We start from the raw sequence: 115343 nt of genomic DNA on the forward strand, positions 1-115343 counted from the left end.
GCGGAAGCCCGGGTCTTCGACGCCGATGCAGGCATATTTATCGTGAAGCAGGTTGGTCAGGACGCCGAGAAGGGAAATCGTCCCGGCACCGATGATGATCTGCGACGGCTCTGCATGGACACCGCGCGTTTCATAGACGTAACGGCTCAGGGCCCGGCGCAAGTCAGGGACGCCCTGGTCATCATTGGCCGCCAGCAGCCGGTCTGGCTCCGATAAGATCCGATTCATATATTTCCGCCATATGTCAAGGGGAAAGCGTTCTAAAGCCATGTCGCCACTGGCGAAGTCATAGGCATAGACGGGACGACGGCTGGCTTCACGCAATACGGGCGCAGCAGCCTCTTCGGTCCGCGCTTCCAGGCCACCCAGGGAGGCCACTTCATAGCGGGCCTTATGGCGGCGCAGGATGTAGCCTTCACTGGCCAGCTGGTAGTAGGCCTTTTCGACAGTCATCTTGCTGATGCCCGCAGCCTGGGCCAGTTCACGGACCGAGTCGAGGCGCATACCGGCTATCATCCGGTGCTCTTCGATTTCCCGGCGATAATATTCATAGATTTGTACGTAATAGGGTTTGCTGATAGATTTATCGAGTTGCAGCATCGTGACCTGGCGCCGTCTCCTTTCCCTGAACTACAGATATGGTGGAAATATCTCTGCAATATTATATTGTACCGAAAAAACGTGGCCGTGGCTAGTGGTTCGTGGTTCGTGGCTCGTGGCTAATGCGCCATGGCCGCTGCGACGGCGGCGCCGACTAAGGGGCCGTCCTGGATGAGTACCGGGTCGACGGGGATCTGCTTGTCCCGGCTCACGCCTTCATTCTGGCAGGCCTGCATGGCATCTTCCATCATGAACAAGGCGCCGCGGACGTGTTCCAAGAGGCTGCCGTCGACGGCCACGGACTGGGCCGGAACGGCCTCGCCGCCATAAAGATGGCGCAGGATGCCGCAGCTCACGGCGCCGGCCAGCTGGGCATCGCGGACGAAAATGGCGGCGCCGATATTGCGGACAGGCCGCACCTCATCGGGCCGCACGATGCGCTTCCACAGCTGGCCCATCTTGAGCCGGCACTGCAAATCATTGTCGCAGCTGATGATGTCATTCATAGCGGCTGTGGAAAACACCGGGAGCTGGCGAGTCTTGAAATAAGACAGCAAGGTCTGCCGGAAGATTTCCGCTGCATAGGCACCGCCTGTCATCTTTTCCATCCGATGCTGACCGGGCTGGGCCGACAGGGCGTCGACCGCCTTGTCCCAGCGATTGCGTATGAGGCCGCCATAGTCGCCGGCTTCCAGATTGACGATCATATCCCAGGCCGGCTCATAGTAGCAGGCGTTGAAGCCCGTCCCGCAGACGAGGCCCAGGCGGACCCGTTCCAGCGTATACGCTGCCAACAACAGCAGGGCCGTCGTGTCATTGACCAGGGCCACCGGTTCGACAGCCCTAAAGCCCTGACGGGCCAGGGCCTGTTTGAGCATGGCGTTGACCCATTCGCCTTCCACACCGGGAACGGCAATTTCTTTCGACCACGACAGGAGCCGGCCATCGCGCAGGTCCTGCCGCTCTATAGCAAAGGAAAAGGTATGGCCCAGGGTATAGGCCTGCTGCCCATGGGCAACCTGACCGACGAGGCGGGCCAGGAAATCGAAAAGCTCCCCAGCCGTCGTCGCCGAAGAGAGATAGTCGTACTGGCCAGGCAGCCGGAGCGGCTGGCAGACCTTCTTTTCGATGAGGTAACAGTGCCGGCCCAACAGGCGGATCCGCGCAGCCCTTGCGTTCGTACCGCCGAAATCCAGGGCCAGATAGACGCCGCGCTCATCACCGCCAGGCAGGGAAACATGCGATTTCAGGGCCGATACGGTCGCCCCGGGCTGGCCGCACAGGGCCCGTTCCATATCGGCGGCAAAATCGCGGGAAATCTGCTGCAGCCGCTCGTCGGTCAAATAAAAATAGCGGGCAATATTCATCCAGTCCATCCGTTCTTCCATGGCAGTGATCACACCTCTCGTAAAATCATAACTTTATTATACTATAGTTTTTCGGCCTTTGTCGTCTTCCCCGGTCATTTCTCTCAAGACAGTTCATTATCAACGGTTGACTTTTTGTGACAATAGGCTATAATCATAGGCAGAGTGAGACCGAATCACAAGGGTCGCACGAAGGGGTACACCACCTTGGGTGTAATTCTTCGTGCGACCCTTTTTTCATTTGAGAGAAAGGAGGACCTCCATGGTACGGATCAACGGCAAAGACATCGAAGCGGCCGGCCAGAACCTGCTCGCTTACCTGACCGACCAGGAATATCGTACAGACCGCATCGCCATCGAGCTGAACGGCACCATCATACCGCGCAGGGATTATGACAAAGTGACCTTGAAAGACGGCGATTCTATGGAAATCGTCCACTTCGTCGGCGGGGGCTGATTCCTGCTGACCAAGCGAAACATACAGACCTATCAATCATCATAAAAGGAGTGTTTTCCCAATGGAAAAAAAAGATACCCTGGTCCTCGGCGGCCACGAATTTACATCGCGCTTCATCTTAGGTTCCGGTAAGTTTTCTGTCGACCTCATCAAGGCCGCTGTCGAACAAGGCGGTGCCCAGATGGTAACCATGGCCCTGCGCCGCGTCGAAGCCGGTCAGAAAGATAACATCCTCGATTATATCCCGAAAAACGTCACCCTGCTCCCGAACACGTCGAGCGCCCGCACGGCAGACGAAGCCGTCCGCATCGCCCACTTGTCCCGTGAAATCGGCTGTGGAGACTTCATCAAGATCGAAGTCATGCGCGACTCCAAATATCTCCTGCCGGACAACAACGAAACCATCAAAGCCACGGAAATCCTGGCCAAAGAAGGCTTCGTCGTCCTGCCCTATATGTATCCGGACCTCTATGCAGCCCGTGCCCTGGCTGACGCCGGCGCCGCTGCCATCATGCCCTTAGCTTCGCCTATCGGCACCAACAAAGGCTTGTCGACGAAAGATTTCATCCAGATCCTCATCGACGAAGTCGACCTGCCGGTCATTGTCGACGCCGGTATCGGCCGTCCGTCCCAGGCCTGCGAAGCCATGGAAATGGGCGCCGCTGCTATCATGGCCAACACCGCCGTCGCTACGGCTGGCGACCTGCCTCTCATGGCCAAAGCCTTCGGTGAAGCCATCCGTGCCGGCCGCAATGCTTACCTTGCCGGCTTGGGCCGCGTCCGCGAAACGGCTTCGGCTTCGGATCCGCTGACGGGATTCTTAGGAGACTGAGGAGGAATCGAACATGACGGAAGAAACTAAAACTATCGATCAGAGCAAACTCATCGACCACATGAAATATTTACCGGGCATGGAAGTCATCGACTCGGATATGCTCGACCAGGTCGTCGCCATCCGCAATTCCTTCAACAATGACGACTTCACTGATAAAGACGTCCGCCTGGCCTTGTCGAAAGAACATCTGGACCCGCGGGACTTCATGGCCCTCTTATCGACGGCCGCTGCACCGTTCCTGGAAGAAATGGCCCAGAAAGCCCATCTGGTCACGCGGCGCCATTTCGGCAACAACATCACCATCCTGACGCCGATCTATTTCGCCAACTACTGCGATAACTACTGCATCTACTGCGGCTTCAACTCGCACAACAAGATCAAGCGCGCCCGCCTGACGGACGAAGAACTCCACCGCGAATGTAAGAACATCGCCGATACGGGTATCGAAGAAGTCATCATGCTCACCGGCGAAAGCCCGAAGATGAGCGATATCAAATACATCGGCAACGCCGTCAAGATCGCCCGCCAGTATTTCCGGGTCATCAACATGGAAATCTACCCGGTCAATTCGGAAGACTACAAATATCTCCACGAATGTGGCGCCGACTACGTCACGGTCTTCCAGGAAACGTACAATTCAGACAAGTACGCTACCCTTCACCTGGCCGGTCACAAGCGCATCTTCCCGTACCGCTTCTACTCCCAGGAACGGGCCATCCTCGGCGGCATGCGCGGCGTCGGCTTCGCAGCCCTCTTAGGCCTGGACGACTACCAGAAAGATGCCCTGGCAACGGGGATGCACGCATGGCTCATGCAGCGTAAGTACCCGCATGCCGAAATTTCCCTGTCCTGTCCGCGCCTGTGCCCGATCATCAATAACGATAAGATCAACCCGAAGGACGTAGACGAACGGAAACTGACGCAGATCATCTGCGCCTACCGTCTGTTCATGCCTTACGCCTGCATCGTCGTATCGAGCCGTGAAAGCGCCCGCTACCGCAACGCCATCATGAAAATCGCCGCTACCAAAGTATCGGCCAGCGTCTGCGTCGGCATCGGCGGCCATCTGGAAAATGACGGCTCCGAAATGGGTGACGAACAGTTCGAAATCACTGACGGCCGGTCCTTTGACCAGATGTACTCCGACATCAAGGGCATGGGCCTGCAGCCTGTCACCAGTGAGTATATTTATTTGTAAACCATCTAACGTAATCCATTACCAATCCTATAAAATGTATATGACAAAAACGGTCCGGGACCCAATCCACCCCGAACCGTTTTTGTCATATATCTTCTCGTTTTAGGGCGTTAAACTCATATAGAACATTTATTATATTCTATTGGTATAATTGTTGACGTTAGTATGAGATTCATGTATAGTTATAGGTATAAAATACTCTAATATTCAGGTGATAAATCGTGTTAAAAGTAGCTGCAATTACAAATCACGAATTGGCTTCGACGAACTACTGGGATCAGCTCGAGCAAATCGCCGCATCCGATGTAGATTTCATCGTCCTTCGTGAAAAAAACCTTTCTGAAGAAGAATACACAGATTATGCCAAACGGGCCCTGCGCCTGTGCAGCATCCATCAGAAAACATGTGTCCTCCAGCATTTCGGAAAGGCTGCTATCCGTCTTCATATTCCCCGTTTCCAGTGCTCTCTGCCTTATCTGGAAACCCATTCGTCCCTGCTCTATTACATGACGACCCTCGGCGTCTCCGTACACACCGTCGAAGAAGCCGTCAAAGCCGAACAGCTCGGCGCTACGTACCTCATGGCCAGCCACGTCTTCCCGACAGCCTGCAAGCCGTCGGATCCGCCTATCGGCGTCGACACGGTCGAAGCCATCTGCAAGGCCGTCAAGATTCCGGTCTATGCCTTAGGCGGCGTTACGCCGAAGACCATCTCTCAGCTCCAGGACGTCCCCATCAAAGGCGTCGCCCTCATGTCGGGCCTCATGACCTGCCCGGACGTACCGGGATATTTAAAAGAATTGCGTGCCTAAAGAGAAGGGATGACCGTAATGACCCAGGCTTATATCATCATCGATATGCAGAATGATTTCATCGACGGCGCCCTGGGAAGCGCTCAGGCTCAAGCCGTCGTCCCCCGCATCGAGGCCAAGATCGTGGCCAGCAAAAAGGATGCCGACCAGGAAACGGACCTGATTTTCACCCAGGACACCCACGACGAGGCCTACAGCGAAACCCAGGAAGGCCGGAAACTTCCCGTTCCACACTGCCTGAAAGACACGCGGGGCTGGCGCATCTGCAAACAGCTCCTGCCGTACACCATGTGGGCCACCATCCTGGAAAAGCCATCCTTTGGCTGTCCGGCCCTGGTCGATGAAGTACGCGACTACGACCGGCTGGTATTGATGGGCTTGTGCACGGACATCTGCGTCATCGCCAATGCCATGCTGCTCAAAGCCTTCTACCCGGAAAAGGAAATCATCGTCGACAGCACATGCTGTGCCGGTTCGACACCAGAAAACCACGAAAGAGCATTACAGGCCATGAAAGCCTGCCAAATCGATATTGTATAAAAAAAGGCTTGTCGCACGTGCGACAAGCCTTTTTCTGTAGGGGCGCCACGCGGGGCGCCCGCTCATGCCAATTGTTCACGGAATTCTTACATATATCTGGCGGGCTCGCCACGTGCGAGCCCCTACGAACCTGCAGCCTCTTAACTGATGATTCCCGTGATTTCGGCTTTGGTCTGGTTGTTGTTGATTTTCTTTTCATAGCCTTTCAGGACCAGGCAGCCGATGATGCCGCCTGCAATCATGCCGGCAAAGGCCGTCATTTCCGGTTTGACCTGCCATGATTCTCCCAGCAGGTAGCCTGCGACGCCGCAGACGATGATGAGCAGCAAGGGGACGCCGAAGCAGATGATGCCCTTGACGCCCATGCCGGCGTCGGGGATGTTGAACTGTACATACTGTCCCTTTTTGGCCCCGATGGGGTTCACAGCATCGATGACGACATTGTCCGCGCACATGCTGTCGCTGCACGGCGAATATAGATTATTGCGGTTGGTCTGGATTTTGGCCAGGCCATTCGGGCAAACTTCTTCGACGACGCCCGTTCCAGTTCTCATAATAAAATACCTCTCTTTTCAGGACTAAAAGCCCAGATTTTCTCCGACCAGGATAACCTTGATGCGGCCCTGGGGCTTACAGATCCGCGTCCGGACGACTTGGGCACAGACGCTGTCCGGCCGGATGCAGTGGCCACACATGCCGGTTTTGGCACAAGGCGTGCCGACGCCGGGAAAGCGTCCGATATTCTGCGGCGAAGCGACGGTATGCGCCCGTTCGATGCCCGCTTCGACGGTCGGGACGACTTTATTCATGCCGACGATGGCGATGACCTGTTTCGGCCCATAGCAAAGGGCGGCGACGCGGTTGCCGTTGCCATCGATATTGATGAGCTGCCCGTCCTGGACAGCGGCGTTGGTCCCCATGAGGAACGTATCGCAGAGCAGGGCCTTGCGCATCAGTTCGACCCGTTCTTCCGGCGTCTTGGCCGAATCGCGGTCGATGACCGGATTGTGTTCCAATACGTAGGGCCGCAAGCCGATTTCATTGATGGATACGGAACCGCCCCAGGACACGACATCCGTTTCGGGAATATACGAAATGGCCTGTTTCAAGGCTTCTTCCTTGGTCGGACAGTACACGGCTTCAAAGCCGCGGGCTGCGAATTTCTTGGCCACTAAGGGCCCCTTGATGTCATACATGCGGTGCATCATATCTGTTCTATCCATAATAACTCCTCCTTTACTTTGCCAGCATCATTTCTGCCTTCGCTTCGGCAGCCGGCGTACCATCGGCATGGGTGATTTTCCCTTTCATGATGAACAGGCGGCCGCGATGGACTTCCGGCCAGCCTTCGACTTTGACCGTTTCCCCGATGCGGATAGCACTGCGGAAACGGATTTCCAGCCGCGCCGTATAAGCCGGTTTCCCGGCCTTGCGGAACACGTAGTCCCCCATGACTTCATCTAACAGGGTACTCGTCAGGCCGCCATGCATGCGGTCTCCGTAACTTTCATGTTCGGCTTTCGGCGTAAAATAAGCGACGCAGCGATCGCCGTCCAGCTTCATGTCCAGCTTCAGGCCAATCGGGTTATCGCGGCCGCAGCCAAAACAATGATTGGTTTCATACGCGGTTTCCATAACATCACCCTCCGTATATTCTTCGTTCTATCCTTATTATACTATACTTGGCAAGCCCTCCTATGTATTTGAAATTAATTATCATATTAGCATTGACAATCAATATCAAATATCTTATACTTACAATATCAAAGCGAAAGGAGCGACAATTGGATATGAACCTGGATTACGTCTTAATAACCCATTGTTCGCCTACTCTTGCAGGGCTTAAACAGGCATCCCTTCTCTGTCTGCCCCGCTTAGGCAACGGCTGCACTTATGATAAAATAATTGAAAAATATAATCATAAATACAACCCTAAAGGCTTGTATTTCCGCATCTTATATGCCTGTCCCCAACGCACCCTGCTGTATGTATACCGGCCGGCCAGGGTCTGGGCGTACGCACAGCGGCGGGACATTGCTTCATTTTTGCAGCAATTCGGCTATCAAGACTGCCAGGACGTATCGGCCCTGCTGGACCATCTTGCCGCGCGCTTTGCAGAAGGCGGCTGTTTCCCTCATGAATCAGGCATTTTCCTCGGCTATCCCCTAGAGGATGTGTGCGGTTTCATCGCCAACAAGGGAAGCCACGCCAAGCTCTGTGGCGAATGGAAAGTATACGGCGACGCCCATACCGCCGCCCGTACTTTCCATCGCTATACATGCTGCCGGCAAGACTATTTGAACCGCTTTGCCATTGGGACAACATTAGAATCGCTCATTGTAGCATAAGGAGGATTAATCATGGTAGAAATCGTTTATTGGAGTGGTACAGGTAATACAGAAGCAATGGCTAATGAAATTGAAGCAGCTGCTAAAGCTGCCGGTGCTGACGTAGAATCAGTCCGCTTTGAAGATACAAATGTTGATGATGTAGCTAGCAAAGACGTCATCCTGCTCGGCTGCCCGGCTATGGGGTCGGAAGAACTCGAAGACTCCGTCGTCGAACCGTTCTTTACCGACTTGGCTCCGAAATTGAAGGGCAAAAAAGTCGGCCTCTTTGGTTCTTATGGATGGGGCTCCGGCGAATGGATGGACGCATGGAAACAGCGTACAGAAGATGCCGGTGCCATCGTCATTGGTACGGCCATCGTCAACGAAACACCGGACAACGCTCCTGAATGCAAAGAATTGGGCGAAGCCGCTGCCAAAGCATAAAAATCAGAAAACAACTTCACATTCATTCTCCTCTTAACGAAAAGAGGCTGTCGTCACAGACAGCCTCTTTTCGAGTTTTCAGTTTATAGTTTTTAGTTTGCAGTAAATAGCAAAAATTTCTAAAGCCATCCTCTACAAACTACAAACTCCATGCTGCAAACTATCACTCCTTTACTTTTTGTCAAGTATATATGCTAGATAGGCACGATGAGACGTAACTCTCATCCTTCTCATTTGCCTAGGGTATGTTAAAATAGGAACGTACTGTCTCATACTTATTTATTCCTATAGTAAAAGGAGGAATTTTATGAAAGACCAAGTCTTTTCCATCTTGCAGGCTGTCGGCCGCAGTTTCATGCTGCCTGTCGCCATCCTGCCGATTGCCGGCTTACTCCTCGGTATCGGGGCTTCTTTCACGAATGCTACGACCATCCAGACCTATGGATTGGAAAGCATCCTCGGAAACGGCACGATACTCCATTCACTGCTCACCATCATGAGCGATGCCGGCAACATCATTTTCGGTAACCTGCCCATCATCTTCGCCGTCGGCGTCGCCATCGGCATGGCCAAGCAGGAAAAGGAAGTCGCCGCCTTATCGGCGATGATCGCCTTTTTCGTCATGCACGCCTCGACCAACGCCGTCCTCAAACTGACTGGCAAGGTATTGGCCAATAACACCGTATCTCCCGATGTCCTGGAAGGTACGATTGCCAATGTCTGCGGCATCATGTCCCTCCAGGAAGGCGTCTTCGGCGGTATCATCGTCGGCATCGGCGTCGCCTACCTGCACAACCGCTATCATAAAATCGTACTGCCCAATGCCCTGTCCTTCTTCGGCGGGTCGCGCTTCATCCCTATCATTTCCACCGTCGTCTACATGTTCGTCGGCATTGCCATGTATTTCGTCTGGCCTGTCGTCCAGAGCGGCATCTTCGCCCTCGGCGGCCTGGTCACGGGTACGGGCTACATCGGCACCTTGATTTTCGGCATCATCAAGCGGGCCCTCATCCCCTTCGGCCTGCATCACGTCTTCTACCTGCCCTTCTGGCAGACCGGCGTCGGCGGTTCGATGATGATCGACGGCAACCTCGTCCAGGGCGGCCAGAACATCTTCTTCGCCCAGCTCGCTTCGCCTAACGTCACTCACTTCAGTGCTGATGCAACCCGGTATTTCTCGGGCGAATTCATCTTCATGATCTTCGGTCTGCCCGGCGCCGCCCTGGCCATGTACCGCACGGCAAAACCGGAAAAACGCAAAGTCGCCGGCGGCCTGCTCTTATCGGCAGCCCTGACGTCCATGTTCACGGGCATCACGGAACCGATTGAATTCTCCTTCCTCTTCGTCGCACCGATGCTCTTCTACGTCCAGGTCGTCCTGGCCGGTGCCGCTTACATGATCGCCCACATGCTGAACATCGCCGTCGGCCTGACCTTCTCTGGCGGCCTGTTGGACCTGTTCATCTTCGGTATCCTGCAGGGTGAAGCCAAGACCAACTGGATGTACATCATCCCGGTCGGCATCATCTACTTCTTCCTCTACTACTTCATCTTCACCTTCCTCATCAAGAAGTTCGACCTCAAGACACCGGGCCGTGAAGACGACGATGTGGAAACGAAACTCTACACCAAAGCCGACGTCAAAGCCCGTGACGCCGCAGCCAAAGCCGGCGACGGCGAGGCTGCCACGGACGTCGTCAGCCAGGCCATCACCCGCGCCCTGGGCGGCACCAAGAACATCACTTCCGTCGACTGCTGCGCTACGCGCCTGCGCTGCTCCGTAGCCGATTCGGCCTTGGTCAACGATGCAGCTCTGAAAGCCACTGGCGCTGTAGGCGTCATCAAGAAAGGCCAGGGCGTCCAGGTCGTCTACGGCCCGCAAGTCGCCGTCATCAAGGCCAACCTGGAAAGCTATCTGGCAACCAACCCGGCAGACGGCCCTATCGAAGCCGTACCGGCAGCGGAAACGGTTCCGGCTGAAGAAGCGCCGAAAGCCCAGGAAACACAGACTGAACCGGAAACAGATGCTGAAAAGCATTACTTCAATTCGCCCTTCACCGGCAGCCTCCATCCCATTACGGAAGCCCCGGATGAAGCCTTTGCCGGCAAAATGACAGGCGACGGCTTCTTCGTCTATCCGACAGACGGCACGGTCTATGCGCCGGAAGACGGAACAGTCACCTTCGTCTTCGATACGAAACACGCCATCGGTATGACCACGGCAGACGGCGTAGAATACCTCCTGCACATCGGCATCGATACGGTCAAACTCGAAGGCAAAGGCTTCAATGTCTTCGTCGAAAACGGCCAGGAAGTCAAGAAAGGCGATAAACTGATGGAATTCGACGACGAATTCATCAAGGCCAACGCCCCATCTGACGCCTGCCTGTGCATCTTCACCGATCTCGAAGAAGGCAAAGAAGTACACCTGGCAGCCGAAGGCAACGTAAAAGCCGGCGACCAGGCCGTCTGGTTCTAATGTGTAAAACCGCAGGCCGCAGGCAAGCCTCTCCTGATAGGAGAGGTGGCCCGCAGGGCCGGAGAGGTTGAACCCTTCAGTTAGCGGCTAATGGCTCTCCCGGGATTCCCACATGGCCCGAGACGGGCCGCCCACGTGCGGCCCCTGCGACGAACCACGAGCCACGAGCCACTAATACAATTTCTTGTAAATGCCGTACACCTTATCATAATCGAGGGGCACAAAGCTATGCTTCATGAGACGCTGCTGATTTTCGATGACCGATTCAGCAAATTCCGGCAATTCTTCTTCTTTGACGCCGTATTCATGGAGCGCTTTCTTGGGCAGGATGACGTTGAGCAGTTTTTCCAGTTCTTCATAGACGTGTTCCGGTTCGCAGCCTAGGATGTCGGCGATGAAACGGTTCAATTTCGCGATTTCGCCGTCCGATTTGATGGACATGTAGCAATTCATGACGCCTGTGAACATGGCGTAGTTCGATTCACCATGAGGTACATGATACTTTGCCCCCAGAGGATAGCTCATGGCATGGACAGCGGCGCAGCCAGGGACACTGAAAGCGATGCCGGCCCAGTTGCTGGCCAGGAGGAAATCCTTCATAAGCGGGATGCGCGCTTCCGGACCGTGGTCGCGGATCTGCAAGTACCCTTTGAGGATGAGTTCGATGGCGTTATAACTGAAGACGCGGAAGCTGGCGCTGGAATCCGGAGACAAGGCCGATTCGACAGCGTGAACCAGGGCATCGATGGAACTGGTCGCAAAGACCTTGAAAGGCAGGGTCTTCAAGAGCTGCGAAATGAGGACGGCTTTATCGGCATAGAGCGCATTGTCGGCAATGCCCTTCTTCGTGTTGCGGCTGACCAGAGCCATGACCGATACATTGGTGACTTCACTGCCCGTCCCGCACGTCGTCGGGATGAGGATGAGTTCCTTTTCCTTTTCCACAGGAATCTTGCCATCGAACAAATCGAGGACCGGGCTGACCTGCTTCAAGATGAACAACTTGCACAAGTCCATGACCGTGCCGCCGCCGATACCGATGATGCGCTTCACATCCTTGGGCATATCTTTATAAATGGCTTCTGCCATTTCATCAGACGGTTCACCCATGCCATACTTTTCCTGGAACAAGACATGGCACATAAGGCCTAAATCCTTGAAATTCGGGTCAAAGATATACTGATTGGTAACAATCAGGTCATCGGCCCCGACCTGTAGGTCTTCCACAAATTCCCGGCACGTATCGTAAGAGTAAATCGTCGGTTTCAACTGTAATTCAATCATTTCATTAACTCCTTTCTAATGGGTAATGCACTCACCGCCTTTAGTGTAACAAAGATGGAAACAGTTTTGCAAGAGACAGGATGCCCGTGATATAATAAACCTGTCCTGGGGGAGGATGGGTTCTGGTGTTCCCTCTGGTCTTCAAAACCAGCATGGGGAGTTAACAGCTTCTCAGGTGGGTTCGATTCCCACACTTTCCCGCCAGAAAACGAAAAAGGGCTGTCGCACGTGCGACAGCCCCTTTTTGAGTTTTAAGTTTGTAGTTTTTAGTTTGCAGCAAATGATAAAAAATTTAAAGCCGGCTTCTACAAACTCTGCGTTATAAACCAGCTAGCGGTTCGTCGCTTTCTCATCTGTTTTTTCCGTCTTTTCCTCTATCTGCTTTGTTTCATCCGTATTGACGGCTTCCTTGAATTCACGGAGGCTCTTCCCCAAAGCCCGGCCGATGGTCGGCAGTTTCCCCGGTCCGAATACGACCAGGGCGATGACTAAAATGAGCAGTAATTCCGGTGCGCCTAAGCCAAACATGTCCTTCCTCCTATAATGCCATTACTTCTTCACATGCCTTCATGATACCCTTATCCAGAAAAGATGTCAATGAACGCGGGAGGAGAAGAGTTTTTTCAAGCCAAAGGATTTATCGACGCGGCACGGCGTCACTTCCAGGCACAACGGCTCGGAATGATAGACTTCAGCCCGTCCCAGATAGAGCTGGGACAAGAGTGGATTGAGAGAGTAAGCAATACTGAATCTTGGAATACCGTCCACCATACCTGGGACAGATGCGGACTTCCTAAATTTTCTTATACTTCAAATCTGTCAAATAGGAATCCGCATTCAGTGGCCGCCATGGCATTTCATGTATTTCAGGCTCATCGGCGTCTACAGCATGCGCGCCGTCTTCTTCGCCCCCATGGATGAAGTCGACGTCCCCCGCGAAATCACAGGCTCTGCCATGTCCATGGCCTCCTTCATCGGCTATCTGCCCGGCGCCTTCATGTACGCCGTCTACGGCTCCATCCTCGATAGCCATCAGGGTATCGACGGCTACCAGATTGTCTTCACCGTCATGACCGTCTTTACCATCCTCGGCGTCCTGCTGAGCACCTATATCACGCACCGCATCAAAGCCGCCCATACGCTGGCAAAATAAACATATAGAAAAAAGCGCTACCGATAGACGGTTAGCCCTCAAAGATTATTTAAAGAAAAAATAACCGTTGCGTTGGGAGCGAGGCGGTTATTTTTCTTTATGTGAATACGGATTTCTAATCTGGGTGGAGGGTAGAGCGCCCTCCGAAGAGGGATAACCGCCTACCGTTTTGGTAGCACCTATAAAAAGTATAACAAAATTATAATATATCGTCCATAAAAGATAAGCTGCCTCTATAAAGATTTCCTTCATAAGGCAGCTTATCTCTTTATTCAAACCCTTTTTCACGTGTTATAGCCATTCCTTGCGCCCCTTCTATTGTCAGCCATTGATGGAATAAAAATCGCTTCATATGGATAACAATAGATTGATACCCTTGTTGAATTTGTAATTTAGGATGATACCAAACGACAATATCATCAACTAATTCAAAAGGATAGTCCATTTGTTGACCCGGTTTACCTAAACCGATTTCGGGAACATAACTGCCCCAAATCAAATCGCCTTTTCAACAACTCCCTCCAGACGGTTCAAAGGTCAAGGTAATAATGACATGACCGCCATGCGCGTGAATATATTGTTTTGCTTGTTCTGTTATGGTAAACATGTTGAAATCCTCACGATTGTCCTAATGTATCTGCTTTCATAATGGCATCATACACTTCATCTGCCGTAATGTCAGCACGCACATTTTTTGTGAACTGAGTTGGCACGGTAGCTGCTTCCGCAACCAAACGGATTTCGTCTTCTTTTACATCCGTAATTCCTAAATCAGCTAAGCATGAAGGAAGTCCTACCGATTTTATATAGTGCAATACTGTGTCCCACTCATCTTTTGGTGCTTTTTCTAAGATAAGCTGTGATAATAATCCAAAAGGGAGTGTAAAATAGTTTGTGTAAATCGGTATTGCATGAATCTACTTTATGCCCCATACTGGGGTAAACAAAGATAAGGACGGTAACAGAATGGCAAAGTGTAAAACTCCACCAACTACCCCAGGCGAGCAGATTGCTCAGCAAATCCTCAACAACTACGACATCAAGAGCGCGGAAGACGTACAGGACGTCCTGAAGCAGATTTTTGGCCCCATTTTTGAGTCCATGCTCAAAGGTGAGATGGAAAATCATCTCGGCCATAAGAAGCATGAGCGCTCCGAAGACGGTGACAATGTCCGGAACGGCTATTCATCCAAGACGCTCAAGACCTCTCTGGGCGAGGTTCCTATCCGCGTCCCTAGGGATCGCCAGAGTACGTTTGAACCGCAGATCATCAAGAAGCACCAGCGCGACGTTTCGTCCATCGAGGGCAAGGTACTGGCGATGTATGCCCGTGGCATGAGCCAACGCGACATCGCTGCAACCATCGAAGACATCTACGGCTTCCAGATGTCACATGAACAGATCTCCACCATCACAGGCTGCGTCATGGAAGAGGTCGAGGCATGGCGGAATCGTCCGCTCCAGTCGTTCTATCCATTTGCTTTCGTCGACTGCATCTACGTATCGCTGCGCACGGAGTATGGCGTCCAGCAGGTGGCCGTCTATGTCATGCTTGCCTATGACGTCAACGGCTGCAAGGATGTCCTTGGCCTCTGGATCAACGAGACGGAGAGCAAGCATGCCTGGATGCAGATCTTCGACGAGCTGCGGGCTCGCGGCGTTAAGGATCTTGGCATCCTGTCCATGGATGGCGTGAGCGGATTGGAGGAAGGCGCCAAGGCTGTATTCCCGCATGCCACGGTTCAGCGCTGCATCGTACACCTCATCCGCAATTCCATCCGCTACATCCCACGCAAGCAGTGGAGTGCATTCACGAAGCAGCTGAAGCTCATCTATGGTGCCATCAACGTCAAGCAGGCCCGTCAGGAATTCGAGAAGTTCAAGACCGACTGGCAGGCTTATCCAGGCGCGGTCAGCGTATGGGAAAACAATTTCTCACACGTCGAGCAGCTCTATAACTATGGCAGTGCCGTGCGCAAGATCATGTACACGACCAATGCCATCGAGAGCGTCAACTCTAGCTTCCGCAAGGTGACCAAGAAAGGCGCTTTCCCCAACGAGGATGCAGTCTTCAAGATTTTCTACCTACGCATCCAAGAGCTCTATAAAAAATGGAAGGGTCGTCACGTCGCAAACTGGGCGATGGTCCGGAACCAGCTGCTCATGGACGACAGGATGTCTCAGCTTATGCAGCAATACGATGTTGCTTATTGAATCGATTTACACAAAACTCTTGACACACCCATCCAAAAGCAACTTTTTCACCATGAGAAGCTCCATGGGCCTGTGGAACATGAGCAAATCCATCATTGATAGCATGTGCTGCCGCAAGGCCTCCCGACTCAAATCCGACACCGCTGAGATAGACGCAGGCCTCAATGACTCGTTCTAAAGTAGGGTTTACCTCCTGTTTTTCAACAGCACTAAGTGCTTCCAGTGAATCATTTAATAAAGTTTTATAACATAATTCAGCCAAAGCCAGTGCCGTTGCCGAACAAGTCCCCCGAGCCATCGTCTTTGCACCACTTCGCTGACAGGCGCGTGCTTCAAAATAGGTAGATAAGGCATCCCCCATACCAGAAACTAAATATTGTTTAGGCGCTTGAGCGATAATCCCAGTGTCGACTAAAACGAGATCCGGATTGTGTTTCATCATTAAAGCCTTGATAACGACACCTTGTTCATTGTAAATAACAGCCACACTGCTACACGGTGCATCATTGGAAGCAATGGTAGGAATAATAATTGTCGGTAAATCGCCTAAATTAGTGGCCACGGCTTTAGCCGTATCCAGTGCCTTGCCTCCGCCAATGCCAATAATAGCATCACAGCCATGCTGGTAGGCCATATCCTGTGCATCGGCAATGGCCTTTTTAGAACATTCCCCTTGAAATTCAGCATAAAATACAGATTTATTCGCACTATTCAAAGCGTTATCAATGCGGTCACCGATTCTTCGCTTATTATTAGGCGATAGTAAGACCAAGAAGCTATTGCCCATTTTCTTAACATATTTCCCTAATTTATCTAGCTCTCCATTGCCTTGCACATAATATCCCGGTGCTTTAATTCCAATCGTCATGACTCAATACCACCTTTCTAAAAAACCTCTCCCAGCCGGGGTACTAAGCTACCCTTACCAGGAGAGGTTCTACGCAACACATACCAATTATGAAGAGAAATCAGGCATTTCCTGAAGACGGCAAACCAGTGTGTAGACATCTTCTCCGACCCGATAAACGAGTAAATCACGATTTTCATCCGTACAAGGAATATTAGATTCTTTTCCACCATTCAGATTATCATGACAAATACTGTTGAGGTCTTCAAAAATTTCCATCACACCTTCTTCGCCTTTGCGGACAATCCGTAAAAGATCATTAAAATAAATTTTATCTTGGTCATCATATTTAAAAATAGTACACCAACGACTTAGAAGTTCTTCTTCATTCATGCCCGTTTTCCGAGAAATTAATTTTTTCTGAGAAGCTAATAGAAGCAACATGCATGATAAGTAGATAAGGTAAAATATATTTCGCAAATTCAATTTCATAAAAAATAGACATAGTCTATTGCCGCTAGTACAATTAAGTTACCACACAAAATTCGTAAGGAGGCAATAGACCATGTCTGGTAATATTATACAACTTAATGAGGATCTTATAAAGAATAATTTAAAGGATCTTGTACGCAACAGTGTAGAGGAAACACTGAACGCCCTGCTCGACCACGAGGCGGATGAACTCGTCCGCGCTGGCAAGTATGAGCGAACGGGAGACCGTAAGGGCTACCGTTCCGGTCATTACGAGCGGAATTTTGGCACGACTTCCGGCGAAGTCAGATTACGCGTGCCGAAGCTCAAGGGCATCCAGTTTGAGACGGCCATCATCGAGCGCTATAAACGCCGTGAATGCTCTGTCGAGGAAGCCCTTATTGAGATGTACCTGGCCGGCGTATCCGTGCGCCGTGTCGAAGATATTACCGAATTGCTTTGGGGCACAAAGGTCTCCTCTGGCACCATCAGCAATCTCAACCAGAAGGCATACAAGCACATCGAGGAATGGCGTCAGCGTCCTTTAACGGGGGAATATCCGTATGTTTACGTCGACGGCATTTACCTCAAGCGCTGCTGGGGTGGCGAGATTCAAAATGTCTCCGTTTTAGTCGCTATTGGCGTCAATAAAGACGGGTTCCGTGAGATTCTCGGAGCAGCAGAAGGCATGAAAGAAGACAGGGAAAGCTGGTTGAACTTCTTCACCTGGCTCAAAGGCCGTGGCCTTGCAGGCGTGCGTCTCATTATCGGCGATAAATGCCTTGGCATGCTGGAAAGCATCCCTGTAGTCTTTCCTGAAGCCAAATACCAACGCTGCACGGTCCATTTTTACCGGAACGTCTTCACAGTGACGCCAAAGACTAAGATGAAGCAGGTTACCTTAATGCTCAAGGCAATCCACGCGCAGGAGAGCAAGGAAGCTGCACAGGAAAAGGCGGTCTCCATTGCCGCCAAGCTCCGTGAAATGAAGCTTTTATCCGCAGCCAAGAAAGTCGAGGACAGCGTGGGCGAAACCTTGACCTATATGGATTTCCCAACAGAACACTGGAGCCGGATCCGCACGAATAACCTAACAGAACGGGTGAATCGCGAGATACGCCGCCGTACACGGGCCATTGGTGCCTTTCCTGACGGCAACAGTGCTTTGATGCTCGTCTGTGCCAGACTTCGTCATGTTGCCGCCTCGGAATGGGGCTCAAAACGCTATATGGATATGGAGCATCTATTCAAGATGGAAATTGAGCAGCCAAATGACGAGGAAAATCCATATATCTGATTACGATATTTACTGGCGGATGAAATGAATTTGCGAAAGAATCTTGACACTACCGGCCTCGGTCCCGTAAGGGGCCAGGGTCCGCTGGATGAGATGCTGGATGGCATCGTCTACGGTCGGATACATGCTTTCTGAGATTTCGACGCTCAGGAAATGGTCATCTTCCTTCTTAGCGTTATCCTGAGGCATGCCGTCGATATGCTTCCCCGGGTCCATCAAGATGAAGGCATCCAGTTGTTTCCGCACGTCCAGATAGCGCTGGACATCGTAATTCAGACAGAGGGCCCCGATAATATTATCCTCCTCATCATGGATAAAAAAAGTCGAAGACCGCAGGGTATGGCCGTTGACGCTCTTCCCGTAGTAATTGGTCATATATTCCTGGTCCCTTTTCTTACCGACCTGCATGAGTTTCAAAATAAAATCCGTCGCCGGCGCCCCCACTTTCCGGCTGCTGATGTCGCCATTGGCAATGGCGATGACCGATTCATCGGGATAACGCAGATCATGAAGGACGACTTCACAATCCTTCCCCAGGGCAGCTCCCAAAATCCGAAAATGCGTCATAGCCCCCTTACAATGTTGACATATGTCATCTATAAATCTATAATAAAAGGCGTAAAGGAGGGGGTATTATGCCGAGACCACCGCGGTGCCGGCGGGTTTGTTCATTGCCGGCGGCTTCTGTCTTTGGACCTGTAGACGGAGGACAATCAACAGATGCCATTATCATGGGCATTGATGAGTATGAAGTCATCCGCCTCATCGACTGGGTCGGCCTGACGCAGGAACAGTGTGCCGCTCAGATCAATGTGGCGCGCACGACGGTAACCGGCATTTATGATTCGGCCCGACACAAGTTGGCCGACGCCCTCATCCATGGCAAACGCCTCGTCATCGAAGGCGGCCATATCCAAGTTTGTGAACGTTCCGGCACGTGTTGTCATACCTGCTGCCGCGCCGGAAAAAAGAATACAAAGGAGAATGATCCCAATGAGTGAAAATTGTACACACGACTGTTCCAGCTGCGGCAGCTCCTGCGCTGAACGCACACAGCCCCAGAGCCTGCAGGCCGCCCCTCATGCCGGCTCGCACATCAAGCATGTCATCGCTGTCGTCAGCGGCAAAGGCGGCGTCGGTAAATCCCTGGTAACGTCCCTTATGGCCGTTGAAATGCAGCGCCGCGGCTTCAAGACGGCTATCCTCGACGCCGATATCACGGGCCCGTCGATTCCGAAAGTCTTCGGCCTGACCGACCACGCTACGGGCGATGAAAACGGTATCTATCCGGTAACGACCAAGACGGGCATCAAGGTCATGTCCATGAACCTCCTGCTCGAAGACGCAGCGGCTCCTGTCGTATGGCGCGGTCCGGTCATTTCCGGTGCGGTAAAGCAGTTCTGGACCGATGTCATCTGGGGCGATATCGACTACATGTTCGTCGACATGCCGCCGGGAACGGGCGACGTCCCGCTGACGGTCTTCCAGTCCCTGCCAATGGACGGCATCCTGGTCGTCACATCGCCGCAGGAACTCGTTTCCATGATCGTCGAAAAAGCACTGAACATGTCGGAAATGATGCACGTCCCAGTCCTGGGCCTCATCGAAAACATGAGCTATTTTGAATGTCCTCATTGTCATGAAAAACTGTCCATCTTCGGCAAGAGCCACGTCGAAGAATCGGCACAGAAATATGATATCCCCCATACGGCAAAACTGCCGATCGACCCGGAATTCGCAGCCCACTGCGATAAAGGCGATATCGAAGGCTATGAAGCCAGCTATATGGCAGATACCGCTTCCTTCCTGGAAGGCGTGTTAGGGAAATAATAAAAAGGCGCTGTCGCACGAAGACAGCGCCTTTTCTTGTAGGGGCGCCACGTGGGGCGCCCGCTCTGGGATATGTACGATTTCCTGCCCTGTTTGCTAGAAGAATCATCCAAATCCCTAACGGGTCGCCCACGTGGCGCCCCCTACATACTCCGAATTACAAACTATAAAAGAGCAACCTTTCAGTCAGCTTCGCTGACAGCTCTCCTATGAAGAGAGCCACTGCGGGCCACGAGCCACTAATTATTTCACATTTTTCGTAGCATCGATGCCGAGGGCTCTCATGATGCCAAAGAATACTTCGGTGTTGTCCATGACGCCCTGGAAGTATTCCGAGCCAGGACCTTCAGCGTTGAGCGGTACGTCGTCGGCAGCATGGCATTCGTCACCGATGGTATCGGGAATGTTGGCCGGTACGAGTTCCCAGGGATCGCCGTCGTGATGGCGGGACGGATTGGCTTTTTCGACGACTGTCGATACCTGATGGTATTCGGTCTTATCGCCAGCCTGCTGAGCTTCCTGTTTGGTAACGGTCTGAGAAACAGTCGGCAGCGTCGGTTTCTGCTGGAAGTGGAAGTTTTCGTAATATTCCGGATGGTTGGCATACTGGATGGCCAGGGTGACATCGGGATCCGGATTATCCGGGAAGCCATCGTGGTTGGCATCTTTGAAGGTCGGGAAGATGGAGTCGGCATAAGTGCGGACAGCTGCCAGGCCCTTCTTGCCATCCCGTTCATGGTAGGTCCCGGTAATGGAAGCGCCGTGAGCATGGTCGGCGACGACGATGATCAGCGTGTTGTCTCCGTGTTCTTTATTCCATTTCTGGGCGTATTCGATGGCCTTGTCGAATTCGATGGTATCATACGTTGCGCGCTGCCAATCCATGGCGTGGAGCTGTTTGTCGATGGAAGCGCCTTCAATCATGGCAAAGAAGCCTTTCGGGTTCTTGCTGAGGATATCCAGGGATTTCTTGGTCATGTTAATGAGGTTCGGCTGGTCCGTATATTTGCCGAGGACTTCCGGGTTCTTGAGCATTTCACGGTCGACACAGACATTCATCGTGCTCGGATGGAACAGGCCCAGGAGCGGTTTATTATCCGGAGCGGCCATCATTTCCTTAGAATTGCTGACAAAGGTGTAGCCTTTATCCTTGAATTCCTGGATGACGTTCTGGTTGTCATGGCGTTTCGAGCCCTGTTCGGACTGCGGGATGTAACGGCGCGAACCGCCGCCCATGATGACGTCCGGGCGATGATAATCTTCGAGGTATTCCGAAGCGAGGTAATCCTGGGTGGCACGGCGGCGCGTATGACCGACCATAGCTGCTGGCGTGGCGTCTGTCGATTCAGCCTGGGTGATGATGCCGACGGACATGCCGCGGCTGCGTTTTACGATTTCCGAAATATTTTCGACGCGCGGATCATCGAAGGGGTCTTTCGTGGAGTCTTCATAGACGCCCAAGGCGTTGACGACGGATTTATGACCTGTTGCATAGGTAGACGCCGAGTTGGCACTGTCTGTCGTCAGGGAATCGTAACCGCTGGTCGTAATCAGGCAGTTATGGGGCATTTTTTCCATGGCCAGTAAGTCATTGTACTTGCCGTTAGTCATGCCTTTGGAAATAATACGGGCCATTTCGCGGGCCTGCAGGGACATGCCGTCGCCGACGAAGAGGATGACGTTCTTGGCCTGGCGCTGAGCTTTGTCCTGAACGACGGTATAGCGGGCATCGGCCGAATTAGCGCCATCGGCATCGGTAGCCGTCGCTTTTACCGTATAGGCACCGGCTTTGGGGAAATTGACCTGATTGGCACGATATGAAATGACGCCGTTGCCTAAATCTTTAGCATCTAATTTCTGACCAAAGAATTTATCAGCCTTCTGTCCATTGACCGTAATGTCGACATTCTTCAGATTCTTTGCTTTCGATACTTCGATGTCGAAATCGAATTTGGCACCAGCCAGGAATTTCGCATTATCGACGGGAAGGATGCGGACATCTGCCGCCTGTACTCCGGGAATGAATCCTGCTAATGAGCCGCAGGCTACCATGGAAAGAATTGCTCGTTTTAACCATTGTCGTTTCATATCGTGACCTCCTGAATTTTGTAACATATTCGACACGATAAGTATAAAGTCCCTATACATAGAAAAGGTCAAATCTATGTATAATTTATGTATAATCTCAGGAAGGAGTGTATACTCATGATTTACAGCTGCATAGATATCGGTGGTACAGCCATCAAATTCGGCCTCATCGACGAAACGGGCCGGTTCCATAAGAAAGGCAGCCTGCCGACAGAAGCGGCGACGGGCGGCGGTCCGGGCATTGTCCACAAAGTCCGCTCGCTCATCCAGCGCCAGCTGGCCGACCATCCCTTAGCGGGCATCGGCATCTCGACAGCCGGCATCATCGACACGGAAAGAGGGGCCGTCGACTACGCCCTGTCCATCCCGGACTATACGGGGACGGCCTGGAAATCGCTCTTGGAAAATGAATTCCAGCTCCCCTGTATCGTCGAAAACGACACGAACTGCGCCGCCCTGGGAGAATGGTGGCTCGGCGCCGGCCGGGACATGGACTCCCTCTTCACCGTGACCGTCGGCACCAGTATCGGCGGGGCCTTCATCGAAAAGGGCCATATCCTTCACGGAGCCTGCCGGTCTGCCGGGGAAATCGCCTATATGCGCGTCCCTGCCGGCCGCCTCCACGACGTCGCTTCGGCGACATACCTCTGCCGGGAAATGGCATGCAAAAAAGCCGCCGACCCGGAAAAGGTCGACGGCCGTACTTGCTTTGCCTGGGTCCGTCAGGGAGATGCCACGGCAGCAGCTGTCCTCGATACATTCTGCCAGAATCTGGCCGATGGCCTGGCCAATATCGCCTGCCTGTGCAATCCCGACGGCATCGTCCTCGGCGGCGGCATCATGGCCCAAGAGGATATCCTGAGGCCGAAGCTGGAAACAGCCCTGGCGGCGCGATTGCCGGCCATGATGCTGCCGCCTAAGGGACTGGCCTTCGCCAAACGGCAGAACGACGCCGGTATGCTGGGCGCGTTGTATCTATTGCTGCATCGAAAAGGCAGCTATTAATGATTCAGTTTCGTGCGGACGATGCGGGTTACTTTTTCATCGACTAAGGCCCGGAATTCCGCGTTGCTCTTATATTCCTTCAAGAGGCCGTCATACGTTTCCCGTTCGTGGGCATATTCATGGCAGACCAGGACCATATCGGCACCGGCCTTGATGGCCATGACGCCCATGTCGGCAAAGGCATAGTGCTTGGCCATGGCGCCCATTTCCATATCGTCGGAAACGATGAGTCCCTGGTAGCCGAAAGTGTTGCGCAATAAATCGGTCATGATCGGTTTGGAGACACAGGCCGGAAGATTGGGGTCCAGCGCCGGGAAGGTGACGTTCGAGACCATGATGAACATTTTCTGATTGTCTTCGCTCTTGATGAGGTTTTCAAAAGGCTTCAAATCCTGCTTCATCAAGTCATCCTTGGAACTGTTGACGCTGTCGCCGTCGATATGGGGATCCGTCTTGACTTTGCCGATGCCCGGGAAATGCTTGAGGGAACACCAGATTCCCGTCTGTTCGTAGCCGGCAATGGCTTCATGGGCGAATTGGGTCACGACGCCAGGGTCGAGGCTGTACGACCGTTCAGCCTGAGAACCTAGGTCGACGACAGGCGCAAAGTTGACGTTGATGCCCAGCTTTTTCAGGGCATCGCCCGTCGTGACGGCCCACTGTTTCGCCTGGGCCGACTGGCCGCTCTGGCCGATGGACTGTTCAGACGGTACGGGCGGGAAGGCCTTGCGCATGCGCAGGACTTGGCCCCCTTCCTGATCGAGGGCAATGAAAGGCATGACGCCGCTCTTCTTGCGGATCGTCGTGTCTATTTTTTTTGTCAAATGCTGGACCTGTTCGGGTGTATCCATATTGCGGTCGAATAAGATAACATTCCCGGCATGGCAGTATTCCAGCTGGCGCTGGCCCTGGTCGTCGATGGTCGTCCCGGCCAGGCCGATCATCATGAGCTGCCCGATCTTTACTTCCGGTGACATCTTGGCGACGAGCCGTGATGCTTCGTCTTCCTGTACAGCGCCTTTAGATGGCCCTGCCGGGCCCGCTGGCGACGGCGAACGGTCCCAGAAGAACCAGGCGCCAATGGCCACGAGCACCAGGATAGCCAGGGCCAGGAAAATGCCGCTCTTCGTATTAGGCTTCTTCATTATATGCCAGCTCCCCGGCGATGACCGTCTGTTTTACATGGAAATCGTTGCTGTCCAGGATGGTAATATCCGCCTGCTTCCCTTCTTCCAGGGAACCGATGCGGTCGTAGACACCGAGGGCTTTGGCCGGGTTGACCGTAGCCATGGCGACGACATCGGGAATGGAGGCGCCGGAATTAATGAGGAAATGGAGGACCACTTCGTTCATGGGGGCAATACTGGCAGCCAGGGTCCCGTCAGCCAGGCGGGCTTCACCATTCTTGACGAAGACTTTCTGGCCACCCAAGCTGGATTCGCCATCGCCCTGCAGGCAGGCCCGCAACGAGTCGGTGACCAGGATGAGGCCGTCGCGGCCTTTCATCTGATAGGCCAGTTTCTGCGCTGCCGGATGGACGTGCAAATCGTCGCAAATCAATTCACAGCAGGCGCCCTTATGGAGCAGGGCTGCGCCGACGACACCGGGTCTGCGATGGTGGAACGGCGTCATAGCATTATATAAATGCGTAACATGGCAACTGCCGAGGGCGTCCATGCAGTCCATGGCCTGGTCGAAATCGGCCGCCGTGTGCCCGATGGACACGATAATACCGTGGTCCTGGCAGTCCTTCAGGAATTTCTTGTTCTTCAATGTTTCCGGTGCCAAGGTGATGATCTTGATGACGTCGGCATATGGTTCGAGCCAGGAAAAATCGGCAGTCTGGATATTTTCTTCCGCCTGGGAGCCTTTGTAGGCCGGGCTGATGAAAGGCCCTTCCATATGAGCGCCCAATACCTGGGCGCCGCCCTGATAGTCGTCCCGGGCCTGACGGATCCGGCTGAGGGCTTTCTCGATGCGTCCCTGTTCCATAGTCATCGTCGTCGGTACGAAGGACGTAACGCCCGTCGCCGGCAGGGCCTGCTGCATGGTCTTCAGGGCCTGGTCATCGTCATCCATAGTGTCGGCACCGGCACAGCCGTGGATGTGTTCATTGATGAATCCCGGTACGACGAAGCCGCCATTGGCATCAATGAATTCCGAGCACATGCCGGCCCGGAACTGCTTGCGCGGTACGATGCGCCAGATATCCTTTTCATACATAATGACGTGACCGTTAATGATTTCGTTCGGCAGGACAATGAGTCCGTCGATGATAGCTTTCATGTTGATTTCCTCCTAATTGTGTTCATTGCCTCCAGTATACCACAAACGGCAAGGCTGTGGAAATTGTGGATAAATGAAGTGGATAAGTTGTGTACACACTGTCAGAATGGCTATTTTATGCTTTGTCCACCTGTGTATACCTTTTCACAATGTATCCACATATTGTGCATAACTTGCCGAGAACATTTATCCACATTTTCTCAGGAATTATGCACATTATCTGCGCCATTTGTTCGTCCATTATAAATCGCGTAATCATCCCGTTTTCAGGCCGTTTTCACCGGAGGTACACATTTATCCACGAAAGTTATCCACATTTCCCCTGCGAATCCCCAAAAAGTATGCACCTGAAAAAATCAGCATAACCGTGCGCTTCACAAAAAAAATATCCACATTTCTGTCACCCTTGTGCACATGAAATGTGGATAAATTGTTCATAGATTATGGTGGAGTCTTATCCCTTAATCGACAGGGCGGCTCCAGTCAATGTGGATGCCCGTAGCCCGCCAGATATAGCACAAGGCCAGTTTCAGCATTTCCAGGCTCGATGTCGGGACGGTGCTGATGGTCTTATACTGCGCTAAATCCGTATACTGGTGCAAGACTTTTTCTGTCGTCAAATACTGGCGGGCCCGTTCATTCATGACGTCGTCGTTCAAGTGGACGCCGAGTTCTTTCGTCTCTGTATCGTATTCGATGTACCCGTTGTTGTTATCACCCGTGTGGGCAGCTACTTTAAAAATTGCCATAACAAAAACTCCTTCTTTATCGTTCTTATGTATCTTTTTCATGGGACATTTCCCAAAGAAATCCTTTCATGATGGCCGTGCGGCCAAAGCGTTTCTGCAGCTTGTCGATGGCTTCCGTCACTTTCGCCTTCGTCTCTTCATCTTCCGAGAACAAGTCGCCCTGCACCTGATAGGCCTGGAGCTGGCTGACCGTCAGGCCCAGGAGGCGGATGGGCTCATGACCTCTGCTCTTATTATACAATTTTTTTGCCGAAAAATATAACTGTTCTTCCGAACAGGTCCCTATGCTGTGCAGCGTCAAAGAGCGGGTAATGGTCTTGAAAGAGGTATAGCGTATCTTGATGGTGATGATCCGTCCCATGAGCCGGTTCTGCCGCAGCCGCCACGACACTTCGTTGGCCAGGAGGCGGAACTGTTCATCCACTTCGGCGTCGCGCGTCAGGTCATGGCTGTACGTATGCTCATTGCCGACAGACTGGGGCCGCCGCCGTACTTCCAGCGGCCGGTTATCCTGGCCCAGGGACAAGCGGTAAATCCGCTGGGCCTGATTGCCTACGATGGGCTGGAGCGTTTCGGGACTGGCCGCGGCGATGTCGCCGATAGTATGATAGCCCGCTTTTTGCAGGGCCTCTTCGGTCACCTTGCCGACGCCCCACAGGCGGCTCAGCGGCAAGGGTGCCAATATCTGCCGCTCAGTCCCATAGGGAATCCAGACCAGGCCATCCGGTTTGCGAAGGTCCGATGCCAGTTTGGCCAGGAACTTATTCGGTGCTATCCCAGCCGATGCGACGAGGCCCGTCGTCCGCCGTATTTCTTCCTTTACGGCTTTACCCATGTCGACGATATCCGGATAATGGCGCTCCATGCCGGAGACGTCGAGGAAGGCCTCATCCAGGGCCAGCGGTTCGATGAAGGGCGAGTAATGGGACAGGATCAGGCGTATCTGATGGGAAATACGCCGGTAATGGGACATGCGCACAGGCAGGAAGACGCCATTCGGACAGAGCCTGCGGGCCAGTTTCATGCTCATGGCCGAATGGACGCCATAAGCCCTGGCTTCATAAGACGCCGTCGCGACGACGCCCCGCTCCATCAGGCCGCCGACGATGACCGGCAGGCCCTTCAGGGCCGGATTATCCCGTTGTTCTACAGAAGCATAAAACGCATCCATATCGACATGCATGATCCATCGCCGTGCCATAACCATCCCTCCTCCATTCTACTTTATATTATACAACGATTGGCCGCCCTAAATATAGAGGGGCGCATTAATTCGTACAAATTATTGTTAACAATTAGACAGTCTACAGAAACACAGATTGCTTTAAAACAGCTTAGTACCGCCATTTATAAAGAAGTATACATCATTGGATTTTCATTCCGTAATATGGTAAACTATAAGAATACTAAAGAGAGGTGAAACATTATATCATGGATTTATTCCAACTGACATACTTCATCGAAGTCGCTCACAAAAAAAGCTTTACCAAAGCTTCAAAATCGCTGCACATCAGCCAGCCGTCGATCAGCAAAGGGATCAAAGCCCTGGAAGAACACTGGGGTGTCCAGCTCTTCGACCGCAAGGGGAAAAATGTAGAGCTTACGGAAACGGGTTCCTATTTGCTTCCTAAAATCGAAGAACTCATCAAGGGATTCACCCAGCTGAATGAAGAAATGGAGTCGCCACAGCTGCTCAATGCCGGTAAATTGTCCGTCGGCGTACCGCCTATGATCGGCTCTTCCGTCATCGCGCCGTTCATCGCCCATTTCATCAACAAATATCCCAAAATCGAACTGGAAATGAAGGAAGTCGGTTCCCAAGACGTCGTATTCGCCATTGATGACGGCCTCATCCAGGTCGGGTTCGTCGCCCTGCCGATTACGACAGAAATTCCTTATGAATTTTTCATCTTCCACGAAGAACCTCTCGACGTCGTTCTCTGGCCGGATCACCCCCTGGCCTCCCAGCCATCGCTGACCTTGTCGGATATCAAAGACGAAACGTTCGTCTTCTACCCAAGCGGATTCTCCCTGAATCCCTACCTGCGTTCGGCTTTCCAGGAAATCATGGCCCATCCGAAGATCGTCTGCCGTTCCAGCAACTGGGACTTCCTGGCCCAGATGGTTGCCGGCCGCCTGGGGATTTCCCTAATGCCGCACACGATCTGTCAGCGGATTTCACCGGACCTTGCCGTCTCCGTCCCCCTCGTCCAGCCCCATCTCTATTGGACCCTGGCCCTGATCTGGAAAAGCAAGGGCTATTTATCGCACCCATCCCGGACATGGGTACAGTCGTTTAAAGATTATTTCAAGGATGCCAACGCGGCCATCCAGAGTGCCGCAGCCGAACATCCTTACCTTTCAGAGGAGTAGATCACGATGTCCACATCATTGCTATCGGCAGCAGAAAAAGACGAAATTTTTTCACATCAGCATGATAACGGCCCTTTCAGCGCCCTGGCCCTGGAAACGGCCTGCCTGAACTATCTGGACCGGCTGAACCGTACCTTCCGCAATCCCCTGGCAGCCCCGGCCGACCGCCGGGCAGCCCTTAAAAAGGGGATGGCCCTGGAAGAGAAACTGTTCGAGTATATCCGCCACGAGACGCCGATCAGCTATTTTGACAGCGATTTCCGCAAACAGACGAAACAGTATATCCGCATGCGGGAAATCTATGTCGACGCCGTGAACTTCACCTTCAAGCGCCACCGCTTCTGCTTCGTCCTGGACCTGCTGCGCCTGTACAGCGAAGATCCGTGCCAGATTCTCCCTGAACGGGATATCTTTAAGGCAAAATGGGAACAAGTCCTGCTCTACGACTACCTGCTCCTCGACATGGGCCAGAAGAACACGGAAGACATCGGCCGCGAAGCCGTATCCAACGGCTATCACGAATGTGACTATACCCTGGAAATCGAAGAAGTATGGAAACAGCCGATGAAAGCCGTTCCCCGCTCCCACTTCCGCTACGTCAAAGCCGCCTTGCCCTATAGCCAGGGCGCCCGGGCCATCGCAACGTGGATGAAAGACCACGCCGCCGAACTGGCACCGGCCCTCTGGGTCGTCGATACCCAGGCCATCGAAGCCCTGCGCCAAGGACCAGACCTGACCGTCACTGATGAAGATATCGCGATTATTGAGAAAACATTGTGAACGTACTCCCGCCTATAGAGGCGAGAGCTTCCTGCTTCAACGAGAACAGCGCCACTGACTCCAAAGAGTTGCGGCGGCTTACACTCTCTCCACAGGCGTAGATTCCCGTGCGACCCACGGTATTTTATGGATTACGTCAGGCAGATATTCGCCTGGCTTCTTCCCGAATATTTATGGCAGCGTTCTTATCGCGGTTATGGTGACTGCCACATTTAGGGCAATTCCATTCCCTTATAGATAAATCCTTGGTTTCGTGGTTCTGATATCCGCAAACATGGCACAGCTGGCTGCTTGGATACCACTTGTCTATCTTGATAAGCTGTTTGCCTTGCCAAGCCAGCTTATATTCCAGCATGTTCGTGAACATATTCCAGCCATTGTCGGCTACGGATTTGCCAAAGCTGAACTTGCCACCCTTTTTCCGCTTGGCCATCGCTTTGACACTAATATCCTCAATGCCAATGACATCATAGCGGTCTGTGAGATAGCGAGCCTTCTTATGCAGGAAATCCCGCCGTTGATTAGCCACTTTCTCATGGAGAATAGCTACGCGCAGCCTTTGTTTTTCTCTGTTGTGACTTCCTTTTTGCTTGTTGGATAGCTTTCGCTGTGCCTTAGCCAATCTTTTCTCTGCCGTTCGCAGGAAACTGGGATACTTAGCATCCGCCTCATCGGAAGCCACATACAAACCGTGCATCGCAAAATCCAGGCCCAGGAAGGTCTTCGGTATGACAGGGAGTACTTGGTTTTCATACTCCACCAGCATACTGATATAGTACTTTCCTGATGGCGTCTTGCTGATGGTTACGGTCTTTATGATACTGTTCTCTGGCAAGGGGCGATGCTGGCATAGTTTCACCCAGCCGACTTTCGGCAGTTTCACCTTATGGCCCTCGATTCGGACAGAGCCTTTCTGGTTGTTCGTAGAATACGAAGCACGACAATTTTTCTTTGACTTGAAGCGCGGCTTGCCGAAATGCTGGCTGTCATTCCAAAAGTGGCCGTAAGCCTTATTCAGATTCATTTGGGCATTGGCAAGGGCTAAACTATCTACTTCCTTTAGCCAAGGGAATTGTTCTTTATACTGCGCAGGCGTGTTATTCAGCTTTTGGCCTGATTCCTTGTAATAGGCAAGGCGGTCACTCAACATTTTGTTATAGATGAATCGGACACAGCCGAAGGTCTTGGCAAACATCATTTTCTGTTCCCTTGTCGGGTATATTCTGTATCGGTATGCCTTATTCACTATCATCACCTGCCTTGACTTTCCAAATCCTTTCACTCTTACCACTGATTATACTGCAAATCAACTTGTGAAGCCATTGTTTTTCTGATGGCATCGAGCCCTCAGAAAAACCTGCAATTCATCTCGCCGCCTAAAGAGGCGGGAGACTTCTTGCAGAATCAGGTTAAATGGTGTTTCAAGGCGTAGTCTACGAGTTCGGCTTTGGTCTTGCAGTTCAATTTCTGCATGAGTCTCGTCTTATAAGTCGACACGGTCTTGACCGAGAGGTGCAGTGTGTCGCCAATGGCCGACAGGGAATGGCCATGGACCAGGGCCACGAGGACTTCCTGCTCCCGCGCCGACAGGGCCGGATGCTGGCCGGCACCATCGAGGACGCCATCGAGGAGGCTCCGGGCTTCGCGTTCACTCAGGTAGCGGTGTCCGGAAACGACAGAGCGCAACCCTTTGAAAAGTTCCGCATCGAGCGTGTCCTTGCAGAGATAGCCGTCTGCACCGAGCTGCATGAGTTCCGTGACGTACTGCTGCTCACTGTACATGGTCAAGACCAGGACTTTGACATCATAATGGCGGCGCCGGATTTCCCGCAGACAGTCGATGCCATTCATGACCGGCATGGAAAGGTCCAGCAGGACGACGTCGACAGGCGTGTCTTCCAGCCGCTCCAGGACTTCCTGTCCGTTCGAGGCTTCGGCGACGACATGGCAGTCGTCCTGAGAGGCCAGCAATAGTTTCAACCCCGTCCGCAAGATACGGTGGTCATCAGCCAAGAGAATGTTCATGTTCTTCCTCCTCACTCAAATACAACGGCAGAGAAATGGTCAGCGTCGTCCCTTTACCAGGATGGCTGTCGATGGCAAAGGTCCCGTTCAATACATCTGTCCGCTCGCGCATACTGACCAGTCCTAAATGGTTATCCAGGCGAGCCCGTTCGGCCCGGTCCGCACTGAAGCCGATGCCATCGTCGCGGACAGACAAGGTCAGCTTCGACGGCAGGACGTGGAGCCCGATGGTCACGGTATGGGCCTGGGCATGACGGGCAATGTTGGTCAGCCCCTCCTGGACCATGCGATAGCAAAACAAGGCCACTGGCCGGGACACGCGCGATATGTCGCCGTCATGATGGAAGATCACGGTCAGCCCCGGCTGTGTCTGGCGATACGTGTCCAGGTACTTTTCAATGGCTACGACCAGGCCCAGGTCATCCAGCAGGGGCGGATGGAGATTGACGGCGAGATGGCGCAGGCCTTCCAAAGTCTCGCGGGTCAAATCGCGGACACCGGCGACGAGTTCCCGGACCTTTGGCTCTTCTGTCTGGTCCATGATGAGCCGCAAATAGGCCAGCATCGATACCATGGACTGGCTCGTCTCATCGTGCAGTTCCCGCGAAATGCGGCGCCGTTCGTCTTCACGGGCAGAAAAGAGCTGGTCGATGAGCCAGATACGGGTCTTCTCCTTTTCCCGCAGGGCGGTCAGCAATTTCGAGTTCTCCCGGTCTTTTACAGCCAGGCGGTTGCTCATGACATTGAAGGCTTTCGCCAGGCGCCCGACTTCATCTTTCGTCTCGACGGGCACGCGGACACTATAATTCCCGCGGCCGATTTGGCGGATGGCCTGGGCCAGGGTCTGGACAGGCCGCAAAAAAGCCCGGGCATAGCGCGTAGCCAGTACGGAAGCTGCCAGACAGATGGCCAGGATGACCAGCATGGTCTGGACGAAGCGCTTCCACATGAGCTGCATCATCGGCCGTTCCGACAAGCCGATGCGGAAATAGCCGACCAGGCCGCCATCAATGGGATAGACGACTTCCCGTATATATCCTTCCGTACTGTCGAAGGTCACAGTCTTATCGGCTCCGTCGTGCTGCACGTCGCACCGTTCCGGCAAGCCCTTTGGCAGGCCGTCCGTAAACGTGCTGGCCAGGATACGGCCATCGGGATAAGTCACCAGGATATACCGCACCTGGTCATTCGTCTGCTGAGCATGGAGCAGCTGTTCCGTCATGGCAAAGCGGTCATCGACGAGGATATCGTTACTGATGACCTGACTGATTGAGGCCGCCAGTTCCCGCCCGGATGTATCGAGTTCGTAATTCATATAGGTGCTCGTCGAGTAAAGGAACAGGGAAGCAGCCAGCAGGCCGCAGACAAAGATTGTGCCGACGATGAGGGCGTTAAATTTTACATAGAGTGTATAGTTTCTCATATCAAGTCCCTGCCAATCGTCTCTGTTCCGCATACTGCCGCTTGAACTGCTCATAAGCCGCCGTATCGGGAGCTACGAAGCGGTCGATGACAATAGTCTTCATGGACCGCGATAAATCGGGGTTTTCGTGCATCGTATAGAATATCCGCCGCAAGGACGCCTTTTCTTCCGAGTCCAAGCTGCTGCGCACGACGATAGGCCCTGTCGGCGCTTCCGGCATCTTTTCCAGCACCCGCACCTGCCGGGCCAGCTGGGGATTCGTCTGCTCTATGAGCTCATAAATCTGGCTGTCCACGCCAGCCGCGTCGGCCAAGTGATTGGCCACGGCCCAGATGGACTTGTCATGGCCGTGAGTGAAGAAGAAGCGCTTAAAGAACTGCTCTGGCGTCGTCCCCTGCTGGGCCAGGCGGAAAGTAATGGCCAGGCAGCCAGAATAGCTCAAGGGGTCCGTAAAAGCAAAGACCCGCCCCTGGAGCTGGTGTTTATCGGTGATGTCGCTGTCTGCGGCCGTAATGATGTACGTCTGATAATACGACGAGCCATTCGTTTCGGTCATGGCCAGCAGTTCAATGGGCTCATGACCTTGATAAGCCGCATAGGCCCCAGTCGAAGAAAAGGCCACGTCGGCATCGCCATTGGCCAGCAGCGTATTCAGTTCTTCATAGGTCCGGCGCTGGATGAGGATGGCCGGCCGGTTTTCCTGCTGCGAAATATAATTGACGATCTGCTGGTATACCTGCCGCGTTTCCTTCGGCGACATGACCGACGCAAAGGCGATGCGCAGCGGCTTCGTATCCGGTTCCTCTGCAGCCGGATGCGTATCCTGAGGCTGGGTGAAGTCGATATAGCCCTGCGGACGGGCACAGGCTGCGCAGAACAAAGAAAGCATGACCAGCACGATCAGTGAAAGGACCCGTTTCATCTGTTACCTCCATAAATCATTACGTTTACTATATCATACAGGATGGAGATGCGCAAAAAGAGGTTGTCACATTAAGACAACCTCTTTCAAATTAACGAATCAATCTTCTTTCGGTTTGGCGTTCCATACGAGGAGGGCCAATACGGTCGAAGCGATGGCGGCACCGACCCAGAATTCCGTAGCCATGCCGAAATCATAGGTCTTGACGCCGTTGACGACGGTAATCGTCATGAGCTTCCCAGTGATGAATTCCTGGATAGCTGCACCGGCATAACTGAGCAGGCCGATCATGCCCATGGCTGCCCCGGTGACGCGCTTCGGTACGATATCGACAGCCATGAGGCCGCCCATGTAGCAGACCAGGGCGCCCATCGTGAAGCCGTAGAAGGTCATGCACAGCATATCCATGGTGAACGACTGCGGTGCCCAGAGGAAACCGGCAATCGACAGGGAGTAGAAAATCCCGTACAGCAAGGCCGGCATGTTGCGCTTGTGGTTAAAGAATTTGTCAGAAATGACGCCGCACAACAGAGCCCCGAAGATACCGGCTACCTGCATGTAAGCCATGACGCCGGCAGCGCCCATGATGTCATAGCCCTTCTGCGAGGTCAGATAGACGACGCCCCAGCTTTCGATGGCATAGCGGGCAATATAGACGCAGAGCGAGGACAAGCCGAGGATCCAGACGGCCGGATTCTTGACGACAGCATTCCACTGCATGGCACCGACGGATTTTTTCTTTTCTTCGTCGATCTGTTCCTGTGTCTTTTCCCCATAGTAGACAGCCCCATTCGGCAGGCCCTGCGTTTCCGGGCGGTCACTCATGCCAAAGTAGATGAAGACCGTACCGACCAGGGAAATGATGCCGGCCGAAATGAATCCCATAGACCAGTTATACATGGAGACGATGGCAGCAATGGCAAAGTAAGCGAAAGAAGAGCCGAGATTGTGGCTCGTGAACCAGATGCCATATAAGGTCCCGCGTTGTTTATTGCTGAACCACTGGTTAAGGGAAACGATAGACGGCCCGGCACCATACGACTGGAACCAGCCATTAAAGCCCCACAAGACGGCCAGGGGGACAAAGGAATTGACCAGCCCCATGCCGACCATGGTAAGCGAGGAAATGAACAGGCCGAATGAGAAAAACCGTTTATTGTTCATCCGGTCTGCCAGGAAGCTGTTGGTGAACTTCCCAAGACCGTAGGTCACAAAGAAAATAGAACCGATGATACCGATTTCCGTCGGCGTGACGATCCCCGAAGCCAGGAGCGGCTTCTTGATGACCGAGTAACTCTGGCGGATGATGTAGTAAAAGGCATAGCCGATGGTAATGGACGCAAAGACGCGCCAGCGCATGGCATTGAATTTCTTCTTAATCGCCGCGGCATCCGTCATCTGCGGAGCATCCGGAGCGGTCTTGAAAAAATTCCAAATCAGGTTGAACATAGTGAAAAACTCCTTCCGTTGCAAAAATCCGTAATCATAATTCCGCAATTTACGGTTTCTATTATAAGGAACGGATTTTGCTGACGGTAGCCGAAAAATTCTGATTTTTCTGTAGGAGTTTTTCTGACATTACATGACACGTTTGGCTCCGATGTAGCGGGCAGCCCAATAACTGCTGTCCATATCGGAGATGCTGACGCCATCGCTGGCGGCATTGATGAACTGGTGATTGCCGATATAGATGCCGACGTGGGAAATGCCCGAGTCGTACGTCGAGAAGAAGACCAGGTCGCCAGGCTGCAGGTTAGCCATGGAAACGGAATAACCTACGCCATACTGTTCGTCGGCACTGCGCGGCAAGTCGATGCCGGCTGCCGAATAGACGTAGCGCGTGAAGCCGGAGCAGTCGAAGCCGGACGGCGTCGAACCGCCAAAGATATAGGGAACGCCGATATACTGGTTGGCAATGTCGAGGATATGCGTAGCCGCCGGACTTTCGACGCGGGCCAGGCCATTATATCCGCCATTGCCGAAACGGCGGATAGGACCGTTGGGCAGGCCCTGCCCGGTAAGGGCATAAAAAGTCGACTGGCCGACGATGCCGTCCGTTTTCAGCCCATGGTCGGCCTGGAACTGGCGGATGGCCTGTTCCGTCCCGACGCCAAAAACGCCATCGACATCGACGGTATAACCATTATTGGCCAGTGCCTGCTGGATCACGCGGACTTCATTGTCTGCCGTAACAGCCGGCAAAGCGTCCGAAGCCGCCCCTCCCTGCGAAGTCCTGTTTTCCGGCATGGCTTCCCCCATGAGGGCTTCATACGTAGCGGCGCCGATGATGCCATCACAATCCAGTCCGTGGTCTGCCTGGAACTGACGGACTGCGGCCTGGGTCGAATCGCCATAGTCGCCATCCGCATCCGTATCATAACCATGCGCCGTCAAAGCCTGCTGGATTTCAGTAATCTGATGTCCCTTGTCACCGGGATGGAACGTCGCACCAGCCACCGACAGGGACGTCATGAAGCACACCCCCAGCATAACGGCTATCTTCTTTGTCGTATCCATGGAATACCCCTTTCCCAAATTTGTAACATAGATAATTAATTATACCATTTTTTTCGCCACATTTATAGTATGGGGCCATTGTCGCACGAAGGCTTATACCATCATGCGAGATTCCTTTCACTTTATAGCTTGTAGTACGGAGTTTGTAGTTTGTAGAAGATTACTTTAAATCTTTTACCATTTGCTGCAAACTAAAAACTACAAACTTAAAGCTCAAAAAGAGGCTGTCTTAATGCGACAGCCTCTTTTTTTTACATACGGATTTTATTAGAATTTGCCAGCTTTGGCAGCGCCTTCTACGGCTACAGCTACGGCTACGGACGCGCCAACCATGGGGTTGTTGCCCATGCCGAGGAAGCCCATCATTTCTACGTGAGCCGGTACGGACGAAGAACCAGCGAACTGTGCGTCGCTGTGCATACGGCCCATGGTATCGGTCATGCCGTAAGAAGCCGGGCCGGCAGCCATGTTGTCCGGATGGAGTGTACGGCCTGTGCCGCCGCCGGATGCAACGGAGAAGTATTTCTTGCCCATTTCGATACATTCTTTCTTATATGTACCGGCAACGGGGTGCTGGAAGCGGGTCGGGTTGGTCGAGTTGCCCGTAATGGAAACGTCGACGCCTTCGTGGTGCATGATAGCGACGCCTTCGCGGACATCGTCGGCACCGAAGCAGCGGACATTGGCCCGTTCGCTCTTGGAATACGGGATTTCACGGACGATGTTCAGTTCACCCGTTTTGTAATCGAACTGGGTCTGAACATAGGTGAAGCCGTTGATACGGGAAATGATCTGAGCAGCGTCTTTGCCGAGGCCGTTGAGGATGACGCGGAGAGGCACTTTACGAGCCTTGTTGGCATTGCGGACGATGCCGATAGCACCTTCAGCAGCTGCAAAGGATTCGTGGCCTGCGAGGAAGCAGAAGCATTTCGTTTCATCCTGCAAGAGCATCGCTGCCAGGTTGCCGTGGCCGCGGCCGACTTTGCGGTCTTCAGCAACCGAACCGGGGATGCAGAAGGACTGGAGGCCGATGCCGATAGCTTTCGCAGCTTCTACAGCCGTGCGTGCATTGGTCTTGATGGCGATAGCGGCGCCAACGGTGTATGCCCAGCCGGCATTTTCAAATGCGATAGGCTGTACGTCTTTGACGATTTTATAGGGATCCAAGCCGGCAGCTGCACAGATATCGCGACATTCTTCAACGCTGCCGATACCGTATTCTTTCAGTACGCCGAGGATCTTATCAATTCTTCTGTCGTAGCTTTCAAATAATTCCATGTTTTTGCCCTCCTATTGCTGTCTCGGATCGATATACGAAGCTGCTTCTTCAAAGCGGCCATAATGGCCTTTTGCGTCTTCCATGGCTTTTGCCGGTTCAACGCCTTTCTTGATGGCTTCCATCATTTTGCCGAGGTGGATGAATTCATAGCCGATGACCTGGTTGTCTTCATCGAGTGCCATGCGGGTGACATAGCCTTCGGTCATTTCCAGATAACGCGTGCCTTTGGCTTTCGTACCGAACATGGTGCCGGTCTGGCTGCGCAGGCCTTTGCCGAGGTCGTCCAGGCTGGCGCCGATGGGGAGACCGCCTTCGGAGAATGCCGTCTGGGTACGGCCATAGACGATCTGGAGAAAGAGCTGGCGCATAGCGACGTTGATAGCATCGCAGACCAGGTCGGTGTTGAGGGCTTCAAGAAGCGTTTTGCCCGGAAGGATTTCCGAAGCCATAGCAGCAGAATGAGTCATGCCGGAACAGCCGATAGTTTCAACGAGGGCTTCTTCGATGATGCCGTCTTTGACGTTGAGGGTCAGCTTGCAGGCGCCCTGCTGCGGAGCACACCAGCCTACACCGTGGGTCAGACCGCTTACATCTTTGATTTCCTTTACCTGTACCCATTCGCCTTCTTCCGGAATCGGTGCCGGTCCGTGATATGCGCCTTTCGTGACGGGACACATATTCTTAACTTCTGTTGAATATAACATGTTCTCTTCACCCTTTCAAAATGTATGAGAAATAAAAAGTAGCACGTATAGGACTCAGTCCTTCAACTGGTCGTATATCTGTGTGAATAAAGCGCGATACATGCTGCCTTTGCGCCACAAGAATGAAAATGCGTGCATGACGGAAAAATCCTTGACGACAATGCGCCGCAGCGTCCCGTCAGCCAGTTCTTTCTGAACCGATTTTTCATATAGAAATGCAATACCGCAGTCGCGGCAGGCCAGCCCTTTGACGGCTGACAAGCTGCCTACTTCATAGCGGGCCGGGAAATGTTCCAGTGTGTACCCCTGTTCTGCCAGCTTATGTTCTAAAATCCGGCGGGCGCCGGCATGGCGTTCGCGGACGATGACCCGATAGCGCATGAGTTCAGACAGTATCATTTCCTCCGGCGCTTCATAGCCTGTGCCGCAGACAGCGACAATCGGTTCATTAGAAAATAAGAGCGATTCATAGCACCCCTGGTCAAAGGAGCTTTCGACGATGGCGAAATCAATGGCACCATCATCCAGGGACTGGAGCAGTTTTTCAGCATCGGCAATTTCCATGCGGAGATTCATATCGTCGTTATGCTTGAGCAGGTCAGCCAACTTATCGAGAATCCCCACGCCAGCCGTTGGCGTCGCACCAAAAGACAAGGAGCGGTTATGCTGCAAATCACGGAGATGCTCTTTCAAGATGGCATCGTCATGGCTGATGGCAGTCACGGCATTCCAAAGGATGTGACCAGCCTGGGTCAGCTGCAGGTGTTTCCCCTTGTAACTAAAGAGTTTGGTCCCGTATTCGCGTTCTAAATAGCGAATATGCTGAGAAACGGCAGGCTGTGTGATGTGCAGTTCCGCAGCAGCCCGGGTATAGTTCATGTGACGGCAAACGCACAAAAATGTATGGATACGAAAATCTAACATAGCACCCTTTCCTTTCTTTGCGTTTCCCATAAGATAATTTTATGATATTTCAAAATTTTTATCAAGAAAAAAGTGGGCATTTTATGTATACACATGGGACGACTTCGCTCCCATCGATTTCGATGCCGGCCCGTTTCCGTCCGCTTGTAGTAGACGAGACCCTCATGGTATAATAAGGATAAACGATTAACTTATCAAATACAAGAAAGGATGAATCATTATGATGAAAAAAATGACGACACTCTGCGCGTCCCTGCTCCTGGCCCTGGGCTGCCTGACAGCCAATGCCATGGATTCCCAGACCCTAGTCAATAATCCCAGCCGTTACCGGGTCATCAGCACCAGCCCGGACGGCATCGTCTATGCCGATATGGATTCCCTCCGGGCCATGCAGACCATGGACTATCCAAACAGCATCGAAAACATGAACCTGACGCTGTACGTCGAAAAATACGCCGGCATCCGCGACGACCTGGTCTTCCAGATGGGCCAGGAAATCCACCAGATCAACGAATACAAAGCGGCCCTGCACGCCAACAAGCGCAAAGGGACATACGACCTGAAAGCCGATCTGACCAAGGTCTACCGGCCCGATGGAACAGACTATGCCGTCAAGATCGACACGGTCCAGTTCAAAAACGTCCGCGACATGTACACGGCCCTGCATCACTTTGCCGCCCTCACGCCGCAGAAGGATTAGTGGCTCGTGGCTAGTGGCTCGCAGTGGCTCTCCTTATAGGAGAGCTGTCAGCGAAGCTGACTGAGAGGTTTCTCTATCAACATCGTTTACAGAAAAGGGGCTGTCGCATGTGCGACAGCCCCTTTTTGAGTTTTAAGTTTGCAGCAAATGGTAAAAAATTTAAAACCATCCCCTGGCCACTAGCTGCTAACCACCAGCCACTTAAAATAGTTCCCTCCGGCCCGCAGCTATTGTATAATAGAGGCAATGAATCTTTATTATATGAAATGAAGGGGACCTGACATGACGAATGAAAAATATATGAATATGATCCGCAACAATCCCTATGTAATCGACCGCATCGAAAATCCGTCGGAAGAAATGCAGCTCCTGGCTGTCCAGATGAACGGCCTGGCCCTGCAATACATCAAGCATCCTTCCGAAGCCGTCCAGAAAGCCGCCGTCGCCAACACGGCGCGGGCCATCCAATTCATCGACCATCCCTCGGAAGACATGCTCCTGCAAGCCGTCCAGTCCGGCTGGAACAACTTGAGCTATATCAAAAATCCGTCACCGGAACTCATCGACGCCGCCCTGGAACAGTCCGGCTGGGCCATCAAATACGTCAAAGACCCGGACGAAGACCTGCAGCTGCGGGCCGTAGAAAAGAATTACGACGCCATCAAATACATCCAGCATCCGACACCGGCCGTCCAGCTGGCTGCCATCCGCGGCAATTACGAAGCCCTGCGCTACATCGAAAAACCGACAGAAGAAGCGAAAGAACTGGCCATCAGCGAAAATGAACAGGCCATCCGCCTCATCCCGGACATCAGCAAAGAAGAGTTCCTCCACTTCCTCAGCCGCAACGTCCTGGTCAGCAAATATATGCCCAAGGGCATTTCCCTGACGCCCGATGACTGGCGCAACACCTTCAAGGCCGTCTTGTCCCGGGATGACGTGCCGGAAGACTACGTCCGCAACTTCATTACCTGCAGCGCCGTCGACCTGACGCCGGCTGATAAAGTCCTCCTCGTCGACGATTGCGGCAGCAAGAAGGCCCGCCGCATCACAGTAGATGAAAAATTGACATTGAAATAGGAGCGAAATCATGAACTTTACAGATACTTTCAAAAGCGTAGAATTAGTCCTCAAAGCCGGCGAAGTCCCACTGCTCGTCGGCGAAACGGGTATCGGCAAGACCTCCCTGGCCCGGGAACTGGCTGCTAAGAACGACTGGAGCCTCGTCGGCATCGACGGCAACCTCCTCAAAGAAGGGGAAATCGGCGGCCTGCCTACGGTCGAAGCGGGCACGACGATTTACGCCGTTCACCATAAACTCCGCAAAATCGACGAAGAAATTGCCAAGGGCAAGACGGTCCTCTTGTTCATCGACGAAATCAACCGCTGCGACCACGCCGTCCAGCAGGAACTGATGAACCTCATCCTCAACCGTGAAATCAACGGTTACGTCTTATCACCGTCGGTCCACATCATCGCCGCCATGAACCCGGCCGATTCCTACGACTACGAAGTCGTCGAAATGGATGCGGCCCAGCAGAACCGCTTCGTCTGGCTGTATATGGAAGCCGATTACCTGCAGTGGCTCGATTGGGCCTCGACAGCGGGCATCGAAGAAAAAGTCATGGAATTCATTTCCACCTTCCCGGAATACCTGGACAAGACCAACGAAGACGATATCAATGCGACGCCGCGCAGTTACGAACGCATTTCCAAGCTGTACCACATTTATAAACAGGACCCGTCGGCCATCCCGCAGGGCGTCTTCTACAATGTCATCCGCGGCAACGTCGGCAAACTCATCGCCCAGGAATTCGTCCATTTCGTCACGTCCGACGCCCAGCCCCTCATCGCTTATGACGACGTCTTCGGCGGACCGTCCCTGGACCCGGCCCTGTCCAGCCGGATTGCCAGCGAAAGCCACACCCGCCTCTATCTGGCTGCCAAGAATATCCTTAAACAGCTGGAACATGAACTCCGCCTCGACGACAGCCAGGCCCAGGCGCTCCTGTCCCGCTTCGTAGCCTTCCTGGCCCTCTACCCGGTCGACCTGCGCCTCGGCGTCATGAAGGACATGAAAGCCGCCAACCCCAAAGTCTATGCCTGCGCTTTGGATAACGACGACTTCATCGACAGCTACTTCGCCGCCTTCCGCTCCCTGCGATAACAGCTTATGGAACAGTCACTGCCCATTGCGGCCAATCTACTCTATCAGCAGGCATCTATCGTAGCCGACGCCGTCCTCGCCGAACAGCGCCGGACAGGGAGCGTCCCGGACGTGCCAGCCGATTTCCAAAAGAAATTCTACGCCTTCCTGGACCGCATCACCGGCCACTTGATGGAAGACAAAGACAATTTCTTCGGCTATTTCCTCTTCCAAATGGTCAAGGAAATCCGCTTCGACATGGCTTCACCGACGGGGACCAACTTCAAGGGGACGCGGTATCACCTCTATTTCAACCCCATGCTCTTCCTGCCCCTGTCGCCGGAACAGATGGAGAGCACCATCAAGCACGAAATCCTCCACGTCGTATCGCTCCACCTCATCCGGGCCAAAGAACTGCGGCAGCAATACAGCAAGCTGGCCGTCAATCTGGCCATGGACGTCGTCGTCAACACCTACCTCGACCACCTGCCGCCCTTCTCGACGACCCTGGAATGGGTGAACATGAACTATGCCCTGCTATTAAAGCCCTTTGAAAGCCTGGAATACTACGTCGATAAGATTCAAGGCGCCCTGGACCTGCGGACCGACAAGAAGGACCTGCCCGAATCGGACAGCGATTCCGACGAATCCATCGCCGTGTCCTACGACCCGGCCAAGACCCATGATTTATGGGACGAAGGCGACGACATCGACGAAGAGACGCTGCGCAAATTCACAGAAAAATACATCGACGCGTCATGCAAAGGCGAACTGTCGAACTATCTGGAAAGCATGATTGCAGCCCTGAAAGATGCCCAGGAAGATCTGCCCTGGCACTGGTACCTGAAGAAGCTCGTCGGCTCCGTCACCAGCACCTGGAAAAAGACGACCATGCGCCGCAACCGCCGCCAGCCAGAACGGCTGGACCTGCCGGGCTGCCTGCGCTCCCATACGGCCAAAATCCTCATCGGCCTGGACATCAGCGGCAGCATCACCGACGCCGAATTCCGCCAGGCCATCGGCGAAGTCCTGCACCTGGTCCGCTGCTACAACCATGAAATCATCGTCGCCGAATGTGACGACGAAATCCGCCGCACCTACCGCATCCGCACCATGGACGACGTCCGCGGCCGCCTGGACATCCGCGGCGGCACGGCCTATTCCCCGGTCTTCACCTACGCCAATACCCAGCGCGTCGACCTCGTCGTCTACTTCACCGACGGCAAAGGCGAAGAAAAACTCCAGACACCGCCCAAAGGCTACAAAGTCCTCTGGGTCCTCTCGGGCAAAGGAGATAAACTCTCTCTGAAGAAGCCCTTCGGCCTGGTCAAACGCTTGACCAAACTTCCAGAATACGACCCGTCCCTCGACTTCGACGACGTAGAAAAAGGCGGCTTCTCCATGAACCACCAGGAAGACATCAGTATGCCGTGAATAAAAGATAAAAAGGCGCTGTCACAGGAAGACAGCGCCTTTTTGAGTGGTTAGTGGTTAGTAGCTCGTGGTTCGTGGCTCGTAAAGGCCTGCCATTATGCCCGAATAGGCCATGGTAAAATCTCACAGCGGGCCGCCTTTCAGGACGGCCCCTACGTATACGGCCGCTGGCCGTGTATTTTTTGCGACCGGCGACCGGCCGCCTGCGTTTATTTTTTCATCGCCTGTATGCGATTCCGTAGGGGACGCCTGTTAAGGCGTCCAGCCTCTGCTGTCCGTTTTGGCAACCGTCTTGCGCCTTCCGCTGGTCGGCACCTGCCGGGTCAAAAAGGCCGCGTGAATCCTGTAAATGAACGGAATTTATGACAGATGTCACATGGTCGTAATACAATCAATGAGTCTGTTGCGGCGAAACGCCGCATCCGTAGGGGCCGCCCAGATTTTTTCTGGTCTGTCCAGTACAGGATAGTCCCCGGACGGACAGTTGCAGCGGGCGGCCCGCTACGCGCTGAGGGCTTCCCGAAAGGTCGTTGCTAGTTTGAGTCTGTCGCGGCGCAGCCGCATCTGAGTCCGATGAAAAGCCTTAAAAATGGAAGTCCAGTTCAGTCCGGAAGAGATTTCGGTCGTATTCATCCGACGTACTCCAGTGGCGTTTCTGTTTGGAATACATCGTTTCCCAGATAATGTTTTTCCACGGGGCATAACGGACACCGGCAATCCAACCCTTGGTACCATACCAAGTGGAGTTCCATTCGTCATCCCCAGCGAGCCAGCCGTTTTTGCCGTATTTAATATAACGCAGATAAAGACCATAACTGCCAGGCTTTTTATAATCAGCATCTTTGTAATTCAAACGCAAAGCGATGCTGTTGTTCTGGAAATCGGCATCGGTCTTGGCATAGTCGGCAATAAAGCGCAAGTCTTTATTTATGTTCGTAGACATACTGAGGACATAGCCATAACTTCTTAGATTCTTTTCGCCGTAACCATATTTGGGCTTGATTTTATATTTATCATTGGAATCAGCATAGTAATAGTCAATATTGCCCGAATTATTAATTTCTCCTTTGTCCAGACTGCTCTTTGCATAGGCAAGATTGATATCCAAATTCTTAGCTACAGGTCCCCAAATTGCGGCACCATAGAGGCTTTCTTTGTTGCCATCCCCGGTTGAAGCAAACCAGAACCCACTGGCCGTCAAGTTCGTTCCTTTGATGGGGACACCGAATTGCAAACCATCGGTTTCATTGCCGACGAGGACATTCTGGAAGCCTAATCCGCGCCAGGCACGGCCTATATTAATCCAGCCCAGGCCATCTTTCTTACCTTCAACCCAGATTCTCTGCATATTGCCATCGTGGCCAGACCATGTTTTTTGACCAGTGTAATTATCTTTACCATAATTATTGATGCCGCCTTCATTAGCCCTCCGATGACCGTCATTATAATGGCGGTTCGTTTCGCTTTGGAACTTGACCGTCCAGTAATCGTTGACCTTAAAGTCGCCGCGTAAGTCCATGTAAAAACGATTCGTCTGTTTATCAATAGTGCCGGAGGTCGTATCTTTGTCATAATCGTACTGTGTACGCATGAAGCCATACAATTTGACTCGGTCGATTTTTTCCTTGTTTTCCTGGATATCCTTGGTATTCTGCTCGATCTGCTTGGTGTTCTTGGCGACTTGCTGCTGCAAGACGTTGATTTCGTCGGCATATTCGGCGTGCAGTTTTTCCAGGACCGTCTTGTCCCCGAAGTTGCCGCCGCCTTTTTGCATGGCTTTGGCGACGATGCTGGCGACTTCGTAGCGGGTCATGGTGCGGCCGCCTTCAAAGGTGCTGTTGCCCATGCCTTCGATGACGCCTTCTTTTGCCAGGTAATCCAGGGCTTCATAGGACCAGTGGTCTTGGGGGACATCGGAGAAGCTGTCAGCCGATGCGGCCAGGGCCGTGCCGGCAGTGCCGAGAGTCACGGCAGCCAGGACAACCAGGGCTTTTTTATTCAAATCCATGGTAAGGACCTCTTTTCTTATAAATTATCTTCCAGCATGGCCCCTACGCTGTCATAGACTTTACGAGCCTGGTCCTGGATAGCCGGACGGGCCGTGGCGACGGTATAGCCGTTATAGCCCAGGATCATGGGCAGGTCGTTGATTTCATCGCCAATAGCCAGGATGTCCGCACCGTCCCAGCCAAAGAGGGAGAGCGTGTGGGCAATTGCCTGTTGTTTACTGATATCGGAGGGGATGATGTCGACGGCGCAGCGGTTGGGATAGGCATGGACGGTATCGCCGAAATGGGCGTTGACCTGTTCGCTCGCTGCCAGGGCATCGTCGGGATCGGTGAAGCCCAGGGAATACTGGTGAATCGTCTGGGGCAGATGGTCGATGTCATCTTCCGTTATCGGCACGATGGGATAGTCCCATTCTTTCGCTTCCCGCCAGACCCAGGTGCCCGGCAAATCATGGCAGAGATAGGTCCGGTCCTGCGAAGAGAAGGAGAAATGGAAGGACTTGCGGACCAGCTCCAGCTTGCTGACGGCCTTGAGGACGGCCGGTTCGATGCGGGCTTCCCAGAGGACGCGGTCCTGGTCATCGCTGATGAGGCCGCCGTTATTGCAGGCCAGGTAATCATATTCGACGCCATAGTGTTTGAGCTGGGGCATGAGCATGCCGTGGTCCCGTCCGGACACGACGCCGAATTTATGGCCTGCAGCCCGCCATCTGCGGATGGCTTCGGCATCGCGGGCCGTAATGATATCGTCGCGGAACAGGGTTCCGTCATAATCGCTGGCAGCAACTTTTAACATAATAATCCTCCTCATACACGATAGATGACGGCTTCGGCCGGGCGCAATCTTCCGGCTTTCTGGGCGTCATAGTTGCCCAGAAGGGCCGTTGCGCCTTCCGTCAGCGATGCGTCATAATCGATGGTTTCGTTGGTAAAATTGACCAGCGTCAATGTCGCCTGGTCGTCTAAGATACGCTTGAAAGCGTAAATGCGTTCATCATCAGCCAGCAGCTCTTCGTAGCGCCCTCGCTGCAGGATGGCTGCCGCTTCCCCCTGGAAGCGTTCGGCCTGGATGCGGCGGTAGTACCAGAGGACCGAATCAGCATCGTGTTCTTCGCTCTCAGCACAGCACTGCAGGTAATCGTCATGGACGGGCAGCCACGGCGTCCCCGTCGTAAAGCCGGCCTGGGCTGCCGTCGTCCACTGCATGGGCGTCCGGGCATTATCGCGGCTGTGGGCCTGGACGAGGCGCAGGGCCTCTGCCGGTGCAAAGCCTTCATCCAGGGCCAGCTGATACTGGCCGTGCGTCGAAATGTCATTGTAGTCTTCGATACGGGCAAAAGCCGTATTGGCCATGCCTAATTCCTGGCCTTCGTAAATGAAGGGCGTCCCGCGCAGGCTGAACAAGATGGTCGCCATGGCTTTGGCCGCCTTCTTCTTATCCGTCCCTTCCGGGAAATAACGGTTGACACAGCGTATCTGGTCGTGGTTCTCGAAGAAGATGGGATACCAGCCATTGGCTGCCGTCGCCTGCTGGCTGTCGGACAGGGCCTTCTTGAGCTTGGTCAGGGGCCATTTTTCAGCGCGGCACCAGACTTCATCGTCAGGAAATTCCAGGTTCACATGGCTGAACTCGAAGAGCATGCTGAAAGCCCCGTCCTTACCGACCCACTGGGGCAGGTCAGCCGGCGTGACGCCGTTGGCTTCGGCGACGGTGAAGATATCGTGGCCGTCGAAGACCTTCCGGCGGAATTCGTGGAGAAAGTCGAGGATGCCCGGCGTATTAGCGATCATCTTGTGGATGGACGACAGGCCGTCGGCGCCGTCGACGGGGCCGTCTGTGAAGACGGCCGGTTTCTTGATGTAGACGATGGCATCGATGCGGAAGCCGCCGACGCCTTTGGCTATCCAGAAATTGGCCGCATCATAGAGGGCCTGGCGGACGGCCGGATTTTCCCAGTTCAAATCGGGCTGTTCGACGGCGAAGGTGTGCAGGTAATACTGCTGCCGTTCTTCGCACCACGTCCAGGCCGGGCCGCCGAAGATGGAGCGCCAGTTCGTCGGCGCCGAGCCGTCTTCTTTGGCATCGCGCCAGATGTACCAGTCCGCTTTGTCGTTCGTGCGGCTGCGCTTCGATTCCTGGAACCAGGCGTGCTGGTCCGACGTGTGGTTGTACACCAGGTCCATGACGACGCGGATATCCCGCTTCTTCCCTTCGGCAATGAGGGTATCCATATCTTCTATCGTGCCGTAGCGCCCGTCGATGGCCGTATAATCGCTGATATCGTAGCCGTTGTCGACCATGGGCGACGGGTAGACCGGCGTCAGCCAGATGGCCCCGACACCGAGCTTCTTGAGATAATCCAAGTGGCGCGTAACGCCTGCAATATCGCCTTCGCCGCTGCCCGTCGTGTCCTGGAAGCTGCGGGGATAAATCTGATAGACAGCCGTCTGCTGCCACCATTTCAAAGTATCCATAAAATCCTCCTAGAAAATGACAATCGGTGTTTCACCAGCGACGACAGGCTGGTCCGGTTCCTTCTTCATCTGCGGGTATTCCGTCGAGTTGGTAACGGCCATGATGACGATGTCGTTATAGCCGGCTTTGGCGATGGCATCGCGGTCGAAGCGGATCAAGGGGTCACCGGCTTTGACCTGGGCGTCCTGCTGGGTCAGCAGCGTGAACCCGTCGCCATTCATATTGACTGTATCCAAGCCGATGTGGATGAGCACTTCGGCACCGTTGCTCAGTTCCAGGCCAATCGCATGGAGCGAGCTTTCCATGATCATGGAAACGGTCGCGTCTGCCGGGGCGACGATGGTATCGCCCGACGGTTTGATAGCGACGCCATCGCCCATCATCTTCTGCGAGAAGGCATCGTCCGGTACTTCGCTGATGTCGACGAGGTCGCCGGAGACAAAGGCTTTCAGCTTCATGGAACGGTCGTCTTCATCGACGGAAGCGATGGATTCAGCAGCCGGAGCTGCCGGCGTTTCTGCCGAGGCTTCTTTCGTTTCCGTAACCGTGCTTTCTACGGCTGCCGGCATTTCCCCTTTCATGAGGGCGTCGAAGTGGCCGCGGACATTGGGCACGGACAGGCCGACGATGACCTGGATGGCGTGGCCGTTCTTGACCAGGCCAAAGGCACCGGCATTGGTGAACTTGCTGGTCGCAGCGACCTTATCCGGGTCGTTGACCGTGACGCGCAGGCGGGTTGCGCAGTTGGTGACTTCGCGGATGTTATCCGGACCGCCGAGGCAATCGAGGAAGACCTGGGCTTTCAGGGCATCGGCACCGCCGGCAATGCCTTTCTTTTCCATTTCTTTCTTGGCTTTGTATTCCGCTTTGGTGAACAATTTGTCTTCGCCGCCATCATCGGTACGGCCCGGCGTGGGCAAATCGAAGTGAAGGATGAGGAAGCGGAAGACGACGAAGTAAATGGCCGTAAAGCCGAGGCCAATGGCAATCTGCAAAATGTAGGTCCAGGCATGATAGCGGAACAAGGGGATCCAGTTCTGGACGAAGCAGTCGATGAGGCCGCCGCCGAAGTTGCCCGACAGGCCGATGAAATAGAGCGTCGCCGACAAGGTAGCCGCTAAGACGGCATGGACGACGTACAAGAGCGGAGCGACGAACAAGAAGGTAAATTCAATCGGTTCGGTAATGCCGCAGAGGACGGCTGTAATCGTAGCCGGAATGAGCAGGGTTGCGACTTTCTTGCGTTTTTCCGGTTTAGCACAATAGTACATGGCCAGGGCTGCGCCGGGCAGGCCGAAGACTTTGGCACTGCCGTGGAGGGCAAAGCCGCCTTGGGGGAACATGTCCCGCAGGGAATGAGCACTGGTGGCGAAATCATTGAGGTGCTGCAGCCAGTAAGCCTGGATGCCGCCGTCGCAGACAGCCGGACCGTAAATGAAGGGCAGGTAAATAAAATGATGCAGGCCTGCCGGCAAGAGAATGCGTTCCGAGAAGGTGTAAGCCCAGACGCCGAAGATGCCGCTGGTCTTGAGGAAGAACTGGAACTGTTCGATACCGTGCTGGATAGGCGGCCAGATGTAACAGAAGAGGAGCGCCATGGGCAGCATGACTAGGAAGCCGACGGCGACGACGAAGGCCGGTCCCTTGAAGATGCCGAGCCAGTCCGGGATTTCCGTATCATAGAAATGGTTGTGCAGGTAGGCCGAGATGCAGGCAATGAAGATAGCGCCGAGCATGCCCATGTCCAGGGTCTTGATGTTGGCAATCATGGCCAGGCCCGTGCCGGCACCGGCGTTCTGACTATAGTCGACGCCGAAGTAGCTGCCGTGAAGGGTCAGGATACCGGCGATGAAATAGTTAAATACCATGTAGATGACGAAACCTTCCATGGCACAGCGGGCCTGTTCTTTCTTGGCAAAGCCAATGGGAACGGCGATGGCAAAGAGGATCGGCATCTGATTGAAGACGGTCCAGGCGCCCTGCTGGACGACGTACCAGAAATCATACCAGAGGGTCCCTTTTTCTGCCAGGCTGCCGAAGAGGCCCGTATTGCTGAAGATGATCGACAAGGCGACAGTCAGCCCGAAGAAGGCGAATAAGATGACCGGTGTGTACATAGCGCCGCCAAAACGCTGCAGTTCCTGCATCACGCGGTCCTTGTTGAATGACATAGACAATTCCTCCCGTTTGTGAAACAAAGTACATAAGTTTTCTTTAGTAACAGGATATAAAAAAAACGCCGCGAATACAATAGATTCGCGGCGTTCTGGCACACGGCCCCCGGCCTGTAACCTGGTACATTTCCTGTACTTTGGTACAGCCTATCGGGAAGCCTCTTGTTCTTGTTTCAAATGGTGCAGATACATACAATATTTCACATACCATATCTCAGCCAGGACAAAATAAGGCATCATGGACTGAAAGGCGACGTGGTCGTCTTCCTTGTCATAGAGCTGGAAGCGGGCCGGCGAGACGTAAAAATTGACCGTCGACAGCGACGCCAGGGTATTGTCGTGCAGGCGGGTAATGGAAATAAAAGGGATATCCCGCATCTTCAAAGCCTGGGCCAATTCCTTGACAGCTGGCGATTCGCCGGAAAAGGAGACGATGATGAATAAGTCGTCTTTGGTCATGGTCCGGATGAGGTTGCGGAACTCTTCCCGTGCCGGTACGTCGTAGAGCATGACGTTATCGTAGAAAAAAAGACGCTTCAGCTCCTGGACGACGTTATTCTGGACGTAGCCCGACGCATAGGTGAAAATCCGGTTGGCTTCATGGACGAGGGCGCTGGCGCTATCGAAGTTACGGCTGCACAGCTTGTCCACGGTCTGTTCATAGAAGCGCTGGAGTTCGTCCATGACATTCGTATCATAGCAGGAAATTTCCGGTTCTTCCCGCTTGAGGAGCATCTTGAATTCACCGAAGCCGTCGAGGCCTAATTTCTGGGCAAAGCGGACAATCGTCGTCGTCGAGACGTGACAGGCCTTGGCCAGTTCATGGATCGAGCTGTGGCGGACGGCAGCGCGGTGCTGCAAAATGTACTTCCAGATTCCCATATCCGTATTGTTGAGTTTCTGGCGATGGGCGTTGATGAGTTCGGCAAGTTGCATGGCTGGTTCCCCCTTCACGAAACAGGCCCCGGCGGAAAAATCCGCAGGGGCCGGGTCATAGTTTCATTATAAGGAATCCAGGGACGGACGTCAAGCTGGTGGGCGCTGTGCCGCACAGAAAAAGGCTGCCATTTTACTACAAACTACAAACTCAAAACTCCATAAGAAGCTGTCTGTATAGAATAGCACTTCCGCTGGCTGACTATTATCTACAAAGTGCCGCAGCGATGGCAGCGCCGACGGAGGCGCCGTTGCTGTTGGGGATGACGTGGATGCGCGTATTTTCGGTCGGAGCCATGCAGAAGACGCAGATGGCATCTTCGATGAGCGACGGAACGCCTTTGATCTTTTCGACCAGGCTGCCTTCGATGGCGATGGACTGTTCCGTAAAGCCCTTATCCTCTGCCAAGTGACTGAGAAGGCCGAAGCTGGCCGCCCCGATGAGCTGGGCTGCCCGGGCAAAGACGGCCCGGACCAGGGCACAGAGGCCTTCTTGCTCTTCTTCGCTGACGGCGAAACCGAGCAGTTCTTCTGCCGTCTGCTGGCCGGAAATGAGTTCGTTCATGTCGCGCGTCGTAAAATACGGGATGTCCCGTTTGAGGTATTCGCCAAAGACGACGCGGCAGACTTCGCTCAAATAGCGGCCGCCGATCATCTTTTCAAAGGGATGGTCGCCAGGCAGCTGAGACGCTTCATCGACGAGGCGGTCCCAGACCGTAGCCGGGCCGCCGTCGAAGCCGGCCGCTTCCAGGTTGACGATCATCTGCAGGGCCGGTTCATAATAGCACATGTTAAAGCCCGTGCCACAGACGATGCCGATGCGCGACGGGTTGTGCTGATAGACCGAAGAAAGGAGGGTCGCCGTCGTATCGTTGAGCAGGGCCACCGGTTCGATGCGGTCCAGGCCGGCCCGGACGAGGGCCTCTTTCAGCAGGCCATTGATGGACTGGCCGGCCACGCCGGGAACGGCGATTTCCTTGGACCAGGCGATGAGGCTGGCATCCTTGGCCGACGTCTGGTCGACGGCAAAGGAAAAGGTAAAGCCCAGTTTATAGTCGTGATTGCCGTCAGCCGCTTCCTTGACGATGGCGGCGATGAAGTCGAAAAGTTCGTCTGCCGTCTTCGACGAAGCCGTGTAGTCGTAGTCAGCGCATTTCAAGGGTTTGGCCACCTTGCTTTCTACGGCAAAGCCCTGTTCGCCCATGAGGCGGATGCGCGAAGCCCGGACGTTCGTGCCGCCGAAATCCAGGGCCAGGAAGGTCCCCGTTTCCCGTCCCGTCGGCAAGCCCAGATAGGTGCGCAGCGCCGAAAGGGAGCTCTCCTTCCCTTCCAGAGCGTCTTCGGCACTCTTCCGGAAGTGCTGTGCCAGTTCCCGCAGCTCTGCGCCGGATAACTGCAATGCCTGTCTCATTTTTTCCCAATTTTTTATCGTATCTGCCATGATTGTCGGCCTCCTGTCTGTACGCAAAAACATCTATATTCTCATGATAATGAAAAAAGGCCATAAAGACAACTCTTTTATGGCCTTTCGGTTCCGTAACACGACAATGGACGGTAGTACAAAATATGGATATTGGTACAGGCGCTGCGCGTAAAAATAAAAAGGAACCGTGCACGAAGGTGAAGACCTTCATGTCCAGTTCCTTGAATAGAGTTTGGTGGGCGATAACAGGATCGAACTGCTGACATCCTGCTTGTAAGGCAGGCGCTCTCCCAGCTGAGCTAATCGCCCAAGTGGTGACCCCTACGGGATTTGAACCCATGTTCTCGCCGTGAAAGGGCGATGTCTTAGACCGCTTGACCAAGGGGCCACATAATGTGGAATGTGGTGATCCACCCGAGATTCGAACTCGGGACACCCTGATTAAAAGTCAGGTGCTCTGCCAACTGAGCTAGTGAATCATAATGGCAGGGGTAGTAGGATTCGAACCTACGGATGACGGAGTCAGAGTCCGTTGCCTTACCGCTTGGCGACACCCCTGTATGGCTCCTCAAGTAGGACTCGAACCTACGACAAATCGGTTAACAGCCGATTGCTCTACCAACTGAGCTATTGAGGAATAAATGGAGCGGAAAACGAGACTCGAACTCGCGACCCCCACCTTGGCAAGGTGATGCTCTACCACTGAGCTACTTCCGCATGTGTGTTGTCTGTTTCAGAAGACTTGATTATAATACCAAATCAGAAGGATTCTGTCAAGGGATTTTTTGAAAAAAAATAAAAAAGGCGCTGTCCCATGAAGACAGCGCCTTTTTGAGTGGCTAGTGGTTAGGGGTTAGCGGCTGGTTTTAAATTTAAAGGATTTTCCGCACGTGGCGGACCCGCTAGCTACTGACAGCTGACTGCTAGCCCCTAGCCCCTAACTGCTAATCCTTAATCACTTTCGCCTTGAAGACCAGGGCTACGTCGGCGTCGGAACAGCAGAATTCGGCTTCTCCTTCCGGCTGTCCCGGAAGCTGGCCGCCATAGCGCAGGATATCGACATAGGGAAAGGCACAGTGCAGGGCCATGGGACAGATTTTTCCCCGGTCCGTATCGTAATCAAAGGTTTCCCCGATGTGATGGCCGCGATGGCAGCCCATAGTCCCCAGTTTCCCCGTAATCGTAAGCTGGATAGCGGGACGTTTTCCTCGTGACATGGTGTTCTCCTTTGTGGATAAGTAAGCAGAAATTATCGCATTAAGCTATCGGCTTTCGTGCGGCAACTCTGTTTCACACTGTAGGGGTCGCCACGTGGGCGACCCGTTGGGCATTGGGTGACGCTCTCTCCAAGCTGGAAAATCGCTCATATTCCGGAGCGGGCTTGCCATGTGCAAGCCCCTACAAGATTGCAGGTTACGGAATCGCAAACAGCCGCTTGGCGTTTTCTGTGGTCGCCCGGGCCACTTCGGCGGCGTCTATGCCCCGCAGGGCGGCGATTTCTTCGGCGACGTAGTGGACATAGGCCGGTTCATTGCGCTGGCCGCGGTGGGCCTGGGGCGTCAAGTACGGGCAGTCCGTTTCGATGAGCATGCGGTCTAACGGCAAATGGGACGCGACGCGTTTGGCCCGTTTGGAATTGGGATAGGTCAAGGGCCCGTCAAAGCCGAAATAGAAGCCCATGCGCAGCAGTTCGTCCGTCATTTCCAGACTGCCTGAATAGCAGTGGAAGACGCCGCGGATGCCCTTGCCGTACTGGCGCAGGATGTCCAGCGTGTCGCCGTGGGCTTCGCGGTCATGGATGATGATGGGTACGTCGAGTTCCACAGCCAGTTTGACCATGTCGATGAAGACGGCCTGCTGGACATCCCGGGCCGGTTCAGGCCAGTGATAATCCAGGCCGACTTCGCCGACGGCGACGCCTTTCTCTTCCGACTGTATCCATTGGCGCAGCTTGTCGACATCGCCGTCCTGGGCCTTGGCCGCTTCTTCGGGATGGATGCCGACGGCGGCATAAAGACCGTCGTGTTCCCTGGCCATGGCGATGCACTGGGCTGACGTTTCCATATCCGTCGCCGGGCAGATCATGAGGCCTACGCCGGCTGCGGCCGCCCGGTCGAATACGGCCGGACGGTCTTCAGCGTAAGCGCCGTCATTGACGTGGCAATGGGTATCGAAGAGCATCAGCGGACCCGGCTTCCCGGTGCCATGCCGTCGACGAAAGCGACCTGCAGGTTATCGTTGCCATCGGAAGCAGCCAGGAGCATGCCTTTCGATTCAACACCGCAGAGCTTGACCGGTTTCAGGTTGGTGACGACGATGACGCAGTGGCCGATGAGGTCTTCCGGTTTATAGTACAGGGAAATACCGCTGACGATCTGGCGCGTTTCCGTACCGAGGTCGACTTGCAGTTTCAACAGTTTCTTGGCTTTAGGTACTTTTTCACAGGCTACGATTTTGCCGACGCGGAGGTCGATCTTGCTGAAATCGTCGATAGTGATTTCCGGCTTCGTCGGTTCCTGGGCAGCCGGGCAGGCCTGAGCGGCTTTCTTTTCTTCTTCCGCTTCGGCGACTTCTTCCTTCAAATCGTAGCGCGGGAAGAGGGCATGGCCTTTGCAGACCTTCGTATCAGCCGGATAACGGCCCCATTCCTGGGCAGCCGGCAGGTTGGCTTCGGCAAAGTCACCTAAGCCGAGCTGTTTCCACATTTCCGCTGCGCTGGCCGGGATGAAGGGGCTGACCAGGGTAGCGATGATGCGCTGGGCTTCGAGGAGATTGTACAAGACCGTCTGCAGGCGCTGGGCTTTGGCATCGTCTTTGGCCAGGACCCACGGCGTCGTTTCGTCGATGTATTTATTGCTGCGGCGGATGAGGGCCCAGACGTTGTTGATGGCATCGTTGATCTTCATGTCGTCCATGTAGGTTTCAAAACGTTTTGCCGTTTCCACAGCGCACGTTGCCAAATCGTCGTCGACCGGTTCTTTGACCGTCGGGCCGGCAGCGACGCCGCCTTCGTATTTTTCGACCATAGCCAGGGTACGCTGCAAGAGGTTGCCCAAGTCGTTGGCCAAATCGGAGTTGATGCGGTTGATGAACGACGGCAGGGAGAAGTTGCCGTCCTGGCCGAGGCGGATTTCCTTCAGGAGGTAGTAACGGAGCGCATCGGCGCCGTAGCGGTCGATGAGGGGGATCGGGTCGACGACGTTACCCAAAGATTTACTCATCTTCGTGCCGTCAACGATGAGCCAGCCATGACCGAAGACTTTCTTCGGCAGCGGCAGGCCGCAGCTCATGAGCATGATTGGCCAGATGATGCTGTGGAAGCGGACGATTTCCTTGCCGACCAGATGCAGGTCAGCGGGCCAGAATTTCTTGAATTTTTCCGGGTCATCGAGATAGCCGGCAGCCGTGACGTAGTTGACCAGGGCGTCGAACCAGACGTAGACGACGTGTTTCGGGTCCCAGGGGACCTTGATGCCCCAGTCGAAGGACGTACGGGAAACGCAGAGGTCTTCCAGGCCGCTCTTGACGAAGGAAATCATTTCGTTGCGCCGCGATTCCGGCTGGATGAAGTCCGGGTTTTCGTCGATGAATTTCAGCCAGCGGTCGGCGTATTTGTTCATCTTCAGGAAGTACGCTTCTTCCGAAACGAGTTCCAGCGGACGGCCGCAGTCCGGGCAGACGTGTTTGCCTTCGGGCAGCTTGTTTTCCGGCCAGAACGTTTCGCACGGCGTACAGTACCAGCCTTTGTATTCACCTTTATAGATATCGCCGTTGTCGTAGGACTTCTGCATCAAAGCCTGGACGACTTTTTCATGGCGTTTTTCTGTCGTGCGGATGAAGTCATCATTGGAAATGTTGAGTTTTTTCCAGAGCTGCTGGAAGAGGGCGACGATTTCGTCGACGTATTCAATCGGTTTGACGCCTTTTGCTTCGGCTGCACGCTGGATTTTCTGGCCGTGTTCATCCGAGCCGGTCAGGAAAAAGACGTCGTCGCCGCGCAGACGGTGGAACCGTGCCAGCGAGTCGGCAATAGTCGTGCAGTACGTGTGCCCGATGTGAAGTTTGGCACTTGGATAGTAAATAGGTGTTGTAATGTAATACTTTCTTTTTTCAGACATGGGATTTTCCTCCTATACCGGCAAATGAGCCGGATGTTATAAACTAAGCGCAGCCTGGTATACACTACGTTTAGGCACGCCGCACCGTCTGGCGACGGTCCGGATGGCCTCTTTCTTATCGACGCCCTGTTCCATCAGTTCCCGGACCAGGGACGCGTAATCGACGTCGCCTGAGGCAGCGGATTCGGCAGCAGGCGCCGCCCCTTCGACGAGGATGACGAATTCACCGCGCGTCCCCTGCTCAGCCAGGTCGGCCCGCAGCTGGCTGAGACTGCCGCGCAGGTACTGTTCATACCGCTTGGTCAGTTCCCGGCAGAGGACGGCCCGGCGGTCGCCCAGGACTTCGAACATTTCGCCCAGGACCTGCTGGATGCGGTGAGGCGCTTCGTAAAAGATGAGCGTCCCTTCATAGGCTTTCACCGATTCCAGGACGGGCAGGCGGTGTTTCTGGGTCTTCGGCAGGAAGCCGACAAAGGTAAAGCGCGTCGTATCCATACCGGAGGCAATGAGCCCGGTCAGGCCGGCATTGGCGCCGGGCAGGGGTACGATGGGGATATCGGCTTCCAGGGCCAGGCGGACCATATCGCTGCCCGGGTCGCAGATGGCCGGCATGCCGGCATCGCTGACCAGGGCGATCATCAGGCCGTCTTTCAATTTTTCAATGAGCTGCGGCCCTTTTTCAGCTTTATTGTGTTCATGATAGCTGGTCAACGGCGTATCGATATCATACGCCAGGAGCAGCTGTTTCGTATGACGCGTATCTTCTGCCGCGATGAGGTCGGCTTCGCGGAGACAGCGGACCGTGCGGTACGTAATGTCTTCGAGATTGCCGATAGGCGTCGGGCAAAGATACAGCGTCCCTTTCTGAAAGATTTCCGGCATCATGTTCCTCCCTAGTTATCGTTTCCCGTATAATCGCAGGACGGCATCGCTGTAGCTGCCGTCGGGGTTGTGGACGATGAGCGGCGGCAGGACGTCCATGCCCTTGCTGCCGCCGCGGATGCCCTCGACGAGGAAGAGCTTGGCCTTCTTGTCAGGCCGGCCGTGGACCATCTGCAATACTTTCGGTTCGATATCTCGGGCGCGCATGGCCTCTAAAATATCGGCCAGTCGTTCCGTAATATGAACCATGCGGAAGCGGCCGTGATATTTCAAGGCGTATTTTACAGCATCGAGGACGTCGCCAAGGGTCGCCGTCTCTTCATGGCAGGCCCGGCGGATGCCGTCGACGTCGCTATAGGCACCGCGGCTCTTTTCCCGGTACGGCGGGTTGGCGTAGACTGCGGCAAAAGCGCCGCTCGCCGCCCACTCCCGGATGCGGCGGTAGTCGCCTTCGACGATGGTAATGCGGTCGTCCCGGCCATTGAGGGCGACGTTACGGCGGGCAATGTCGGCCATGACGGGATTGAATTCCACTGCCGTCAGCGCCTTGGCACCGCGGGCCGTCAGGATGAGAGGGATAGCCGCCGTCCCCGTCCCCAGGTCCAAAGCCGGTCCGTGAGGCACGGCACCGAAGTGGGCCAGAAGGACCGTATCCAGAGAAAAGCAGAACTGGTCATCGCGCTGAATGACTTTCATGCCGTCCAGGACCAGGTCGTCCAGCCGTTCGTGCGGGCCTAACTCAATGTTCATGTTCCGTTTCCCCTATGTCCGACCAGGGCACGTTGATGTTGTGTCCCGATTCGAGCTGGACTTTGACCGTATGGTCCTTCATGTGGACGCGCAGGACCGTGCCGACACCTTCGTCGGTCATGACCCGTTTGCCCACAGCCGGCGGCTTCTGCTGTTCACAGCTCTTCTGCTGGCAGTTGCAGCACTTCAGCTCGCCCGACGTATAGAGCTGGTTTTCATAGCGCAGGCAGCACATGAGGCGGCCGCAGATCCCGGAAATCTTGGTCGGATTGAGGGACATGCCCTGGCCCTTGGCCATGCGGATGGAAACGGGCTTGAAATCGCCCAGGAACGTAGAGCAGCACAGGGGCCGGCCGCAGCAGCCGATGCCGCCGATCATCTTGGCTTCGTCGCGCAGGCCGATCTGGCGCAGTTCGATGCGCGTGCGGAAGACCGACGCCAGGTCGCGGACGAGTTCGCGGAAGTCGATGCGGCCGTCAGCCGTAAAGAAGAAGATAATCTTGCCCATGTCGAAGGTATAGTCGACGTCGATGAGTTTCATGGGCAGTTTGTGCTTGGCGATCTTCGCCAGGCAGATGGCGAAAGCTTTCTTTTCCCGTTCCTTGTTCTTTTCCACCTGGCGAATGTCCTTGGCCGTCGCCTTGCGAATGATCGGCTTCAGCGGCTGGACGACTTCCGACGAATCGGCACTGCGCGGCGCAATGACGACATGGCCGAATTCCATGCCCCGCGCCGTTTCGACGATGACGCCGTCATCCAGCTTGAGTTCGATAGTGGCGGGATCGAAATAATATATCTTTCCGGCAGGTTTAAAGCGTACACCTACAACGATCATTGAATTCCTCCTCTAAGCCGTATGGCCTGGAGGCATACATAGTCCCAGACCAGGCGGACGTTGACGTGACGCGAGACGGCTTCCAGCCCTTCATCGAGCACCCGGGAAAGGCCAAAGACGGCGTCATCCGTCCAATACGGCAGTAATTCTGTCATTTCATGGATATATCCTTTTAAACGTATATAGTCCCGGCCGGCACCGCTGCGCAGGACGGCCATGTCGCGGAGAAAAAGGCTGATCCAGCCGAGTATCTCCGTCGTTTCCCTATCCGTCAGCGCCGCGGACAGGGCCAGCCATTTGGCATAGGGACAGGCATGTTTCGCCGTAGTCGTCAAAAAATCCAGGGCGAAATGGGCCTTATCCGTCCCCTGGCCGTCGAGATAGGACAATACAGTCCGGACGATGCCGCCACCCCAGAGGATGGCTTCGTCCCAATTCCCGCCGTCGCCCCGCAGGCGCCGCAGTCCCTGGCGCATTTCGTCGTCGCCGACGGGGTCGAAGGTAAAGCGGGCACAGCGGGAAATGATGGTCGGCAGCAGCAAATCGGGCTGGTCCGTAATCAAGATGAAGCAGACGCCCGACGGCGGTTCTTCTAAAATCTTCAGCATGCGGTTGGCAAATTCTGTATTCATCGTCTCCACATGGTCGATGATACAGACCCGGCGGCGGCCGGTTTCGCCCTGCAGGGCCAGTTCGCCCTGGAGCTGGCGGAACTGGTCCACTTTCAGCATGGCCCCCATCGGCGCCAGATAGAAGGCATCGTCTTTATCGCCGGCTACGGCCTCGCCTTCGCGGCTGGCCAGGTCGGGAAAGACACGGCGTCCGACCAGGGCCGAGGCGACGGCGATGGCCATCAGGGTCTTGCCGATACCAGCCGGGCCGGCAAAAATCATGGCATGAGGGATGCGGTCTTCGTCGATGAGGCGGGCGAACTGTTCTTTCAGGCGGCTGTGGCCGATAATCGGATCAAACAGTGTCCTGTCCATCATGTCGCCCCCTTACGCCAATAAAATACCTTAACAATTAATTATAGAAAAAATCCCCTACAAAGTAAATAGGCAGCCATATAAGTCTTGATGGATGGCTTCAGGCGTGCGCATGGCCCCGCCTTCCGTGCAGGCAATGCGCTGCCAGTGATAGCGTTGGGCCAGCTCATCATAAGCGGCGTGGCATTTGGCCAGGAAGTCTTCATTCTTTTCGTGGATATCGCCGGTCTGGCCGCCGGTCTTGCCCGTCCGGTCCGCCATGAGCCGCTCCGTGACAGCCAGGGGGACGTCGAGGAGGAAGACCTTGTCCGGTGCCGGCAGGCCCATCTTGCGGAATTCAAAGTCCTCGAGCCAGGCCAGATAAGCCCGGCGCTGGGCCGGGTCGTCGATCTTGATCATCTGATAGAGCATGTTGCTCGTCGTATAGCGGTCGGCAATGACGATGCCGCCCTGTTCGTAGAAGGCTTTCCACTTCATCTGATACGACGCGAAGCGGTCGACGGCGAAGAAGGCCGACGCCGCATAGGGATTGACGGCATCAGCATCGCTGCCGAAGTCGCCGCGCAGGTACATCTTGACCAGGGCGCTGGAGTCGCTGTCATAGTCGGGGTAGCTGACGGACTTCACGTCATAGCCGTCGCGCTGCAAGTGTTCCGTCAGCAGGCGGGTCTGCGTCGCTTTGCCGCTGCCGTCACCACCTTCGATGATGAATAATCTACCTTTCATGGAAATCCTCCTTCAAGACGCGTATCGTCGCCAAGGTCCCGTCAGCCGGGCCGTTGGGCTTATAGCCGCCAGCCATCTTGCGGCGGATATAGTCCTGGCAGGCCGCCGTAATTTCTTCGCCTAAGGTCAGGACCGGGATGCCTGGCGGGTAAAAGGTCACATTTTCCGCAGCAATGCGGCCGCGTGCCTCATGGAAAGGCACGACTTCTACGGGGCAGTTCCAGGCCTGACGCGGCGCCATGACGACATGGGGCACAGGCAGGGCCTGCTCATCCACTGAGCCGATCTGGCAGAGGCGTCGCCCTTCGGCGATAGCCCGGCAGGCATCGACCAAAGCCTGCGCCGTTTCTTCCGTATCGCCCAAGGTGATCAGGGCCAGGACGTGATTGCCGGCGACGAGCTCGACTTCGATGCCCTGCTGGCGCAGGAGCCGTTCGGCTGTCACGCCGTCGAGACCGACGCCGGAAAAGTCGATGGTAATCTTCGTTTCATCGAAGCCGCTGACGACCTGTCCGTCGATGATGTCACGGCCAAAGACGGTCAAGCCGGGAATGGCGTTGATAGCGTCCCGCACGAATCGGGCCAGTCCCAGGGCCCGACCGATGAGTTCCGGCCCTTCCAGGGCCAGCTGCTGGCGGGCGCTGTCCAGGGAGGCCAGGAACCAGTAATGGGGGCTCGTCGACTGGACGACAGCCATCGCCGCGGCGACGCGGTCCGTCAGGGGAAAGCCCTGGCGGCAGTGCAGCATCGATGTCTGGGTCAGGGAACCGGCCATCTTATGCGTGCTCTGGGCCACGCAGTCGGCACCGCAGGCCAGAGCTTCGGCAGGCAGGTCCCGGTGGAAGCCCAGATGGGCCCCATGAGCTTCATCGACGAGGACGTACAGCCCCTGTTCATGAGCATAGGCCGCCAGAGCCTTCAGGTTGCCGGCGATGCCATCGTAAGTCGGATAGGTAAAGACAACGGCTTTGGCCTGGGGATGGGCGGCGACAGCCCGCTTCAGACTGTCCAGGTCCGGTCCCAGCGATACCTGACGGGCCGCATCAAAGCGGCTTTCCATATAGACCGGAACGGCGCCGCTCAGGACCAGGCCGTTGATGACGCTCTTGTGGGCTTCGCGGGGGATGATGAGCTCATCGCCATCGCCGCAGACAGCCAGGATCATGGCTTCGATGCAGGCCGTCGTGCCGTTGATGGAAAAGAAAGTCCGCCCGGCGCCATAGAGGTCGGCGGCCAGTTCCATGGCTCCCTTCAGCGCCCCTTCAGGCTGGAACAAGTCATCCAAAGCATACATGACGCCCAGGTCCCGCCGCAGGGCGTCGCCAAAGAGATTGGCCTGGTAGGCAGAAATGCCCTGTCCCAGTTTATGACCCGGTGTATGGTAGGCCTTCATGTGCTGCTGGCAATACCCTTCCAGTGCTTCGACGAAAGGCGCCTTTTGCTGCTTTTCTCTATCCATGGGCCACCTCATATAGCCGAAAGGAAGCCGCGCAGCAAGGCGTGGCTCTTTTCATAAGAGAACTGTTTCATCTGCTTCAGCGAGCGCTGCAGAGAGCCGTGCAGGCGGTACGACGGCAGTTCGGCCGGCGTGACCCAGCGGTAGGCCAGATGTTCTTCTGATAATGTAACGTTATCGGACGTGGTCATGGCCGTAAAGATGACACCATTCAGGAATTGGCCGTCTTTCTTCTGGTAACTCCAGATACCTGCCGGAGCCTCTAAGGTGATGGAAAGGCCCGTTTCTTCGCTGACTTCCCGGCGCAGGCCGGCTTCAAAATCTTCTGTAAAGCGCAGGCCGCCGCCAGGGAATTCCCAATGATGCAGCCCTTCGGCATCGTTCTTCTGCAACAGCAGCAGCTTCCCTTCATGAAAAATCATCGCTTTGACACTCAACCCCATCAATACATTTGCTTCTTGCGCCATAACCCCAATCTCCCATCTATACAAATTCATTGCAGTGAACGTACTCCCGCCTATAGAGGCGGGAGCTTCCTGCTTCAACGAGAACAGCGCCACGGACTCCAAAGAGTTGCGGCGGCTTACACTCTCTCCACAGGCGTAGATTCCCGTGCGACCCACGGTATTTTATGGATTACGTCAGGCAGATATCCGCCTGGCTTCTTCTCGGATATTTATGGCAGCGTTCTTATCGCGATTATGGTGACTGCCACATTTAGGGCAATCCCATTCCCTTACAGATAAGTCCTTGGTTTCGTGGTTCTGATATCCGCAAACATGGCACAGTTGGCTGCTGGGATACCACTTGTCTATCTTGATAAGCTGTTTGCCTTGCCAAGCCAACTTATATTCCAGCATGTTCGTGAACAGATTCCAGCCATTGTCAGCTACGGATTTGCCAAAACTGAACTTGCCACCCTTTTTCCGCTTTGCCATCGCTTTGACGCTAATATCCTCAATGCCAATGACATCATAGCGGTCTGCAAGGTAGCGAGCCTTCTTATGCAGGAAATCCTGCCGTTGATTGGCCACTTTCTCATGGAGAATAGCTACACGCAGCCTTTGTTTTTCTCTGTTATGACTTTCTTTCTGCTTTTGGGATAGCTTCCGCTGTGCCTTAGCCAATCTCTTCTCTGCCTTTCGCAGGAAATCGGGATACTTAGCCTCATCCTCATCGGAAGCCACATACAAGCCGTGCATCGCAAAATCCAGGCCCAGGAAGGTCTTCGGTATGACAGGGAGTATTTGGTTTTCATACTCCACCAGCATACTGATATAGTACTTTCCGGATGGCGTCTTGCTGATGGTCACGGTCTTTATGATACTGTTCTCCGGCAAGGGACGATGCTGGCATAGTTTCACCCAGCCGACTTTCGGCAGTTTCACCTTATGGCCCTCGATTCGGACAGAACCCTTCTGGTTGTTCGTAGAATACGAAGCACGACAATTTTTCTTTGACTTGAAGCGCGGCTTGCCGAAATGCTGGCTGTCATTCCAAAAGTGGCTGTAGGCCTTATTCAGGTTCATTTGGGCATTGGCAAGGGCTAAACTATCTACTTCCTTTAACCAAGGGAATTCTTCCTTGTACTGCGCAGGCGTGTTATTCAGCTTTTGGCCGGTTTCCTTATAATAGTCAAGGCGGTCACTCAGCATCTTGTTGTAGATGAATCGGACACAGCCGAAGGTCTTGGCAAACATCATTTTCTGTTCCCTTGTCGGGTAGAGCCTGTAACGGTATGCCTTATTCACTATCATCACCTGCCTTGACTTTCTATATACTTGCGAATTGTCTCTATAGGAGCGCCTCCGGTTGTCAGCAGACAATAGCTTCTTGACCAGAACATGTCCTTCCATAGCTTACACCTAACCTCGGGGAAGTATCTCTTTATGAGCCTTGAGCTGGCACTTTTATAAGCGTTGACAAATTTCGATATCTCTGTATTAGGATGGGCACGAAACATAATATGTACATGGTCTTGGTCGTGGTTCCATTCTTCCAAAGTGATATTATATGATGAACCTATGCGGACGAATATATCTTTTGCATATTGGCTCATTGGGTCAGAAAATACTTTGCGTCGGTACTTCACCACTAAAACAAGATGGTAATAGAGCAAGAACACTGAATGGTTATTACTGTCTAATTCCATAGTATAATCAGTCCTTTCTCTCTTACTACTGATTATACTGCAAAACAAATTATGAAGAAATTGTCTTTCTGAGGGCATCGAACCCTCAGAAAAACCTGCAATTCATCTCACCGCCTAAAGAGGCAGGAAACTTCTTGCAGAATCAGGTTAAACTTTATTATACCATATTTATGTCCCTGCGAGAATCAGCAGGCAGGACAGAATCGCCGCAATCTGTCTTATTTACATGGTCTATATCTTGGGATAAAATAATAGTACAGTTTACTTTTAGGAGGTTTTTTCTATGGCAACTAAACGCGTCCTCGCAATCCACGATATGTGTTCTTTCGGCCGCTGCTCCCTGACAGCCGCCATCCCGGTCATTTCGGCCATGGGCTTCCAGGTCTGCCCCTTCCCGACGGCTATTTTCAGCAACAACCTGACGTATGGCGACTATACCTTCTCTGATTTTACGCCGCACATGACGGAATTCATGGATAAATGGCAGAAACTGGGCTATTCGTATGACGCCATTTACAGCGGCTTCCTCGCCGACGCCGGCCAGATTGCCATCGTCCTCGACGCCATCGCCCGCTTCGCCAAGAAGGATACCCTCGTCGTCGTCGATCCGGCCATGGCCGATGACGGCAAGCTCTACCCGGTCTTCAAGCCCGATATTGTCATGGAAATGCGCAAGCTTATCGCCAAAGCGACCATCATTACACCGAATTATACCGAAGCTGCCCTGCTGGCCGACATCCCCTATGCCCAGGGCGCGCCATCCATGAAGACTATGCTCGAACTCTGCCAAAAGCTGGCCGCCATGGGACCACGTCAAATCATCATCACCAGTGTCCCCACGGACAACGAAACGATTACCGTCGTCAGCTACGATGCCCAAACGACGTCTTTCGACGAATGTACCGTCGACCGCATCCCCTTCAGCACCTGCGGCACAGGCGACCTCTTCACCAGCGTCCTCACAGGTTCCCTGCTCCAGGGCCAGTCCCTGCACGACAGCGTCAAAAAGGCCACGCAGTTCCTGAACTACGCCATCGGCTACACCTACCAGTCCGGCAGCGATCCCCGCGAAGGCGTTCAGGTCGAACCGTGCCTGAAAAAGCTGTTCTAAGCTTTATTGTCAACTTATATAAAATCATATAAGGTTGACCTCATAAGCGCTTTTTTGCTATAATACGGAAGAAGTCCGTAAGCAAAGGAGCGCTTTTATCATGTCTGATTCAAGAGAAAAGACGATGCGCCTGACACGCATCGCCTTGTTGATCGCTATGAATTGTATTTCTGCCTATTTGATCATTCCCCTGCCCTTTTCCCAGTCGCCGATTGCCCTGCAGACGCTCGTCGTCAACCTGGTCGCCTTCCTGCTGCCGCCGAAAGACGCGGCCATCACCATGCTGGCCTACATCGGCATCGGCATCATCGGCGTCCCCGTCTTCACAGGCGGTACGGCAGGTCCTGGCAAGATGTTCGGCCCGACAGGCGGCTATATCTGGGCCTATGTCGCCGCCGTCTTCCTCATGTCCTGGTTCAAAGGGAAGGAATACAACTTCCGTCGCTACTCTCTGGCAGCCGTCGCCATTGGCATCCCCGTCATCTACCTCGGCGGCGTCCTGCAGCTCAAAGGCATTACGGGGATGCCCTGGGAAGCAGCCATCATGAGCGGCGTCGTCCCCTTCATCCCCTTGGACATCGTCAAGAGCCTCTGCGCTGCCGCTCTGGCACGGCCCTTATTGGCCATAAATAAAACCGTATCTCACGAATGACGCCAGCTTGTGTAAATCCGTTCTTTGTCAGTATACATCTCCCGATCTGCCTGGGATAACACCTCGTCGATATTGGCAATAGGCGTCTGGCAGACGACAACGCCTAAGGCCATGCTGATGCCGCTGGAACGGTAACGGGCCAGCAGCTCGCGGACGAGCTGCTGAGCCTGCTGTTCACTGGCATTCCTGGCGATGACCATGAATTCATCGCCGCCCATGCGGAATACGGCGTTATCGCCGCTCAAGGCTTTCATATGCCGGACAGCCTGCTGGAGGAGATGGTCTCCGGCTTCATGGCCTTGCGTATCATTGATTCGCTTGAGGCCGTTGAGGTCGCCAAAAATAAAGGCCAGGAAAATCCCATCGGGCACAGCCCGGATATATTCGGTAAACCCCCGGCGATTGCCGGCGCCGGTCAGCTGGTCCGTCGTGCTGAGGCGTTCCAGCGAACGGAAAGTATCGCGGTTGCGCAGCATACTGGCCAGGAACAAGGTCAGCGTCGACAACAGGAGGCTGGCCGATTTAAAGGCCAATGCCGACGGGTTGACGACTTCCGTAAAGCCCAGGGACTTGCCCGATTGAGTCAGATGTCCCGATACGAGGCGGCGGACGCCGGAAAGATGCGGCGTAAATCCAGGATGAGCCCGGACGAAAGCCTGTGCATCTTCAATAATGGCCATCTGTTTAGCATCAAAGGCCGCATACAGCGGTCGCAGGGAGTCCATGGGAATGTGCTGGACCGTAGGAGCCATCGGCTGCAAATCCTCTTGATACCATTCATAGGTAGCGCTGACGGTCTGGTCCGGCTGTTCCTCAAAAATCAGGACCCGTTCAGCTTGCAGGCTATGACCGATTTTTTCCAGCATTTTCTGCAGGCCTGTATGGGGATCGGCTTCACGCATGCCGATGGCAATGACGTCGTTGGCCATGACTTCCCGGAAGACGACATCAATTTCTTCCCGGTCGCGGAAAATATACCGGCTCAGGTCGAAAGCCATAGAAAAACGGTAATTCTTCCCCTGCCAAGGAATGAGCGTCGTCCGCATGAACAGGTATTGCCCTGTCTTGCGGTTGCGGCGCGTTGCCGTATAAAAACAATCGCGGCGCAGCCTGTCATTGAGGCAATTATCGCAGGGAGTCTCCCGGTCAGCCAGGATTTTATAACATTTCTCACCGACCCAGCTGCTGCTATCAGAAAGGCCATAGGCCCGTTGCATATAGTCATTGACATAGACCAGTTCATACGTATCTGGGTCGATGATGGACACTTCTTCATCAAGCTTATCGAATTTTTCCTTGTCGAAGACCAGGCGGTCGCCGATGTAGACGGCCTGGCCGTAGCGCTGTTCTTCGGCATCTTTCAGGCGCTCCCTCAGGAGTTGCATGATTTCATCGAAATCCCGGCCTTCTGAGCCCTGGACGATGGCATACTGCAAATAGAGGGTGCAGCTGTAGCCGCCGATATCGGTAAGGCTGTGGATGGCGTTGGTCAGGCCCAGCAGGGTATTGCGGAAGTCCCGATCCAGGCTCTGATGGGTGATATAGAAAAAGCGGCAGCCGCTCAGATGGGCCAGGGAGCCTTTCAAAGAGTGGAGCGTCAAAAGCTGGTCCGTAATGGCCTGCAATAACTTTCCGGCCACTTCGTCGCCGTAATCCCGGAAGACTTGTTCATATTCCGGCACTTCGAGTACGACACAGACATAATCCGTCCCGTACCGCCGATAAGCTTCCATGTAATCTTCGCCGACCAGCAGGAGGCCCCGGAAATTGAGCAGCCCCGTTTCGGCATCAATGAGGCTGACCGTATGGAGCTGTGCCTGGTGCCGGCTGCTTTCGTCGACATCCTCGAAATACCCCAGCAGACCGATGATACGCTTGCCCCGGTAAATGGGGAATTTCGTAGAGGCAATCTGGCGCAGCCGTCCCTGGACCAGGCATTGACCCAGAACATCGCGCGTGACTTGGCCCTTTTCCAGGACGGCCATCTCCGCTTCTCTGTACACACAGTCGTTGACAATCCAGCCCAAGTCCTCATCGGTTTTGCCGATGAGGGCTTTTTCGTCCTTCCGGCCATAGTAGTCGAGGAAAGACTGACTGACACCGGCAAAGCGGCGGGCCCTGTCTTTCCAGAAAAACTTGATGCCCGAATAGTGAATCATAGACTGGCAGAGTTCCCGCAAGAGGCGGAAATAAGGCTGCCGGGCCGGTTCCAGCTCGTGGATGCCAAAAGAGGTGGCCAGTATGGGCAGCAGGCTCTTGCGGTCCCGTGCCGTTTCCCAGACGTCTTCGCGGCAGCACAGCAGGAGATCCTGCCGGTTGTCGACGCGGAGGAGGAGGACTAAAAAGACGGTCCAATGGTAACTGCCATCAGCTGTCCGAAAGCGGAAGGTGATGAACTTCGGACGCCCTGCATCATCGGCTTTATCCAGGGGCCGGTAATCAGCGGCTTCGATCATACCCTTGCGGACTTTCCCCGTGAGGCGATAGAACTCCCCTTCATCACCGCAATGGTACATATTCAACAGCCCGCGGTTAACGAAGAGAATCGGTTCTGATTCATCCATACCGATCAAACAGACGCCGGCAATCAGTTTATCATAATAGCGATGCAATTCCGCTTGTATCGATGCCACATCCATAAAGTCCACCCTTTTCTGCAAAAACGTTTATAATAAAAAATATAATCATTGTATATAACAGCAGTTTACAACTTTTTGAACAAATAAATATCGCGTAACCACACTTTGAAGTATAATGAATCTGCTAAAACACATCATCTCAAAGGAGTTACGCGATGAATTCATTATACCTCGAAAATTCGATTATTGGTAGTCTGTTTCGTTTCTTTTCTCCATATTTTTCTACGGCGACACGGCCAACGCGATTCCTACTGACCTGGTTGGTCATCGCTCAGGTAGCCTTGCAGGCCTTCCCATCTCTTCGCTTTCTTCATCGGAATTTTTTGTCCCAGGTGACGCATCGCTGCTTAAATAGTTATTACCGGGCGCTTCAGAACGAAACGGTGACGAGCCATTCTCTCCGCCTGCAAACAGCACAATTGGCTTGCAGCCTGATTCCGGCGGCCTTACAGAATGAACCGGTCTTTCTCAGTGTCGATGATACGACGGTACCGAAATTCGGCAAGAAGTTCGATGCTGTTTCTCTGTTGCATGACCATGCCTGCCATACAGGCAAGCCTTACGTAAACGGTCATTGCTTCGTCAGTTTGACACTGAGTGTCCCTGTCCTGAACCAGCATGAAGGAAAAGCTCCGCTTATCCGCTATCTGGCGGTTCCCGTAGGGTACCGGATGTGGACGAAAGAGCAGACCAAACTTGAATTAGCTGGTGACCTCATCGAGGAGGTGATGCCCTTACTGAAAGACCGGCAGGTACTGTTGCTCTTTGACAGTTGGTACGCTAAAAGCTCGCTGATAGAACGGGCTTTGCAGTATCCCGGACTGGACATCATCTGTAATGTCCGCAGTGATTCGGCAATGTATGAACTACCGCCATTGCCTAACGGCAAGCCGGGACGCCCGAAAAAACGAGGAAAGCGGCTTCATCTGGATGATTTCAACTTGTCCTGGGATATGGATGGCATGCAGGTCGGCCATCGGATTGTTTTGACCCATATCTGCGGGAATCGCCGCATCCATGCTTATGTCAGCTACACTACATCTGGCTCCCGGCGGCTTTTCTTCAGCACCCTGAATCCCAGTGACCTGCATATGAGCTGCGCCTGGCAGGAACGAAAGATCCTACGGGACGCACCGGCAGAAGGCATGGACCATTATCCTTTGAAGCTGTACAAGCTGCGTTGGGCCATCGAAACCAACTACTATGAGCAGAAGGCCTTCTGGTCGCTGAATGCCTACCGGATTCGCCGCCAAAATGGTATTGAACATAGGGTGAACCTGGTAAACCTCGTTCACAGCAGCCTGAAAATGCTGCCGTATCTGGACAAGCATTTTGCAAAGTACCAAAACGCCAGTCCACAAGAGCTGCGAAGCCATATAAGCTGGCAAATACAGCGTGAAATATTTTTAGGCACTTTGGTCTCTAAAGCCCAAACCGCAAAAAATCCAACGGACTTAGTGCAGGCCTTCTGTAAACTGGTTTCGTCAACTTCCGAGGTAGCGTAAAAGTTGTAAAGTGCTGTAATATATTATAACACAGGATAAAAAAGCGCTGTCCCATGAAGACAGCCTCTTTTTGAGTTTTAAGTTTGTAGTTTTAAGTTTGTAGTTTTTAGTTTGTAGTTTTTAGTTTGCAGCAAATGGTAAAAAATTTAAACCCAACTTCTACAAACTACAAACGCTGTACTACAAACTATAGAGAAAAAAGGGCCTCGCATAATCTGCCGATGGTGTTGCCTTGGCGACCAGGTGATAGCCTATATTGCCAGTGACGATGATGAAAAAAGGAATCCAGTATGTCAGGTTCATTCTGTCAACTCCTTTTCCATATGGATGTGAGGACAATATTCATCCAGATATTCGTCACCTGATGCGGTATATCCCAATTTTTCATAAAACGGACGCACCCGGACCTGTGCCGACAGAGCCAGCCGTTTCACATGACAGCCGCGCAGCCATCTTTCTGATTCCCGTACCAAGCGCTCCCCGAACTGCCGGCCCCGACATGATTTCCGTACGGCCAGTCGGCCCAGTATATACACATCCGGATTGTCTGATGTAAAGAGCCGGCAGCAGCCAGCGGCATGTCCATTTTCATATAACACCAGCTGCCATGCCGTCTGGTCGGTTTCATCAAATTCATGATGAAAACCCTGTTCTTCGACAAATACCTCCTGCCGGATAATCCGGGCGTCCTGTGAAAGTCCCTGCTGCATACGTATTTGAATCATGATATTCCCGCCTAAAAAAACAGAGGTGCCCAGGAATTGTCTTATAGCATGTAATCCATGCCGTACCTACGACAACTCCCAGACACCTCATTTCTCCTGTCCGGTGACAGAAGCGGTGTTCTTATGAAATTAGCATTATTCTAACATATCCTGTCGTCTTCGTCAATGCGATTTTGCCCACTTCAGCAGCTGGGAACCAGACCGTTCACCCCACTTTTCTGCCTGTTATTTCAAGGCCTGTTCGGTATCTGCCAGAAACTGCTGTACACAATCGGCAAAGTCCAGCCCAGTCCGGTCGGCCAGAACAGCCAGCCACCATACACATTCCCCAATTTTAGACGGGAGTTTGCCTTCTTCATCAGATGGCCAGCGCCCTTCATGACTCATAGTCAGCCGTCCTACCAGGCCGGCATCGGTCAAAAAAGCCAGGGCATCTTCCTCGACGGACCATTCGGAGCCATGATACTCCCGTTCCAATGCATGATAAGCTGCTCTGATAGCAGCCGAACGTTCCGATACTTCTTTTAAATCCACGTCAATCTCTCCTTTTTTTAGAAACACGGCCACACCCCATTCAATCCTAATGACGGGCCAAAAAGGCTTACCAGGCTATCCTCTACATTATCGCATATAGGCGATAAAAATAATACACCGTTCACGGCCAGTCGCAAAAAAAACACGGCCTGCGGCCGTATGCGTAGGGGCTGTCCCGATGAGGGCAGCCCGCTGTGAGATTTCTCCACAACCCAGTCTGGCATAGTGGCAGGCTTTTACGGACTACGAATCACGAGCAACGAACCACCTATCATGGATCCGGCTATGTACAGAATTCATGCGGGCTCGCCACGTGCGAGCCCCTACGATGCGGCTGCGCCGCTACAGGCTTATGACCTGATTACAACCATAAGAACCCCTCAGACCGCCTTTGGCGGCCAGCTCCCCTTCACATGGGAGCCTCTGGCGCTCCTGCGCCTTATATTTCAGCGTTTATTGCGGCAAAGCCACTTTTGAGTCCGGGCAACAAAAAAAGACCTGTGTACGTAATCGTACACAGGTCCGATAATTTCCCTTGTGAAATTATTTGAGTTCGACAGTAGCGCCAGCTTCTTCGAGTTTAGCTTTGAGAGCTTCAGCGTCAGCTTTAGCAACGCCTTCTTTAACAGCTTTCGGAGCGCCGTCAACGAGAGCTTTAGCGTCTTTCAAGCCGAGGCCCGTAACTTCACGGACAACTTTGATAACGCCGATTTTTTTGTCGCCAGCGGACTGGAGAATGACGTCGAATTCGGATTTTTCTTCAGCAGCAGCACCGCCAGCAGCCGGAGCAGCAGCAACTGCAACCGGAGCAGCAGCAGAAACGCCGAATTTGTCTTCCATAGCTTTTACGAGTTCGGAAAGTTCGAGAACAGTCATATTTTCAATGGCTTCCATGATTTCTTCTTTAGTCATTTTGAAATACCTCCATAGTATCAATTTTTGAGTTTAATTTTTAAGTTATGTAAGCTAAATTAAGCAGTTTCCTGTTCTGCTTTTTTAGCGCGTACAGCGTCAAGCACATAAACCATGTTGCGGATATTGCCCTGGAGTACGTTGACAAGGCCAGAGATAGGAGCCTGCATGCTGCCAACCAATTTTGCGAGGAGTTCTTCGCGGCTCGGCAAGCTTGCCAGAGCGTCAACAGCTGCAACATCAATGACCTGACCATCAGCGAGACCTGCTTTTACAGTCAGCGCTTCAGTCTTTGTTTCTTTGATGAATTCTTTGAGGATCTTAGCCGGAGCTACAGCGTCTTCCGTGGAATAAGCGAGAGCCGTCGGGCCTTCGAGAATTGCATCTAATGCGTTATAGCCGAGTTCGTCAGCGGCGATACGGGTCAACGTGTTTTTGATGACTTTGTATTCAACACCGCCTTCGCGGAACTTACGGCGAAGTTTCGTGACATCAGCTACGGTGAGGCCGGAGAAACCAACGAAAACAGCGCCCTGAGCGGACTGCAGTTTTTCTTTCATTTCTTCAACGACAGCAGCTTTTGCCGGAGAAACCGGATGATTTGCATATGTGGACATGAGTTCGATACACCTCCTTGAACTGGGATTTATATCGTCTTAGCAATCAAAAACGGCCTCATGGAAACCACGAGGCCGAACTAGTCAAAGTCAGATATCTGCTAGTTTCATAGCCTCAGATGGCGGACATACGTCCATTATACATACCTTCAGTCTACAGCTAAGAGAGATATTAATTTTCTTCTTTCTTTGCAGCACCTTTGATGCTGTACTGGTTGATGTGGATGCCAGGGCCCATCGTGGAGCTAACCGTGATGGATTTGATGTACTGGCCTTTTGCACCCGACGGTTTAACTTTGATGAGCGTATCAACCAAAGCAGTCAGGTTGTCAACCAATTTATCTGCGTCGAAAGATTTTTTGCCGATAGAAGAATGAATGTTGCCGGCTTTATCCGTGCGGTATTCAACTTTACCAGCTTTACTTTCGCTAACAGCTTTTGTGACGTCCATCGTGACAGTACCAACCTTCGGGTTAGGCATGAGGCCTTTAGGACCGAGGATTTTACCGAGACGACCAACTTTACCCATCATGTTCGGAGTAGCGATTGCTACGTCGAAGTCGAGCCAGCCACCTTTGATCTTTTCTACGAGATCATCAGCACCGACATAGTCAGCGCCAGCAGCTAAAGCTTCTTTTTCTTTATCGCCCTGAGCAAATACGAGGACGGTCTTGGATTTACCAGTGCCGTGGGGCAGTACCAAGGCGCCGCGGACCTGCTGGTCGGCGTATTTCGGATCTACGTTAAGGTTTACAGCCAATTCAACAGTTTCGTCGAATTTAGCAGTATCCATCTTTTTCAAGATGTCGATTGCTTCTGCAACATCATACTGTTTCTGTTTGTCGAACAGTTTTGCAGCTTCAGCATATTTCTTGCCTACTTTTGCCATGTTTCTTCCTCCTTATGTGGTTTAGCGGGTTACCCCTTCCACGGGCAGAGCATCATCGAATTAGTCGACGATTTCGATACCCATGCTGCGAGCGGTGCCTTCAATCATTTTCATAGCAGCTTCAACGTCGTTGGCGTTGAGGTCCGGCATCTTAGTCGTTGCGATTTCGCGGACTTTGTCGCGGCCCAATTTAGCTACTTTTTTCTTGTTCGGTTCGCCCGAAGCTTTGTCCAAACCTGCTGCTTTCTTCAAGAGGACGGCAGCCGGCGGTGTTTTCGTAATGAAAGTGAAGGAACGGTCTTCATAGACTGTGATTTCGACAGGGATGATGAAGCCAGCCTGTTTAGCTGTACGTTCATTGAATTCCTTGACGAAAGCCATGATGTTGACACCAGCCTGGCCTAATGCAGGGCCAATCGGAGGCGCCGGAGTTGCTTTACCAGCTTCACACTGGAGTTTTACCATTCTTGCTACTTTTTTTGCCATGGTGAGTTACACCTCCTTACATTACAAGATGTGGTCAAACGAATCTTGCGATTCTCCCACTCGCGGCGAGTTGCCGCATTTAGAAGTATTTATTCCAGACCCTTCTCGATTTGAGAATAGTCGACTTCTACTGGAGTTTCTCGGCCAAACATATTGACGAGGCCTTTGACAGTCCCTTTTTCTTCATTGATTTCCGTTACGACGGCCATGCAATTTTCAAAAGGACCTTCGGTGATACGCACTTCTTCGCCAACTTCGACAGAGATATGCGTTTTCGGTTCGCTTTCTATGCCCTGGGTCTTCAGAATCTTTTCGACTTCTTTCGTTTCCAGCGGGATAGGCTTGGTTGCCGAGCCGACAAAACCGGTAACACCCGGTGTATTGCGGACGACATACCAGGAACGGTCATTGACTTCCATTTCGATGAGAACGTAGCCAGGGAATACTTTCCGCTTGACAGTCCGTTTCTTACCGTCTTTGATGTCAATTTCATCTTCCATTGGAATGAGAATACGGTTAATGACGTTTTCTAACCCCATGGATTTGACTTTTTGTTCCAGCGTTTGCATTACTTTATTTTCATAACCGGAATACGTATGGATGACATACCATTTCATATCTGCTTCCATTTAAGCACAAGCCTCCTATCCGACAACAAGCTGAAGTAACTTGAACAGCTGTGAAAATACACCATCAGCTACGCCAATGATTACCATTACGACGATGGTAGCGACAATGACCATAACCGTGTAGTTGATCAATTCCTTCTTCGTCGGCCAGATGACTTTTTTCATTTCTACCTTTACGCCAGATAAAAATGATTTGCCCGGGTTCTTTTTCTTGTTCTTATTCTTTTGTGCTGCTTTTTTAGCTGAAAGTGCCATATAACCTCTCACATCCAAATAAGATTAGCACAATCTTATTCAATCAATTATTTCGTTTCTTTGTGTAATGTTTCTTTTTTGCAGAACGGGCAGTATTTTTTCAGTTCCAAACGGTCCGGATTGTTCTTTTTGTTTTTGTTCGTCCGGTAGTTACGCTGTTTGCATTCTGTGCATGCCAAAGTGATAGCTGTACGCATTCCTTACACCTCTCTTAAAAATAGTCACAAGCCTAGTGTTACGTAAGACTGCCTTTATAATGTATCACAACAGTCCCCTCTAAGTCAAGGAAATTTTTCTGTAACTAAAAAAAGCCAGGCGTTGGTGAACGCCTAACTTCGATTATTCTAACATGTAACGACCGTCCTGTCAAGAGATTTCCCATAATTCCATAGCGGGCCGCCCAGCCACAGCTGTCCGTTCTGGCAACCGTCCTGCGCCTTCCGTAGGTCGGCACCTGACGGGCCAGAAAGGCGCGGGACGGCCCCTACGCACAAGGCCGCTGGCCGTGCATTTTTTTGTGACTTGTGGCCTGCGTCTATCGCGGCGCATCCGCATCTGAATCGTACAACGCCGCCAGGGCGTCCTGGTATGTTCCCAAGATGCGCCCCACCTGTGCTTCTATGGCGTCGTGGCTGCCGTGGCGGTCGCGGAGCATGGCCAGCCATATGTCTTCATCGACGAAGAGGTATTGTTCATAGGCCGCGGCGATGAGTTCCTTGGCGGAGCCCATGGCAGCCATGCCCTGGCCGTCCCGCTTCAGGGCTTCGCGAAAGGCCATCAAGCCCAAATCAAAGGCTTCCTGGAAGATGTGGACGATGCCATGGCAGACGAAGGGGTTCGTCAAATCCGCTTCCCGAGCCTGCTGCAAAAGCTGTATATGTTCTTGGAAATTATCCTGCCAATCCATAGCTGCCTCCCCAAACATCAAATATCAAACATCAAACCTATTATAATGGATTTCCGGCAAAAAAAGAAGCAGCCCTGCTGTCAGGAGGAGACAGGGCTGCTTCACGATAAATGGCTTGGGAATTTAGCCAGAGATTTTCTGTTGTGCCAGATAGGTTTCTTCCAGGACCTGTTTGCCTGCAATACCCGGCTGGGTCATTTCCTGCGGCGACAGGATGATGTCCATCTGTTCTTTCGTCAGATAGCCGTGTTCGAGGATGATTTCCCGGATCGGGCGGCCTGTGGCATAGGCTTCCTTGGCCAGCATGGACGACCGTTCATAGCCGATGTGCGGCAAGAGGGCCGTGACGATGCCGACGCTGTGGTCGACCCAGGACTGGCAGGCTTTTTTGTTGGCCTTGACGCCTTTGAGCAGGTATTTGACGAAGGCGTGGATAGCGTTGGTCAAATACTGCATGGAGTGGAAGAGGTTGAAGGCCATGACCGGTTCCATGACGTTCAATTCGAACTGGCCGTTTTCGACGCCCAGGCTGATGGCCATGTCATTGCCGATGATCTGGTAGCACGTCTGGTCGAGGACTTCAGCCATGACCGGATTGACTTTGCCCGGCATGATGGAAGAACCGGGCTGACGGGCCGGCAGCTTCAATTCGTTGAGGCCGCAGCGCGGACCGGAAGCCATGAGGCGGAAGTCGTTGGCCATCTTGATGAGCATGAGAGCCGTAGCTTTCATATTGCCCGATACTTCGGCAAAGATATCCGTGTTATTGGTCATATCGATGAGGTTGCGGGCCGTGACGAAGATATCACCGGTCAGCATGGAAAGTTTCGTGGCGACGGCTTTGATGTAAGCCGGTTCGGCGTTGAGGCCCGTGCCGACGGCCGTACCGCCCATGTTGATGACGTGGACGCCTTCGAGGGACCGGGAAATGCGTTTGCGGCCGCGGGCGACAGCCGAAGCATAGGCGCCCATTTCCTGGCCGAGCGTAATGGGAACGGCATCCTGCAAGTGGGTACGGCCCATCTTGATGACATCTTTGAATTCATCGGCTTTGACATCCAGTTCCGTTTCCAGTTCCTTCAGTGCTTCTGTCAGCTTCTTGCCTTTCATGCTCAGGGAGACTTTGATGCTCGTCGGGAAGACGTCGTTCGTCGACTGAGCCATGTTGGCGTGATTGTTCGGCGAGATGATGTCGTAACGGCCTTTTTCTTTGCCTATGATTTCTAAGGCCCGGTTGCACAATACTTCGTTCATATTCATGTTTACGGAAGTACCGGCACCGCCCTGGATCGGATCAACAGGGAACTGGTCCAGCCACTGGCCGTCGATGATTTCACTGGCAGCCTGTACCAGGGCATTGCCGATTTTCTTGTCGAGCCGTCCCGTTTCCATGTTGGCGAGAGCAGCTGCTTTTTTGACAATGGCCATGGCCTGGATGAAGTCCGGATCCAGATGTTCACCTGTAATATGGAAGTTTTCCATAGCCCGCATGGTCTGTACGCCATAATAAACATTGTCCGGTACATTCATTTCACCTAAAAAGTCATGTTCTGTTCTCATAATATCCTCCCCAATACCAAATCTTGCAATAGATGCATTAAATATTTTGTATACAGTATTCAAGTAATAATTATAGCAATACTTTCGTAATTAAATTCATACCCCTCCGGCGTCCCCACGCCGTTACATACACAAAAGGCGCTGTTGAAACTGCTTTCAACAGCGCCTTTGCCGTACGTACTATGAATTTACCTATATCATAGTGCATAGATGGGCAGATGTCAATATTTATTCCGCCACTTTATGTTTTATTTAGACTTCTTGCAGCCTTAGGCTTCTTCGATGGCCCCAGCCGGACAGGAGTTCATGGCTTCCTGAGCAGCATCGTTGTTAGCTTCCGTCGATTCAGCATAGGCTTCAGCCATACCCGTATCATCGTTCATACGGAACACTTCCGGGCAAGTCCCAGCACACATACCACAGGCAATACACGTATCGTTTACTTTATATTTCATAATGAGTCACTCCTTTGTCCGGACCGTCTATCCGGAAAACTTAGTCCAGTAAGTCATTCCTTACTGTGCCTATAGTATACCCTGTTTTCGGCCAAAGGGTCGTTGTATTTACAACGCTTTAGCAAATTAGCGATACGATGCCTGATAAATAGCAACGCAGTCTTCTTCACTCATGGGCATGCGGTCGGCCATGAATAATCCCGCCATGGCCGTCTTGGCATTATGGGCCATTTTATGGAATTCATCGGGACTGATGCCGTAGTCGGACATCTTGAGGTTGGCGACGCCGCATTTTTCCTGCAATTCTTTCAAGGCGTCGAGGAAGTCTTCCGGTTTGGCCGCATCCGGACGCCCCATATGGCGGGCCAGGATGATGAAACGGTCGTCACAGACGTGGATGTCGATCATGTGCGAGAAATAAGCCAGGCTGATCATAATCAGGCCGGCGCCGTGGGGCAAGGCCTGGTGATAGGCGCTGAGGGCATGTTCCAGCGAGTGTTCACTCATGTTGGAGCTGAGGCACATTTCCAAGCCGCCGAGATAGTTGCCGAAAGCCACGCGTTCCCGGGCCTTCATGTCGATGCCATTCTGGACGGCTGTCGGCAAGTAGGCGCTAATCTGGGAGATGGCTTCCAAGGCGACCATTTCGCTCATGAGATTGGCCTTATTGGCCAGATAGCCTTCGATATTGTGGAACAAGGCATCGAAACCCTGGTAGGCCGTGAACTTCGGTGGTACCGTCGCCATGAGTTCCGGGTCGATGATGGCCAGGACCGGGAAGAGGGATGGTCCTTTGACGGGCGTCTTTTCATTCGTGTCTTCATTGGTGATGACGCCGCCGGCATCGGTTTCCGAGCCGGTCCCGGCCGTCGTCGTAATGGCGACGATAGGCAGGGGCTTGATGGCAATGGGTTTGCCCTTGCCCGTGCCCTGGGTGATGTAGTCCCACAAATCGCCGTCATTGGTGGCGACGACGGCAATCCCCTTGGCTGCATCGATGCAGCTGCCGCCGCCTAAGGCGACGATGAAGTCACACTGATTTTCTCTGGCCATGGCGCCGCCGCGCATGACAGTCGATTTCAAGGGATTCGCTTCGACTTGGTCGAAGAGGACCGTTTCGACGCCGGCTGTATGCAGTTCCTTTTCCGTCCGGTCCAAATAGCCATTGACTTTCGTCGATTTCCCGTTGGAAATGACCAGCAGGGCTTTCTTGCCGGGAAGGGCCTGTTCATGCAAATGATTGAGCTGACCGGCACCAAATAACGCTTTCGTAGGGACAAACATCTGAAAAGACACGATAACACCACTCCTATACTGGGAATAAAAAAGAGTCTTATCCACTTGCGGGTAAGACTCCATCGTCATGAATAAATTTAATTTACAAGCCGATTATACTATAATATTTTATTTTTATCAACTGACTATTTTATATTTTAATTTTTCTTTGGCTGCAAGGAAATTTCCGTTACGCCATAGCCAGCATTGACAACGGTTTTTAACAACGTGTCATCGCTCACGGAATCAGCGACGACGACTTCTGCCTGGCCGCGCATCAAGTCAACTTTGACCTTGCCCACGCCGTCGACGGCTTTAAGGGCTTCAGTCACGTGCTTAGAGCAGTTCTGGCAAACCATGCCGGTAATGTAGATATATTTTTTCGTCCCCTGAATATCATCGTGATGGAAGAGATTGCTGAAAAATCCCATAAGTCACGCCCCCTCTGTTTCATTTTATTATGAATTCTCATCATCAATATTATAGCGTATCTTGCCGATATTGCAAGATTGGTGATAAAGGATACTGTATACACAAATCTATATTTATAAAACATATTGACGATACTTACTGTATCATAGTACACTGTATTTAACAAAAAGTTTATACAATTTAACTTTTTCATTGTTTTTATTAAAAAAAAGGAGTGTGTTTTATGTCGTTTTTCCATACGAAATCCGTTGCCCAGCTTCAGAGCGATGCAGAAAACTCAAAGCTGAGCAAAAACCTCAGCGTCTTTGACCTGACATTCCTCGGCGTCGGTGGTATCATCGGGGCCGGTGTCTTCGTCCTGACCGGGATTGCCGCCGCCCGCTATGCCGGCCCGGGCGTAGCCTTATCCTTTGTCATTGCCGGTATCCTCTGTATCCTCGTCGGCCTGACGTACAGTGAATTTTCCTCCTTCATCCCGGCTTCGGGCAGTGTCTATTCCTACACCTTTGCCTCCCTCGGCGAAGGCATGGCCTTCCTCTGTGGCTGGTCCCTGCTCCTGGCCTATACGGTCACAGCCAGTGCCGTCGCTGTCGGTTTCTCAGGCTACCTGTCGGGGATGACGGCCTCTTTAGGTCTGGTAATCCCGGATTATCTCCTCAAGACGCCGGCTGAAGGCGGCCTGGTCAATCTGCCGTCCATCATCATTATCCTTTTATTGTGCTTAGTCCTCATCCGCGGCACCAAACAGAGTGCGAAATTGAATTTTGCCCTTATCCTCGTCGCCCTGGCCGCTATCATCGCCTTCGTCGTCATCGCAGCGCCTCACGCCCAGGCAGCTAACTTATCGCCCTTCATGCCCTTCGGCGTCCGCGGCGTCTGCAGCGGGGCGGCTATCGTCTTCTTCTCGTACATGGGCTTCGACGCCGTCGCAACGTCAGCCGAAGAATGTAAGTGCCCGTCACGTGACCTGCCAATCGGCATCATCTCCTCCATCGTCATCTGTATGACCTTGTACATTGCCGTATCCCTGTCGCTGACAGCTGCCATCAATTACACCCAGCTCGATACACCGGAACCGGTTGCCTATGCCCTGCGTCTCCTCGGCTGGCCCGGCATGGCTAACCTCATCGCCGTCGGCGTCCTGGCCGGTATCATCACGACGCTCATCGTCTATCTCTTCGGTCAGTCCCGCGTCTTCTTTGCCGTATCCCGCGACGGCATGCTGCCGCAGAAGCTCTGCAAGATCCATCCGACCTTCCACACACCGTATTTGATCACCATTTGGGGCTCCATCCTCATCGCCGTCATTTCCGGCTTCGTCCCGCTCATGCACATCGTCGAATTGTCCAATACAGGGACCTTGGCCGTCTTCCTGGTCAACTTCATCGGCATCGTCGTCATGCGCCGCAAACACCCGGAAATCCCGCGGAAATTCCATTGCCCCCTGCTCTACCTCATCGCTCCCGTCGGCATCATCGTCTGCTTCTACCTCATCTATGAACTGTCGACACTGACCCACATCCTGTTCGCAGGCTGGATTCTCTTAGGCCTCATCGTCTACTACGCCTACAGCCGTAAACACAGCATTGTAAGAGAATAAAGGGAAGTGAAAAAGGAGCTGTCGCATCGCGGCAGCTCCTTTTTGAGTGGCTAGTGGCTAGTTGTTAGTGGCTGGTTTTAAATTTAAAGCTATTACATCAAACATCATACCATTTCCATCGCCTGTATGCGATATCGTAGGGGACGTCCTGATAAGGCGTCCCGTTGTGGGAATCCCGTAAAATGCTGTTTGGAGAAAACGCCATTCGCAGGCCCGCAGACCGCAGTTCGCAAAACCATGCCTCATTAACCCGTTACGTATATCATCGACTGTTCGCTACGGGCCGCCTTACCCGGCCGGCCCCTACGCAGGCCCCGGTCGGGGCATTTTTTACGAGCTGAGGGGTACTCGAAGCGATGTTATCAGTTTGAGATTGTCGCCGCACAACCGCATCCGTAGGAGCAAGCCCAGCGGGCGGCCCGCTACGCGCTGAGGGTTTCCCGAAGCGTCGTTGTCAGTTTGAATCTGTCGCGGCGCAGCCGCATCTGAATCCGAGCGAACCGCGGCCTGCGAACTGCATCTCATCTATATTTTAATGGTGGAAGTCCGTGCGATGTGTTGCTTCTACGTGGTCAGCAAAGGATGTTTCTTTTTCCTGTTTGGCAAAGCCCTTCAACATCCAGGCCATGTTGCGGCCGATGTTGCGCATGGTCTGCATCCCTTCCAAATCTTTGCGCACTTCGTCCGGCGTCATGCCATGGACCATGTTCCAATATGTCGAGGTAACGATGGGCATGCTGGCGATGCCGAAGTATTTATTCAGAGCATCAATGGATGCCGTCGTGCCGCCGCGGCGGGCCGATGCAGTCGCAAATCGGCCGGGGCCCTAACTGGAAAATTTCATAATCGATATCACATTCTTTTGAAAGAAATGGAAGCCGACGGCATTCTCTATAGAAAAGAATATCCCCAGGTACCGCCAAAAGTCGAATATGGACTGACGGAACTGGGGAAATCTTTGATGCCTATTCTACATGAAGTTTGTACGTGGGGACAGAATCACTACGTTCAGCGCTGAATCCCGAAAGCCTGGAAGCCGGGATAGATGCCCTGGCCGCACAATTCGTCTTCAATCTGCAAGAGACGGTTGTATTTCGCTACGCGTTCGCTGCGGTTCGGCGCACCGCTCTTGATCTGAGCCGTATTCAAGGCGACGGCCAGGTCGGCAATGGATGTATCTTCTGTTTCACCGGAACGGTGAGAAACGATAGCCCGATAGCCGGCACGGTGCGCCATCTTGATGGCTTCCAGCGTTTCCGATACGGAGCCAATCTGATTGAGCTTGATGAGGATGGCATTGCCGCAGCCCTGGGCAATCCCTTTGGCCAAACGCTTCGTGTTGGTTACGAATAAATCGTCGCCCACGAGCTGTACGCGCTGGCCCAAGGCTTTCGTCAAGGCCGTCCAGCCATCCCAGTCTTCTTCATCCAAGCCGTCTTCGATGGAATAAATGGGATAAGCCTGGGACAATTTCTGCCAGTGGGCGATGAGTTCGTCCGTCGTAAAGGACTGGCCACTCTTGGGCAGAACGTAAACGCCCGGTTTGGGCCCCTTCCATTCGCTGGCAGCGGCATCGAGGGCCAGGACGAAATCCTTGCCCGGTTCATAGCCGGCTTTTTCAATGGCCTGAAGGATATATTGGATAGCTTCTTCGTCGCTGGCCAAATCAGGAGCAAAGCCGCCTTCGTCACCGACGGAAGTAGCCAGCCCCTTGGCTTTCAAGAGACCGGCCAGGGCATGATAGACTTCGGAGCACCAGCGCAGGCCTTCCCGGAAGGAAGGAGCGCCTGCCGGCATGATCATGAATTCCTGGACATCGACGGTATTGGCAGCATGAGCCCCGCCGTTGAGGATATTCATCATCGGGACGGGCAGATAATTACCATTGACGCCGCCGAGGAAACGATAGAGGGGAATCCCCAGGGACGCAGCTGCCGCACGGGCGCAGGCCAGCGATACGGCTAAGATGGCATTGGCACCGAGCCGCGATTTATCTTCCGTCCCATCGGCACGAATCATCAGGTTGTCGATACCGTAAGTATCAAAAGGATTCTGCCCTCTCAAGACATCCTGTAAAACTGTATTGACATGATTGACGGCCTGGCTAACGCCTTTGCCGCCAAAGCGCTGAGCATCGCCATCGCGCAATTCCAGGGCTTCAAACTGCCCCGTCGAAGCGCCGCTGGGAGCCGCGCTGCGGCCCAAAGTCCCATCGGATAACAACACATCGGCCTGTACCGTAGGATTACCCCGCGAATCAAGGATTTCCCGGCCAACGACTTGTTCAATACGGATATCTTTCATAGTAAAACCTCCCCTGTCGAAAGTAATATATAGCGAATACCATAATTTCAGTATCTTTACAGCTATATTATACAATATTAGTCTCCTTTCGCATAATGCTTTATGAGAATCGCTGTTATTATAATTGAGTATGTTCGCAGGCCGCCGGTCGCAGTTAGCGGTTAGCGGTCAGCAGTTAGCCGTTAGCAACGGCCGTCCCACGAGCCACGAACCACTAGCCACTATTTTCCCACCTCTCCTGCCGAATCGAGGCGGTCCACTGGACCGCTTTCGTAGGGGACGTCCTGTAAGCCTTTTTGGCCCGTCAGGTGCCGACCAGCAGGAGGCGCAGGACGGCTGCCAAAACGGACAGCTGTGGCTAGGCGTCCCGTTGAGGGAATCCCGCGAAATGCTGTTCGGAGAAAACGCCATTCGCAGGCCGCAGGCCGCCGGTCGCAGTCAGCAGGCGGTCCACCGGACCGCTTTCGTAGGGGACGTCCTGTCAAGGCGTCCCGCTACGCGCTGAGGGTTTCCCGAAGCGTCGTTGTCAGTTCGTGGCTCGTAAAACCATGCCTCATGGACCTGTTATGTATATCACCATTTATTCGCGGCGGGCCGCCCTTTGGGACGGCCCCTACGCAGGCCCCGGTCGGGGCGTTTTTACGAGCTGAGGGTTACGCGAAGCGATGTTGTCAGTTTGAGTCTGTCGCCGCGCAGCGGCATCCGTAGGGGACGTCCTGAAAGGCGTCCCGCTACGCGCTGAGGGTTTCCCGAAGCGTCGTTGTCAGTTTGAGTCTGTCGCGGCGGAACGCCGCATCTGAGTCCGAGCCCGTCATGTATGGCGTGTACATCACATTTCAGGCGGGCCGCCCTTTGGGACGGCCCCTACGATGCGGCCATAAGGCCGCAAAAACAAGCCACGAACCATTAACAACGAACAGCAAAAAAGCACTGGCGGTTGTCCCACCTCTCCTGCCGAATCCAGGGTATCTCTGTCTGACCGCATACTTTCACTCCATCAGGTCACGAGATTCGGCATAAGCGACTCACACGGTTTTGCGCGTCGCAGAGCTCCTTCAAAACCGGTTCCCTGCTTATCCCAGGGAACCCTGGTCGGATAGGAAGCCGCCTCGTCCCACATCGCTTGTCATGTATGATGGGTACCCCCATTATTCCGAACGGGCGCCCCACGTGGGCGCCCTTGCTAGCTGCTAACTGCTGACGGCTAACAACAAAAAAAGGGGCTGTCGCATTAAGCCATTTCGGCTTTGTGCGACAGCTCTCTTTTTTTATTCTATTTCATCGTTCTATTCTCTTTTTTTAGCTAAACGTAAAAAAGGTACACGAAACAGACCGGCCATCCAGTCGGCAAAAAACGTGTGCCTTTGCTATGTATATGGTTATTCAAGCACTCTTTTTCACTTTTTTTAAGGAATAAAGGTATGTCCCGAAATTGCCGGATTGCAGCTTGTGATGTAAGGTCAAGACATTGTGGGCCATTGCCAGTATGATGCTGGTTGCCAGGGCGTTCTCCGTTCCATGGCTCAAAAAACGCCGGAACGACAGATTCGCCTTGATGTCGGAAAAAGCGCCTTCAGACTGGATGGAACGGTTCATTCGAAGCATCTTCCCTGTAGGAGAACTGATGTGAGCTTCCATTTCGGCCCGTTGGGCTTGGAACCTTTTAGAAAGTTCTAATTGCTTCGTCCTTTTTTCCAACGGCTTCTTGCTGCGATTGCCATGAATGCATCCTTTCTTATAGGGACAGTCCGAACAATCCTCACAGACATAATGGCTTTTGCGTATTTTAAATCCCGTGCTGGTTGTTTCGGTCTTTTTCCCAACACAGGTCAGCTTACGGTGATTGTGGCAATAAAAGACATCATTTTTCGCATCATAGTCCATATTCTGGAATTTGCCAATATCTTTTTTGAAACGGCGTTTTTTCCGCTGCTCATGGTCGGACGGTTTGATGTAAGCATCATACCCCTGTTCGGCGAGCTTCGTGTAATTTTCTTCGCTTTCATAGCCGGAATCTGCAATGATACGGGTATACTGGAAAGGGAAATGCTTGCGAAAATCTTCGAGGAAAGGCAGCAGGGTGGTACAATCTGAAGTCTGCGGTCCGACAGTGACCCAGGTAACGAATCCAGCGTCCACGCTATATTGTACATTATATGCAGGCTTGACCTGGCCGTTTTTCATGGCGTCTTCTTTCAGATGCATGAAGGTGGCATCGATATCGGTCTTGGCATAGCTGTTCCGGTCCCCGCAGTAATGAAGCTGGACGGCGTACTCTTTTGTCTTATGCAGGAAATCCTTGGCTTTTTCAATGGCCTTTTGCAATGGCGTCTTACGATGGCCTTTGCCATGGACGAAAACGATGTGTCCTTCTCGTTGAAGCCGTTTTAATTTCCCCAACAGCCGCCGTAAATGGTACCGATGGACAGCGTGTGTATGGAGCACTTGGATGCCAAAGAGTTCCTGGGTCTTAAGAATAAAGCCCGGAATTTTTGCTAATACTTTGGCCTGCCGTTTCGTGACACTCTTCTTCCAGACAAAAGTGTATTTATTGGCAACAGATTCGATTTTTGTCCCATCGATGAACAAATTCTTCAGCGATAAGGCCCCGGCCTGAGCCAAGACGGCATCCATGTCGGCAAACAAGGTCCGGCTGCATGCCGCCATATGATGAGAACGGAAACGGGCGATAGTCGCATGATCGGGAACGGGTTTCCCTTCCAGCAGATATTGAAAATTCAAATCTCTCCGGCAAGCCGATTCAATACGACGGGAACTGAAAATCTGGTTCATGCTGGCATAAATAACGATGGCCAGTAACTGGCGTGGTGAAGCCTGATTTTTCTCGATACGAGAATACGTCTGGTACAGCGGTGATAAATCCATCCTTTCTATGAGCAGCTTCACTAACCGCACGGGATCGTCATCCGGAATCTGAAATGAAATATTCAAGGGAAGTGATAGTTGATAAGGCGCTTCCCATATTGTATAATTGACATGCGTATTTAGTGTCGTCATAACTCTATTTTACGCGCAATCCCGGGCTTTTTACAGTCCGGGATTTGTTTTTTTCAGATTTTTTTGTTCAGCCCTAATGGATACGGCTGCCTGGCCCCTGGCGGGTGACATTGCGGGAACGACCTCGGTCCGGCGCGGTCCGGGTAGGCCGTGCCGGATGCCGTGCGTGCTATTTGCGTCCGGCGTGCTGCTTTGTTTGAGCGCAGCGAGTTTCAGCACGCCAGCAAATGGCACTCTCGGCAAGAGGAGTGGAGCACGCGAACCAGCTAGGGGCCAGGTGGCCGATGCCAACCTCTTCAGAAGAATCCCTCAGACCGCCGTTGGCGGCCAGCTCCCCTTCACAGGGGAGCCTTTTGGCGCTCCTGCGCCTGATTTCCAGAGTCTATTGCGGCAAAGCCGCTTCTGAGTCCGAGCAAACCGTCCACGAAGAACGACCATAAAGCTATGATGTTTTTGCATACATAAAAAGAGCCTGTGCACGATTACGTGCGACAGGCCCTTTTTTTCTTAATCAGCGGCTTCCTATCCTCCCAGGGGGCCTCCCCCCAAGTACTTTCGGCGTTTGCGGGCTTAACTGCTGTGTTCGGCATGGGAACAGGTGGATCCCCGCAGCTATCGCCACTGAATTATGTTATTCAGGCGTCGGACAAGTCCGACATAAGCGATTCACACAGTTTTGCGTGTCGTCTCCGACTCCTTCAAAACTGGTTCTCTGCTTATCGTATCCTGACAACTGCATAAAAATGTTTCATACATCCAACGAACTATCAAGAATCTTTCCGCTCGTCTCCGAATCGTCGTTCTCTCTGTGTATCTGTTTCCAAATTCACAGCCTCCTGAGATTCGGAGTAAGCGATTCGCACATGTTTGTGCGTCGCCTTTCGGCTCCTTCAAACATGGCTCTCTGCTTAAGTCAAGTCCTCGGTCTATTAGTACCGGTCCGCTCCGTACATCGCTGTACTTCCACTCCCGGCCTATCAACCACATCGTCTTTGTGGGACCTTACTTGTTAAAACAATGAGAAACCTCATCTCTAGGCTGGTTTCACGCTTAGATGCTTTCAGCGTTTATCCGTCCCCGACGTAGCTACCCAGCTGCACGGCTGGCGCCATGACTGGTACACCATTGGTCGGTCCACTCCGGTCCTCTCGTACTAGGAGCAGCCCCTTTCAAGTTTCTTACGCCCGCGATGGATAGGGACCGAACTGTCTCACGACGTTCTGAACCCAGCTCGCGTACCACTTTAATGGGCGAACAGCCCAACCCTTGGGACCTACTTCAGCCCCAGGATGTGATGAGCCGACATCGAGGTGCCAAACCTCCCCGTCGATATGGACTCTTGGGAGAGATAAGCCTGTTATCCCCAGGGTAGCTTTTATCCGTTGAGCGATGGCAATTCCACTCTCTACCACCGGATCACTAAGCCCGACTTTCGTCCCTGCTCGACCTGTCCGTCTCGCAGTCAAGCTCCCTTCTGCCTTTGCACTCTTCGCGCGGTTTCCGTCCGCGCTGAGGGAACCTTTGGGCGCCTCCGTTACTCTTTCGGAGGCGACCGCCCCAGTCAAACTGCCCGCCTGAGACTGTCCGCAAGCTCGTTACGCTTCTCGTTAGAATTCCAATAAAACAAGGTTGGTATCCCACCAGCGGCTCCGTGAATACTGGCGTACTCACTTCTCAGCCTCCCAACTATCCTGTACATCTCTTACCGGAATCCAATCTCAGGTTACAGTAAAGCTCCATGGGGTCTTTCTGTCCAGTCGCGGGTAACCTGCATCTTCACAGGTACTTCAATTTCACCGGGTCCCTCGTTGAGACAGTGCCCAAATCGTTACACCTTTCGTGCGGGTCGGAACTTACCCGACAAGGAATTTCGCTACCTTAGGACCGTTATAGTTACGGCCGCCGTTTACTGGGGCTTCAATTCACTGCTTCGCTTGCGCTAACACTTCCTCTTAACCTTCCAGCACCGGGCAGGTGTCAGCATCTATACATCAGCTTTCGCTTTAGCAGACGCCTGTGTTTGTGGTAAACAGTCGCTTGGGCCTCTCTTCTGCCACCCATCTCCGCTCCATGCGTTTCTGCACTTCACGTACGCTGGGTTATCCTTTTCCCGAAGTTACGGATATATTTTGCCGAGTTCCTTAACGAGGGTTTTCCCGCGCACCTTAGAATTCTCATCCTGCCTACCTGTGTCGGTTTCGGTACGGGTGCCTGAGTCCTCACTAGAAGCTTTTCTCGACAGTTTAGTGCCAGCCCCTTCGCTTCTGTCTCCAGAAGCTCCCCATCGCATCTCGGCCTTACGGGAAACGGATTTGCCTGTCTCCCGACCTACCTGCTTGGACGTGCTCTTCCATTCGCACGCGCGCCTTCCTTCCTGTGTCACTCCTTCGCTCAAACGGCCTCAGCCAGTACAGGAATTTCAACCTGTTGTCCATCTCCTACGCGTCTCCGCCTCGGATTAGGTCCCGACTTACCCTGGGACGACGATCGTTGCCCAGGAACCCTTAGGCTTTCGGTGGAAGGGATTCTCACCCTTCTTTTCGCTACTCATACCGGCATTCTCTCTTCCTGCCTGTCCACCTGTCCTTCCGGTCAGGCTTCTCCCATGCAGGAACGCTCCCCTACCCAATTAACTTATGTTAATTGCCAAAGCTTCGGTTCCGTACTTTAGCCCCGGACATCTTCGGCGCAGAGTCTCTCGACCAGTGAGCTATTACGCACTCTTTTAATGGTGGCTGCTTCTGAGCCAACATCCTGGTTGTTTTCGAAATTCCACATCCTTCGCCACTTAGTACGGCATTGGGGACCTTAGCTGTTGGTCTGGGCTGTTTCCCTCTTGACTATGGGCCTTATTACTCACAGTCTGACTCCCATGGATAAGTACAGCCATTCGCAGTTTGATTAGGTTCAGTAGCCGGATAGGCCCCTACCCCGTTCAGTGCTCTACCGCCTGTACTCTCGCCATGAGGCTAGCCCTAAAGCTATTTCGGGGAGAACCAGCTATCTCCACGTTCGATTGGCATTTCACCCCTACCCACATCTCATCCAAAAGCTTTTCAACGCTCACTGGTTCGGTCCTCCACACATTTTTACCTGTGCTTCAACCTGGACATGGGTAGATCACTGTGGTTTCGGGTCTACTCCAACTAACTATACGCCCTGTTCAGACTCGCTTTCGCTGCGGCTCCGCATTTCCTGCTTAACCTCGCTAGCTGAAGTAACTCGCCGGTTCATTCTTCAATAGGCACGCCGTCGCACCTAAAAAGTGCTTCGACTGCTTGTAGACATACGGTTTCAGGTTCTCTTTCATTCCCCTCCCGGGGTTCTTTTCACCTTTCCCTCACGGTACTATGCGCTATCGGTCCATATCAGTGTTTCGCCTTGGAGGGTGGTCCCCCCAGCTTCCCACAGGGTTTCTCGTGTCCCGTGGTACTCCGGATCCTGCTCCATGCATTCGCTTACGCCTACGAGGCTCTCACTCTCTCTGGCTGAGCTTCCCAGCTCATTCTGCTTCACTCATGCATTTGATAGCAGTCCACAACCCCGGATTGGTTTCCCATCCCGGTTTGGGCTCTGCCCCGTTCGCTCGCCGCTACTAGGGGTATCTCTGTTGATTCCTTTTCCTCCGGCTACTTAGATGTTTCAGTTCACCGGGTGCCCTTCCTCATAGAGGATGACAGCACTACTGCTGCCGGGTTTCCCCATTCGGAGATCTGCGGGTCAAAGGTTACTTGCACCTCACCGCAGCTTATCGCAGCTTATCGCGTCCTTCTTCGGCTGATATGGCCAAGGCATCCGCCGTACGCCCTTACTTACTTGACTATTTTTTCATGTATCACGCCATCCACACGGGATGTCGTGATGAACAAGAATTCAAGGTTCGTTAAGATCTCTTTTTAAAAAGAGGTATTTTCTAACATTTTTATGCAGTTGTCAAGGTACGATTGAGAGGATGACCTCTCAAAACTGAACAATGAATGAATTGCCTCCGTGCCGACTTCTTAGGTTTTCCCTAGAAAGGAGGTGATCCAGCCGCACCTTCCGATACGGCTACCTTGTTACGACTTCACCCCAATCATCGCCCCCACCTTCGACGGCTGGCTCCTTGCGGTTACCTCACCGGCTTCGGGTGTGAATGACTTTCGTGGTGTGACGGGCGGTGTGTACAAGGCCCGGGAACGTATTCACCGCAGTATGCTGACCTGCGATTACTAGCGATTCCTGCTTCATGCAGGCGGGTTGCAGCCTGCAATCCGAACTGGGACTCTGTTTTTGGGGTTTGCTCCGGATCGCTCCTTCGCTTCCCTCTATTAAGAGCCATTGTAGTACGTGTGTAGCCCAAGCCATAAGGGGCATGATGACTTGACGTCATCCCCGCCTTCCTCCGCATTGTCTGCGGCAGTCTCTCCTGAGTCCCCGACTTAACTCGCTGGTAACAGAAGATAGGGGTTGCGCTCGTTGCGGGACTTAACCCAACATCTCACGACACGAGCTGACGACAGCCGTGCACCACCTGTTTTCTTGTCCTCCGAAGAGGAACAGGGTATCTCTACCCTTAGCAATCAATGTCAAGGCTTGGTAAGGTTCTTCGCGTTGCGTCGAATTAAACCACATACTCCACCGCTTGTGCGGGCCCCCGTCAATTCCTTTGAGTTTCAGCCTTGCGGCCGTACTCCCCAGGCGGGATACTTATTGCGTTAACTCCGGCACAGAAGGGGTCGATACCTCCTACACCTAGTATCCATCGTTTACGGCCAGGACTACCGGGGTATCTAATCCCGTTTGCTCCCCTGGCTTTCGCGCCTCAGCGTCAGTTGTCGTCCAGAAAGCCGCTTTCGCCACTGGTGTTCCTCCTAATATCTACGCATTTCACCGCTACACTAGGAATTCCGCTTTCCTCTCCGATACTCTAGCATCGCAGTTTCGGTCCCCTCACGGGGTTAAGCCCCGCACTTTTAAGACCGACTTACGACGCCGCCTGCGCGCCCTTTACGCCCAATAATTCCGGACAACGCTTGCCACCTACGTATTACCGCGGCTGCTGGCACGTAGTTAGCCGTGGCTTTCTCTTACGGTACCGTCACTTACGACGGGTATTGGCCGTCGTACCATTCGTCCCGTATAACAGAACTTTACAACCCGAAGGCCGTCATCGTTCACGCGGCGTTGCTCCGTCAGACTTTCGTCCATTGCGGAAGATTCCCCACTGCTGCCTCCCGTAGGAGTCTGGGCCGTGTCTCAGTCCCAATGTGGCCGTTCATCCTCTCAGACCGGCTACTGATCGTCGCCTTGGTGGGCCGTTACCCCTCCAACTAGCTAATCAGACGCAAGCCCCTCCTCCAGCGAAAGCTCCGAAGAGCCTCCCTTTCTTCCTTCTGCCATGCGGCAGAAAGAACGTATTCGGTATTAGCAGCCGTTTCCAGCTGTTGTCCCCATCTAGAGGGCAGGTTGCTTACGCGTTACTCACCCGTTTGCCACTCGAATCAATAAGAAGCAAGCTTCTCATCTCTTCTCGTTCGACTTGCATGTGTTAAGCACGCCGCCAGCGTTCGTCCTGAGCCAGGATCAAACTCTCCATGATATATGGAAGAGCGTTTGGCTCTTGTTTATTGATTGGTATTACTCATTGTTTGACGTTCTATACAATAGAACCTCGCACGTTGGCGTTCATTCAGTTCATTGTTCAGTTTTCAAAGGTCATCGTTGCCATCGCTTCATCGCGACGACTTGTTTATTTTAACAAACTCAGAAGAGCTTGTCAAGGATGTTTTTGAACTTTTTTCAAAGTTCAATCACCCCGGCCTGCATGGCGCAGACCACGGCAGGATGAAACTCCTGCTGTGTCAGGGCCTTGCCCCGACAGCTTATTCAGTATACTACTGTGTAAAGGAATTGTCAAGGATTTTTTTCAAATCCTTGACGCCGGCCGCCGGTCACCGGTCGCAAACCCATGCCACATATTCCGTTCAAGTATCTTCCCCATTATTCGCTGCGGGCCGCCCAAGGCTCCCTTCATAGGGGAGCTGGCCGCCAAAGGCGGTCTGAGAGGTTAAAGGACGTCCCCTACGATGGCCCCGGTTAGGGCGTAAGCCGCCCCTACGAAGGGGAGGGGGACCGCTTGCGGTGGAGGGGTTCTCCTCTACGAGCCGAGGGTTACTCGAAGCGATGTTGTCAGTCTGAGTCTGTCGCGGCGGAACGCCGCATCTGAATTCGAGGCGGCCTGCGGCCTGCGAACTGCGGTCGGCGCAAAAAAAAGAGGCCCGCAGGCCTCTTTTTTTATTTAAACAATTTCGTCTGTTCTTTTTCTTCTTCGTCGTTACCTTCGATGGCAATGGTATCGAGGGCGGCTACTTTGTCGTCGCCTTCCAGTTTCTGGATCTTGACGCCCGAGGTGTTGCGGCCTTTCTTGATGCCAATGCTTTCGATATCCGTGCGGATGACGATGCCATTCGACGTGATGAGCATCAGTTCCTGCCCTTCATGGACGACTTCGACGCCGACGATGTCGCCGGTCTTCGGCGTAATCTTGAAGTTCTTGATGCCTTTGCCACCGCGGAGCTGGACTTTGTAGGCGTCGATGTTGTTGCGCTTGCCAAAGCCTTCTTCGCTGACAGTCAGGACCTGGCAGTCCGGTTCGAGGACGTCAGCCCCGATGACCATATCGCCTTCAGCCAGTGTGATGCCGCGGACACCGCGGGTATTCCGGCCCATAGGACGGACATCGTTTTCATTGAAGCAGATGGCCATGCCCAGTTTCGTCGCCAAGATGATCGTCTGGTCGCCGTTGGTCAGGCGCACTTTGGCCAGGTGGTCGCCTTCCATAAGGGAAATAGCGATGAGGCCGTTGCGGCGGACGTTCTTGAATTCATGAAGAGGGGTCTTCTTTACCAGCCCTTTTTCGGTGACCATGAACAGGTTCATCGACGGGTCGACCTGGTCGAGGTCGATGAGGGCGTTGACTTTTTCGCCATTGGACAAGGGCAGGATATTGATGGCGGCAATGCCCTTGGAGTTACGGCTGTTGGCTTCCGGGATTTCGTAAGCCTTCAGGCGATAGACGCGGCCGAAGTTGGTGAAGAACAGGACTGTATTCCATGCCGACGTATAGAGCAGGTGGTTTACGGCGTCTTCGTCCTTCGTCCCCATGCCCTTGATACCGCGGCCGCCTTTATTCTGCGTATGGTATACATTGGCGTTGATACGCTTCATGTAGCCTCGGCGGGTCAAGGTGAGGACCATGCGTTCGTTGGGGATCATGTCTTCGATGGAGAAATCCGACGAGTCGGCTACGATCTGTGTGCGCCGTTCGTCGCCAAATTTCTTCTTGGCATCGAGGAGTTCCGTCTTTACGATTTCCATGACTTTATGTTCGTCAGCCAGGACGCTGCGCAGGTAAGCGATGCGTTTTTCCAATTCAGCATATTCTTCTTCGATTTTTTCTCGTTCCAGACCCGTCAGGCGGCGCAGGCGCATGTCGAGGATGGCGATGGCCTGTTTTTCGCTGAGGCCGAACTTGCTCATCAAGGACTGTTTGGCAATGTCGTCTGTCGCCGATTCGCGGATCGTCTTGATGACTTCGTCGATGTGGTCCAGGGCGATGAGCAGGCCTTCTAAGATGTGAGCCCGTGCCAGGGCCTTGTCGAGTTCAAACTTGCTGCGGCGGGTAATGACATCTTTCTGATGGTCGAGATAGTAGTTCAGGATCTGTTTGAGCGTCAGGACGCGCGGATGGCCGTTGACGAGGGCCAGCATGATGACGCCGAACGTTTCCTGGAGCTGCGTGTGTTTATACAATTTATTCAGGACGATATCGGGATTGACATCGGCCCGCAGTTCGACGACGATGCGCATACCCTTGCGGTCCGATTCATCGCGCAGGGCCGTGATGCCGTCGATTTCCTTGTTGCGGGACAAGTCGGCAATGGACTCGATGACCCGCGCTTTATTGACCTGATAGGGGATTTCCGTCACGACGATGCGGTGCTTCCCTTTATTCATCGGTTCGATAGTCGCACAGGACCGCATCTTGATACTGCCCCGGCCCGTCGAATAGGCTTTGATGATGCCATCGCGGCCCATGATTTTAGCACCCGTCGGGAAATCAGGGCCTTTGATTTTGGTCATGATTTCTTCCAGGCTGGCTTCAGGGTTATCGATGAGCAGGACACAGCCGTCGATGACTTCGCCTAAATTATGAGGCGGAATATTCGTCGCCATGCCGACGGCGATCCCAGCCGAGCCATTGACCAGGAGGTTCGGGATCTTCGACGGCAAGACCGTCGGTTCCTGCAGGGAGCCGTCGTAGTTGGGCATGAAATCGACCGTTTCCTTGTCGATATCTTCCAGCATTTCGCCGGTAATCTTCGCCATGCGGACTTCGGTATAACGCATAGCCGCAGCCGAGTCACCATCGACGGAACCGAAGTTGCCGTGACCATCGACTAAAGGATAGCGCGTCGAGAAATTCTGGGCCAGGCGGACGGTCGCATCATAGACGGAGCTGTCACCATGGGGGTGATATTTACCTAAAACTTCGCCGACAATACGGGCCGATTTCTTATAGGGCTTGTTCGGCGTCATGCCCGCTTCATGCATGGCATAGAGAATACGCCGATGGACCGGCTTTAGCCCATCGCGTACATCCGGCAGGGCACGAGTGATGATGACACTCATGGCATAGTCGATGTACGACGTCTGCATTTCGCTTTCCAGACAAACCGGCACAATTTTATCTACTTGTTGTTCGTCCACAAATTTCACCTCATATACAAACTGAAAATAACTGCCGGCCAGCAAAAGACCCGCAGTCCGAATCGTTGTCGTCTATATGGCAGCCCGTCAAATGAACAAATGGGCGCATACGATTATATTATAACAAATATTTCCATTTTTCTCTAGAGGCGCAAAAAAACTTGTTTCCGCCTGCCTTTTTAGGCTGAGGGAAACAAGTTTTTTAGTGGCTAGTGGCTAGGGGTTAGGGGTTAGGGGCTGGCAGTTCATCGTAATTACTTTTTAATTTTCGACCTACGATGAACGACCTACGACGAACGAGAGCATACCGTGGGAACACTTACCAGAATAATAGCGTATCCCTTTATTTCTTATTGCTGTATCTCCAGATCTTCATTTTTTCAGCTTCTTTGATCAGGTCTTCGCGGAAAGCCGGATGGGCGATGCTGATGAGGCGTTCGGCCCGTTCCCATGTCGAAGCGCCCATGAGGTTGACTATGCCGTATTCCGTGGCGACCCAGTTGACCTGGGACCGCGGGTCCGTGACCGTCGTGCCCGGGGCCAGCGTCGGGATGATGCGCGATTCATCGCGGCCGGTCTTCTTGTTGTGGAACGTCGACCGCAAAGCGATGATGCTCTTGCCGCCACGGGAGCGGTAAGCGCCGTCGGTGAAGTCCAACTGGCCGCCGCTGCCGCTTATCTGATGGGTACCGGCTGATTCGGACGATACCTGGCCGAAGAGGTCGATGTCGATGCAGTTATTGATGGAAATGAAATTATCCATCTGAGAAATGATGAAAGGATCATTGATGACGTCTACCGGATAAGCTGCCAGGAAGGGGTTGTCGTCCATCCAGTCATAGAGGTCCTGCGTCCCCAGGGCGAAGGCCCAGCTTATCTTATCGCGGCAAAAAGTCTTGCGGCGGTTCGTGAGCTGGCCGTGTTCATACATGAGTCGGAAGGCGTCGACGAGCATTTCCGTATGGACGCCCAGGTCTTTCAGGTCCGATTCGGCCAATAAGGCGCCGATCGTGTTGGGCAAACTGCCGATGCCGAGCTGCAGCGTCGCTCCGTCGGGAATCTGCTGGACGATGGTCTTGGCAATCTGGGCATCGATATCGTCGCCTGTCGTAAAGGGAATGGTCGCCAAGGGATGATTGCCGTATTCGACGATGCCGTCGATATCGCTGATATGGATACATTCGCCGCGGCCGCCGAGGACGCGGGGCATGGCTTCATTGACTTCGACGATGACTTTCTTCGCTTTCTTGGTAATGGCTTCCGTTGCCGAAACGGCCGGGCCGAAATTAAAGAAGCCGTGTTTATCCATGGGACCGACAGTAATCAGGGCTACGTCGACGTCGAGGAGGTCGCGGTACATGGACGGCTTGTTGCGGTAACACATGGGGATGAAATTCATCTGGCCAAGGGCGCACTTCTTCCGGTCATAGCCGCTCATATACCAGTTCATGGCCGTAAAGGCCTTGCGCTCCGGGTCCTGTTCAATAATCTGCCGCGGAGCCACGCTCAGGCACATGCGGACTTTGACATCTTGCAGTTCATCACGGCGCGCTGCCAGGGCCTGGTCGAGGAGGATCGGCTGGGTCGTGCCCATGCCGTAATCGACCCAATCTCCGGACTGGACCACTTTTACCGCTTCTTCCGGCGTCATTAATTTCTGTCTGTACATATCTGTCCATTGGGACATAAAAACCACCCTTTCATCTGTATGTATTTTCTTTAGTACGACGTTTTACGTTTGCTTATATTCTTATTATACGACGCTGAAGGCGCCCTGGCAAGGCGTTTAGGTAAACAGGTATATGCCGTTTTGGCATATGCCACGTGGGCGACCCGCCGGACCTTGGGTGGCATTCGCTCCGAGCTGGGAAATCACTCATAGTCTGGAACGGGCTTGCCACGTGCAAGCCCCTACATCCGTGACGCCTGGTGGTTCATCGCTCGTGATTCGTGGTTCGTAAAAAAAAGGGCTTGTCGCACATGCGACAAGCCCTTTTAAGTTGTTAGTGGTTAGCGGATGTTTAAAAACTTAAAGCCCATTTCTACAAACTAAAAACTACGAACGACTAGCCACTAGTCTTATTCACTTTGTCTTTTTTCGATGATTTCGTCCATGATTTTTTTCGGTACTTCTTCGTAGTCGAAGAATTCCATGTTGAACGTGCCTTTGCCCTGGGTCATGGAGCGCAGGACGGTGACGTAGTCTTTCATTTCTGCCAGCGGGACCTGGGCTTTGACGACGATGATGCCTTTGCGGTTGCGATGGTGTTCCATGCCGAGGATGCGGCCGCGGCGGCTGCTGAAGTCGCCCATGACATCGCCCATGTAATCTTCAGGGATGACGACGTCGACGTTGTAAATCGGTTCCAGGAGGATCGGCTTGGCTTCAGGTACGGCTTTCTTGAGGGCCTGAGCGGCAGCGACTTTGAAGGCCATTTCCGACGAATCGACAGGATGATAGGAACCATCGGTCAGGGTAACTTTGACGTTGATCATGGGGAAGCCGGCGACGAGGCCTTTTTCCAAGGTTTCACGGACGCCTTTTTCAACGGCCGGGATGTACTGTTTCGGTACGGCGCCGCCAAAGATCTTATCGACGAATTCAAAGGGTTCGCCTGTCGTCAGCGGCTCGATGTCCAGGAAGACGTGGCCGAACTGACCGTGGCCGCCGCTCTGTTTCTTGTGTTTGCCTTCGGCTGTCGCCTTGCTCTTGATGGTTTCACGATACGGGATGTAAACGTCTTCCTGTTTGGCTTTGACACCGTATTTCCGTTCGATTTTGGTCAGGATGTGGTCGAGGTGGACATCGCCCATGCAGCGGACGATGAGCTGCTTGCCTTCGGTGCTCTTTTCGACCTGGCACGTCGGGTCTTCTTCGCTGACCCGCAGGAGGGCGTTCATCAATTTTTCTTCTTCGCCCTTCTTTTCCGGGACCAGGGCTACCGTATGCAGCGGGTTCGGGAAGCGGATGGGGTCATAGACGACGGGGAAATCAGGAGCGGCAAAGGTATCGCCAGTCCGGGCATTCGGCAATTTCGGCAGGACGACGATGTCGCCGGCAATAGCCGCCGGGACGGGAATCTGTTCCTTGCCGACCAGGGTCAGGACTTTGCCCATCTTTTCTTCTTTATCCTGGGACATATTGTATAACTTGTCCCCTTCCTTGAGTTCGCCCGAGAAAATGCGGACATAACTCAGTTTGCCGGCAAAGGGATCGATGAGGGTCTTGAAGACGAAGGCCGTGAAAGGCTTGTTGGGATAGACCAGGACCGGTTCGCCTGTCTTCTTATCCGTGCCCATCATGACTTTCTGCGAAGCATCCGGCATGTAGGTGATGATACGGCGCAGGAGTTCTGCCGTACCGATATGGTTGATGGCACTGCCGCACATGAGCGGGCAGACGCGGCCCGTCAGCATGCCCTGGCGCAGGCCTTTGCGCAGTTCTTCGATGGTCAGTTCATCGCCGTTGAGGTATTTTTCCAGCAATTCGTCGTCGCCTTCGGCAGCGGCTTCCATGCACATTTCGCGGACTTCACGGGCTTTGGCCATGTATTCTGGCGGCACCTTGATTTCCGTGCATTCGCCGTTATTCCATTCCCAGGCTACCATCTTGCAGACGTCGATGATGCCCCGGAAATCCTTGCCTTCACCGATAGGGATCTGGAGGGGCATGATGGATTTGCCGAAGACGGCGCGCAATTTTTCCAGGCAGCCGAAGAAATCGGCGTGTTCCGCATCCATCTTGTTGACATAGACCATGCGCGGCAATTTCAATTCGACGCCGTAGTCCCAGGCCCGTTCCGTATCCATTTCGACGCCCGATTCGGCCGAAACGACGAGCAGGATGCCATCACTGGCACGCAGGGCAGCGCGGACTTCGCCGCAGAATTCGGAATACCCCGGCGTATCGAGGAAGTTCAGCTTGTAGCCTTCCCATTCGCAGGGCGCAATGCCGAGCTGGATCGTAACGTTTCTCTTAATTTCTTCCGGTTCATAGTCCATAATATGCTTGTTGTCTTTACCGACGCCAACAGCATCGACAGCACCGCAGGCAAGCAGTAATGATTCAACAACAGCCGTTTTGCCGGCGCCATCATGCGAAAGTACAGCAACGTTGCGAATTTTATCACTTGTGTATTCTTTCATAAAACAATCGCCTCCTATGGAATCTCAGTTAATATTATATATTCGAGATGAAGGGGGCAGATTCCTTTTTTAAGTTGCATTTTTTCAAAAATAATTATGCTTTTTCTTTCATTTTGGCCAGGACCAGGGAAACCATCAGTTCGACGCCGACTGGCAGGCAGGCTTCATCGACGGCAAAATGGGTATTGTGCAGGGGACAAACCGTGTCGCCGGGCTTGGTCGCACCGAGCCAGAAGAAACCGCCATCGAATTTCTGGAGATAACCGGAAAAGTCTTCGGCCGTCATGGCCGGTTCGTCGACAGCTGCCAGAACGTCCGGGCCAAAGCAGTCTTTGGCTACGCCAGCGACGAAAGCCGCCTGCTGCGGCGTATTGCGGACAGCCGCATAGCCCCGTTCATAGTCGAGATGGCTGACCGTCCCGTACATGGCATCGATGCCTTTGAGCGTATCCTGGAGATGGGCTTCGACGGCATCCTGGGCCTCCGCATGGTACGTCCGGCAGGTCCCTTCGATTTCGACCGTATCGGCGACGACATTGTAGCGCGTGCCGCCAGTGATTTTGCCAAAAGTCAGGACAGCCGGATAGAGGGGATTGACGCGGCGGCTGATGATGGTCTGGGCCGCCGTCAGGAACTGGGCGGCTGCGACGATGGTGTCGACGCCTTTATGCGGCATGGCGGCATGGCTGGCCTTGCCGTTGAGGACGATGCGGATATGGTCCGAAGCGGCCATCATCGGCCCGGGCAGGACACCGATTTTGCCGCTGGGCAGTGTCGGCCAGACGTGAAGGCCGTAAACGGCATCGACACCGTCGAGGACGCCGGAGGCGACCAGGCCCTTGGCTCCGCCGACAGGCGATTTTTCTTCAGACGGCTGGCAGATGAAGACGACCGTGCCGGGGATATCGTCTTTCACCTGACTCAGGACCTCAGCGGCACCGAGGAGGATGCTCATGTGGCCGTCATGACCGCAGGCGTGCATCTTGCCGACGAAATTGGACGCAAAGGGCAAGCCTGTTTCTTCCGTCATGGGCAGAGCATCCATATCGGCCCGCAAGGCGATGACCGGCCCCGGCTTGCCGCCTTTGAGCGTCCCCAGGACCGCCGTCGTTCCGGCGACGTGCTCCTGTACATCGATGCCGAAAGACCGCAGCTTGGCTGCCATAAAGGCAGCCGTTTCCACTTCTTCGCCGGATAATTCCGGATTTTCATGGATATGACGGCGCATGGCACAAATATCAGGCACAGTCCGCTTCACTAAGTCTTTGATAGTCATTTTATCGATCATGGCAAACCCTCCCATGTATGAATTATTATTTATAAAGTATGATTAATAATACCACACAATATAAAGAAATACAACGGTTTCTCCTGTCTTTTTCAAGAACTAGTACAGCTCCCATAAGTGCGTTATAATAAGGATGCAGTGTCACACATCATCATTTACAGAGGAGGCTTATATCATGAAAGCATTTGATACAGAAAACAGCGTCTGGTCCCGCTTCTCACCGGAACAGCGCGGCCAGATGGAAGCGTACAGCGTCCATTACCGTCAGTTCCTGGACACAGCCCGGACAGAACGGCTGGCCAATAAAGAAATCATCCGCCAGGCTGAAAACGCCGGGTTCCATCCCCTGGCTGACTTCACCAGCCTGAAGGCCGGCGACAAGGTCTATTGGGACCAGAAAGGGAAATCGGTCATCTTAGCCGTCATCGGCTCGGCCCCCATCGAAAAAGGGCTGAAAATCGTCGGCTCCCATATCGACTGCCCGCGCCTGGATGTCAAGGCCATGCCTGTCGTCGAAAAGAATAAAATCGTCTATTTCAAGACCCATTACTATGGCGGCTTGCTGAAATATCAATGGGTCTGCCTGCCCCTGTCCCTGGTCGGCGTCGTCTATAAAGCCGATGGCAGCCGCGTCGACGTCTCTATCGGCGAAGACCCGGGCGATCCGGTCCTGTTCATCAATGACCTTCTGCCCCACCTGGGCAAGGACCAGGCCGCCAAAAAGCTCTCTGAAGCCATCAGCGGCGAAATGCTCATGCCCTTGGCCGGCACGAACGGCGAAGGAGAAAAGACGAAACCGGCTATCCTGACCTTGTTAAAGGAAAAATACGGTATTGAAGAAGAAGATTTCACCAGTGCAGAACTGGAAATCATCCCGGCCGTCAAGAGCCGCGACGTCGGCCTGGACCGGTCGATGATCATGTCCCACGGCCATGACGACCGCGTCTGCTCTTATGCCAACCTGGCCGCCATCCTCGATGCCGCACCGGGGGAAAAGACACAGGTCGCCCTCTTTGCCGATAAAGAAGAAATCGGTTCCGTCGGCAACACGGGCGTCCAATCGTCGTACTTCCCGGACTTTATCGCCGAACTCCTGTCCCTCCAGGGTCATGACCAAGAAATCTGGCTGCGCCGGACCCTGCGCAACAGCGAAGTCCTGTCGGCCGACGTCTGCGCCGCCTTTGACCCGGTCTTTGCCGACGCCTATGAAGAACAGAATTCGGCCAAGCTCGGCTACGGTATCTGCCTGTGCAAATACACCGGTGCCCGTGGCAAGGCCGGCAGCAACGATGCCAACGCCGAATTCATGGCCAAGATCCGCCGCATCTTCAACGAAAAAGAAGTTCCCTGGCAGGTCGGGGAACTGGGCAAGGTCGACCAGGGCGGCGGCGGTACCATCGCCTACATCATGGCCGACTGGGGCTGCGACGTCGTCGACTGCGGCGTAGCCATGCACAGCATGCACGCTCCCTTAGAAATCGTCGCCAAAGCCGATGCCTACAGCGGCTACCTGGCATACAAAGCATTTTTTGAAAGTAAGTGATACAAAAGGGGCTGTCGCATTAAGCCATTTCGGCTTTGTGCGACAGCTCTCTTTTTTTATTCTATTTCATCGTTCTATTCTCTTTTTTTAGCTAAACGTAAAAAAGGTACACGAAACAGACCGGCCATCCAGTCGGCAAAAAACGTGTGCCTTTGCTATGTATATGGTTATTCAAGCACTCTTTTTCACTTTTTTTAAGGAATAAAGGTATGTCCCGAAATTGCCGGATTGCAGCTTGTGATGTAAGGTCAAGACATTGTGGGCCATTGCCAGTATGATGCTGGTTGCCAGGGCGTTCTCCGTTCCATGGCTCAAAAAACGCCGGAACGACAGATTCGCCTTGATGTCGGAAAAAGCGCCTTCAGACTGGATGGAACGGTTCATTCGAAGCATCTTCCCTGTAGGAGAACTGATGTGAGCTTCCATTTCGGCCCGTTGGGCTTGGAACCTTTTAGAAAGTTCTAATTGCTTCGTCCTTTTTTCCAACGGCTTCTTGCTGCGATTGCCATGAATGCATCCTTTCTTATAGGGACAGTCCGAACAATCCTCACAGACATAATGGCTTTTGCGTATTTTAAATCCCGTGCTGGTTGTTTCGGTCTTTTTCCCAACACAGGTCAGCTTACGGTGATTGTGGCAATAAAAGACATCATTTTTCGCATCATAGTCCATATTCTGGAATTTGCCAATATCTTTTTTGAAACGGCGTTTTTTCCGCTGCTCATGGTCGGACGGTTTGATGTAAGCATCATACCCCTGTTCGGCGAGCTTCGTGTAATTTTCTTCGCTTTCATAGCCGGAATCTGCAATGATACGGGTATACTGGAAAGGGAAATGCTTGCGAAAATCTTCGAGGAAAGGCAGCAGGGTGGTACAATCTGAAGTCTGCGGTCCGACAGTGACCCAGGTAACGAATCCAGCGTCCACGCTATATTGTACATTATATGCAGGCTTGACCTGGCCGTTTTTCATGGCGTCTTCTTTCAGATGCATGAAGGTGGCATCGATATCGGTCTTGGCATAGCTGTTCCGGTCCCCGCAGTAATGAAGCTGGACGGCGTACTCTTTTGTCTTATGCAGGAAATCCTTGGCTTTTTCAATGGCCTTTTGCAATGGCGTCTTACGATGGCCTTTGCCATGGACGAAAACGATGTGTCCTTCTCGTTGAAGCCGTTTTAATTTCCCCAACAGCCGCCGTAAATGGTACCGATGGACAGCGTGTGTATGGAGCACTTGGATGCCAAAGAGTTCCTGGGTCTTAAGAATAAAGCCCGGAATTTTTGCTAATACTTTGGCCTGCCGTTTCGTGACACTCTTCTTCCAGACAAAAGTGTATTTATTGGCAACAGATTCGATTTTTGTCCCATCGATGAACAAATTCTTCAGCGATAAGGCCCCGGCCTGAGCCAAGACGGCATCCATGTCGGCAAACAAGGTCCGGCTGCATGCCGCCATATGATGAGAACGGAAACGGGCGATAGTCGCATGATCGGGAACGGGTTTCCCTTCCAGCAGATATTGAAAATTCAAATCTCTCCGGCAAGCCGATTCAATACGACGGGAACTGAAAATCTGGTTCATGCTGGCATAAATAACGATGGCCAGTAACTGGCGTGGTGAAGCCTGATTTTTCTCGATACGAGAATACGTCTGGTACAGCGGTGATAAATCCATCCTTTCTATGAGCAGCTTCACTAACCGCACGGGATCGTCATCCGGAATCTGAAATGAAATATTCAAGGGAAGTGATAGTTGATAAGGCGCTTCCCATATTGTATAATTGACATGCGTATTTAGTGTCGTCATAACTCTATTTTACGCGCAATCCCGGGCTTTTTACAGTCCGGGATTTGTTTTTTTCAGATTTTTTTGTTCAGCCCTAATGGATACGGCTGCCTGGCCCCTGGCGGGTGACATTGCGGGAACGACCTCGGTCCGGCGCGGTCCGGGTAGGCCGTGCCGGATGCCGTGCGTGCTATTTGCGTCCGGCGTGCTGCTTTGTTTGAGCGCAGCGAGTTTCAGCACGCCAGCAAATGGCACTCTCGGCAAGAGGAGTGGAGCACGCGAACCAGCTAGGGGCCAGGTGGCCGATGCCAACCTCTTCAGAAGAATCCCTCAGACCGCCGTTGGCGGCCAGCTCCCCTTCACAGGGGAGCCTTTTGGCGCTCCTGCGCCTGATTTCCAGAGTCTATTGCGGCAAAGCCGCTTCTGAGTCCGAGCAAACCGTCCACGAAGAACGACCATAAAGCTATGATGTTTTTGCATACATAAAAAGAGCCTGTGCACGATTACGTGCGACAGGCCCTTTCAAGTTGTTAGTGGCTAGTTGTTAGTTGTTAGGGGTTAGGGGTTAGAGGATGGTGGCACAAACCTCGTACGACACCCTTTTTTCTGTAGGGGTCGCCACGTGGGCGACCCGCCGGGTATTTGAATCGTTCTCTTAGCAAACTAACCGGGAAATCGTACATATCCTGGAGCGGGCTCGCCACGTGCGAGCCCCTACAGCGTCATTCAGGAGCAAGGATCGTACCTAATGGTATCCGCTTTCCCGGAGCCCTTTGATAGTCTGGTAAAGGCCGTACATATACAGGGCGACGGCAACCCAAGCGAAGCAGAAGGTCAGGCGCAGGGGCGGCGTGATGGTTTCGCCGCTCAAGAGACCGATGACCAGAGTGATGCTCGGCGAGAGGTACATGAGCATACCGCCTGTCGTAATAGGGACGCCTTTGACGCCGGCCGAAAAGAGCATCATCGGAATGGCCGTGACGATGCCCGTCGCCGGCAGGAGCAGCCACTGCCAGCCCTGGAAAGTCCCGACAGCCCCCATGCCATGATATTCGCTGAAGGCGATGAACAGCAGGGACAGGGGCACCATGGAAAAGGATTCGATGAAGACCGAAACCTGGCTGTCCAGGCGGACTTTCTTTTTCAACATGCTGTATATCGCCCAACTCAGGCAGATGAAGAACGACAGCCAGGGGACGACGCCGTACAGGCAGAAGGCCAGGACCAGGCCGGTAGCGGCGACGACGACGGACAGTTTCTGGACCGGCCGCAGCCGTTCATGGAAGATCAGACCACCAAAGAAGACGAGGATGATGGGATTGATGAAATAGGCCAAGCTGGCCTGGAGGATGAAGCCCTGTGTCGTGGCGTAAATATAAGCCCCCCAATTCAGGGTGATAAAGATGCAGGCCCCGGCAATATAAGGCCATTGCCAGCGCTCCTGTCGGACCCCTTTCAGGTCGGGCAGGAGCTTTTTCTGCAATATCAGTAAAAAGCAGAAGACCGATGCCCAGACAATCCGCGAAGCCAGCGTATACAGCGGCGGCAGCTGCCGCAACAGCAGCCAGAAGGCCGGCAGTACGCCCCAGATGGCCTGACTCAGCACGAAATAGATATAACAGATTTTGCTCCCGCCCATAAGACATCTCCTTTGTCTGATACCTCTTAGTATTATCACTATCATGCAATAGGTAATCTCATTTGTCAATAACAAGACAGCATGTCCCTGGCGGGAGCCTTTTCATACTTCTTCGATATGATGGGAACCGTATTTTTTGAGTACCAGTTCGGTCAGATACTGGGCCGTCGCTTCGACGCCGAGGAAGCTGCTGTTGATGAGCAGATCCGTATGGTGGAAGTCGCCTGGCAGATAGCCGGCGTAGCGCACCTGGTAGGCATCGCGGGCCCGGTCGACGTTGCGTATCATTTCCTTGGCCGTCCGTTCGTCCATCTTGAGGCGTTCGACGCAGTTCTTGAGGCGTTCTTTATAGGGCGCATAGATAAAGATGCGCAGCAAGTGCTTGGAACATTTCAGGATGGAATCGGAACAGCGGCCGACGATGATGCACGACTTGGCATCGGCCAGGTCCAGGATGATTTTCTTTTCCACCTGGAAGAGTTCGTCCTGTTTCCGCGATTCGTCGTGCCCCAGTGGGAAGCACATGCGCCAGAAGCGGTTCGGCCTGGCAGATTCCTCCAGGTCGCTGGCAATAGACAAGGACATATTCATCTTCTTCGCTGCAGCTTCGATGAGGTCGCGGTCATAAAATTCGACGTTCAGGGCTTCGGCCATTTCTTTGGCAATGGGCCGGCCCATACTGCCGAACTGGCGGTTGATGGTAATGATGAATTTTTCCATCGTACTCCCTCCCTTACGATAAGAAGCGGCTCAGGAAATTGCGGGCCCGTTCCGTCTTGGGGTGGCTGAAGAATTCAGCCGGCGTCGTATCTTCCTGGACGATGCTGTCGGCCATGAAGACGATGCGGTCTGATACGTCGCGGGCAAAGGCCATTTCATGGGTCACGATGACCATGGACATGCCGTTATGGGCCAAGTCGCGCATGACGTCAAGGACGCCGCCGACGAGTTCCGGGTCCAGGGCCGACGTCGGTTCGTCGAAGAGGATCATCTTGGGATTCATGGCCAGGGCGCGGGCAATGGCAACGCGCTGCTGCTGGCCGCCGGAGAGCATATCCGGCATCTTTTCGGCCTTATCGGCCATGTCGACCTTTTTTAGTATTTCCATGGCAATATCGTGGGCATCGGCTTTCTTCATGTGCTTGACGCTTTGCAGGGCCAGCATGACGTTGCCGACGACGTTGCGCAGGGGAAATAAGTTAAAGTGCTGGAAGACCATGGTCACTTCTTCGCGCATCTTGCGGATATCGTAGCCCGGCTGGAGGATGCTCTGACCGTTGTACTTGATGTCGCCGCCTGTCGGCGATTCCAGCAGGTTCAGGCAGCGCAGGAAGGTGCTCTTGCCGGCGCCGGACGGCCCGAGGATGCAGGTGACTTCATCGTCCAGGGACAGGCTGATGTCATTCAGGACCAGGTTATCACCATACTGTTTCTTTAAATGTTCAATTCGCATCATTTTATATCAGCTCCCATCTTCTGTTCACAAATATTGACGGCTACGGTCAGCAGCGAAATCAGGACTAAGTAGAATACGGCCAGGACGGTATAGCTTTCGACGAATTCAAAGTTCGACGAAGCGTACTGGCCAGCCTGATAGGTCATTTCGGCGACGCCGATGACCGTCAAAATGGACGTATCCTTTACGGTAATGATGAACTGGTTGCCCAGGGCCGGCAGCATGGTCCGGAAGGCCATGGGCAGGATGAGCTTCATGACGATCTGCAGCTTCGTCATCCCCAGGGACATGCCCGCCTCCCACTGACCTTTAGGCACTTCCAGGATGGCACCGCGGACGATTTCCGATATATACGCCCCGGCATTGAGGGAAACGCAGAGGATGCCTGCCGCTTCATGAGATAAATGGATGCCAAAGAGTTTTGGCATGACGAAATAGATGTACAAGGCCTGGACCAGGATCGGCGTACTGCGGATGATCCAGACGTAGAAAGCGCTGATGCTCTTGAGGATGCGTATATTGCGGGCCCGGGAAAACCCCGTAGCCAGCCCGATGAAATAGCCGATGATGATACTCGTCACGGAAATGACGACAGTCCAGAACAGGCCTTTCGTAACAACACCGACGATGATGTCCAAGTGTTCCCAGTTAAACATAAGATTCCCCCCTTAATAAAAGACCCCTTATAGCAAGAAGTCCGGCAAAAGTACGACTCTTGCCGGGCCACTGCTGACTGGCTGCTGCCGTTAGACATTCAGCCATTTATCTTCTAACTTCTTGATTGTCCCGTCTTCCTGCAATTCTTTCAGGGCCTTATCGAATTCAGCTTTATACGGGCTGTCCTTAGGCAGGGCGAAGCCATCGGGAATCTTGGCCGTTTCATCGCCCAAGAGGGCCAGACCGCTTTCAGGATGCTTCTTCAAATAATAGACGGCATTCGGTTTATCCTGCATGAGGGCGTCGGCCTTGCCCTGTTCGACTTCCATGAAGGCTGCTGAAATAGCCGGGAAGACGACGATTTCCGAATCCTTACAGTGTTCCGTTACGTATTTGTGGGCAGCTGTCCCCTTTTCGACGGCGATTTTCTTGCCTTTCAACTGATCTACAGACGTAAGGTTTTCATCTTTGCGGACGACGAACTGCAAACCTGCGTTTTCATAGGGTTCGGTGAAGTCCATCTTCTTCTTGCGGTCTTCGGTAATGCAGACCTGGCCCATGCCGATATCGTACTCACCGTTGGCGACGGCCATGAACATGTTGTCATATTCCGTCGGCGTGACTTTATAGGTAAAGCCCAGTTTCTTGGACATGGCATCGAGCAGGTCCAGGTCGAAGCCGACGAGCTTACTGTTTTCATCTTTGAAAGCAAAGGGCGCATAGATCCCGGTCGCTACTTTCAGCTCTTTCCCTTTCAGGCTGGCCTTATCGCTGCTGCCGCTACCTCCGCCGCAGCCAGCTAAGACAGATATGGATACGACGGCACTCAGGCCGGCTAAGATTGCTTTTTTTACCTTACTGTTCATCATCATAATCAGGCACCCCTCTTCACATGTATGACTGGAATCTATCATTCAGGTCTCATGACCGGAACTGTATATTCAGGCTTGAATCTGGAAGCCGTGGCGGAACGGGTCCGTCTCATCGAGGACCAGGCAGTTGATGCCGGTAATATAGGCACTGCCTGTAATCTGCGGGATAGCAGCGGCCATGCCGCCGACTTCGGCATCATCTACGATGCGGGCTTTGAACAAGGTTCCCATGATACTTTCATAAACGAATAGTTCATTTTTCTTCAATTTCCCCCGCAAGTACAGCGACGCCACTTTGGCACTCGTGCCGGTCCCGCAGGGGCTGCGGTCGATCTGGTAGTTGCCGAAGACGACGGCGTTCTTCATGGTCGCTTCGGGCCGATCGGCCTGACCGTAAAATTCGACTAAATCGACGCTGTGGATGTCCAGTTCCGGATGGGCTACGACTTCCTGATTGTTGACGGCCCGGAGGATGTTCATGCCCGTGTCGATGATAGTCCGGATATTTTCAGGCTCTAAGCGCATCCCCAAAGCATCGGCGTCGACGAGGGCGAAGAAACTGCCGCCAAAGGCGATGTCCAGGGCAACGTGGCCTAAGCCGTCGACAGGGACCGTGACCCCTGTCCGGTACAAGAAGCAGGGCACGTTGGTAATGGTCACTTCTACGGCCCGGCCTGCTTCGACTTTGACGTGGCCCTTGATGAGGCCTGACGGCGCATCGAGGCAGATGTCCGTATAGGGTTCATGGACGGGTATCATCTGTTCATTGACCAGCACCGTCGCCACGCCGATGGAACCGTGGCCGCACATATTCAGGTAGCCGCCGCTGTCCATGAAGACAACGCCGACATCAGCTTCTTCGTGGACCGGCGTCATGAGGATGGCGCCGAACATATTCGTATGGCCCCGCGGCTCCAGCAAGATGGCCTTGCGATAGGCATCGTAGTGCTTGGCGATGTACTGCTTCTTTTCCATCATCGTCCTGCCTGGCGCGTGAGGAAATCCATTGACGACGATACGCGTCGGTTCTCCCATGGTATGCGAATCGATGACCAGGAATTGTTCTTCTCCCCTCAGTTTTTCCATCAGGCGCTCCTGATTAGCATGCCACATCGAATCTCCCCTTTCATTCCTTAAAACGAGCAATGGCGTTCATCTCTCACGGAGATAAACGCCATTGTTTATTTTAAGTTTATATTCTTATTTGTTTAATATCTTTAAGAACAAATTTATTATACTATCATTTTAACACATATGCAACGTTTAACCTTATTACATTTTTATTACGTGCCGTTATTACACATTGTGGCGGTATTCATAGGGGAGGACTTTCAGGCCGTTATAGCTCGGGCAGTCGCGGACCCATTCCAGGGATTCCTTGAGGATAGCCGTCTGCATGGGGATATTGTTCGGTTCGCCGGCATTGGAGCCGATAGGGACGTGCGGCGCTGTGATGCGCGGTGCCCCCTGCTGGCGGGCGATGGGAGGCAGGGCGGCGATGACGCAGCAGCTCATGCCTTCGGCTTCGCAGCAGCGGGTGACGATCGTCGCCGAACGGTGGCAGGTCCCGCAGCCGCCCGTGCAGAGGACGATGTCGACGCCCTGGGCTTTGAGCTTCTTGGCAATTTCCGGCCCCGTTTCATTGCGGAATTTTTCGACGTTGCCGCCGCCGCCCATGAAAGTATACGTTTCTTCCGGCAGGGAGCCGATGAAGCCTTCTGCAACCAGTTCGTGCAGGCGGTCGATGGGGAACATGGCATTGACGTCTTTGTTGATATCCGAGTTGTCGAAGCCTCCGTGGGTGACCATCAGGTTCGACGATGGCGTGTCGAAGGGGATGACGCGGTACGAGAAATCCCCGGACGTATTGAACGGCGTCTGGTCTTTTTTATGGATGCCGCCAGCCGTGATGAAGGCGACTTTACATTCACTCAGTGGTTTCTTTAATTCTGTGAATACCGGTTTCGGTGTAACGGGAACGAAGATTTCCGAACGCATCCCTTCTACAGTCGTTAAATTCATAACTACCCCTCCTATAGTTCATCTACAGCCGCCATGGGGCTGATGTAAAATTCAGTATATTCTCCCTCTTTCAGGGCGACATCGGTAAAGACCCAGCGCCGCGGTACGGCAATGGTGGCCAGGCCGCCGAGGCAGTCGGCTTTGATGGCCGTATCGTTGACTTCGCTGAGGACGCCGCCGGCCAGGACCGGCGTGAATTCCCGGTCTTTTTCGAGCGGCCCATAATCGTAATCGAGCGGGGCCTCTACGATTTGCATGTAACTAAAATAGAATCGGAATTTCCGGCCTTCCCGGGGCTGGTGGAGGAACAAAGACGGTGCAGCGTGGATCACGCCCAGTCTCCCTCTCAGGTTGAGAGCCACGTCGTCCGCAGCGGTCTTGGTGACCGTCCCTTCCATGAGTACCGGGTTGAGCTGATAATCAAGTTTGGCCATCAGTGGAGCGTCCCTTTATTGAGGAGGACCGTTTCAGGGAGACCGAGGAGTTTATTGTTGGCGTTGATGACGGCGTTGTCCCATTTCTTCGGTGCAGCCGCAATGGGGACGCCGGCCATCTTATTCTTGAGCATCTGGATAGCGCGGGCTGCGACTTCCTTAGTGACGCACGAGCAGCCGGCCACGTCGTTTTCAAAGCCGCCCTGGTCCATATTTTCTTCGACCATGGCATCGGCATAGGGATTGCCGACGACGAGCTGGCCCTGGTAGGCACAGAAGGAAACGCCGACGACGGGGATGCCCCGCTTGCCAGCCTGGCCGATGTGCTGGATGAAGTCGATGTGGTTATTGCCAAAGCCTTCGGTCGTGATGATGCAGCCATCGATGTCGAGGCTTTCCAGGAGCGAGCCTAGGCGGTCGGAAACCCAGAGTTTTTCGTCATTGACCTGCGGCGAGCCGACGAAGACGACGCCGATGAGGTCCAGTTCATCGTCCTTGGCCAGGCCTTCTACCAAGGGTTCACGGATGTAATGACGGGTCATTTCTTTCGTAGCCGGCCCGATGCAGGTCAGGGCATGGATGGAACCGTCGCGGACCTGGTTCGGTGTCAGTACAATCGGTACGTTGCCGAGGTCGACGTTCTTCTGGCCGCCCATGACGCCGCACGGTTCGTTCGGGCAGAGGACGTTGTCGTGCATAGCTCCCTGGCCCATGATTTCCTTGACCAGGACGACGCGGGGATTGCCCTTGCGGCGCAGGTCTTCGCAGACTTCTTCGCGGACGACTTCGCCGTCGTATTTCTTCAATTCATTGCGGACGGCCTGGATGATGTAGTCTTCACATTTATGAGCGGCAAAAGGTCCCGGACGGGTCATGCCCGTGAGGCGTTTGATGACGGCATGGCAGCGGATGATGATGTCGCCTTCATCGGCGCAGCCCGGATGGCCGAAATACATCTTTTCATCGAGAAAGCCTTCAGACGAACCGAATTCATGGATCTGGACGCCGTCTTCGTCGACGCCGGTGAGCATGAATACGACACCGTCGGCGACTTTGGTGACCCCTTCACCGAGTTCGCCTTCGACTTTCGTCGCAATGGGCGCTACGTCCATGATGGTATCGGTGTAGACGTGGCGTTTATCGGGATAAATGACGTCGAGGCTCATGCTGACGCAGAGCGGGTCCTCTTTGACGGCCTTTTCGACGATGGACCCGTCGATGAAGATTTTCCCGTCTTCAATGGCCGTCTTGTCGCTGATTTCGACATCGGTGATTTTGATGTGTTTCTTGATGAGCTTGCGGATGACCTTCTTTTCGCCCGTCTTTTCCGTCGGCCCTGCCGGCAGCGGGCCAGCGGCACCCAGGATGGTACCGGCCGGGATATCCAGGCTCAGGCCTTCCAGTTTATCTATCTTCAAGTGAATCGTTCCCGACGGTGCGGCTGTCGGGGCGGCCGGTGCAGCTGGCGAGGCTTTGACCGGTTCTGCCGGTGCTTCGGCCGGGACGGACTTGGCATTGACTTTATCCAGGACATCTTTAGTAATCGGCGTCAAGGCTTCGACATCCTGCAAGAGCGTGCTGCCCAGGACTTCTTCGATGGTCAGGCCATCGTCACTGAGCGTGAGCAGGCCGGCATCGACCATGTCATCGAACAGCGTCGGGTCTTCCAGGTCATCGGCTCCGATGACCGTCCCCTTGGCCCGGCGGCAGCAGAAAACGGCAGGATCTGTAAGGTGTTTCTGTAAGGTATCTTTGGTAATAGACATACAATCACTCCCCCTGTGTAGTATGAGTTACGCCTTGATGCGGCGGATTAATTTATGATGGACTGCCCGCAGGGCGCCATCGGTACAATGGTAGACCGGCAGATGAAGCTGCGGCGCACAGGCCATGACCGTGTTGGTGCAGTCTGTGCAGTTACTGATGAGTAGGGCCTGGGCCCCTTCTTTCTTCAGCGTCATGACCCGCTGGACCTGTCCCGGACAGTGGCCGGGATTGTCGCATTTGCGGACGCCCGGTTTGACTTCATGGGCCTGCTTGCAAAAGGCTACGCCGGCTACGGCCGACCCCATGGAAGCCGCTATTTCCCGGAGGCGCTTTTCATCGGCGCCGCAGGCACAAACGAGAAGGCCGATTTTTTCAGGCCCTGGCAGGAACGTTTCTGCCGCGATGATGCCGCCTGTCGTCTTGACGATGGGTGCGTCCAGGCTCGTCCGCCTGCCCATGAAAGGCCCGCCCATGATGAGCTCGCCATATTCTTTGCCCAGGCCGCCGGCCTTTTCCAGGACATCGCTGACGGCCATGCCCAAGGGCAGGTCGTGGAAGACCTGGACTTCCGGACCGTTCAGCTTGCCAGCTACGGTCACGTCTTTATCGATGAGCGGTTTCTTGTCATCGACGGCTTCGGCCACGCGCTGGAGCGTTTCCACGTTGATGATGACGGCGCCGGCTTTCGACGGCAGACTGCCCGCATCGAGGAGCGTCCCCAGGACTTCCCGGACGACAGCCCGTTCTTCGCCGACAGGATAGACATTGGGCAGAAAATGAAGGGCCAGGCGGTCGTCAGCGGCGATGGCCTGCTGTAAGGCTCGGACGGCGTCGCCGTGGATGGCCTTGATGGCAATGACGCCTTTATCGGCATGGACGAGGTCCATGGCCAGCTGCAGGCCCCGTATCATCGGGCGGCAGTCCCGCTCAATGGCCTTGATATTATGGGTCAGGACGGGTTCACATTCCGAAGCATTGGCAATGACGACGCCGCCGTTCAAAAAGGGAACGGCCAGTTTCTGATACGTCGGGAATCCGGCGCCGCCTAAGCCGACGATCCCGGCCTGGCGGATATAATCCAATGGAGTCTGTGCCGTAAGAGGCACGTACTCTTTCGGCTGGACGTCGTCAGCTCGAACGATGACGGCATCATCCGTCACTTCCAGGACCGTCCCGGATACACTCGTATATACCGGGCTTCCTAATCCTTCCCCAGCCTCAGCGATGCACTGGCCGCGCTGTACCCTGTCTCCAGGCTGGACCACCGGGACCGATGGAGCGCCGATATGCTGTGAAAGAGGAAAAACAAAGGGTCTCACGTCCGTCCACCTCCTATAATCATGATGTCTAAATTCTTGCTCCGCTTGATGTCCTCAAGCATGGCCTTAGTATAGTCCCAGCCTATCTTGAAAAAAACAGGAAAATTTGAAATTTTCATGAATTCATCATTTATTCCTTAAATTTATTTGTTCTTTATGGCATCGTTTTGTGTTAAAATAAGATAAATAGCCGTCTGAGGGGATATATTAAAAGATGGCTGCCATATAGAGGGGGAATGTGCATGATTGTAGAAACCTACCCGATTGCTTTGAAAAAATTCATGAAATTCACGAAAATGAAGTCCGTGACCCTGGCCGAATACATCGGTTACGACGTATCGTATATCAGCAAGTGGATCAACGGGGCCAAGCTGCCATCGTCACGGGCCATTGAACGCGTCAATGAAGATGCGGCTGCACTCTTTGCCGAAACGATTGAAAAACTCGATCGCCGCCAAGACTGCTGCCGCTATTTTTCGTTTCCCGCCGATACGCCCGACCTGGTCTTTGCCATCAGCGACTATCTGAGCCGGGCTTACCGCACGTCGCTCCAGAGCGGGCGCACGGAAAAGGCCAAAAAGTCCTGGCCCGTCCGCATCATCACGAGCCATCAGAAGGTAGCCCACTTTTTAAAAGACTTATTCCGAAAAAAACTCCCGACCCTGACGGGCAAGGAGGAACTCGTCATCTACGGGGATTTCTTCGATTTTTACGACGACGGCT

Annotated in this window: 106 protein-coding genes, 7 tRNA genes and 3 rRNA genes (2 of these 116 cut by a window edge); 28 read left to right on the forward strand and 88 right to left on the reverse strand. The window is 53.4% G+C overall.

From position 1 onward, the window contains the following. Both ACFWUB_RS05225 and ACFWUB_RS05230 read right to left on the reverse strand, forming a co-directional pair. Positions 1 to 600, reverse strand: partial view of a PLP-dependent aminotransferase family protein gene (locus ACFWUB_RS05225; protein WP_416184335.1) — the beginning only. The gene continues 801 nt to the left of window position 1, outside the view; only the first 600 of its 1401 coding nucleotides appear in the window; it begins with the start codon at positions 598 to 600; its stop codon lies beyond the left edge, outside the window. Between the two features lie 119 nt (positions 601 to 719). Beyond that, on the reverse strand, positions 720 to 1988 hold the full coding sequence (locus ACFWUB_RS05230) for a hexokinase (protein WP_416184336.1): 1269 nt from the start codon (positions 1986 to 1988) through the stop codon (positions 720 to 722). A 241-nt stretch (positions 1989 to 2229) separates the two neighbouring features. Between ACFWUB_RS05230 and thiS the strand changes: the two genes are divergently transcribed. The 5 genes from thiS to ACFWUB_RS05255 all read left to right on the forward strand — a co-directional run bounded on the left by thiS (position 2230) and on the right by ACFWUB_RS05255 (position 5809). Further along, positions 2230 to 2424, forward strand: a complete 195-nt coding sequence (gene thiS, locus ACFWUB_RS05235; RefSeq protein ID WP_416184337.1) for a sulfur carrier protein ThiS — start codon at positions 2230 to 2232, stop codon at positions 2422 to 2424. Between the two features lie 61 nt (positions 2425 to 2485). Then, the gene (locus ACFWUB_RS05240) at positions 2486 to 3256 is read left to right on the forward strand and encodes a thiazole synthase (RefSeq protein ID WP_416184338.1); all 771 of its coding nucleotides are present in this window, start codon (positions 2486 to 2488) and stop codon (positions 3254 to 3256) included. A 13-nt stretch (positions 3257 to 3269) separates the two neighbouring features. Then, positions 3270 to 4457 (forward strand): 2-iminoacetate synthase ThiH, encoded by a 1188-nt coding sequence (thiH, locus tag ACFWUB_RS05245; RefSeq protein ID WP_416184339.1) that lies wholly within the window; start codon positions 3270 to 3272, stop codon positions 4455 to 4457. Between the two features lie 221 nt (positions 4458 to 4678). Further along, on the forward strand, positions 4679 to 5269 hold the full coding sequence (locus ACFWUB_RS05250) for a thiamine phosphate synthase (protein WP_416184340.1): 591 nt from the start codon (positions 4679 to 4681) through the stop codon (positions 5267 to 5269). 18 nt (positions 5270 to 5287) lie between these two features. Next, positions 5288 to 5809, forward strand: coding sequence for a cysteine hydrolase family protein (locus ACFWUB_RS05255; protein ID WP_020310626.1), 522 nt, complete (start codon positions 5288 to 5290; stop codon positions 5807 to 5809). A gap of 140 nt (positions 5810 to 5949) precedes the next feature. Here ACFWUB_RS05255 and ACFWUB_RS05260 read toward each other — a convergent pair whose 3' ends face one another. From ACFWUB_RS05260 to ACFWUB_RS05270, 3 genes are read right to left on the reverse strand one after another with little or no spacing between them, the layout of a single operon-like run. Then, positions 5950 to 6363: a SoxR reducing system RseC family protein gene (locus tag ACFWUB_RS05260; RefSeq protein WP_020310627.1), complete on the reverse strand. Its 414-nt coding sequence runs from the start codon at positions 6361 to 6363 to the stop codon at positions 5950 to 5952. A 24-nt stretch (positions 6364 to 6387) separates the two neighbouring features. Continuing rightward, on the reverse strand, positions 6388 to 7032 hold the full coding sequence (locus tag ACFWUB_RS05265) for a lactate utilization protein (protein ID WP_014015299.1): 645 nt from the start codon (positions 7030 to 7032) through the stop codon (positions 6388 to 6390). A gap of 13 nt (positions 7033 to 7045) precedes the next feature. Continuing rightward, positions 7046 to 7444: a PaaI family thioesterase gene (locus ACFWUB_RS05270; RefSeq protein ID WP_022497645.1), complete on the reverse strand. Its 399-nt coding sequence runs from the start codon at positions 7442 to 7444 to the stop codon at positions 7046 to 7048. A gap of 62 nt (positions 7445 to 7506) precedes the next feature. Between ACFWUB_RS05270 and ACFWUB_RS05275 the strand changes: the two genes are divergently transcribed. From ACFWUB_RS05275 to ACFWUB_RS05285, 3 genes are all read left to right on the forward strand, one after another. Next, positions 7507 to 8157: a DUF3793 family protein gene (locus ACFWUB_RS05275; RefSeq protein WP_416184341.1), complete on the forward strand. Its 651-nt coding sequence runs from the start codon at positions 7507 to 7509 to the stop codon at positions 8155 to 8157. Positions 8158 to 8169: 12 nt separating this feature from the next. Next, positions 8170 to 8583, forward strand: coding sequence for a flavodoxin (locus ACFWUB_RS05280; protein ID WP_416184342.1), 414 nt, complete (start codon positions 8170 to 8172; stop codon positions 8581 to 8583). A 307-nt stretch (positions 8584 to 8890) separates the two neighbouring features. Next, the gene (locus tag ACFWUB_RS05285) at positions 8891 to 11062 is read left to right on the forward strand and encodes a glucose PTS transporter subunit IIA (RefSeq protein ID WP_416184343.1); all 2172 of its coding nucleotides are present in this window, start codon (positions 8891 to 8893) and stop codon (positions 11060 to 11062) included. Between the two features lie 171 nt (positions 11063 to 11233). Here ACFWUB_RS05285 and ACFWUB_RS05290 read toward each other — a convergent pair whose 3' ends face one another. Further along, entirely contained in the window at positions 11234 to 12346 is a 1113-nt protein-coding gene (locus ACFWUB_RS05290) for a 4-hydroxybutyrate dehydrogenase (protein ID WP_416184344.1), read from the reverse strand. Positions 12347 to 12453: 107 nt separating this feature from the next. On the opposite strand from ACFWUB_RS05290, the gene ACFWUB_RS05295 reads away from it, so the two are divergent. Beyond that, a tRNA-Sec gene (locus ACFWUB_RS05295) sits at positions 12454 to 12550 on the forward strand. 126 nt (positions 12551 to 12676) lie between these two features. Here ACFWUB_RS05295 and tatA read toward each other — a convergent pair. Together tatA and ACFWUB_RS05305 are read right to left on the reverse strand one after the other, a co-directional pair. Then, entirely contained in the window at positions 12677 to 12874 is a 198-nt protein-coding gene (gene tatA, locus ACFWUB_RS05300) for a twin-arginine translocase TatA/TatE family subunit (protein WP_292300381.1), read from the reverse strand. A 66-nt stretch (positions 12875 to 12940) separates the two neighbouring features. Next, entirely contained in the window at positions 12941 to 13117 is a 177-nt protein-coding gene (locus ACFWUB_RS05305) for a hypothetical protein (RefSeq protein ID WP_416184345.1), read from the reverse strand. A gap of 88 nt (positions 13118 to 13205) precedes the next feature. On the opposite strand from ACFWUB_RS05305, the gene ACFWUB_RS05310 reads away from it, so the two are divergent. Continuing rightward, on the forward strand, positions 13206 to 13499 hold the full coding sequence (locus ACFWUB_RS05310) for a hypothetical protein (protein WP_416184346.1): 294 nt from the start codon (positions 13206 to 13208) through the stop codon (positions 13497 to 13499). Between the two features lie 268 nt (positions 13500 to 13767). Here ACFWUB_RS05310 and ACFWUB_RS05315 read toward each other — a convergent pair whose 3' ends face one another. After that, complete coding sequence (locus ACFWUB_RS05315) at positions 13768 to 13998, reverse strand: hypothetical protein (RefSeq protein ID WP_020310636.1); 231 nt, start codon at positions 13996 to 13998, stop codon at positions 13768 to 13770. A gap of 118 nt (positions 13999 to 14116) precedes the next feature. Next, on the reverse strand, positions 14117 to 14314 hold the full coding sequence (locus tag ACFWUB_RS05320) for a hypothetical protein (protein ID WP_416184347.1): 198 nt from the start codon (positions 14312 to 14314) through the stop codon (positions 14117 to 14119). Positions 14315 to 14465: 151 nt separating this feature from the next. On the opposite strand from ACFWUB_RS05320, the gene ACFWUB_RS05325 reads away from it, so the two are divergent. Further along, positions 14466 to 15713 (forward strand): IS256 family transposase, encoded by a 1248-nt coding sequence (locus ACFWUB_RS05325; protein WP_020311933.1) that lies wholly within the window; start codon positions 14466 to 14468, stop codon positions 15711 to 15713. Here ACFWUB_RS05325 and ACFWUB_RS05330 read toward each other — a convergent pair. Then, entirely contained in the window at positions 15685 to 16581 is an 897-nt protein-coding gene (locus ACFWUB_RS05330) for a glycerol dehydrogenase (protein WP_416184348.1), read from the reverse strand. The two genes, ACFWUB_RS05325 and ACFWUB_RS05330, sit on opposite strands and share 29 nt — an antisense overlap. 87 nt (positions 16582 to 16668) lie before the next feature. Beyond that, positions 16669 to 16953: a hypothetical protein gene (locus ACFWUB_RS05335; RefSeq protein WP_416184349.1), complete on the reverse strand. Its 285-nt coding sequence runs from the start codon at positions 16951 to 16953 to the stop codon at positions 16669 to 16671. Positions 16954 to 17125: 172 nt separating this feature from the next. Here ACFWUB_RS05335 and ACFWUB_RS05340 point away from each other — a divergent pair, with 172 nt between their 5' ends. Next, positions 17126 to 18328 (forward strand): IS256 family transposase, encoded by a 1203-nt coding sequence (locus tag ACFWUB_RS05340; RefSeq protein ID WP_293989774.1) that lies wholly within the window; start codon positions 17126 to 17128, stop codon positions 18326 to 18328. Positions 18329 to 18337: 9 nt separating this feature from the next. On the opposite strand, the gene ACFWUB_RS05345 is transcribed toward ACFWUB_RS05340, so the two are convergent. After that, positions 18338 to 18895, reverse strand: a complete 558-nt coding sequence (locus tag ACFWUB_RS05345; RefSeq protein ID WP_416184350.1) for a helix-turn-helix transcriptional regulator — start codon at positions 18893 to 18895, stop codon at positions 18338 to 18340. A 68-nt stretch (positions 18896 to 18963) separates the two neighbouring features. Between ACFWUB_RS05345 and ACFWUB_RS05350 the strand changes: the two genes are divergently transcribed. After that, positions 18964 to 19329, forward strand: a complete 366-nt coding sequence (locus tag ACFWUB_RS05350; RefSeq protein WP_416184351.1) for a DUF134 domain-containing protein — start codon at positions 18964 to 18966, stop codon at positions 19327 to 19329. Further along, positions 19322 to 20158 carry an Mrp/NBP35 family ATP-binding protein gene (locus tag ACFWUB_RS05355; protein ID WP_020724034.1) on the forward strand — a complete coding sequence of 279 codons (837 nt, stop codon included), beginning with the start codon at positions 19322 to 19324 and terminating at the stop codon, positions 20156 to 20158. Before ACFWUB_RS05350 ends, ACFWUB_RS05355 begins: the two co-directional genes overlap by 8 nt. A gap of 243 nt (positions 20159 to 20401) precedes the next feature. On the opposite strand, the gene ACFWUB_RS05360 is transcribed toward ACFWUB_RS05355, so the two are convergent. Continuing rightward, positions 20402 to 22246, reverse strand: a complete 1845-nt coding sequence (locus ACFWUB_RS05360; protein WP_416184352.1) for an alkaline phosphatase — start codon at positions 22244 to 22246, stop codon at positions 20402 to 20404. Positions 22247 to 22363: 117 nt separating this feature from the next. Here ACFWUB_RS05360 and ACFWUB_RS05365 point away from each other — a divergent pair, with 117 nt between their 5' ends. Beyond that, on the forward strand, positions 22364 to 23251 hold the full coding sequence (locus ACFWUB_RS05365; RefSeq protein ID WP_416184353.1) for an ROK family protein: 888 nt from the start codon (positions 22364 to 22366) through the stop codon (positions 23249 to 23251). On the opposite strand, the gene nagZ is transcribed toward ACFWUB_RS05365, so the two are convergent. The 4 genes from nagZ to ACFWUB_RS05385 all read right to left on the reverse strand — a co-directional run bounded on the left by nagZ (position 23248) and on the right by ACFWUB_RS05385 (position 27487). Further along, positions 23248 to 24396, reverse strand: a complete 1149-nt coding sequence (nagZ, locus tag ACFWUB_RS05370) for a beta-N-acetylhexosaminidase (protein ID WP_416184354.1) — start codon at positions 24394 to 24396, stop codon at positions 23248 to 23250. The genes ACFWUB_RS05365 and nagZ overlap by 4 nt on opposite strands. After that, on the reverse strand, positions 24383 to 25537 hold the full coding sequence (gene nagA / locus ACFWUB_RS05375; protein ID WP_020309617.1) for an N-acetylglucosamine-6-phosphate deacetylase: 1155 nt from the start codon (positions 25535 to 25537) through the stop codon (positions 24383 to 24385). The genes nagZ and nagA overlap by 14 nt, the downstream gene beginning before the upstream one ends. A gap of 461 nt (positions 25538 to 25998) precedes the next feature. Next, on the reverse strand, positions 25999 to 26286 hold the full coding sequence (locus tag ACFWUB_RS05380; protein ID WP_020309616.1) for a hypothetical protein: 288 nt from the start codon (positions 26284 to 26286) through the stop codon (positions 25999 to 26001). A 25-nt stretch (positions 26287 to 26311) separates the two neighbouring features. Then, complete coding sequence (locus ACFWUB_RS05385; RefSeq protein ID WP_020309615.1) at positions 26312 to 27487, reverse strand: DNA polymerase IV; 1176 nt, start codon at positions 27485 to 27487, stop codon at positions 26312 to 26314. A gap of 230 nt (positions 27488 to 27717) precedes the next feature. Between ACFWUB_RS05385 and ACFWUB_RS05390 the strand changes: the two genes are divergently transcribed. Together ACFWUB_RS05390 and ACFWUB_RS05395 are read left to right on the forward strand one after the other, a co-directional pair. Beyond that, positions 27718 to 28659, forward strand: a complete 942-nt coding sequence (locus tag ACFWUB_RS05390; protein ID WP_036201079.1) for a LysR substrate-binding domain-containing protein — start codon at positions 27718 to 27720, stop codon at positions 28657 to 28659. 6 nt (positions 28660 to 28665) lie between these two features. Beyond that, on the forward strand, positions 28666 to 29439 hold the full coding sequence (locus tag ACFWUB_RS05395) for a hypothetical protein (RefSeq protein WP_416184355.1): 774 nt from the start codon (positions 28666 to 28668) through the stop codon (positions 29437 to 29439). A 136-nt stretch (positions 29440 to 29575) separates the two neighbouring features. Here ACFWUB_RS05395 and ACFWUB_RS05400 read toward each other — a convergent pair whose 3' ends face one another. The 9 genes from ACFWUB_RS05400 to ACFWUB_RS05440 form a co-directional block, all read right to left on the reverse strand. Beyond that, positions 29576 to 30637, reverse strand: a complete 1062-nt coding sequence (locus tag ACFWUB_RS05400; protein WP_416184356.1) for an RNA-guided endonuclease TnpB family protein — start codon at positions 30635 to 30637, stop codon at positions 29576 to 29578. A gap of 206 nt (positions 30638 to 30843) precedes the next feature. Next, positions 30844 to 31464 (reverse strand): response regulator transcription factor, encoded by a 621-nt coding sequence (locus ACFWUB_RS05405; RefSeq protein ID WP_416184357.1) that lies wholly within the window; start codon positions 31462 to 31464, stop codon positions 30844 to 30846. Next, positions 31445 to 32887, reverse strand: coding sequence for a HAMP domain-containing protein (locus ACFWUB_RS05410; protein WP_416184358.1), 1443 nt, complete (start codon positions 32885 to 32887; stop codon positions 31445 to 31447). Before ACFWUB_RS05410 ends, ACFWUB_RS05405 begins: the two co-directional genes overlap by 20 nt. 1 nt (position 32888) lies before the next feature. Further along, a complete protein-coding gene (gene phnD, locus ACFWUB_RS05415; RefSeq protein ID WP_020309610.1) occupies positions 32889 to 33809 on the reverse strand; it encodes a phosphate/phosphite/phosphonate ABC transporter substrate-binding protein in 921 nt (306 codons plus the stop codon). 99 nt (positions 33810 to 33908) lie between these two features. Further along, complete coding sequence (locus ACFWUB_RS05420; protein ID WP_020309609.1) at positions 33909 to 35258, reverse strand: MFS transporter; 1350 nt, start codon at positions 35256 to 35258, stop codon at positions 33909 to 33911. Between the two features lie 129 nt (positions 35259 to 35387). Next, positions 35388 to 36326 carry an NlpC/P60 family protein gene (locus ACFWUB_RS05425; RefSeq protein WP_416184359.1) on the reverse strand — a complete coding sequence of 313 codons (939 nt, stop codon included), beginning with the start codon at positions 36324 to 36326 and terminating at the stop codon, positions 35388 to 35390. A 267-nt stretch (positions 36327 to 36593) separates the two neighbouring features. Continuing rightward, entirely contained in the window at positions 36594 to 37604 is a 1011-nt protein-coding gene (locus tag ACFWUB_RS05430; RefSeq protein WP_014015340.1) for a GGGtGRT protein, read from the reverse strand. Between the two features lie 12 nt (positions 37605 to 37616). Next, positions 37617 to 38309: an iron-sulfur cluster assembly scaffold protein gene (locus ACFWUB_RS05435; protein WP_014015341.1), complete on the reverse strand. Its 693-nt coding sequence runs from the start codon at positions 38307 to 38309 to the stop codon at positions 37617 to 37619. Between the two features lie 54 nt (positions 38310 to 38363). Further along, the gene (locus tag ACFWUB_RS05440) at positions 38364 to 39233 is read right to left on the reverse strand and encodes a LysR family transcriptional regulator (protein WP_416184360.1); all 870 of its coding nucleotides are present in this window, start codon (positions 39231 to 39233) and stop codon (positions 38364 to 38366) included. 220 nt (positions 39234 to 39453) lie between these two features. Between ACFWUB_RS05440 and ACFWUB_RS05445 the strand changes: the two genes are divergently transcribed. From ACFWUB_RS05445 to ACFWUB_RS05460, 4 genes are all read left to right on the forward strand, one after another. Next, positions 39454 to 39933 carry a hypothetical protein gene (locus tag ACFWUB_RS05445; protein WP_020309605.1) on the forward strand — a complete coding sequence of 160 codons (480 nt, stop codon included), beginning with the start codon at positions 39454 to 39456 and terminating at the stop codon, positions 39931 to 39933. A gap of 282 nt (positions 39934 to 40215) precedes the next feature. After that, positions 40216 to 41013, forward strand: coding sequence for a DUF4116 domain-containing protein (locus ACFWUB_RS05450; RefSeq protein WP_020309604.1), 798 nt, complete (start codon positions 40216 to 40218; stop codon positions 41011 to 41013). 10 nt (positions 41014 to 41023) lie between these two features. After that, a complete protein-coding gene (locus ACFWUB_RS05455; protein ID WP_292105738.1) occupies positions 41024 to 42100 on the forward strand; it encodes an AAA family ATPase in 1077 nt (358 codons plus the stop codon). A 6-nt stretch (positions 42101 to 42106) separates the two neighbouring features. Next, on the forward strand, positions 42107 to 43513 hold the full coding sequence (locus tag ACFWUB_RS05460) for a VWA-like domain-containing protein (RefSeq protein WP_416184361.1): 1407 nt from the start codon (positions 42107 to 42109) through the stop codon (positions 43511 to 43513). A 583-nt stretch (positions 43514 to 44096) separates the two neighbouring features. Here ACFWUB_RS05460 and ACFWUB_RS05465 read toward each other — a convergent pair. From ACFWUB_RS05465 to tnpA, 24 genes are all read right to left on the reverse strand, one after another. Next, entirely contained in the window at positions 44097 to 45521 is a 1425-nt protein-coding gene (locus tag ACFWUB_RS05465; RefSeq protein WP_416184362.1) for an S-layer homology domain-containing protein, read from the reverse strand. 17 nt (positions 45522 to 45538) lie between these two features. Then, positions 45539 to 46318, reverse strand: a complete 780-nt coding sequence (locus tag ACFWUB_RS05470; RefSeq protein ID WP_337465874.1) for an HAD family hydrolase — start codon at positions 46316 to 46318, stop codon at positions 45539 to 45541. A gap of 11 nt (positions 46319 to 46329) precedes the next feature. Beyond that, on the reverse strand, positions 46330 to 47997 hold the full coding sequence (locus tag ACFWUB_RS05475; protein ID WP_292298200.1) for a glycoside hydrolase family 13 protein: 1668 nt from the start codon (positions 47995 to 47997) through the stop codon (positions 46330 to 46332). Positions 47998 to 48006: 9 nt separating this feature from the next. Then, positions 48007 to 50169 carry an alpha-glucoside-specific PTS transporter subunit IIBC gene (locus tag ACFWUB_RS05480; RefSeq protein WP_416184363.1) on the reverse strand — a complete coding sequence of 721 codons (2163 nt, stop codon included), beginning with the start codon at positions 50167 to 50169 and terminating at the stop codon, positions 48007 to 48009. Positions 50170 to 50319: 150 nt separating this feature from the next. Beyond that, complete coding sequence (locus ACFWUB_RS05485; RefSeq protein WP_416184364.1) at positions 50320 to 51108, reverse strand: MurR/RpiR family transcriptional regulator; 789 nt, start codon at positions 51106 to 51108, stop codon at positions 50320 to 50322. A gap of 205 nt (positions 51109 to 51313) precedes the next feature. Beyond that, the gene (locus ACFWUB_RS05490) at positions 51314 to 52549 is read right to left on the reverse strand and encodes a hexokinase (RefSeq protein ID WP_020309589.1); all 1236 of its coding nucleotides are present in this window, start codon (positions 52547 to 52549) and stop codon (positions 51314 to 51316) included. 215 nt (positions 52550 to 52764) lie between these two features. After that, positions 52765 to 52840: transfer RNA gene (locus ACFWUB_RS05495), tRNA-Val, on the reverse strand. A gap of 3 nt (positions 52841 to 52843) precedes the next feature. Continuing rightward, positions 52844 to 52919 (reverse strand) — tRNA-Glu (locus ACFWUB_RS05500). 15 nt (positions 52920 to 52934) lie between these two features. Further along, positions 52935 to 53010 (reverse strand) — tRNA-Lys (locus tag ACFWUB_RS05505). Between the two features lie 4 nt (positions 53011 to 53014). Further along, a tRNA-Gln gene (locus ACFWUB_RS05510) sits at positions 53015 to 53089 on the reverse strand. Positions 53090 to 53092: 3 nt separating this feature from the next. After that, positions 53093 to 53168, reverse strand: a tRNA-Asn gene (locus ACFWUB_RS05515). A gap of 5 nt (positions 53169 to 53173) precedes the next feature. Continuing rightward, a tRNA-Gly gene (locus ACFWUB_RS05520) sits at positions 53174 to 53248 on the reverse strand. A gap of 227 nt (positions 53249 to 53475) precedes the next feature. Beyond that, the gene (locus ACFWUB_RS05525; protein WP_292261596.1) at positions 53476 to 53748 is read right to left on the reverse strand and encodes a TIGR04076 family protein; all 273 of its coding nucleotides are present in this window, start codon (positions 53746 to 53748) and stop codon (positions 53476 to 53478) included. Positions 53749 to 53944: 196 nt separating this feature from the next. Then, entirely contained in the window at positions 53945 to 54712 is a 768-nt protein-coding gene (locus ACFWUB_RS05530; RefSeq protein ID WP_416184365.1) for a TatD family hydrolase, read from the reverse strand. Then, entirely contained in the window at positions 54712 to 56649 is a 1938-nt protein-coding gene (gene metG / locus ACFWUB_RS05535; RefSeq protein WP_370856946.1) for a methionine--tRNA ligase, read from the reverse strand. Before metG ends, ACFWUB_RS05530 begins: the two co-directional genes overlap by 1 nt. Positions 56650 to 56685: 36 nt before the next feature. Then, on the reverse strand, positions 56686 to 57531 hold the full coding sequence (rsmI, locus tag ACFWUB_RS05540) for a 16S rRNA (cytidine(1402)-2'-O)-methyltransferase (protein WP_370856947.1): 846 nt from the start codon (positions 57529 to 57531) through the stop codon (positions 56686 to 56688). Between the two features lie 15 nt (positions 57532 to 57546). Next, complete coding sequence (locus ACFWUB_RS05545; RefSeq protein ID WP_020723719.1) at positions 57547 to 58281, reverse strand: tRNA1(Val) (adenine(37)-N6)-methyltransferase; 735 nt, start codon at positions 58279 to 58281, stop codon at positions 57547 to 57549. Then, positions 58271 to 59116 carry a PSP1 domain-containing protein gene (locus ACFWUB_RS05550; protein ID WP_416184366.1) on the reverse strand — a complete coding sequence of 282 codons (846 nt, stop codon included), beginning with the start codon at positions 59114 to 59116 and terminating at the stop codon, positions 58271 to 58273. Before ACFWUB_RS05550 ends, ACFWUB_RS05545 begins: the two co-directional genes overlap by 11 nt. After that, complete coding sequence (locus ACFWUB_RS05555; protein ID WP_239639658.1) at positions 59113 to 60105, reverse strand: ATP-binding protein; 993 nt, start codon at positions 60103 to 60105, stop codon at positions 59113 to 59115. The genes ACFWUB_RS05550 and ACFWUB_RS05555 overlap by 4 nt, the downstream gene beginning before the upstream one ends. 54 nt (positions 60106 to 60159) lie before the next feature. After that, positions 60160 to 60828 carry a dTMP kinase gene (locus ACFWUB_RS05560; RefSeq protein ID WP_416184367.1) on the reverse strand — a complete coding sequence of 223 codons (669 nt, stop codon included), beginning with the start codon at positions 60826 to 60828 and terminating at the stop codon, positions 60160 to 60162. Then, complete coding sequence (locus ACFWUB_RS05565; RefSeq protein ID WP_416184368.1) at positions 60818 to 62287, reverse strand: aminotransferase class I/II-fold pyridoxal phosphate-dependent enzyme; 1470 nt, start codon at positions 62285 to 62287, stop codon at positions 60818 to 60820. The genes ACFWUB_RS05560 and ACFWUB_RS05565 overlap by 11 nt, the downstream gene beginning before the upstream one ends. 8 nt (positions 62288 to 62295) lie before the next feature. Continuing rightward, positions 62296 to 62751, reverse strand: a complete 456-nt coding sequence (locus ACFWUB_RS05570) for an NUDIX hydrolase (RefSeq protein WP_292107312.1) — start codon at positions 62749 to 62751, stop codon at positions 62296 to 62298. Between the two features lie 174 nt (positions 62752 to 62925). Beyond that, on the reverse strand, positions 62926 to 63987 hold the full coding sequence (locus ACFWUB_RS05575; RefSeq protein ID WP_416184369.1) for an RNA-guided endonuclease TnpB family protein: 1062 nt from the start codon (positions 63985 to 63987) through the stop codon (positions 62926 to 62928). Between the two features lie 53 nt (positions 63988 to 64040). Further along, positions 64041 to 64436: an IS200/IS605 family transposase gene (gene tnpA, locus ACFWUB_RS05580; RefSeq protein ID WP_020310976.1), complete on the reverse strand. Its 396-nt coding sequence runs from the start codon at positions 64434 to 64436 to the stop codon at positions 64041 to 64043. Between the two features lie 283 nt (positions 64437 to 64719). Here tnpA and ACFWUB_RS05585 point away from each other — a divergent pair, with 283 nt between their 5' ends. After that, positions 64720 to 65547, forward strand: coding sequence for a pyridoxamine kinase (locus ACFWUB_RS05585; protein ID WP_292106625.1), 828 nt, complete (start codon positions 64720 to 64722; stop codon positions 65545 to 65547). A 100-nt stretch (positions 65548 to 65647) separates the two neighbouring features. Next, positions 65648 to 66199 carry a biotin transporter BioY gene (locus tag ACFWUB_RS05590; protein WP_292298207.1) on the forward strand — a complete coding sequence of 184 codons (552 nt, stop codon included), beginning with the start codon at positions 65648 to 65650 and terminating at the stop codon, positions 66197 to 66199. Here ACFWUB_RS05590 and ACFWUB_RS05595 read toward each other — a convergent pair. Then, positions 66190 to 68832, reverse strand: coding sequence for a diguanylate cyclase domain-containing protein (locus tag ACFWUB_RS05595; RefSeq protein ID WP_416184370.1), 2643 nt, complete (start codon positions 68830 to 68832; stop codon positions 66190 to 66192). The genes ACFWUB_RS05590 and ACFWUB_RS05595 overlap by 10 nt on opposite strands. A 161-nt stretch (positions 68833 to 68993) precedes the next feature. Here ACFWUB_RS05595 and ACFWUB_RS05600 point away from each other — a divergent pair, with 161 nt between their 5' ends. Beyond that, entirely contained in the window at positions 68994 to 70343 is a 1350-nt protein-coding gene (locus ACFWUB_RS05600) for a transposase (protein ID WP_416184371.1), read from the forward strand. A 180-nt stretch (positions 70344 to 70523) separates the two neighbouring features. Here ACFWUB_RS05600 and ACFWUB_RS05605 read toward each other — a convergent pair whose 3' ends face one another. From ACFWUB_RS05605 to ACFWUB_RS05675, 15 genes are all read right to left on the reverse strand, one after another. After that, positions 70524 to 70646 (reverse strand): hypothetical protein, encoded by a 123-nt coding sequence (locus ACFWUB_RS05605; RefSeq protein ID WP_370856955.1) that lies wholly within the window; start codon positions 70644 to 70646, stop codon positions 70524 to 70526. Beyond that, positions 70643 to 71068 (reverse strand): GNAT family N-acetyltransferase, encoded by a 426-nt coding sequence (locus ACFWUB_RS05610; RefSeq protein ID WP_302681449.1) that lies wholly within the window; start codon positions 71066 to 71068, stop codon positions 70643 to 70645. Before ACFWUB_RS05610 ends, ACFWUB_RS05605 begins: the two co-directional genes overlap by 4 nt. Positions 71069 to 71293: 225 nt before the next feature. After that, the gene (locus ACFWUB_RS05615) at positions 71294 to 71602 is read right to left on the reverse strand and encodes a MazG-like protein (RefSeq protein WP_302681450.1); all 309 of its coding nucleotides are present in this window, start codon (positions 71600 to 71602) and stop codon (positions 71294 to 71296) included. A gap of 543 nt (positions 71603 to 72145) precedes the next feature. After that, positions 72146 to 72514, reverse strand: coding sequence for a 50S ribosomal protein L7/L12 (gene rplL, locus ACFWUB_RS05620; protein WP_020311054.1), 369 nt, complete (start codon positions 72512 to 72514; stop codon positions 72146 to 72148). A 59-nt stretch (positions 72515 to 72573) separates the two neighbouring features. Then, entirely contained in the window at positions 72574 to 73131 is a 558-nt protein-coding gene (gene rplJ, locus ACFWUB_RS05625) for a 50S ribosomal protein L10 (protein WP_298588110.1), read from the reverse strand. Positions 73132 to 73303: 172 nt separating this feature from the next. Next, positions 73304 to 74020, reverse strand: coding sequence for a 50S ribosomal protein L1 (rplA, locus tag ACFWUB_RS05630; protein WP_416183629.1), 717 nt, complete (start codon positions 74018 to 74020; stop codon positions 73304 to 73306). A 60-nt stretch (positions 74021 to 74080) separates the two neighbouring features. Further along, complete coding sequence (gene rplK / locus ACFWUB_RS05635) at positions 74081 to 74506, reverse strand: 50S ribosomal protein L11 (protein WP_014015371.1); 426 nt, start codon at positions 74504 to 74506, stop codon at positions 74081 to 74083. 89 nt (positions 74507 to 74595) lie between these two features. Next, positions 74596 to 75135, reverse strand: a complete 540-nt coding sequence (nusG, locus tag ACFWUB_RS05640) for a transcription termination/antitermination protein NusG (RefSeq protein ID WP_302491420.1) — start codon at positions 75133 to 75135, stop codon at positions 74596 to 74598. A gap of 15 nt (positions 75136 to 75150) precedes the next feature. After that, positions 75151 to 75390, reverse strand: coding sequence for a preprotein translocase subunit SecE (secE, locus tag ACFWUB_RS05645; protein WP_020311058.1), 240 nt, complete (start codon positions 75388 to 75390; stop codon positions 75151 to 75153). A 47-nt stretch (positions 75391 to 75437) separates the two neighbouring features. After that, on the reverse strand, positions 75438 to 75587 hold the full coding sequence (rpmG, locus tag ACFWUB_RS05650; protein ID WP_014015374.1) for a 50S ribosomal protein L33: 150 nt from the start codon (positions 75585 to 75587) through the stop codon (positions 75438 to 75440). Positions 75588 to 75925: 338 nt separating this feature from the next. Next, positions 75926 to 76297, reverse strand: coding sequence for a nucleotidyltransferase substrate binding protein (locus tag ACFWUB_RS05655; protein ID WP_020311059.1), 372 nt, complete (start codon positions 76295 to 76297; stop codon positions 75926 to 75928). Positions 76298 to 76420: 123 nt separating this feature from the next. Then, positions 76421 to 77857, reverse strand: a complete 1437-nt coding sequence (locus ACFWUB_RS05660) for an aspartate ammonia-lyase (protein ID WP_296821030.1) — start codon at positions 77855 to 77857, stop codon at positions 76421 to 76423. A gap of 269 nt (positions 77858 to 78126) precedes the next feature. Continuing rightward, positions 78127 to 78312 (reverse strand): ferredoxin, encoded by a 186-nt coding sequence (locus tag ACFWUB_RS05665; protein WP_020311061.1) that lies wholly within the window; start codon positions 78310 to 78312, stop codon positions 78127 to 78129. 126 nt (positions 78313 to 78438) lie between these two features. Continuing rightward, entirely contained in the window at positions 78439 to 79608 is a 1170-nt protein-coding gene (locus tag ACFWUB_RS05670) for an iron-containing alcohol dehydrogenase (protein ID WP_292282417.1), read from the reverse strand. A 137-nt stretch (positions 79609 to 79745) separates the two neighbouring features. Then, the gene (locus ACFWUB_RS05675) at positions 79746 to 80018 is read right to left on the reverse strand and encodes a heavy-metal-associated domain-containing protein (RefSeq protein ID WP_292262314.1); all 273 of its coding nucleotides are present in this window, start codon (positions 80016 to 80018) and stop codon (positions 79746 to 79748) included. A gap of 224 nt (positions 80019 to 80242) precedes the next feature. On the opposite strand from ACFWUB_RS05675, the gene ACFWUB_RS05680 reads away from it, so the two are divergent. Further along, positions 80243 to 81619: an amino acid permease gene (locus ACFWUB_RS05680; protein WP_416183631.1), complete on the forward strand. Its 1377-nt coding sequence runs from the start codon at positions 80243 to 80245 to the stop codon at positions 81617 to 81619. A 532-nt stretch (positions 81620 to 82151) separates the two neighbouring features. Here the strand turns inward: ACFWUB_RS05680 and ACFWUB_RS05685 are convergent. Then, the gene (locus ACFWUB_RS05685; protein ID WP_294026062.1) at positions 82152 to 82355 is read right to left on the reverse strand and encodes a hypothetical protein; all 204 of its coding nucleotides are present in this window, start codon (positions 82353 to 82355) and stop codon (positions 82152 to 82154) included. A gap of 135 nt (positions 82356 to 82490) precedes the next feature. Here ACFWUB_RS05685 and ACFWUB_RS05690 point away from each other — a divergent pair, with 135 nt between their 5' ends. Beyond that, entirely contained in the window at positions 82491 to 82637 is a 147-nt protein-coding gene (locus ACFWUB_RS05690; protein WP_298676898.1) for a winged helix-turn-helix transcriptional regulator, read from the forward strand. On the opposite strand, the gene eno is transcribed toward ACFWUB_RS05690, so the two are convergent. The 9 genes from eno to ACFWUB_RS05735 form a co-directional block, all read right to left on the reverse strand. Further along, positions 82628 to 83923 (reverse strand): phosphopyruvate hydratase, encoded by a 1296-nt coding sequence (eno, locus tag ACFWUB_RS05695; protein WP_416183632.1) that lies wholly within the window; start codon positions 83921 to 83923, stop codon positions 82628 to 82630. The genes ACFWUB_RS05690 and eno overlap by 10 nt on opposite strands. Positions 83924 to 85306: 1383 nt before the next feature. After that, positions 85307 to 86941 carry an IS1182 family transposase gene (locus ACFWUB_RS05700; protein ID WP_292282715.1) on the reverse strand — a complete coding sequence of 545 codons (1635 nt, stop codon included), beginning with the start codon at positions 86939 to 86941 and terminating at the stop codon, positions 85307 to 85309. 509 nt (positions 86942 to 87450) lie between these two features. Then, positions 87451 to 87567, reverse strand: a 5S ribosomal RNA gene (rrf, locus tag ACFWUB_RS05705). Positions 87568 to 87850: 283 nt separating this feature from the next. Continuing rightward, positions 87851 to 90763 (reverse strand): 23S ribosomal RNA (locus tag ACFWUB_RS05710). Between the two features lie 194 nt (positions 90764 to 90957). After that, positions 90958 to 92522, reverse strand: a 16S ribosomal RNA gene (locus tag ACFWUB_RS05715). Together the 16S, 23S and 5S rRNA genes form the textbook arrangement of a ribosomal RNA operon. Positions 92523 to 93217: 695 nt before the next feature. Next, positions 93218 to 95692, reverse strand: a complete 2475-nt coding sequence (gene gyrA / locus ACFWUB_RS05720) for a DNA gyrase subunit A (protein WP_292298213.1) — start codon at positions 95690 to 95692, stop codon at positions 93218 to 93220. 343 nt (positions 95693 to 96035) lie between these two features. After that, positions 96036 to 97361, reverse strand: a complete 1326-nt coding sequence (locus tag ACFWUB_RS05725; RefSeq protein WP_239639856.1) for an acetyl-CoA hydrolase/transferase family protein — start codon at positions 97359 to 97361, stop codon at positions 96036 to 96038. Between the two features lie 410 nt (positions 97362 to 97771). Continuing rightward, complete coding sequence (gene fusA / locus ACFWUB_RS05730; protein ID WP_416183633.1) at positions 97772 to 99838, reverse strand: elongation factor G; 2067 nt, start codon at positions 99836 to 99838, stop codon at positions 97772 to 97774. Between the two features lie 94 nt (positions 99839 to 99932). Then, on the reverse strand, positions 99933 to 101126 hold the full coding sequence (locus ACFWUB_RS05735; RefSeq protein WP_416183634.1) for a M20 metallopeptidase family protein: 1194 nt from the start codon (positions 101124 to 101126) through the stop codon (positions 99933 to 99935). Positions 101127 to 101301: 175 nt separating this feature from the next. Here ACFWUB_RS05735 and ACFWUB_RS05740 point away from each other — a divergent pair, with 175 nt between their 5' ends. Further along, complete coding sequence (locus ACFWUB_RS05740; protein WP_020311020.1) at positions 101302 to 102669, forward strand: aminopeptidase; 1368 nt, start codon at positions 101302 to 101304, stop codon at positions 102667 to 102669. Positions 102670 to 102840: 171 nt separating this feature from the next. On the opposite strand, the gene ACFWUB_RS05745 is transcribed toward ACFWUB_RS05740, so the two are convergent. The 11 genes from ACFWUB_RS05745 to prdC all read right to left on the reverse strand — a co-directional run bounded on the left by ACFWUB_RS05745 (position 102841) and on the right by prdC (position 114620). Then, entirely contained in the window at positions 102841 to 104475 is a 1635-nt protein-coding gene (locus ACFWUB_RS05745; RefSeq protein ID WP_292282715.1) for an IS1182 family transposase, read from the reverse strand. Between the two features lie 724 nt (positions 104476 to 105199). Beyond that, positions 105200 to 106093 (reverse strand): EamA family transporter RarD, encoded by an 894-nt coding sequence (gene rarD, locus ACFWUB_RS05750; protein WP_020311021.1) that lies wholly within the window; start codon positions 106091 to 106093, stop codon positions 105200 to 105202. A gap of 102 nt (positions 106094 to 106195) precedes the next feature. Continuing rightward, the gene (locus ACFWUB_RS05755) at positions 106196 to 106813 is read right to left on the reverse strand and encodes an AAA family ATPase (RefSeq protein WP_020311022.1); all 618 of its coding nucleotides are present in this window, start codon (positions 106811 to 106813) and stop codon (positions 106196 to 106198) included. A 13-nt stretch (positions 106814 to 106826) separates the two neighbouring features. Beyond that, positions 106827 to 107549: an amino acid ABC transporter ATP-binding protein gene (locus ACFWUB_RS05760; protein ID WP_020723895.1), complete on the reverse strand. Its 723-nt coding sequence runs from the start codon at positions 107547 to 107549 to the stop codon at positions 106827 to 106829. Then, positions 107546 to 108205: an amino acid ABC transporter permease gene (locus ACFWUB_RS05765; protein WP_020310844.1), complete on the reverse strand. Its 660-nt coding sequence runs from the start codon at positions 108203 to 108205 to the stop codon at positions 107546 to 107548. The genes ACFWUB_RS05760 and ACFWUB_RS05765 overlap by 4 nt, the downstream gene beginning before the upstream one ends. 90 nt (positions 108206 to 108295) lie before the next feature. Continuing rightward, positions 108296 to 109078 (reverse strand): ABC transporter substrate-binding protein, encoded by a 783-nt coding sequence (locus ACFWUB_RS05770; protein ID WP_020310843.1) that lies wholly within the window; start codon positions 109076 to 109078, stop codon positions 108296 to 108298. A gap of 69 nt (positions 109079 to 109147) precedes the next feature. Then, on the reverse strand, positions 109148 to 110191 hold the full coding sequence (locus tag ACFWUB_RS05775; protein ID WP_292298216.1) for a proline racemase family protein: 1044 nt from the start codon (positions 110189 to 110191) through the stop codon (positions 109148 to 109150). Positions 110192 to 110374: 183 nt separating this feature from the next. Further along, positions 110375 to 111100, reverse strand: a complete 726-nt coding sequence (gene prdB, locus ACFWUB_RS05780) for a D-proline reductase (dithiol) protein PrdB (RefSeq protein WP_020310841.1) — start codon at positions 111098 to 111100, stop codon at positions 110375 to 110377. An 11-nt stretch (positions 111101 to 111111) separates the two neighbouring features. Continuing rightward, positions 111112 to 111534 (reverse strand): CBO2463/CBO2479 domain-containing protein, encoded by a 423-nt coding sequence (locus ACFWUB_RS05785; RefSeq protein ID WP_416183635.1) that lies wholly within the window; start codon positions 111532 to 111534, stop codon positions 111112 to 111114. Next, positions 111534 to 113300: a D-proline reductase (dithiol) proprotein PrdA gene (gene prdA, locus ACFWUB_RS05790; protein ID WP_302681128.1), complete on the reverse strand. Its 1767-nt coding sequence runs from the start codon at positions 113298 to 113300 to the stop codon at positions 111534 to 111536. The genes ACFWUB_RS05785 and prdA overlap by 1 nt, the downstream gene beginning before the upstream one ends. 27 nt (positions 113301 to 113327) lie before the next feature. Next, entirely contained in the window at positions 113328 to 114620 is a 1293-nt protein-coding gene (prdC, locus tag ACFWUB_RS05795; protein WP_302681129.1) for a proline reductase-associated electron transfer protein PrdC, read from the reverse strand. 242 nt (positions 114621 to 114862) lie between these two features. Between prdC and ACFWUB_RS05800 the strand changes: the two genes are divergently transcribed. After that, a protein-coding gene (locus tag ACFWUB_RS05800) for a transcriptional regulator (protein WP_416183636.1) crosses the window boundary here: on the forward strand, positions 114863 to 115343 show its beginning. It continues 974 nt past the right edge of the window; only the first 481 of its 1455 coding nucleotides appear in the window; the start codon lies at positions 114863 to 114865; its stop codon lies beyond the right edge, outside the window.

The sequence above is a fragment of the Megasphaera sp. genome (genome assembly GCF_047831605.1).
GTDB classification, from domain to species: Bacteria; Bacillota; Negativicutes; order Veillonellales; family Megasphaeraceae; genus Megasphaera; species Megasphaera intestinihominis.

Coding starts and splice junctions, on each gene's coding strand:
- ACFWUB_RS05230 (WP_416184336.1), bottom strand. CDS start 1,988: ATGGAAGAACGGATGGACTGGATGAATATTGCCCGCTATTTTTATTTG.
- thiS (WP_416184337.1), top strand. CDS start 2,230: ATGGTACGGATCAACGGCAAAGACATCGAAGCGGCCGGCCAGAACCTG.
- ACFWUB_RS05240 (WP_416184338.1), top strand. CDS start 2,486: ATGGAAAAAAAAGATACCCTGGTCCTCGGCGGCCACGAATTTACATCG.
- thiH (WP_416184339.1), top strand. CDS start 3,270: ATGACGGAAGAAACTAAAACTATCGATCAGAGCAAACTCATCGACCAC.
- ACFWUB_RS05255 (WP_020310626.1), top strand. CDS start 5,288: ATGACCCAGGCTTATATCATCATCGATATGCAGAATGATTTCATCGAC.
- ACFWUB_RS05260 (WP_020310627.1), bottom strand. CDS start 6,363: ATGAGAACTGGAACGGGCGTCGTCGAAGAAGTTTGCCCGAATGGCCTG.
- ACFWUB_RS05265 (WP_014015299.1), bottom strand. CDS start 7,032: ATGGATAGAACAGATATGATGCACCGCATGTATGACATCAAGGGGCCC.
- ACFWUB_RS05270 (WP_022497645.1), bottom strand. CDS start 7,444: ATGGAAACCGCGTATGAAACCAATCATTGTTTTGGCTGCGGCCGCGAT.
- ACFWUB_RS05275 (WP_416184341.1), top strand. CDS start 7,507: ATGTATTTGAAATTAATTATCATATTAGCATTGACAATCAATATCAAA.
- ACFWUB_RS05280 (WP_416184342.1), top strand. CDS start 8,170: ATGGTAGAAATCGTTTATTGGAGTGGTACAGGTAATACAGAAGCAATG.
- ACFWUB_RS05285 (WP_416184343.1), top strand. CDS start 8,891: ATGAAAGACCAAGTCTTTTCCATCTTGCAGGCTGTCGGCCGCAGTTTC.
- ACFWUB_RS05290 (WP_416184344.1), bottom strand. CDS start 12,346: ATGATTGAATTACAGTTGAAACCGACGATTTACTCTTACGATACGTGC.
- tatA (WP_292300381.1), bottom strand. CDS start 12,874: ATGTTTGGCTTAGGCGCACCGGAATTACTGCTCATTTTAGTCATCGCC.
- ACFWUB_RS05305 (WP_416184345.1), bottom strand. CDS start 13,117: ATGGTGGACGGTATTCCAAGATTCAGTATTGCTTACTCTCTCAATCCA.
- ACFWUB_RS05310 (WP_416184346.1), top strand. CDS start 13,206: ATGTATTTCAGGCTCATCGGCGTCTACAGCATGCGCGCCGTCTTCTTC.
- ACFWUB_RS05325 (WP_020311933.1), top strand. CDS start 14,466: ATGGCAAAGTGTAAAACTCCACCAACTACCCCAGGCGAGCAGATTGCT.
- ACFWUB_RS05330 (WP_416184348.1), bottom strand. CDS start 16,581: ATGACGATTGGAATTAAAGCACCGGGATATTATGTGCAAGGCAATGGA.
- ACFWUB_RS05335 (WP_416184349.1), bottom strand. CDS start 16,953: ATGAATGAAGAAGAACTTCTAAGTCGTTGGTGTACTATTTTTAAATAT.
- ACFWUB_RS05340 (WP_293989774.1), top strand. CDS start 17,126: ATGTCTGGTAATATTATACAACTTAATGAGGATCTTATAAAGAATAAT.
- ACFWUB_RS05345 (WP_416184350.1), bottom strand. CDS start 18,895: ATGACGCATTTTCGGATTTTGGGAGCTGCCCTGGGGAAGGATTGTGAA.
- ACFWUB_RS05350 (WP_416184351.1), top strand. CDS start 18,964: ATGCCGAGACCACCGCGGTGCCGGCGGGTTTGTTCATTGCCGGCGGCT.
- ACFWUB_RS05355 (WP_020724034.1), top strand. CDS start 19,322: ATGAGTGAAAATTGTACACACGACTGTTCCAGCTGCGGCAGCTCCTGC.
- ACFWUB_RS05360 (WP_416184352.1), bottom strand. CDS start 22,246: ATGAAACGACAATGGTTAAAACGAGCAATTCTTTCCATGGTAGCCTGC.
- ACFWUB_RS05365 (WP_416184353.1), top strand. CDS start 22,364: ATGATTTACAGCTGCATAGATATCGGTGGTACAGCCATCAAATTCGGC.
- nagZ (WP_416184354.1), bottom strand. CDS start 24,396: ATGAAGAAGCCTAATACGAAGAGCGGCATTTTCCTGGCCCTGGCTATC.
- nagA (WP_020309617.1), bottom strand. CDS start 25,537: ATGAAAGCTATCATCGACGGACTCATTGTCCTGCCGAACGAAATCATT.
- ACFWUB_RS05380 (WP_020309616.1), bottom strand. CDS start 26,286: ATGGCAATTTTTAAAGTAGCTGCCCACACGGGTGATAACAACAACGGG.
- ACFWUB_RS05385 (WP_020309615.1), bottom strand. CDS start 27,487: ATGGCACGGCGATGGATCATGCATGTCGATATGGATGCGTTTTATGCT.
- ACFWUB_RS05390 (WP_036201079.1), top strand. CDS start 27,718: ATGGATTTATTCCAACTGACATACTTCATCGAAGTCGCTCACAAAAAA.
- ACFWUB_RS05395 (WP_416184355.1), top strand. CDS start 28,666: ATGTCCACATCATTGCTATCGGCAGCAGAAAAAGACGAAATTTTTTCA.
- ACFWUB_RS05400 (WP_416184356.1), bottom strand. CDS start 30,637: ATGATGTTTGCCAAGACCTTCGGCTGTGTCCGATTCATCTATAACAAA.
- ACFWUB_RS05405 (WP_416184357.1), bottom strand. CDS start 31,464: ATGAACATTCTCTTGGCTGATGACCACCGTATCTTGCGGACGGGGTTG.
- ACFWUB_RS05410 (WP_416184358.1), bottom strand. CDS start 32,887: ATGAGAAACTATACACTCTATGTAAAATTTAACGCCCTCATCGTCGGC.
- phnD (WP_020309610.1), bottom strand. CDS start 33,809: ATGAAACGGGTCCTTTCACTGATCGTGCTGGTCATGCTTTCTTTGTTC.
- ACFWUB_RS05420 (WP_020309609.1), bottom strand. CDS start 35,258: ATGTTCAACCTGATTTGGAATTTTTTCAAGACCGCTCCGGATGCTCCG.
- ACFWUB_RS05425 (WP_416184359.1), bottom strand. CDS start 36,326: ATGGATACGACAAAGAAGATAGCCGTTATGCTGGGGGTGTGCTTCATG.
- ACFWUB_RS05430 (WP_014015340.1), bottom strand. CDS start 37,604: ATGGAATTATTTGAAAGCTACGACAGAAGAATTGATAAGATCCTCGGC.
- ACFWUB_RS05435 (WP_014015341.1), bottom strand. CDS start 38,309: ATGTTATATTCAACAGAAGTTAAGAATATGTGTCCCGTCACGAAAGGC.
- ACFWUB_RS05440 (WP_416184360.1), bottom strand. CDS start 39,233: ATGTTAGATTTTCGTATCCATACATTTTTGTGCGTTTGCCGTCACATG.
- ACFWUB_RS05445 (WP_020309605.1), top strand. CDS start 39,454: ATGATGAAAAAAATGACGACACTCTGCGCGTCCCTGCTCCTGGCCCTG.
- ACFWUB_RS05450 (WP_020309604.1), top strand. CDS start 40,216: ATGACGAATGAAAAATATATGAATATGATCCGCAACAATCCCTATGTA.
- ACFWUB_RS05455 (WP_292105738.1), top strand. CDS start 41,024: ATGAACTTTACAGATACTTTCAAAAGCGTAGAATTAGTCCTCAAAGCC.
- ACFWUB_RS05460 (WP_416184361.1), top strand. CDS start 42,107: ATGGAACAGTCACTGCCCATTGCGGCCAATCTACTCTATCAGCAGGCA.
- ACFWUB_RS05465 (WP_416184362.1), bottom strand. CDS start 45,521: ATGGATTTGAATAAAAAAGCCCTGGTTGTCCTGGCTGCCGTGACTCTC.
- ACFWUB_RS05470 (WP_337465874.1), bottom strand. CDS start 46,318: ATGTTAAAAGTTGCTGCCAGCGATTATGACGGAACCCTGTTCCGCGAC.
- ACFWUB_RS05475 (WP_292298200.1), bottom strand. CDS start 47,997: ATGGATACTTTGAAATGGTGGCAGCAGACGGCTGTCTATCAGATTTAT.
- ACFWUB_RS05480 (WP_416184363.1), bottom strand. CDS start 50,169: ATGTCATTCAACAAGGACCGCGTGATGCAGGAACTGCAGCGTTTTGGC.
- ACFWUB_RS05485 (WP_416184364.1), bottom strand. CDS start 51,108: ATGCAACTTGCCGAACTCATCAACGCCCATCGCCAGAAACTCAACAAT.
- ACFWUB_RS05490 (WP_020309589.1), bottom strand. CDS start 52,549: ATGGCAGATACGATAAAAAATTGGGAAAAAATGAGACAGGCATTGCAG.
- ACFWUB_RS05525 (WP_292261596.1), bottom strand. CDS start 53,748: ATGTCACGAGGAAAACGTCCCGCTATCCAGCTTACGATTACGGGGAAA.
- ACFWUB_RS05530 (WP_416184365.1), bottom strand. CDS start 54,712: ATGCTCTTCGATACCCATTGCCACGTCAATGACGGCGCTTACGCTGAA.
- metG (WP_370856946.1), bottom strand. CDS start 56,649: ATGTCTGAAAAAAGAAAGTATTACATTACAACACCTATTTACTATCCA.
- rsmI (WP_370856947.1), bottom strand. CDS start 57,531: ATGCCGGAAATCTTTCAGAAAGGGACGCTGTATCTTTGCCCGACGCCT.
- ACFWUB_RS05545 (WP_020723719.1), bottom strand. CDS start 58,281: ATGAACATTGAGTTAGGCCCGCACGAACGGCTGGACGACCTGGTCCTG.
- ACFWUB_RS05550 (WP_416184366.1), bottom strand. CDS start 59,116: ATGATCGTTGTAGGTGTACGCTTTAAACCTGCCGGAAAGATATATTAT.
- ACFWUB_RS05555 (WP_239639658.1), bottom strand. CDS start 60,105: ATGATGGACAGGACACTGTTTGATCCGATTATCGGCCACAGCCGCCTG.
- ACFWUB_RS05560 (WP_416184367.1), bottom strand. CDS start 60,828: ATGAAAGGTAGATTATTCATCATCGAAGGTGGTGACGGCAGCGGCAAA.
- ACFWUB_RS05565 (WP_416184368.1), bottom strand. CDS start 62,287: ATGGATAGAGAAAAGCAGCAAAAGGCGCCTTTCGTCGAAGCACTGGAA.
- ACFWUB_RS05570 (WP_292107312.1), bottom strand. CDS start 62,751: ATGGCGCAAGAAGCAAATGTATTGATGGGGTTGAGTGTCAAAGCGATG.
- ACFWUB_RS05575 (WP_416184369.1), bottom strand. CDS start 63,987: ATGATGTTTGCCAAGACCTTCGGCTGTGTCCGATTCATCTACAACAAG.
- tnpA (WP_020310976.1), bottom strand. CDS start 64,436: ATGGAATTAGACAGTAATAACCATTCAGTGTTCTTGCTCTATTACCAT.
- ACFWUB_RS05585 (WP_292106625.1), top strand. CDS start 64,720: ATGGCAACTAAACGCGTCCTCGCAATCCACGATATGTGTTCTTTCGGC.
- ACFWUB_RS05590 (WP_292298207.1), top strand. CDS start 65,648: ATGTCTGATTCAAGAGAAAAGACGATGCGCCTGACACGCATCGCCTTG.
- ACFWUB_RS05600 (WP_416184371.1), top strand. CDS start 68,994: ATGAATTCATTATACCTCGAAAATTCGATTATTGGTAGTCTGTTTCGT.
- ACFWUB_RS05605 (WP_370856955.1), bottom strand. CDS start 70,646: ATGAACCTGACATACTGGATTCCTTTTTTCATCATCGTCACTGGCAAT.
- ACFWUB_RS05610 (WP_302681449.1), bottom strand. CDS start 71,068: ATGATTCAAATACGTATGCAGCAGGGACTTTCACAGGACGCCCGGATT.
- rplL (WP_020311054.1), bottom strand. CDS start 72,514: ATGACTAAAGAAGAAATCATGGAAGCCATTGAAAATATGACTGTTCTC.
- rplJ (WP_298588110.1), bottom strand. CDS start 73,131: ATGTCCACATATGCAAATCATCCGGTTTCTCCGGCAAAAGCTGCTGTC.
- rplA (WP_416183629.1), bottom strand. CDS start 74,020: ATGGCAAAAGTAGGCAAGAAATATGCTGAAGCTGCAAAACTGTTCGAC.
- rplK (WP_014015371.1), bottom strand. CDS start 74,506: ATGGCAAAAAAAGTAGCAAGAATGGTAAAACTCCAGTGTGAAGCTGGT.
- nusG (WP_302491420.1), bottom strand. CDS start 75,135: ATGGAAGCAGATATGAAATGGTATGTCATCCATACGTATTCCGGTTAT.
- secE (WP_020311058.1), bottom strand. CDS start 75,390: ATGGCACTTTCAGCTAAAAAAGCAGCACAAAAGAATAAGAACAAGAAA.
- rpmG (WP_014015374.1), bottom strand. CDS start 75,587: ATGCGTACAGCTATCACTTTGGCATGCACAGAATGCAAACAGCGTAAC.
- ACFWUB_RS05655 (WP_020311059.1), bottom strand. CDS start 76,297: ATGGATTGGCAGGATAATTTCCAAGAACATATACAGCTTTTGCAGCAG.
- ACFWUB_RS05660 (WP_296821030.1), bottom strand. CDS start 77,857: ATGAGAACAGAACATGACTTTTTAGGTGAAATGAATGTACCGGACAAT.
- ACFWUB_RS05665 (WP_020311061.1), bottom strand. CDS start 78,312: ATGAAATATAAAGTAAACGATACGTGTATTGCCTGTGGTATGTGTGCT.
- ACFWUB_RS05675 (WP_292262314.1), bottom strand. CDS start 80,018: ATGGGATTTTTCAGCAATCTCTTCCATCACGATGATATTCAGGGGACG.
- ACFWUB_RS05680 (WP_416183631.1), top strand. CDS start 80,243: ATGTCGTTTTTCCATACGAAATCCGTTGCCCAGCTTCAGAGCGATGCA.
- ACFWUB_RS05685 (WP_294026062.1), bottom strand. CDS start 82,355: ATGCCCATCGTTACCTCGACATATTGGAACATGGTCCATGGCATGACG.
- ACFWUB_RS05690 (WP_298676898.1), top strand. CDS start 82,491: ATGGAAGCCGACGGCATTCTCTATAGAAAAGAATATCCCCAGGTACCG.
- eno (WP_416183632.1), bottom strand. CDS start 83,923: ATGAAAGATATCCGTATTGAACAAGTCGTTGGCCGGGAAATCCTTGAT.
- ACFWUB_RS05700 (WP_292282715.1), bottom strand. CDS start 86,941: ATGACGACACTAAATACGCATGTCAATTATACAATATGGGAAGCGCCT.
- ACFWUB_RS05725 (WP_239639856.1), bottom strand. CDS start 97,361: ATGTACAGACAGAAATTAATGACGCCGGAAGAAGCGGTAAAAGTGGTC.
- fusA (WP_416183633.1), bottom strand. CDS start 99,838: ATGAAAGAATACACAAGTGATAAAATTCGCAACGTTGCTGTACTTTCG.
- ACFWUB_RS05735 (WP_416183634.1), bottom strand. CDS start 101,126: ATGATCGATAAAATGACTATCAAAGACTTAGTGAAGCGGACTGTGCCT.
- ACFWUB_RS05740 (WP_020311020.1), top strand. CDS start 101,302: ATGAAAGCATTTGATACAGAAAACAGCGTCTGGTCCCGCTTCTCACCG.
- ACFWUB_RS05745 (WP_292282715.1), bottom strand. CDS start 104,475: ATGACGACACTAAATACGCATGTCAATTATACAATATGGGAAGCGCCT.
- rarD (WP_020311021.1), bottom strand. CDS start 106,093: ATGGGCGGGAGCAAAATCTGTTATATCTATTTCGTGCTGAGTCAGGCC.
- ACFWUB_RS05755 (WP_020311022.1), bottom strand. CDS start 106,813: ATGGAAAAATTCATCATTACCATCAACCGCCAGTTCGGCAGTATGGGC.
- ACFWUB_RS05760 (WP_020723895.1), bottom strand. CDS start 107,549: ATGATGCGAATTGAACATTTAAAGAAACAGTATGGTGATAACCTGGTC.
- ACFWUB_RS05765 (WP_020310844.1), bottom strand. CDS start 108,205: ATGTTTAACTGGGAACACTTGGACATCATCGTCGGTGTTGTTACGAAA.
- ACFWUB_RS05770 (WP_020310843.1), bottom strand. CDS start 109,078: ATGATGATGAACAGTAAGGTAAAAAAAGCAATCTTAGCCGGCCTGAGT.
- ACFWUB_RS05775 (WP_292298216.1), bottom strand. CDS start 110,191: ATGTGGCATGCTAATCAGGAGCGCCTGATGGAAAAACTGAGGGGAGAA.
- prdB (WP_020310841.1), bottom strand. CDS start 111,100: ATGAATTTAACGACTGTAGAAGGGATGCGTTCGGAAATCTTCGTTCCC.
- ACFWUB_RS05785 (WP_416183635.1), bottom strand. CDS start 111,534: ATGGCCAAACTTGATTATCAGCTCAACCCGGTACTCATGGAAGGGACG.
- prdA (WP_302681128.1), bottom strand. CDS start 113,300: ATGTCTATTACCAAAGATACCTTACAGAAACACCTTACAGATCCTGCC.